Below are 114,169 nucleotides of genomic sequence, written 5' to 3'. Positions count from 1 at the left end.
GATGATCTGCGGCCCGTTCGTGCTCTGCGATGAAGACAGGCAGTTTTGCGGCTTGCCGGCGACGCGCCCCTTCAGCGCCTCGCCCAGGTCGCGCTGCGCCTCGGCCTCGCGCGACGTCTGCAGTTCCGCGCTGCTCGTGCAGCCCGCCAGCGCGAGCGCTCCCAGCATCAAGACCTGTCGCATATTATCTCCCTTCGTCGCGCGTGTAGGGCGTGAACTTGCTCAGCGAGCAGCTTCCCGAGAGGAACCCGCCGGTCGCGGCCCGGGTCTCGATGATGTCACCGTCGCAATATTGGCTTCCGAAAGTCTTCGAGACCACGATATCGCCGCGGCGCAGCCCGGGACAATTGCCCGTCACATCGTTGCGCCAAATGCGCCCGCGCCCCGCGACATAGAGGATCGTGCCCTCGAAAGTGCGGATCTCGTTGAACTGGTCGCGGCGGATGCAGCGCAGCGGTTCTCCCGCGCTGAGCCCGGCCAGCGCCTTTTCGAGCCGCGCGTGGTCGCGCGCGTCGGACTGTTCCGTGGCGGCGGTGGTAGTGCAGGCGCCAAGCAACAGCAAAGCGGGCAAGACAAGGCGCATCATCGACAACTCCTCACGCCCCCGCGAGCATAGACCTCTCAGCCGCGAAATACATCCTTCGCCGCGCGCCGCTCCGCCAGGATTTCCACGCTCCCCGCGCGCAGGAACGGATTGGTGGCGATCTCGGCGGCGATCGTCGTGGGGACGGTCGCCTCGCCCGCCGCACGGAGCCGATCCACTTCCGCCATCCGGGCGCGGATCGCTTGGTTGTCGGGCTCGGCGACCAGCGCGTATCGCCCGTTCGATTGGGTATATTCGTGCGCGCAATAGACGCGGGTCTCGGGCGGCAGCGCACCCAGCCGCTGCATGTTCGCGAACATCTGCGCCGGCGTTCCCTCGAACAGCCGGCCACAGCCCATCGCGAACAAGGTATCCCCGACGAACACCACCACGTCCTCAGCAAAGTGATAGGCGATGTGCCCGGCAGTGTGCGCAGGCACTTCGATCACCGTCGCGACATGATCGCCGAGCCGGACTGAATCGCCTTCGCCGACCAGCCGGTCCGCGGTCGGGATCTTCCCCGCCTCGGCGGCCGGGGCGATCACGGTGCAGCCAGTCGCGGCCTTGATGCCGGCATTGCCTCCGGTGTGATCGGGGTGCCAATGGGTGTTCCAGATCGCCGAGATCCGCCAGCCACGCTGCCCGGCCGCGGCGAGCACCGGCTCGGCCTCAGCCGGATCGACCACCATCGTCTCCCCCGATGCGGGATCGTGGACCAGCCAGATGTAATTGTCGCTGAGCGCAGGGATCCGGACGATGTCGAGCATTCCCGCAAAATAGGCGCCCGAACGCTTGCGCGCCAGCCTCAGTCGACGACGCGGCGGCGTGAAATCCTCTGGGTGCCCTGCTTGATCGCCCTGCGGTCGCATTTGGCCAGGTCCACCGGATCGGGCTCGATGCACACCGGGGTGCCGGGTCCCACGGCGAAGCGTTTGCTGTCGCCCTTGCGGATCTCGCCGCGCAGCGGGGCCGCCACGGCGAACGCGACATGGCACGTCCCGCTCGTCGTATCGACGCACCGCACCGTCGTATTGGCGGACCCGTCGGCTTCGATCGACACCGCGATCGCCGAGCGCTCACTGCCCCCGCACCCGCCGAGCAACAGCAGCCCCGCCAATCCCTTCACACCCAGGCGAACCATGCGCGTCTCCTCATGTGTATTGCATACATAATACACTTAGAGACGAAGCGCGGCAAGCGCCTCCTCGGCGAGCAGCCGTGTCAGGGTTTCGGCCGGCATCGCCCGCGCCAGCGCAGCCCCCTGCCCTGCCCACAAAGGCGAATAGTCCTCCCGTCCGTCCGCCTCCGCCGCCGCGCGCAGCGGCGCGAGCGCGGTTGCCGCGTGCGGGAAGGCCGGCACGATTGGCGAGAGCGGCCCGAGCGCGTCGATCAGCCGGTTGCGAAAGCCCCGCGCCTCGCGTCCGGTCAGCAAGTTGGTGAACACTGTTTCCGCCTCGCTCCCCAGCAAATTGCGATGCATCGGCGACGCAAGGCTCTCGGGCGTGGCGAGATAGGCAGTCCCCGATTGCGCGGCGCTCGCGCCCAGCGCCAGCGCCGCGGCCACACCCGCGCCGTCGACGATCCCGCCCGCCGCGATCACCGGAACGTCGACTGCGCGAACGATCCGCCGCACCAGCGCGAGGGTCCCGATCGGCCGGTGCCCTTCAAGGAACCAGCCGGCATGGCCGCCCGCCTCGCTCCCCTGCGCGATCACCGCATCGCAGCCCTGCCGCGCGAGGAAGCGCGCCTCGTCCACCGTCGTCGCATTGCCGAACACCTTGGCGACGGCCTTGACCCGCGCGAGCAAAGCCGGCGCCGGCAGTCCGAAATGGAAGCTGACTATCTCCGGCCGCACCGCCTCGACCGCCGCGCACAGCGCCGCGTCGAACGGTCGCCGCAGCCCCGCCGCCGCCTCGGGCGGCGTCACGCCCTCGCGGTCGTAAAAGGGGGCAAGCGCCGTCCGCCACGCGCCATCGTCGGGCGCATCGTCCAGTTCGTGGCAAAAGAAGTTGAGATTGAGCGGCCCGCCCGCCGCCGCGCGCACTTCCGCCGCTTGCGCCGCAATCTGTCCGGCATCGAGCATCGCGCAGGGTAGCGATCCCACCGCCCCGCCCCGGATCGCTGCGGCGGCAAGCGCGACTCCGCCAGCCCCCGCCATCGGCGCCTGCACGATCGGCACCGCGGCCCCGGTGAGCGCGCGGAAGCGGGCGGCGGGGTCGATCACCAGGCGCCGATATTCGGCATCGACACCCAGGGCTCGGCCGGCGCCAGCGGGTCGCCGGCCTGGAGCAATTCGATCGAGATATTGTCGGGAGTACGCACGAACGCCATGTGCCCGTCGCGCGGCGGCCGGTTGATCGTCACGCCGCCGCCCATCAGCCGCCGGCAAGTCGCGTAGATATCGTCGACCCGGTAGGCGAGATGCCCGAAATTGCGTCCGCCGGAATAGATTTCGGGCGCTTTGCCGTCCTCCGGCCAGTTGTACGTCAGTTCGACCTCGGCATTGGCGCGCTGGCCCGGACCGTTCGAATCCTCGGGCGCGGCGAGGAAGATCAGGGTGAAGCGCCCCTTCTCGCTCTCCATCCGCCGCACTTCCTGCAAGCCCAACAGCTCGAAGAAACGCACCGTCGCCTCAGGATCGGTGACGCGGATCATGGTGTGGAGATAGTGCATGCGGGCTCCGAAATAGCGTTCGCCCGCGAGATAGGTTCTCCACTCCGAGCCGCCAACCCATTCCTCCCCGGGAGGGGGAGGATGCGCTACTTCTCGCTGGCTCCGAACTGCGCCAGCGCCTTGCGCGCCGCCTCGGCGATCGGGCTTCCCGGCGCGAGCTCGACGACGCGCGCCCAGGCCGTCCGCGCGCCCGCTTCGTCGCCGCCGCTCGCCGCGATGTTCCCCGCTTCGAGCTGTACCTGCGGATCGTCCGCCGCGCGCCGCAGCGCCTCGGCGATGTCGGTCTTCGCGCGCGGCAAATCGCCTTGCCGCCGCGCCAGCGTCGCCGAGAGCAGCCACGCCAGCGGATCGGCCTTCGCATCCGCCAGCGCCCGATCGAGATCGACGCGCGCACCCTCCATATCGCCCGCTGCGACCAGCACCCGCGCCCGGTCGAGCCGCGCCTCGCCGAGTGCCAGTCCGCGCAAATGCCCGCTCGCCAGCGCCGCATCGAGCGCCGCGCGCGCCTTCACATGCTCGCCCGTGGCGAGCCACGCATTGCCCGCCTGCGCCCAATAGTTCGACGACCGCAGGTCCTTGGCATTCTCGGCGTCGCGCGCCGCTTCCTCGAACGCCGCCGCCGCCGAGGGCCAGCGCTTCTGATTGGCATAGGCCACGCCCAGGCATTGCCGCGCGAGCATCCCGCCACCCTCGACCCGCCATTTGGTCGCCGCGGCCACGCCTTGCGACGGGTCGCCGGTCGCGAGGTCCATGCACTCGGCATAACGCGGCGGTTCCTGCCCCGGCGGGGGCGTGGCCGCAGTCGCGGCCTGAAGGCTCAGGAGGAAGAAGAACATAAGGAAAGCACGTCCTCGACAGCCCGGAGGATCAGCGCGATGTCCGAATCGCGCGAGAGCCGGTGGTCGCCGTCCTTGACCAGCACCGTCTGCACCGCATCTGAACGGATCAGCTCGGCAAGCCGCGCCGCGCGCTCCCACGGCACTTCCTTGTCGCGCTGTCCCTGCAGCAGCCGCACCGGGCCGTCGAAGGCGATCGGCCCGATCATCATCCGATTGGCCTCGCCAGAGGCCCAGAAGCCGCGCGTCGTCACCGTCGGCGCCTCGCCATAATCATTGGGCTGCTCGATCCGCCCATGCTGCAGGATCGTGAGCTTGTCGGCCTGGTTGAAACCCCAGTCGGTGAAGTCCGGCGCCGCCGCGATCCCGACCATCCCCTTGACCAGTTCGGCCCGCATTTTGGCGACCATCAGCATCACCCAACCGCCCATTGACGAGCCGACCAGCACCACCGGCCCATCGACCACCTTGTCGATGACCCGCAGCGCATCGTCGCGCCACAAGGCCAGAGTCTGGTCCTCGAAATCGCCTTCGCTTTCGCCGCACCCGGCATAATCGAAGCGCAGGAACGCCCGCCCGCTGCGCTGCGCCCATTGCTGCAGCGCCAGCGCCTTGGTGCCGTTCATGTCCGACCCGTAGCCGCACAGGAATACCACCGTCGGCCCGCGGCCGGGCGTGTGACGATAAGCAAGTTTCGGGCGTTCGGGGGCTTCGGCAGCTTCGGTCATCGGATGGGCTTAGCCGCCCCATCCGCTTCCGTCACCCCGCCGCTGCGAACGTATCGCACTGCGCCGGATCGCCGCTGTCGAGCCCGCGCTGGAGCCATTGCTTGCGCTGCGCCGAGCTGCCGTGGGTGAAGCTGTCGGGCACCACTTCGCCCTGGCCCTGGCGCTGCAGCGTGTCGTCGCCGATGGCATTCGCCGCGGTCATGCCCTCCTCGATGTCGCCCGGCTCGAGCCGGCCGCTGCGTTTCGCCCATACGCCGGCATAGCAATCGGCCTGCAGTTCGAGCAGCACCGACAATTTGTTGCCTTCCGCCCGCGAAGCGCGGGCCTGCGCCTGGCTGACCTTGGTCGAAGTGCCTTCGAGATTCTGGATATGATGCCCCACTTCGTGCCCGATGACATAGGCACGTGCAAAGTCGCCCTTCGCGCCGAAGCGCTTGTCGAGTTCGTCGAAGAAGCCGGTGTCGAGGAACACACCCTGATCGCCGGGGCAGTAGAACGGCCCGACCGCGGCCGATGCCTGCCCGCATGCCGACTGGACCGATCCGGTGAAGAAGTTGATCGTCGCCGGCTGGTAACGCTGGCCGTTGTCGGCGAAGACCTTGCTCCACACCTGCTCGGTGCTCGTCATCACCCGGCACGCGAATAATTCGGCCTGCGTGTCGCATGCCTTGGCCGCGCCCTGCGTCTGGCCCTGCTGGCCTTGCTGGACTTGCGTCCCGCCTCCGCCGAGCAGCCCACCGCCGCCCGATATCGCGAAATAGACGAGCGCCACCACGCCGAGCAGAGCAATCCCGCCGCACCCCATCCCGCGACCGAGCAGCAAAGGCAGCAAGCCCAGCAGTCCAAAGCCGCCGCCACCACCGCCGCCGCCCGAACCAAAGTCGCGCGCATTGTCGGTGGGATCGAGATCGTCGAGCCGCATGGGCATTCCTTCGTCGTTAGGTTCCGCAACAATGCCCCAGCACGCCAAGCGTTGCACGCCCTCAAATCCTCCCTCGCGCAGCGGGCGAGGATTGCAGGAGCCTCCCGGATACGCCACATGCCCCCGCATGGCCGACGCCGACCCCCGCCCGCGCCGCCGCGTCGCCGGACTGCCGTTGCCGGACTGTGTCGCGTTGGTGCTCCAGGGCGGCGGCGCGCTCGGCAGCTACCAGGCCGGCGTGATCGAGGCGCTGGGCGAGGCCCGGATCGAAGTCGATTGGGTCGCCGGCATCTCGATCGGCGCCGTGAATGCGGCATTGTTCGCCGGCAACCCGCCCGAGACTCGTCTCGCCGCGATCCGCGCCTTTTGGGAAGGCGTCACCGGCGCGCTTCCAGATTTCTCGATCCCCTTGAGCGACGGCGCACGGGAATTCGCCCATGAATGGGCCGCCGCGGCCGTGCTGATGGGCGGCGTACCCGGCTTCTTCCGCCCGCGGGCGATCCCGCCCTCCTTCGCCACGCCCGGCACCCCGGGCGCGCTCAGCTTCTACGACAGCACACCTCTGCGCGAGACGCTCGACGCGCATATCGACTGGGATCTGCTCAATCATGGCCCGGTCCGCCTCTCGGTCGGCGCTGTCGACCTCGCGAGCGGCAATTTCCGCTATTTCGACACCGCCGACGAGCGCCTCGACGCGCGCCACATCATGGCCTCGGGCGCGCTCCCGCCCGGCCTCCCCCCGATCGAGATCGACGGCCGCTATTATTGGGACGGCGGCCTCGTCTCGAACACCCCGCTCACCCACATCCTCGATCGCCAGAGCGAGAACACGCTCGTCTTCCAGGTCGATCTCTTTCCCGCCGCCGCCGATTTGCCCCGCACGATCACCGACGTGCTGGCCCGCGAAAAGGAGATCCGCTTCTCCAGCCGCACACGGCAAGTCTCGGACGAGCGCCTCCGTCTGCGTCAGGAACGCGAGGCGATCCGCCGCGTCCTCGCCAAATTGCCGTCCGATCTCGCCGACGACCCCGATGTCGTCGCGCTGTGCGCCCTCGCCGACGAGAAGCCGCTGAGCCTCGTCCACCTGATCTACCGCGCCAATGCGTGGGAAGGCGGATCGCGCGACTTCGAATTCTCCGCCCGCTCGATGCACGAGCATTGGCAGGCCGGCCGCGCCGCGATCGCCGAAACCATGGCGAGCGCGCAGATCGTCGCGCAGAACATCCTCGACGGCAAGACCGCCGCCTTCGACCTCACGCACCGTTAGGAGTACCCATGTTCCTCAAGGGCAAGTCCGCGATCGTCACCGGCTCCACGTCCGGCATCGGCCTCTCTTACGCCAAGGCGCTCGCCGCAGAAGGCGCAGCGGTGATGATCAACGGCTTCGGCGATGCGCAAGCGATCGAGACCGAACGCGCCGCGCTCGAAGCGACGGCCGGGGCAAAAGCACTGTACGACCCCGCCGACATGTCGAAGCCCGACCAGATCGCCGCGATGGTCGCCCGCGCCGAGAAGGAGCTCGGCAGCGTCGACATCGTGATCTCCAACGCCGGCATCCAGCACGTCGCGCCGATCGACGAATTCCCGATCGAGAAATGGGACGCGATCATCGCGATCAACCTGTCGTCGACTTTCCACCTGATGCGCGCCGCGATCCCCGGCATGAAGGCGCGCAAATGGGGCCGGATCATCACCACGGCGAGCGCGCACAGCCTCGTCGCCAGCCCCAATAAATCGGCCTATGTCACTGCCAAGCACGGCATTGCCGGCCTGACCAAGACCGCCGCGCTCGAGGTCGCTACCCACGGCATCACCGTCAACTGCATCTCGCCCGGCTATGTCTGGACTCCCTTGGTCGAGAACCAGATTCCCGATACGATGAAGACCCGCGGCCTCACCCGCGAGCAAGTGATCAACGACGTGTTGCTCGACGCCCAGCCGACCAAGCAGTTCGTCCAGCCGGAACAAGTTGCCGCGCTCGCGCTCTTTCTCTGCAGAGACGAAGCCGCGCAGATCACCGGCGCCAATTATTCGATGGATGGCGGCTGGACCGCCGCGTAAGCCGATAAAAATGGGGTCGAAAATATGAAGTGGATGCTGCCTGTCGCCATTGCCCTCGCCGCGGGCCTAGGGGGCTGCAGCGTCTATCGCGAGGCGACGTCGTCGAGCCCGCCCACCAATGTCAGCTGGCAGAGCGTCGCCACCGCCGCCGACCGCGATCGGATCCGCGACTGGCGCAAGGCCTGGGACGAGGCGCTGCCGCTGGCGCGCAAGGCCGACGCCAAAGCGATCGCCGCGGAGCCCCTGCTGTTCGATCCCGATCGCGCGCTCGCCGACGCAGCCTTGCCGCAGGGCAATTATCGCTGCCGCACCTTCAAATTGGGCGGCAAGGGCACTGCGATGCGCGACTTCACTGCCTATCCGTGGTTCGATTGTCGCGTCGCGGACGAAGGCGAGGTCAAGAGCATGCACAAGGTCACCGGCTCGCAGCGCCCGACCGGACTGATCTTCCCGCATGACGCCACGCGCCAGGTGTTCCTCGGCACCCTCGTCCTCGGCGACGAGACCTCCCCCTTACGCTACGGTCTCGACGCCGATCGCGACATGATCGGCTATGTCGAGCGCATCGGCCCCAAACGCTGGCGGCTGGTATTCCCGCGCCCGCGCTTCGAATCGGTATTGGATGTCGTGGAGCTGATCCCGGCGGGCTAGCGGACAACGCCTCTCTTGCGAAGCGGGGAAGTGGCATGCGCAGCACGACGGAGGGTGCCTCTCCCCAATCACCCCCCTCGACAACACCCCGACCCCTGCATACGCTTGCCCCATGCGCACCCTCCTCACGGCAGCCCTCGCCATGACTCTCGCCGCCCCCGCTCTCGCCGCCGATCCGGTCCGCGACGCGACGCAGCGTTCGCTCCCCCAGCTGATGGACTTTTATCGCGACTTTCACGCCAATCCTGAGCTCAGCCTCCACGAGGTCCAGACCGCGGCCAAGCTTGCCGCCGAGGCGCGCAAGGCAGGGTTCCAAGTCACCGAGAAGGTAGGCGGCACCGGCGTTGTGGCGATCCTCAAGAACGGCGCCGGCCCGATCCTGCTGATCCGTGCCGACATGGACGGGCTGCCGGTCACCGAGGACACTGGCCTGCCCTTCGCCTCGAAGGTCCGCGCCACTACCGACGAGGGCCAGGAAACCGGCGTGATGCACGCCTGCGGCCACGACACCCACATGGCCAGCTGGATCGGCACACTGCGCAATCTCGCCGCGATGAAGGCACAGTGGCAGGGCACGCTGGTGATGATCGCCCAGCCCGCCGAGGAGCGCGGCATGGGCGCGCGGATGATGCTCGAGGACGGCCTCTTTTCCCGCTTCCCCAAGCCCCAGTTCGCGCTCGCCTTTCACGACGCGGCGTCGCTTCCCGCGGGCACGATCGGCGTCCGCTCGGGCTATGCGCTCGCGAATGTCGATTCGGTCGACATCAAGGTCTCGGGCGTCGGCGGCCACGGCGCCTATCCGCAGACGACGCGCGACCCGATCGTCCTCGCCGCGCGCATCGTCACCACGCTCCAGACGCTGGTCAGCCGCGAGATCGATCCGCAGGATTCGGCAGTGGTCACCGTCGGCAGCATCCATGGCGGCTCGACCCACAACATCATCGGCAAGGAAGTGACGATGCTGCTTACGGTGCGCAGCTATACGCCCGAGGTCCGCAAGAAGCTGCTCGACGGCATCGCCCGCATCGCCAAAGGCGAGGCGATCGCCGCGGGCATCCCCGAAGATCGCATGCCGCTGGTCACCATCCGCAACGAGGGCACCCCCTCGACCTTCAACACCGAGCCGCTCACCGGCCGTCTCCAGTCGCTGTGGACGAGCCGCTTCGGCAAGGATCGCGTGGTCGAGACTCCCGCGGTGATGGGGGGCGAGGATTTCGGGCGTTTCTATCTTGCCGACAAGTCGATCCAGAGCATGATCTTCTGGGTCGGCGGGGTGCCCAGGGCCAAATGGGACGCCGCGCAGGCCGGCAAGGAGGCCCTCCCCTCGCTCCACAGCCCGTTCTGGGCGCCCGAGGCCGAAGCGGTGATCGCCACCGCCACCGAAGCGATGACCGCCGCCGCGCTCGATATATTGAAGCGCTAAATCGACAGGCCGTTGGCACAAACCGGGCTAACCCTCGTTAATGCATCCAGAGTTCGCCGGAGTTTGGGCATTGGCGCAAGAGCATATCGTCGCGGTCGGTTTATTGACGAACCGCGACCTTGAACGATTGGGAAGCGGGTTCCGGCGTTGCTTCCCGGTGTCGGACGACAGGAAATTCGAGGATCTCCTGCGCGCCATCGACGAAGCGGATGCTGCTTCGCTGCGGGCGCGGTGCAGCAGTGATCAGCAAAACAAGATGCCTCCCGCGCGCTAGACGGGCGCCTTGTTGCGAATCACTATCGCCTTGAAATTGATGATTTTTGTGGCACCCTCGGTCAGGCGATTGGGGAATTCGCCATGTCCGATTCGACCTACTTCCAGATCCGTGCCCGGCGCGAGCGTGAGGCCGCGCTGCGCCAGCTGCATCCCGTGGCGCGCCACGCTCATCTCGTGATGGCGGAGCGTTACGAACGATTGAGCACCCAAAGCGGCAACCCGCGCTAGAAACTGCGCCCCAAGGCGATCACCAGCCCGTGCTCGCGCCTGCGCTCTCCCGCGGCCGCACGGGGCCGCACTGCACCGACATAGCTGGCCGACGCAGTGAAGCCGCCGCGCGACAAGGCGACACCACCACGCCAGTCGAGCTTGCCGCCCCGCGCCGCGCCGTCGAACGCGCCCGATTCATATCCGGCCTCGAGAGTCAGGCTGATCGGCGTCCCGGGGATCGCCCGCTCGATTGCCGCAAAGCCGTAGAGATTGTCGTCCTCGTCCCCCGCCGCGTCGATCAGATTGGCCTGCCGCGGCGCCCATGCGATCCCGGCACGTGCGCCGGTGTCGCCGCGTTCCCAGCCGAACGTCGCAATCGCCTCGGCATAGTCGCAGTCGGCGACGCCGGGATAATGATACCACGACACCCCGCCGTCGACCGTCAACGCCCCCGCTATGGTGCCTCGCCAGCCGGCGCTCGCATCGAGCTCCACCGCGTTCGATCCGCCGTCATGCGGCGCCCATGAGCCGAAGCCGCCCAGATAGAAGCCCGCATTGCTCTCGAACTCGGCGCTGGCCTGCAGCGCGGGCCTGCCGTTCGAAAGCGATACCCCGCGATAGCGATAGTCGGAGACGATCTCGGCCTCGCCGCTGATCCCCTGCGCCGCCGCCTGGGGCACGGTCGTCCACAATAGGGCCATCGCGAGCAAGACCGATGTTGGACGCATCAGGCGGCGCGGAGCGCACAGCGCTGCGCGACAAGAGCCGTGATCTGCCCGGCGGGGACCGGGCGCGAGAACAGATAGCCTTGCATCTGGTTGCAGCCGGCAAGCTTGAGGAAGCGCTGCTGGTCGCCGGTCTCGACGCCCTCGGCGGTCACCGTCAGCCCCATCGCATGGCCGAGAGTCACCACCGCGTGGATGATCGCGGCCGAATCGACCGTGTGTCCGAGATGCTGGACGAAGCTGCGGTCGATCTTGATCTTGTCGACCTCGAACTTGCGCAGATAGCTGAGCGACGAATAACCGGTGCCGAAATCGTCGAGAGCGATCCGCAGTCCCGCGGCGCGCAGCTGGGCCAGCCCGGCGCGGACCAATTCATCATCGTCGATCAGCACACCTTCGGTGACTTCGAGCTCGAGCTGTTCGGGTCGTACCCCGGTTTCGCGAATGATCTCGAGCACACGCTCGGCGAACCCGGTGGTCCGGAACTGCACCGGCGACAGATTGAGTGCGACGAACAGATCGGGCCAGCGTTTCGCCGCCGCGCAAGATTCGCGCAGCACCCATTCACCCAGCGGGATGATCAGCCCGGTCTCCTCGGCGATCGGAATCACCTGCGCCGGCGGCAGCAGCCCCTGCTCGGGGTGTACCCAGCGCAGCAGCGCCTCGACCCCGACCATCTTGCCGTCGGTGCCGACAAGGGGCTGATAATGCAGCGCCAGCCCTTCGCCGGTGGCGAGCGCCGAGCGCAAATCTTCCTCCACCGTCCCGCGCAGCTTGACCGTCGCGTCCATCGATAGGTCGAAATGGCGATAGCAATCGCGCCCCTCGGCCTTGGCCTTGTAGAGCGCGATATCGGCCTTGCGCATCAGGTCGACGCGGTCGGTCCCCTCCGCGGGCGCCTGCACCACGCCGATGCTGACGCCGACAAACGCCTGGTTGCCGAGCACTTCGAACGGCGCGTGGACCGCGCTCAGGATCCGCTGGCAAAGCCCGTCAATCGCGTCCTTGTCGGTCAGCTGGGGCAGCAGGATCGCGAATTCGTCGCCGCCCAGCCGCGCGATCGTGTCGACCTCGCGCACCAGGGCGGTCAGCCGGCTGCCGAACTCGCGGATCAACTCATCCCCGGCCTGGTGCCCGAAGGTGTCGTTGACATGCTTGAAGCGGTCGAGGTCGAGCAGCAGCAGCGTGGCTTCCTCGCCCCGCCGCGTGCGGGCGAGCGCGTGATCGGTCCGGTCGTTGAACAACGCACGGTTGGGCAATCCGGTCAGGGCATCGTGGAAAGCGAGGTGCTGCGCCTGCGCCCGGCTGGTCTCGAGCTCGAGCCGCGCACGCAAATTTCGGTTGAGCAGCCACGCCAGTACCGCGCCGATCAACCCGAGCGCCGTCAGCAGCACGATCGCCATATGGCGCTTCACGACATGGCCCGGACGGAAGGCCTGCCACTCGATATAGCCGATCAGCCGGTGCTCGGCGCTCCACAGCGGGATAGCGGCGCGTGCGCTCGGCATAGTGACGAACCGGGGCGCCTCCACGCCATAGTCGGCGGCGAGGTCGGTGAGGAAGTTGCCGTCGAGATAGCGCACACTGAGGTGGAGATGCTCCGATCCCGGACGCTGCGTGATCTCACCGGTTTCGGACAGGATCGGCTTGACGCTGACGATCGCCGGGCGGCCGCGGACCATCGCCATGGTCGATGCGCCGGGGGTCTGCTCGACGCTGCTCGCCGCGGCGAGATCGCCGCGCCGCAGCTTCGCCCTGAGCTGCGCGACGAGGGGCTGCGCGCCGGGGGCGATCCCGGAAAACTGGCGGGGATCGGCCCGGCGGCCGTTCCGCATCGCATAGACCGGCCGCTCGCGCGCATCGAGCACATAGGTCTCGTCATGCTTGTAATAGCTGTGGAACCAGATGCCGAGATTCTGGTCGATCCACGGCAGGTCGAGCGGCACCTCGTGTACCCGCCGCACCGCATCGTCCCAGTAAGTCGACGCCTCCTGGTCCTTGCGCACGCCGGTGACCGCGGTGAGCATCGCAACCTCGACCAGCCGGGCCTGGCGCTGCGCCGCGACGGCGTCCGATCCTTCGGTGGCGAAGTGCAACACCGCGCCGACCATTGCGGCAAGCAGCAGCAACGCCCCCGCGGTGGGGACGATCACTGCCTTGAGCAACAGTCTTCCAGGCCGGGCCCCGATCACGCACACCCCATGATTTCCTATGGATCATCATAGAGGACCGCTCGGCCGATCAGAATTTCTCCTTGAAAATCCTGTGCTTAATATAGGAGAATTACGTAGGAAGCGTGCAGACGCGCGCAGTCTCCCGATCAGCCGACCGCGATCGCGGTATCGCGTCCTCGGCCTTTTCGGGCCGGATGTAGATCGACGACAGCATCGGCAGAGCCGTCTTCAACTCCTGCTCGATCCGCTCGATCAGCGCCTCGCCGGCGCCCATGCTGAGTTGGTCGTCGAAATCCGCGCTGATCGCGACGAAGATCCGATCGGGTGCGGTGTGGATCGTCCGTACGTGATTGACTCGCACGATCGCCGGCTCGCTATCGAGGATCCGGCGCACGCACGCCACCACTTCGGGGTTGGCGCGTTCGCCGATCAGCAATCCCTTGGCCTCGCGCGCGAGCAGGGTCGCGACTGCGGCGAGAATGCACCCGATCACGATAGACGCCGCGCCGTCTATCCGCGGATCGCCCCAGGCATGGCTCGCCCATATGCCGATCGCGGCGACCGCCAGCCCGGCCAGCGCCGCCGAATCCTCGAACAATACGATGAAGGTCGCCGGGTCCTTCGATTCGTGCACTGACTGCCACCAGCCCATATCACCCTTGGCCGCACCAAATTCCCGAAGCGCGATCACCCATGAGCTGCCCTCCAGCACCGCCGCGACCCCCAGCACGATGTAATTGATCAGCGGATCGCGCAGCGGCTCGGGCGCGGCGAGGTGCTGCCAGCCCTCGTAGATCGAGACCCCGGCACCGAGCCCGAAGATCAGGATGGCGACGACGAACGCCCAGAAATAGAGTTCGCGGCCATAGCCGAACGGGTGCTCGGCATCGGGCGGTCGCGTGGCGCGATGCTGGCCATAGAGCAACAGCCCCTGATTGCCGCTGTCGACGAGGCTGTGCACCCCTTCGGTGAGCATCGACGAAGAACCGGAGATCGCCGCCGCCACGAACTTGGCGACGGCGATCCCCAGATTGGCCGCCAGCGCGGCATAGAGAACGATGTTGGCGCGCCACCCCGACGCAGGACATGCGCCCATAAGCTGGCGTCCTTAGTCGAGGCCGAGCTTGTGCAGCACCTTGCCGATGATACCCTTGCTCCCCGCAGGTCCAGCGGCGAGCTTCTCCTCGGCCTTTTCGTCATAGCCCGAGCTTTCGGGCAGCGCATGGTTGTGCACAGGCTGGGTCGAGGCAGGCGGATCCGACGCGTCCATCGATTCGTCGAGCGCCCGGTCGAGCCGCGCTTCCTTGCTTTCGGGGTTGCGTTCGAGCCGTTCGACGATCGAACGATCGGTGCCGGCATCGGCCGAGCCGACGGGCGCAGGGCGCTCGTTGACGGTCGCCGAACCGGCGTCGGCATCCTCGGCTCCCGGTGCCACCGACATCTTGTCCATCGCCGGGTCGATCGGGTTCGCAGTCATGGTCACTCTCCTGAGCGTTGCCTTGCTGTAACGATCATGCCGCGATTCGCGTTCCCGCGTTCGGAGCGCTCAAAAGAAAACGGCCCGGCGGGATGCCGCCGGGCCGTATTTCTCGAAACCTGGCCGTCGCTCAGTCGCGCGCGCTGCCGAACAGGCGGAGCAGGAACAGGAACATGTTGATGAAGTCGAGATAGAGGTTCAGCGCCCCCATGATCACGACCTTGCCCATCATCTCGGTCCCCGCGACATGCGCGTAGATGCTCTTGATCTTCTGCGTGTCGTAGGCGGTGAGCCCCGCGAAGATCAGCACGCCGATTGCGCTGATCACCAGGTTCATCGTGCCCGATTGCAGGAACAGGTTGACGATCGACGCCACGATCAGGCCCACCAGCCCCATGATCAGGAAGGTGCCGAGGCCCGACAGGTCACGCTTGGTCGTGTAGCCATAGAGGCTCAGTCCGGCGAAGCCTGCCGCCGTGGCGAAGAACACCCCGGCGATCGAAGTCGAGGTATAAGTGATGAAGATCGTCGACAGCGACGCGCCCATCAGGCCCGCATAGACGAAGAACAAGGTCTTGAGCGTGCCCTCGGACATCCGCGCCTGCCCGAAGCTCATCGCAAATACGATCGCCAGCGGCGAAAGCATGACGATCCAGCCGAGCATCGTCGGTGAATAGCCACCGCGCGCCGCGGGCTGCACGATCATCTCGATCAGGCTGGTATTGCCCACCACGAGCGCGATGATGCCGGTCAACAGCACGCCCGAGAGCATGTAGTTATAGACCGACAGCATATATGCCCTGAGCCCCACGTCATACGCTTCGGCGCGCGCGTCGGTCGCTGCATAGGCCGCGCCAGTCCGGGGATCCGACCAATTCGCCATTATGAACTCCTTTACCCGGCGCTTTGCCGGCATCCGCTGAATATCGTTCCTGAAGCGGCTTTTTTCAAGCAAAACCGGTGGGCCACGTCGCCGATCCATGGTTAAACGCGCGTGCCATGCATCGCCTGTTCGTCGGCCTCCGCCCGCCCCCTGCGATCCGCGCGCAGCTCCTCGCCCTCATGGGCGGCGTCTCCGCCGCGCGCTGGCAGGACGATTCCCAGCTCCATCTCACGCTGCGCTTCATCGGCGAAGTCGAGCGCCCGATCGCCGAGGACGTCGCCGTCGCGCTCGCCAACGTGCATTTTCCGCCGGTCGAAGTGGCGCTCGATGGCGTCGGCCAATTCGACAGCCGCGGCCGGCCCAGCGCGCTCTGGGCCGGAATCCGCCCGCACGACGCAGTCACCGGGCTTCACAAGAAGGTCGATCAGGCGCTGGTCCGCTGCGGCCTCGCGCCCGAGCGCCGCGCCTATCTGCCGCACATCACCCTCGCCCGGATGAACGCCTCCGCCGGCACCACCGAACGGTTCCTCGTGAGCCACGCCGGCCTCGCCAGCCCGCTTTTCGGCCTCGATCATTTCCTGCTGTTCGAAAGCACTCTCGGCCGCGAAGGCGCCGTCTATGAAGCGATCGAGCGCTATCCGCTGCGGGGATGAAGAAGCCGTCCGGGCGCTTTACCCTTTAGTTCGGCCGCTCCGCCTGCCGCGCCTGCTCTTCATAGTCGCTCGCCATGGCGTGGAGGATGTCGGCGGTGCGCACGTCGCCGACCGAACTGGCGAGCCGGCGGCAGCGCGCACTCTGGCTGCGGAGATAGTCATGGTAACGCGCATCGCGGACGTCGACGAGCAGATTGACCGCACCGGTCAGCTGCCCCTCGACATCGAAGATCGGCGTCGGGTGCGGCAGGAAATCGACACGCGTGCCATCGGGGCGTTCGGCGGTCGCCCGCACGCCGCGCACCTTGCGCCCCTCGCGGATCGCCACCGCCATCGGGCAGAGCTCATGCGGCAGAAATACGCCGTCATCGGTGTAGAGCCGCCACGTCACGCACCAGCGATCCTGCCGTGCCTCGGGCTGGCGCCCGGCAAAGTCGGCGCAGGCGCGATTGAAATGCGTAACCACGCCGTCCGCGTCGGTCAGGTAGACCGCGGCCGAAATCTGGTCGAGCACCCCGGCAAGCGTCTCGTCGCCCTGGCGCGCGGCTTCGACGGCGACATCGACGATACGTTCGGGATCGAGCGAAAGAGGAAGGTTCACAAAGGTCTTTCCGGGCGTGGACGGAAGGCTTTCCCGACTCTGAACACCAAACTCTTGATTCAGATCAAGGTTCCGGCTCTCCGCGCCCGATGCGTCGATTTACGGCCGCGCCTGCCCTCCGTGCCATTCGATCCACGCGCCATAAGGATGGCAGGTGGCGAGCTGCCGCGCCTCGCCGCTCGGCCAGAGCGTCAGCCACAATTGGACCTCGCTGCGATTCGGCGTCCATTCGAAGCTCACCCAGGCGAGCGGGCGCTCCATCGTGGCACGCGCGCCGGCCGCGGCGATCAGATCGGTCGCCGCCTTGCGATCCTCGGCAGTCAGATATTGCAGCACCATCGAATGGAAGACCGCGCGGCAGCGTCCGTCCGCCTGCGGCACCACGAGCTGCTCGGCCAGCCACGATACTGCGTCGGCACGGGCGATCTGCGGCGGATGGCGCTGGGCGAGCGTGATTGCATTTTGCAGCCGCTCGGCGCGCGCCGGCTGGTCGGCGAAGACGAACGACAACAGCCGGTCGCGCGTCGCCTCGTCGGCGACGTTGAGCGGATGGAGGTCGACGCCTTGCGCCGCGAGCACTTCGACCTTGGCCTCAGGCGGCGCCGCACCGTGCCAAATGGGCTCGATCTGCACCGACGAGCCGGGCATGCCTGCCGGCACGCCGCCCAGATCATAGGCATAATACGCGAGATTGAGGTTGAGTCCGGCGCTCGATCCCAGTTCGAGCAATTCGAACGGCAACCCGAACCTGTCGCCCGCGACCATCAGCGCCGAGAGGATCGCTGCGGCGCGATTGACTTCGTTGGTCTGGGTCGGCTGGCGCATCCAGTGGGCGATGAATTCGTCCTCGCTCACCAGCGCGGCGCAGAGCGCGCCGTCGAAATCGTCATGCTGGCGCTTGTAGAGCGCTTCGAGCCGCTGCGGCCGGCCGCGACGCGCGAGCGCGTGGATCGCCGCGTTGAACCGCATCGCCAATGCCGCTGCCGAAGGATCCCCCGGCCATGTCTCGATCAGCGCCGCGGTGCGCGGAGCCCGGCGGAGGTGGCGTTCGCCGGCTTCGAGGACCGAAGCAACGAATGGCGAGCCGAGTGCGCGGGCGATGTCCGCCTGGCGCGCGAATTCGCCCCGGGTCGCAAGGTTGTCGGTCATAGTCCTCCCTTCGCCGGATGCGACCCGGCGAATCGTTACGCATAATCGAGCTTCGGGCTGCCGCGCCGGTCAGCGCGGCAGCCCGATACTTGCTCAGAACGATTGCCAGTCGTCGTGGCCGTTCGCGCGTTTCAGCGCGGGCACCGCGGCAGCGGGCAGCGGCTTGACCGGTCCGTCGAAGCGGATCTGCGTCTTGCTCTGGCGATTGCCACCGGACGACCCGACATTGAACCGCGACGCCTGCTCGCTCAGAGCGGCGACTTCACCGCTGAGGTTGCGTGCGGCGGCCGAAGTTTCCTCGACCATCGCGGCATTCTGCTGGGTCGACTGGTCCATCGTCCCGATTGCGATGCTGATCTCGCTGATCGCAGTCGACTGGGCCTGGTTGTCGTTCGCCATCTCGCCGAGCAGCTTGTGGACTTCGCCTACGTCGCCGGAGATGTCGGCAAGCGCCGTATCAACCTTCTGAACCATCTCCACTGCGGCGACGATGTCGGTCTGGGTGGCAGTCAGCTGATCGCGGGCACGGCCGGCTTCTTCCTCGGCACGCATCGCCAATGCAGAGACGAGATCGGCGACGACTGCGAAACCGCGGCCCGCTTCACCGGCACGACCGGCTTCGACCGCCGCATTCATCGCGAGAACCCGCGTCTGGAACGCGATCTTGTCGAGACCCTCGATCACGCTGTCGATGCCTTTGGCCGAATCCGCCACGCGAGTCATCGCCTGCATCGCTTCGTCGGCGGTCGCGCGGCCGTTGGAGACCGTCACGATCGTCCCGTCGGCGCGCTGGACCGTGCGGCCGGCGGCCGCGGCGGTCTGCTTGAGGCGGCCGTCCATCTGGGTCACCGCCGCCGAAGTCTCCTCGAGGCTCGCGGCATTGGCTTCGGTACGTCGGGCGAGATCCTCGGAAGCCTGGGCGATCTCGTTCGATCCGTCGCGGATCGTCGAGGCGCTCTGCATCACGGTGCCGATCAGGCTGCGCAGCTCGGCGACCGCGGCGTTGAAGTTGGTCTTCACCGTCGCATAGTCGCCCGGGAAGTCGCGGCTGATCTCGGCGGTGAGGTTGCCGTTGGCGAGTTCGGAGAGCTGCGCCGAGACGGTCTCGACCACCATCTTCTGTTCGGCTTCGGCGCGGGCATTGGCGGCTTCGGCGGTCTGCTTGGCGACTGCGGCATCGCGGAACACCAAAACCGCGCGGGCCATGTCGCCCAGTTCGTCGCCGCGATCGGTGTCGGGCACGGCGATGTCGTTCTTGCCTGCGGCGAGATCGGCCATCGTGCGAGTGAGACCTGATACGGGACGGGCAATCAGTCGGGTCAGCATCACTGCGAGTGCGATTGCGATGCCCATCAATGCGAGCGCGCCGAGCACGAGCACGAACAGAGCGGATTTGATCGCGGTCTCCTGGCGGGCGCCATTCTCTTCGATCCGCTTGGTCTGTGCGTCCTTGATCTCGCGCAGCGGCAGCACCGCGGCGCTGGTCAGCACGGCCTTGCCGGCGGCGCGCACGTCGGCCTCGGCGGCGTCGCGCTGGCCGGCCTTGACCTTGGCGATCAGCCGGTCGCCCCAATCCTTGCGCCACGCGAGCGTTTCCTCGCGCGACTTGAGCAAAGCGGCTTTTTGCGCCGGCTCGGTCAGGGTTTCCTCGAGCTCGGACGAGGCCTTGTCGTAATCGTCGCGTCCCTCGTTATAGGATTTGAGGTACGTTTCGTCCGCGGTCACGAGGAACCCGCGAAACTGGCTGTTCTGCCGCAATAGCGAGGTTTCCAGCGCCTGGGTCTTGGCGTGGATTTCCTGGCTGAGATTATTCGCATCGGTCGAGCTGCTGATCGACGAGATGTTGGTGTAGAACACCCCCATCACGATCGCGGCAGTCGCGCAGATCGTCAGGAATGACAGACCCAGCTTCCTCGGGATTTTCATCGACTTCAGCATGTTGGCTACTCTGCTCTTTTCGTTTCACTTTGCATTATAGGCCGCTCCCGGGGGAGCGGCCTTCAATGCCACCGTTTTCGTGGCGCTCAGAAAGAGAAGCGCAGCGAGCTCGAGATGGTCCGGCCGTTGACCGCGCGACCCCAGGCGATGCCGTTGGCGGGCATCGTGGCTTGCGAGATCTCGAAATACCCCAGCGTGTTGAACACGTTGTTGGCGTTCACGCTCAGCTGGACCCCCTCGGTCGGGCGGAACTGCACAAAGGCATTCACCACCGTGAAACCGGGCATCTTGAGCTGGTCGGTATCCTGCGCATAGCTGCTGGTGATGGTGACCGAGCTGGCGCCGAACGTTGCCCATTTGGTGTCGATCTGCGGCATCAGCTGGAAGCTCCATTCCGGCTGGTGACGCGGCTCGAGACCGGTGATCGCCGCATTCAGCAGATCCTCGGTGATCTTCGCCTTGGTCCAGGTCGCGCCGGCGTTGAGGCTGAACGGACCGCGGCGGAAGCTGCCCTCGAACTCGGCGCCGTAGGCACGATAGAGCCGCGAGGTGCCGAGACCCGAACCCGACTGGATGTTCTGGTCCTCGGAGTCGGCGAGGAAGCCGACGAGGTTGAGCGCGAGCCCCGCCTGGCGGAACTTCACCCCGCCCTCGAGCTGCTTCACCGTGTCATAGGCCGATTCCGGGTTGAACAGGTCGCCGCTGTTATAGTTGATCGCCGAGGTGAACAGGATCTTGTCGGCATTGGCGCGGGCGCCGCGGCTGTAGCGCGCGAACACCGCCAGCTCTTCGGCGATGCGGTAATTGATGCCCGCCGAATAGCTGAGATACTTATAGTCGTAATTGACCGGCGAGGGCTGGGTCAGCGGCATCATCGCGGTGCGCGATTCGGCCTGCGAGATCACTCCGTCACGGTTGAAGTCGAACGACGTGATGCCTACCCGGCCACCGCCGAGATCGGCGCCGAATACGGTGCCGTTCACGCTGCCCATGTCATAGCGGACGCTGCCGCCGATCGCGATCTTGCCGAAGCGATAGTTGATCGAACCATAGGGCGCGGTGATGTCGTAATCGACGTTGAACGCGCGGTGGAGCAGGCTGAGATTGCTGATCGCGAAGGCCGAATAGCCGTTCTGGGTCAGCGTGGTGCCCCCGGCATTGGCCACGTCGACCAGCGACGAATTGCCGCCGCCGACCACGTCCTGGATCGCCGTCGAGTACAGCCAGTCCATGTCGATCGTCTGCATCGCCTTGTAGACGCCGGCAGTGACCGTCAGGTCGCCGCCGCCCAGCTTCCACACGCGATTGGCGCGCAGATCGTTGGTGAAGTTGTTGAGCGAGTGCAGCTTGACCTTGGCGAGATAGACGCTGGCCAGCAGGCCGTTGCCGTTGAGTCCGCCCGGATTGGTGATCGCCTGCCCCATGTTCGGGCCGCTCGCATACCGCAAAGTCGCGCCGGCGCCGCCGGTCGTGGTGGCGAGCGCCGATGCCGTGGTGATGCTGCCGGGAACCGCGCGGAAGAGATCGCCCGAATTCGCCGAATAGCGTGCACGCTCGGTGAACGAGAAGCCGGCGATCTCGAACTGCGCCTCGAGCCCGACCGACTTCGAGATCGCGTGCAGGCCGTCATGGAAATTCTCGGCGATCGGCTGATTATCGCGATCGAGCGAGAGGAAGGTGCCGATGTTGCTCGACAGCAGCGAGTCCTTGCTCGGATCGAAATTGGCGATCTTGGTGAACTTGGGCTTGTCGTTCGTGCCGCTGATCAGCACCGGCGCCGGCACATATTGCGGCGAGCGATCGTCGAGCAGCTTGGCGTAGAGACGGACGAAACCGTTGTCGAACGAGCGCGTGACGTTGAACTTCACCTGGCCGCCGCGATAGCCGTTATAGCCGATGTCGCGCGGGCCTTCGCCGCTGCGATAGAAGCCGCCGACATGGAAGCGCAGATTGTCGCTGAGCTTGCTGCCATATTCGAAGTCGACGCGCTTCTCGCCGTAATCGAGCCCGGCGGTCGCCTGGATCGTCCCGCCCTCGGTGTCGCCGGTCTTCGAGATCAGGTTGATCACGCCACCCGGCGAATTCGACGCGAAGGTCGAGGCCGAGCCGCCGCGGATCGCCTCGATCGCGGCGAGGTTCAGATCGGCGCGGATGAAATTGTCGGACGAGGCGTTGAAGACGTCGCCGAATTCGAGCACCGGCAGGCCGTCTTCCTCGATCTGCAGATATTTCGAGCCGCCCGAGGCAAGCGGAAGGCCGCGGATCGTGTAGTTGGAATTGCCGTCGCCCGACGACGCTTCGACGCGGATGCCCGGCAGCGTGCGCAGGATTTCGGCAAGCGAGCGCGCGCCGAGCTTCTGGACCTCGGCCTCCTTCAGCGAGCTGGTCGAAATCGCACTGTCGAGAATGTCACGGCCCTTGGCGACGCCGGTCGAGAAGACTTCCTTTTCGGGAGCCTCCGCCTGGGCTTCGGTCTGGGGCTGCGCAGGTGCGGCCGGCTTGTCCTCGGCGAAGGCCGGGGTAGCGAGCGCGAACGGCGCAACGGACAACAACAACAGATGCTTTTTCACGGTAGTCAAACCCCTTGTTATCGGGCGTCGCATCGCGGCGCCCTCGTTGAAACAGCCCCCCCTGGGGCAGTAGAAAGGAAAGCCCGGGCCGCACGCGGCGGCCCGGATTGTTTGAGGATCAGAAGTCGAAGCGGACCGAAGCCGAGATCGTCCGGCCGTTGATGGCGCGCGCCGTCACCTGACCACTCGCGGGGATCGACCCCTGCGTGATCTCGGCGAAGCCGAGCGTGTCGAACAGGTTGTTGGCGTTCAGCATCAGCTGGACCCGGTCCGCAGGCCGGAACTGCACGAAGCCGTTGACCGTCGTGTAGCCGGGCATCTTCAGCTGGTTGGTATCCTGCGCGAAGCTGCTGGTGGTGCCCACGACATTGGCTCCGACAGTGAACAGCTCGGTCGAGAATTGCGGCGTCGCCTGGAAGATGAGCCGCGCCTGGTGCCGGGGGATATTGTCCACGAGCTGGGGATGGGCCGCATCCTCGGAGATCTTGGCGATCGTGTAGGTCGCGCCCGCCGTGAGACTGAACGGACCGTGCTGGAACCCGCCCTCGAACTCGACGCCCTTCGCGCTGTACTTGCGGGCGATCTGCTCGACCTGCACCGAACCGTCGGGCGCGCTGTTGACCTGCATGTTCCGCTCGCCCGTGCTCGCCAGGAAGCCGGTGAAGTTGAGCGTCACGCCCGCCTTGCGGAACTTCACGCCCAACTCGGTCTGGCGGACCGCGTCATAGGCGCCCTCGGGATCGAGCAGGCTTCCGTCGAGCGCGCTCACCGCAGGGGTGAACAGGATCCGGTCGGCCGCTGCGCGGCTGCCCCGGCTGTAGCGGGCGAAGACCGCCAATGGCTCCGAGACGCGGAAGTTGATGCCCGTCGAATAGCTCAGATACTTGTAATTATAATCGACCGGCGCGGGCTGGGTGAGCGGCAAAACCGCGGTCTGGCTCTCGGGAAACGAGATCACGCCGTCGCCGTTGATGTCGACCGGCCGGATGCCGACGCGGCCACCGCCCAGATCGGCGCCGAACACCGAACCCTGGACACTGCCGAAGTCATAACGGACGCTGCCGCCGATCGCGACCTTGCCGATATGGTAGTTGACCGAGGCATAGGGCGCGCTGACGTCGAAGTTGACGTCGTAGCGGCGGCGATAGCCGGCGGTCCCCGCAGTGCTGAAGCTGGTATAGCCGTCCTGCGTGATCGGAACGCCGCCCGCAGTGGCGATGTTGACGAGCGCGGCATTGCCGCCACCGACCACGTCCGACAGGATCGTCGTGAACGACCAGTTGGCGTCGAACTCCTGCGACGATTTGTAGAAGCCCGCCGTCGTCGTCAGCTTGCCGCCGCCGATCTCCCACACGCGGGTGGCGCGCAGGTCGTTGGTCATGTTGTCGAGGCTGTCGACCTGGATGTCCATCAACAGCCCCATGGCGAGCAGCCCGTTGCCGTTGAGCGACGCGGGATTGGTGATCGCCTGGCCCGCATTCGGGCCGGTCGCATAGCTCAGCCGCGCGCCGGGGCCGCCGAACTGGAAGGCAAGCCCTGCCGCCGGGGCGAGAGTGAGCGGAATGCTCTGGGTGAGGTGCGCGGAGATGTCCGCGAAGCGGAACTTCTCGGTGATCGTCCAGTCGCCGAGCTCGAACTGCGTCTCGACCCCGAACGACTTGACCGTGGGATGGGTGCCATCGCGGGCGTCGTGGCTAACGACCCGGTTGTTGCCGTCCAGCGCCACGACGTTGGTGATGTAGGGCGACAGCAGCGAGTCCCGCTTGATGTCGAAGTTCGCGATGTTGGCGAAGCTCGGGTCGGCGTTGGTGCCCGTCACGCCCACCGGCACGGCCTGATAGCCGGGCGTCCGGTCGTCGAGCAGCTTGCCGTAGAAACGAACGTAGCCGCCGGTGAACTCCTTGGTGATGTTGAACTTCACCTGGCCGCCGCGATAGCCGTCATAGCCGATGTCGCGCGGGCCTTCGCCGCTGCGATAGAAGCCGCCGACATGGAAGCGCAGCGTATCGCTGAGCTTGCTGCCATATTCGAAGTCGACGCGCTTCTCGCCGTAATCGAGGCCGACGGTCGCCTGGATGGCGCCGCCTTCGACGTCGCCGGTCTTGGAGAGGAGGTTGATCACGCCGCCGGGCGAGTTCGACGCGAAGGTCGACGCGGATCCGCCCCGGATCGCTTCCACCTGCGCGAGGTTGAGGTCGGCGCGCATGAAGACGTCGGGCGACATGAAATTGATGTCGCCGAATTCGAGCACCGGCAGGCCGTCTTCCTGCAACTGCAGAAACTTCGAGCCGGTCGACGCCAGCGGCAGGCCGCGGATCGAATAGCTGGCATTGCCTTCGCCGCTCACGGCCTCTGCGCGGACGCCCGGGATGTTGCGGAGAATCTCGGCGAGCGAGCGGGCGCCGAAGAGCTCGATCTGGTCGTCCTTGAGCGAGCTGGTCGAAGTCGCGCTGTTGAGACGGTCGCGGCCCTTGGCGACGCCGGTCGAGAAGACTTCTTCCTGCTGCGGCTTCTTGGCGTCCTGCGCCGGCTCCGCGGTCTTGGCTTCGGCTTCGACCTTGGGCACAGCCGGATCGTTCGCCGTCGTCCCGGCAAAGGCAGGCGTCGCGAGTGCGAGCGGCGCAGCGGCAAGGAAGAGGGTACCCCGTTTCATTTAACTATGCTCCCGATGGGATTATTGCTCAGCGTTATAGGATGAGTTCGGAGGGAGCCGGGACGAGGACTGTCAAATATACCGACAGATCATGGCGAAATCGCCGGAACTTCTCTGAGAGGACGGCGCGCGTTTCCGCACTTTATCGGAGGCGCCGGGAAGTTCATGTTAACCATGTCTCGCTACGCGTGGAGGAAGAAACGCCCTCTCACGGCAGTCCGTCCGCGATCGGCCGACCATTGCGGATACCGAACCTCGCCGGCTCGTCTTGCCCACGCGCCGCTTGTATCTGCTGCTTTGCGCAGGCAATTTGGCGGACGCCCGCAGATTCGGAAGGAAGCCGATGTCGCCGCCGCCCGACGCCTTTCCGCCTGACGCCTTTTCGATCGCCCGGCGGGCATTGCTCGGGGCGGGAATCGCGGGCTTCGCCGCGGCCGCCGTCAAGTCCGCCGCAGCGACCCCGTCGATCCCGTCGGTCGACTCGCTCGAGCTGCAGGTGCTGGTCGACAACGCCACCTTCGGCCCGTTCCTCCCGGACCTCGACCTTCCGGGGCTGAAGCTCGTCCGCAACGGCGGTCACGGCCCCGCCGGCCGGGTAATGTCGCGTCGGTCGCTGCAGGCGGAGTTCGGCCTCTCGCTGCTTGCCACCTCGCAGCGCGCCGGAAGGACCGCGCGCGTGCTCGTCGATTTCGGCTATTCGCCCGAGACGGTCCGCAACAATCTCGCCTTGCTGGGCATCGACCTCTCGGACCTCGATACCGCGGTACTCAGCCACGGCCATCTCGATCACTATGGCGGGTTCGCCGGCTTCTTCGGCGCGCACGCGCGGCGGCAAATTCCGCTCTACGTCGGCGGCGAGGAGGCGTTTTGCGAGCGACTGGCATTGATCGGCAAGCCCCCGCCGCTGATGGGCGCGCTCGACCGCGCCGCACTGGCGCGGGCCGGTTTCGCGGTGCGGATCGCCCCGGACCCGGAAGTCATCCAGGGTCAGGCCTTCACCACCGGCACGATCCCGCTCGCCAGCTTCGAGCGCGCCGCGATCCCCACACAGATGCGCCCCGGCAAAGGCTGCGCGGCTGCCGGGCTAGGGTCCGCCAAGCGTGACCTCGCCCAGCTTCCCGACGATGGCGAGCATGAACTCGCGACTTGCTATGCAGTGAAGGGGCTCGGCCTCGTCGTGATCGCGTCGTGCAGCCATCGCGGCGTGATCAACAGCGTTCGGCAGGCGCAGAAGCTTTCGGGGATCGACAAGGTCCACGCCGTGGTCGGCGGCTTCCACCTGGTCCGCCCGCGCACCGAGGACGAGGCCCGCCGCACCGTCGCCGAACTCGCCGCGATCGATCCCGCCTGGATCGTGCCGATGCATTGCACCGGCGAAGTGTTCGTGCAGGAAGCGATGCGGGTGATGCCCGCGAAGATCATCCGCACCTATGTCGGGAACCGGCTGACCTTCGCGGCAGCATGAGCCGCAGGCCTTTTGAGCCTCACTCCTCGAGCCTCACTCCTTGAGCACCCTCACCAGCGCATCCGCCGCCCGCGTCACTTGCTCCCACACCGCGTCGAAATCGGCTGCATCGCCATAATAAGGATCGCGCACCGCCTGCCCGGCGCAGCCCGGCACCTGGTCCATCAGCAGCTCGATCCGCGCGGTGCAGCGTCCCGGCGCAATTGCGTGCAGATCGAACAAATTCTGCGGATCGAGCGCCAGGATATAGTCGAAGCCGGTGAAGTCCGCCCCGCGCACCCGCCGCGCCCGCCTCGCCGAAATGTTGATCCCGTGGCGCAACGCCACGGCCTGACTGCGTGGATCGGGCGGATTGCCGATCTGCCATTCGCCGGTCGCGGCGGAATCGGCCACCGCCACGAGCCCCGCACGGTCCGCCGCGGAGCGAAACGCCGCCTCGGCCAAAGGCGAGCGACAGATATTGCCGAGGCACACGAACAGCAAAGACGGCGGACGCACTGGAAATCCCCTCTTTCGTAAACGCGGTATGCTCTGCTAGCCTCGTGCCTACGACATAGGACAGGAGAGAGTGGATGGCGAGTTCCAGCGCGCCCGCAGCCGATCACAAGGCCGGGCCTTATGCCTGGTACGTCCTGATCGTCCTGTTCCTCGTCTATGCCCTGAACTTCATCGATCGCCAGATCCTGACCATCCTCGCCCCGCACATCCGCCGCGATCTCGGGCTCAGCCACGCCGATATCGGCTTCCTCTACGGCACTGCGTTCGGCGTGTTCTACGCCTTGTTCGGCATCCCGCTCGGCCGTCTCGCCGACAGCTGGCACCGGGTGCGGCTGATGACCATCGGCCTCGCGCTCTGGTCGACGATGACTGCGATCTCGGGCCTGTCGCGCAACGGCCTCCAGCTCGCCGCTGCGCGCATCGGCGTCGGGATCGGCGAGGCGACCGCGAGCCCCTCGGCCTATTCGCTGATCTCGGACTGGTTCCCCAAGCGCCAGCGCGCCACTGCGCTCGCCATCTATTCCGCGGGCATCTATTTCGGCGGCGGCTTCTCCTTGTTCCTCGGCGGCGCGATCGTCGACTGGTGGAATGCGGCCTATCCCGGCGGCGGCCCGTTCGGGCTGGTCGGCTGGCAGGCGGCGTTCATGGCAGTCGGCCTGCCCGGCCTCGTCCTCGCCCTCTGGGTGCTGACCCTGCGCGAACCGATGCGCGGGCTGTCCGAAGGCCTCGTCGCGCCCAGGCACCCCGCGCCTTTCAAAAGCTTCCTCGAGGATCTGTTGACGATCATCCCGCCGCTCACCGTGATTGGCGCCGCTCGCAACGGCGCAAACGCATTGCTGCGCAACCTCGTAGTCCTCGCGTCGGTCGCCGCGGCGATCTATGCGCTGGTCCGGCTCGGCGAGCCGCTGCCGCAATGGCTCGCGGTCGGCATCGGCGTCTATGCGGTGTACAGCTGGTCGGCGGCGCTGCGCCACCGCGATCTGCCCACGTTCAAGTTGATCCTCGGCACCCCCGCCTTCCTCGCGGTGGTTCTCGCTTACGGCCTCAATGCCTTCCTCGCTTATGCCGTGGCGGGGCTCGCCCCCAGCTATGCAGCGCATGAATTCGGCGTATCCAGCCGCGAGGCCGGGCTGTGGATCGGCGGGCCGGCGATCCTCGGCGGCTTCCTCGGCGTGACTCTCGGCGGGATCGCCGCGGATCGCCTGCGCCGGCGCTGGCCGTCGGGGCGGATCATGGTGATCCTGTTCGGCAGCCTCGCCCCGGTGCCCAGCCTCGTCATCGCCTTCACCACTGCCGACAAGGCGTTGTTCTATGCGATGCTCCCGATCACCCAGGTCTTCGCCAGCTGCGCGCTCGGCGCCGCCGCCGCGGCGACGCAGGACCTCGTCCTTCCCCGGATGCGCGGCACCGCCACCGCCGCCTTCTTCATCGGCACCACACTGATCGGTCTCGCATTGGGTCCGTATCTGGCGGGCCGCGTCGCCGATCTCAGCGGCAGCCTGTCGACCGGGATCCTCTCGCTGCTCGTCAGCCTGCCGCTCGCGCTCGCCGCGGCGATCACTGCCTTCCGCCTCGTCCCCGCCGCCGAGGCCAGCCGCGAGGCGCGCGCCAGGGCCGCGGGCGAGCCGCTATAGCCGCACGGCATAGCGGCACGATCAGCGGCCGGGTTCCCCGCAAATCGGCGCCGGGCTAGCCCTGTACCATCACGGTCCAGGGGGAAGCGGTTCATGTCCCGGAATTTGACGCGGCGGCAGCTGATCGGTGGCGCTGTGGCGGCCGGCGGGCTGGCGAGCTGGCCCGGCCGCGCCGCGGCACCGGCCGGAAGCACCTTGTTCCGCGAGGTCCTGCTCGTGGACGGCACGGGCGCGCCACCGCGGCTCGCCGATGTGCTGGTCACCGGCGACCGGATCGCCCGGATCACTGCGCCCGCTGCCCAACAGCGCGTAACCGCCGCCCGGATCGTCGCGGGCGAGGGCCGAATCCTCGCGCCCGGCTTCATCGACACCCACAGCCACGGCGATCCGCTGGAGAATTCGTACGAAAGCTTCCTCGCAATGGGCGTCACCACGATCACGCTCGGGCAGGACGGCAGCGGGCCGAGGCTCGGCAAGGATCTCGATCTGCGCAGCTGGATGAACGCCGTCGATCGCGCGCGCATCGACGTGAACGTGGCGACGCTGTCGAGCCATGGCACGCTGCGCCGCGCCGCGAACGTCTCCGATGCGGTCCGCCATCCCGACGATGCCGGGCTCGCACGGATGGCCGCGCAGCTCGAAGCCGAGCTCCGCGCCGGCGCCTTCGGTCTGTCCTATGGTCTCGAATATGTCCCCGGAATCTATTCGGAGACGCGCGAGCTCACCCATCTCGGCCGGGTGGTGAGCCGCCGCAACGGCGTCGTCATGAGCCATATGCGCTCGGAGAATGACGCGGAGATCGAAGGTTCGATCGACGAGCTGATCGCATCGTCGCTGCCCGCGCGCCCGCACATCTCGCATCTGAAGCTGGTGTTCGGCAAAGGCGAGCAGCGCGCCCGTGCCCTGCTCGACTTCCTCGCCGCGAAGCGCCGCGCGGGGATCGATCTCACTGCCGATGCCTATCCCTATACCGCCGGCTATACTGGCGTGGCGATCCTGTTCCCCGAATGGGCGCTGCCGCCCGGCGATTATGCCGCGGTGCTCGCCGGGCGCCGGCAGGAGCTGCGCGACTATCTGGAAAAGCGGATGATCCGCCGCGGCGGTCCCGAGGCGCTGCTGCTCGGCACCGCGCCTCATGCCGGCAAGACCGTCGCCCAGGCCGCAGCCGAGGCCGGGCTCGCTTTCCCCGACTTCCTCGTCAAGCTGGGGCCCGAGGGCGGCTCGGGCGCGCACTTCACCATGGACAAGACGCTGCAGGACGTGCTGCTCGTCGACCCCCACGTCGCGATCTCGACCGACGGCGGCCCCGGCATGCGCCATCCCCGCGCGACCGGAACCTATGCGAAGCTGATCGAGGACTATGTCGTGCGCGATGCCAGGCTGCCGATCGAGCAGGCGATCCGCAAGGCCACCGGCTTTCCCGCCCGGATCCTGCGCCTCGCCGATCGCGGCGTGATCCGGGTCGGCGCAAGGGCCGATCTGATCGTCTTCGATCCCGCCAAGGTCAAAGCGCGCTCCACTTATGTCGATCCGTTCGCCCGGGCGGAAGGATTCGATCTGGTGATGATCAACGGCCGCCCCGCCTTCGAACACGGCACACGGGTCGACACGCCCGGCCGCCTGCTCCGGAGTTCGACTGCCTGAGGCATTCCGGGGCTTATCGCCGTCATAGGGGGACAAACCGGCAAGCGAAGCACCGGAAATATAAACAGGAACTATGAACCACCAAGATCGCTATGTTATTATCGTTGGATCCTGATGGCATTCTGACGCCTGAGAGACAGAAATATGTGCTCCCGCCCAAATGAGATGGGATATGCGCATGTCGCAGTTTCGATGGGTCAGCGGAATATTTGTCGGATCTTTGCATCGCGCCAAGAACGATGCTCCTGGCGGTGCGCAATACATGCTGACATCCCTTGAGTGTCTCGCCAAAGCGGACGAGGCGGAGACTTACGGTCCGACCTGTCCGTTGCAGTCGCAACGGGACGGGTATGTCAGGGTCGCCTTAGGCTGGCGCAGGGTGGCCGCGCTCGCCCAGGCGCAAGAGCGATGGGCAACGCACCATCTGGCCGTCTGAATTCGAAGCGACAGTGCGGATGCGCGCGCTCGCGTCGATGGACAGGGAAAGCCCGCTCCGCGTCGCCATCGCCGGAGCGGAGAGGGCCGCGCCGAGGCAGGCGCAGGCGCCGAGCACCGGCAGCACTCCCAGCCTGAACCGGAACACTGCCACCACCGCGCCGAGCGTGAGCAGCAGCGCCGGCCAGTCGATCGTCGCGGGCACCGGCACGTCCAGCGTGCCGCCCGCGAACGGCACCGCCCGGACCTCGCCGAAGAGCGTGTGGATCGCGAACCAGATCGCGAGGTTGAGGATCACGCCCACCACTGCCGCGGTGATCGCGCCCAGCGCCGCCGACAGCGCCCGGTTGCCGCGCAGCCGCTCGACGAACGGCGCCCCCGCGAAGATCCACAGGAAGCACGGCACGAACGTCACCCAGGTGGTGAGGATCGCCCCCAAAGTCGCGGCGAGCAACGGCGGCAGCCCGGTCGCCTCGCGCATGGCGGCGAGGAAGCCGACGAACTGGGTCACCATGATCAGCGGCCCCGGCGTGGTCTCGGCCATGCCCAGCCCATCGAGCATCTCGCCCGGCTTCAGCCAGCCGAACGTCGCCACCGCTTCCTGCGCGACATAGGCCAGAACCGCATAGGCGCCGCCGAACGTCACCACCGCGAGCTGGCTGAAGAACGTCGCGATGCGGCTGAACACATGGTCCGGGCCGAGGGTGACGAGCAACGCCGCGACCGGCGCCAGCCACAGGACCAGCAGGATACCGGTCACCCGGATGGTCCAGCCGGCGCCCGGCCGGGCATGGTCGGGAAGTCCCTCGCCGAGCAAGGTGTCGCGATCGTGGACGATCTCCCCGCCCCCGCCGCCATGCCCGCCGCCGCCCTGGAACGCGGCAATCCCGGCGCGCCCGCCGAGATAGCCGATCGCGCCGGCGGCCAGCACGATCAATGGAAACGGCGCGTCGAACACGAAGATCGCGAGGAACGCCGCCGCCGCCAGCCCGCGCATCGCGTGGTTGCGCAACGCCCGCGATCCGATCCGCGCCACTGCCTGCAGCACCACCGCCAGCACCGCCGATTTGAGCCCGAAGAACAGCCCTTCAACCAGCGGTATCTGTCCCAGCAGCACATAGACGAAGCTCAGCCCGAGGATCGCGAGAAAGCCCGGCAGCACGAACAACGCCCCCGCCACCAGCCCGCCGCGGGTGCGGTTGAGCAGCCAGCCGATATAGGTCGCCAATTGCTGCGCCTCCGGCCCGGGCAGCAGCATGCAATAATTGAGCGCGTGGAGGAATCGCTCCTCGCCGATCCAGCGCTTCTCCTCGACGAGGATGCGGTGCATCACTGCGATCTGCCCGGCCGGCCCGCCGAACGACAATGCCGCGATCCGCGCCCAGGTCCGCGCCGCCTCGCCCAGCGGCAACAATTCGCCGCGCGACTCCACTGCCGGCGCGCTCATGCCCGCGCCTCGCGGGGCCGGTGCGAGGTCCAGTCATGGGTCTCGCCGCGCGCATCGCGGCACCAGCGATAGAAAGCGTCGTACAGCAGCATCCCCGCTTCGAGCTGTTCGAGATCGTCGGCATAGATGCGCGACAGGCCGAGCGAGGCGGCGAGCAGCCCCGCGGCCTCGGGGACGATGTCGACGCGATCGGTATCGGCACCGCGCACGATCGTCGCCAGATGCGCGAGCGGCGCGATTCCGCCCAACCCGAGTTGCTCGACCATCACGTCGAAAGTGCAAAGTTCGCCGCGATGGCTCCACCGCACGCCCTGTGCCGCGACATCGAACGGCGCCGCGCCGAATTGCTCGGCAACCGAAAGCACGTCGCCGGGATTGACGAACAGGAACACCGCGTGCGGATCGACGAAACGGCGGATCAGCCACGGGCAGGCGATGCGATCGACCTTGGGCCGGGCGCGAGTCACCCAGACCGTCCGTCCGCCTGCATCGCGCTTCGGCAGCAGCGCGTCGGGCACCAGCGGCAGCCCCGCCGCGCGCCACGCCGCCTGGCCGCCTTCGAGTATCTCGGCATCGCAGCCTTCGTGCCGCAGCAAAGCGGCGACGCCGGCACTGTGTGCGCCGCCGTCCGGACAAAGCACGACTGCGCTGCGGCCGGCCAGCGCCGGCGCCCAGTCGACGATGCCGGCGGGATCACGGCGGACGGCGCCCGGCAGCAACAGCGGGTCGGCGGCGAACGCTGCGTCGTCGCGCGCGTCGATCAAGGCGGGCGCGCTTGCGGTTCCGATCAGGCGGTAGAGCTTGTCGCAGCTTATGGCATTCAATTGCGGCATGATGCGTCCTCGGGAGGCTGGGGACGCGATACTTCAGCCTGCCGCCTCATGGGGAGATCGCGATCCCCATGACGCCATTTGCCCATCGCCGCACGGGGTTGTCAACGGGCGGGGGCTTGTTCCGGGACCCGCCGCACCCACTGGCCGCCATGGTCGCTGCAAGGCCTTGGGCGGCCTCCGATCAGGAAGCCGCCCGTTCGGTCACTGCGTATGAAGCGAGTTGGAAAATCCATTGATGAGAACGACGCCCGCAATGATCAGCGCCAGCCCCGCGATCGCCGGAAGGTCAAGCGACTGCTTGAAATAGAACACGCTCACGAGCGAGACGAGAGTGATGCCGAGTCCCGACCAGATGGCGTAGCCCAACCCCAGGGGAATCGACCGAAGCGCCTGGCTGAAGAGCACCAGTGCGAGCAGGTAGAGAAGACAAGCGATGATGCTGGGCGCCGCCTTGGTCAAATATTCGGATTTGTTGACGAACGAGCTGGCGGAAACCTCCGCGATGATTGCACCGATTAAAAAGCCGTAAGCTTGCCACACGTATATTCTCCGTTCCACTTTCAGAACCGGGATCGTGACGGCGGGCGAAACAGAGTCGGTGTCCACGCGCGCCATCGCCGATCCAGGTCGGTTGACGCCGCGGCAAATCGAACCCGCGTGGCGGGCGCAGGAACTACCAACCTGCTGCTCTGATTTCGGCTGGACGCTCCTACGTCGACCGGAGGATCGTGTCACGCGGGTTTACGCTCGGCTGGCCGCTGCGTTCACTGATAGCGCAGCGTCTTCTCGAATCCCTCGTTCGCCTTGGTCATTTTCGCCAGTTTCCTGAGGTGACCGCGAACATGCCGTTCGAACCGCACATTGTCGTAGATGCCCGTCGCCTGATATTCGTCCTGGCCGATCAGTTCCTTGAGGCGCCTGGCGAGCGCTTCCTGATCGTTCGTGCAGCCCGCGGCTTTCAGCGCACGGCAAACCCATTCCTCGGCCGCGGCCTTGTCATAATCGTCCTGCGCTTCATAGCCGCGCCGGTCCGCCGCGGCCTGATCCAGCCTCGCAGCCTCGAACCGGCGCTCCAGCCATTTGCGGACCAGTTCGCCATCCCACGCGTTTGATGGATTCGACATTGCTCTCTCCAGACCGATCCGCATTGCCCCAATAGATGCGGCAAGGACAGCGGCTACGCCCGACGGGAGCGATGGAGGCAACTCCGACAGTCTAGAACTCTGGAACGCGGTGCTGCAAGACCTTGGCGAGCATCCTGGCATCCTCCTTGAGGTGAGACGTCGTCCGTGTCATCGTGCGTCGCGGGCAAGACTCCGCTCCGATCGGGCGGCCAAAGCTATGCGAGGAGAGCTGACATGCGATTTTGCGCGGCAATCGGAATCGCAATTCTGGCCACGGCAGGAAGTGTTTCGCCTCTCGGCGCCACGGCAGCCGTCAGCGGGCGCGTCGGGGCCGAGGCGCCTCGAACCTTCTCCGTCGTTGCGGCGGAAGGCCGGTTCACTAATTGGGAATTCAAGCGGATCGCCAGGTTCGTAACGGCGCACCTGCAGAAAAAGGGCTATCGCGTCGCCGGTCGAGATCAGACACCTGACATGGTCGTGAAGCTTCGGTTGAGTGGCAAGGTCCTGCGTGATCTTGGCACCAATATGGAGTTCATGTCCCGGCCCGCTGCGCGGAGCAGCGCGGCGGGCGAGGACTACCCCTATCCTTCCGGGCAACTTCCCGCGGGTCGAGGGGGCCGCAACCTCTGGCGCGGGACTCCGGCGGCCTGGGAGGTACACATGAAAGTCGAGATCTCGCGCCAGGATGGCAGGGTGCGGTTGTTCGAGAAGGCATCCCACAAGCAAGTCGAGCGAACCAATATCGACGGCGCCTCGCGTGCGCTGGTCGACGCAACGCTCGCGACCTTTCCATCTACTGAAAGCCAGGCCACGGCGGTCACGGACTTGTTCCGGCGCCCACCAGGCGCCTGAATGATGCGATAGAGGCGCGTTGCCGGCGCTTGCGGCGCGGTAAATCCCCGAACGATCCCGAATGAGGGTGGAGGCGGCAAAGCCGCGCGCTGGTTGATGTCGGCCCGCCCCCTGTCGGCCATCCGGCTGGCTGGCCCGCAACGCCAGCTGTCACGCACTCCTGCCCAAAGCTGCAGGTCTGCAGACGTCCCGAAGTCGGCCGTTCCGCCGGCCGGTCTACAGGCCTGTAACCTGCCGTCAGTCAGCTAACTTGCGACACCAAAGAGTCGTCGCTGCAGGATCGGCACGTGTTAGTCGATGACATGCGCTCCGAGCGACCGTCGAAAAATCGCTCCGCCGTTACACTGCTAGAAAATCTTGGACGTCGGACCGCAAGCAATTAGTTTTTTGGAGTATCGGCAAACCTCAGTTTGGGCAGTATGTGGCTTCCATCATTGACGACATAGCGCAAACGCTCGGCGAACCATGCTTCCGCTTTTGGCCAATCCTTGAGACTGACCGGGAGTCGCGCGATGTGGTTCAGTTTGTGATCGTATAGATCCAGGTGCTGGAAAGGAATGACCATAACACTGATAATAATTTGCCCAAATCCTGCCAAATCAGAGATAGGAATAGATTTTCTTTTAAAGAGACGGTGGTAGACGATATTTTCGCCCTCGATGCTCCAACGTACATATTGCATAGCGATCCCGAAGACCATGAGGCCGATAAGGAAAACGCCAATAGCGACTCCTGACCAAAGTTCTTCTGAAGTTTGATTTTCGGGATGTGTGTAAATAGTATATATCATAGCCACCAATGCGCCCGCCGCACCTAAGCAAACAAACCATCCCAAAGTTCTTTTTGCCATCCCGGTCTTAAATACGAGATCATCCTGCATAAGATTCCACCTATAAGATCATTGTGGCCGAAGGTAGTGGTCGATGGGTAGCGTGACCCCGCACCGAACTAATCGCCATGTCGCAGATGAGCGGAAAAAAAGGCCCACCGTTGGATGGTCCAGATCGTCGGGTTGATCCAGTCCTGCTTTGATCAGAAAATACCTTGAAAGCTGCTTCGTAGATGCCGTGGAGCATGCCATGTCACGGAAATCCTGGAGGGAAATATCCCCGTCCGAACCGAACGCAAGGTATTGCATCGTGTGATCAGGAACCGCGTTGCGGGAGGCCGGCGACGAAGCCGTCAAGCGACGCGGCTCGGCTGATATTGAGCTCATAGACGCAAGCGAGTTGCCAATGCTCCCGCGCTGTCCCGATCGACCCGCCGGCCAGCGCGGACGCGAAGCCGCATTCGCGGGCACGAAAGCGCAGGAACTCGGCATTCGACGTCGCCAGGGCGCCCCGAGCCTGTGCCCGATAGCGAACATCTTCATCCCAGTTCTCGATCCGCGCCACCGCATCCCTCTCGGCCGTGGCGAGACGGGTGGCGCTCTCCCCGACATACGCTTTGAGGCAGTTGCCGAAGGCGACCTGTGAGAAATTTTGCAAGCTGCAGATGTCCCGCACTTCCGCCTGCGAGGACGGCTTGACCTGAGAGGAAGCAAGCAGCGACCCAACCAGAATTAGTGCAAACATGAAAGCCACCTTTGGTCGCCGCGAACGCTCGCACTCTACTCATAAGACCGTTCCCCCTTCGAGTCACCGAAAGCGGATTCTCAGGACACAAACCCAGACGCCCGAACGTGTCTGTGACGCCCCCGGTAGCGGACGTTGTTCGTTCGGAGGCCGGAGCATAATGTGCCTCCATGCCGAACCCGCATGACAAGCTGATCGCAGCTGCCGCCAAGGAGATACTCGGGCCGACTGGTTTTAATCGTAAGGGCCGGTCGCGTATCTGGATCAAAGATCACGGCTGGTGGCTGAGCGTGGTCGAGTTCCAGCCGAGCAGTTGGGCTAAGGGCAGCCACCTGAACGTCGCCGCACATTGGCTATGGATCGAACAGGATCATTTGAGCTTCGACCATGGCGGACGTGTCGAGCCATTCGTCGAATACACATCTGACGCCCAATTCCAGTTTGAAGCTACGCGCTTTGCCGAGGCAGCTGCCGAAAAGTCGGTCGAACTGGAGCGAACCTTCAACTCTATCGAAGCTGCCGCGGCGGTGCTTGCTGTAAAAGAGCGCGAGCTACCCGAACAAGCCCGGGGCAGCTGGTCCGCCTATCACGCAGGGATGGCGGCTGGCCTGTCCGGTGGGACCGCCGATGCGGCGGGCCTCTTCAATTCGATTCGAGACGCGCGCGTGCGCCTCGCTGTGGCGCGCGTTAACAACAGTCTCGCCGACCCGGACGAGTTCCGACGCACGACAGACGTTCTCATCGCCGAGCACAGGAAAGCTCTTGGCTTCGAACCAGTCAGTTCGATGTCCGCTATCGCCTGATAAGCGCCTGAAATCCGACCGGCATCTACCCACCATTCTTGCCATTCGGATGCAACGATCGGCGCAACGAGCCAAAAGCCGGCCGGCAGGTATCGGATGCTGTCGAAAGGCGAGCGCCCAGGTGCGGGCATCCGACGGCTTGCAATTGTCGTCGGCACCGACCATTTTCCAGATGCCGAAAATAGAGTTGCAGGTCGGTAGCTCCTGCGCCCGTTCATCGGGTTCTTCCCAGCCGCGGCGTCAACCCAACGTGTTTGGGAAGGCGCTGACACGGGTATCGCGCCTTCCCGGCCAATGCCGAGGAATTTCGATGTTTCAACTCTCGATAGCGGCACTCGTTTTCGCTACGCTGTTCGCAGGCGCGGCACTCTACATCAGCCTCGTCGAACATCCTGCGCGGCTCGGATTGGCAGACGGCCCCCTGCTTGCGCAGTGGCAACCCAGCTACAGGCGAGCGTTACCTGTTCAGTCCGGGCTGTCGGTCCTCGGCGGCGTCGCGGGACTGATCGTCGCTTATCTTTCGGCGGATTGGCGATGGCTTGCCGGAAGCGTCCTGTTGCTCGCCAATTGGCCGTTCACGCTGTTCCTCATCATGCCGGTCAACAAGCGCCTGATGGCGATGCCGGAAAGTGAGGCCGGTGCCGAAAGCCGTGCGATGCTGGTGCAATGGGGAAACCTGCACAACGTCAGGAGCGCGCTGGGCGCAGCGACGACGCTGCTCTTTGCGTGGGCGTTGGCGGCTGCAGGCTGACGCGCCACTCACCCCTCAATCCTCCCCCGCCCGGGGGGGTGGGCATACGAAGCAGACGGAGGGGAGGATGCACGACGGCTGATGAACGCTCCCCCTCCGTCGCTTCCAGCAATCCCGGCCAGCGCGCGCGGCTGCCCGCTCACATCGCCTGGAAGACGCCGCAGGCGATACGCCCGCCCGAATTGCCCGAGGGATCGGTCTTGTAGTCGTCGGCATTCGCGTGGATCACGATCGCCGCGCCGTCCTCGTCGAGCAATTGCTGATAGGTGCCGCCGGGCAAGGTGAAGATCGTCCGGTCGCGCCCGCCCGCGGCGACATCGAGATTGGGCATGTCGCCGGCATGCGGGCCCGCGGGGTTCTCCTTGCCGTGCTGGTGGGTGGTCGGGTTCCAGTGCGGCCCGGCGCTGGCGAAGTCGGGCGCGGTGCATTTGCCGATCGCGTGGATATGGGTGCCGTGCGGCCCCTCGGGCAGATTGCCGGCTTCGACGATCACCCGGATCGCGCCATCGACTTCCTCGGCCACTGCGGTGCCGATCTTCTCGCCCGCCGGGTTCACGATGTCCGCCTGCGCGCGGTAATGCCCCGCCATGTAGCGCGCATTCTGCTCGGGCGTCGCGCATCCGCCCAGCATTGCCGCGACCGCAATCGCCCCCATCGCCACGCGCTTCATCTCGTCACTCCCTGAACTGTCCGTCCCCCTCTAATGGACCGTCGCCGCGCCGGTTCCAAGGGGGTCAGGCCCCGCCGATACAGTCCCCGTCGCGCTTCCCGCTCACGCTGCCGATGCCGAGCGCGATCTTCGCCCGCCGCGAGAAGGTCAGCGCCTGCCAGCGCCCGCTATTCCCCACTGCGGTGCGGCTCCTGAGAAAGGTCAGATGGAGCAATTCATATTGCTCGGGATCGATCCGGCCCTTGTCGAGCATGCATCGCCACTGCGCGACGTTCCACGCCCAGTCGCGCCCCACGCCGTCCTGGTCCACGCTTCGGCTGAGCCCTGCATACCAGTCGAAGATCGCCCGCAGCCGCTCGCCGCGCTCGCTTTCGGACATCGCCGCCAGCTTGCCGCGCAGCCGCGCCAGATCCTCGTCGGCGGGAAAGAAGCCCTGCTGGACCTTGGTGTCCACTGCCCAGCGCACTTTGCGCATCGTGATCTTCTGGCCGCGAAACACCCGCAGCAGATCCTCGCGCACGGCCAGCAGCAACGCGACATAGGCGTCGGTCTGCACCTGCAGCATCGCGTCGCTCTCGAAGATCGCGGTGAGCTCGCCGAGCATCACCGGGTTCAGCTTCCCGTCCGGCCCGTGCGCCGCGAGGATGCCCTTGCGGCATTTGTCCTTCACCGGCACTTTCATGCAATCGCGCGAGAACAGCAGCTTTCCGTACACCGGCGCCAGCGCCTTGCGCGTCCGCCCGAAGCTGCCCCCCAGCCGCTGCTTCCACGCCGTCAGCACCGGCTGCAGGCTGCCGGTGCCGTAATTCCACTGGCTCATCCCCACCGACACCAATTGGCTGTCGAAATTGCCCACCGGCATCGCCCAGCAGCCCATCGTCTCGGGGATCGCAGTCTCGGCCATCCGTTCGAACACCGCCGCACGATCGAGCCCGATCTCGCCGAGCAGGGCCGCCGCCGCGGGATCGATCCGCAGGAACGCCGCCTCCCCCACTCGCCGGCATTCGGGCAAGGCCGTCGGCGCCGCGGCCGGCAATTCCTGCGCCGCGGCACCCGCGCTCCCCAGCAGCGCCAGCGCCACCACCAGCATCCCCAGACCGTGCCGCAAACCCGCTCCCCCGATTGCCCCGCTTAGCCTATGTCCCGCCGCCGGCATTGACAATCGCGGCGCAATTGGCGGAGTTGGGCCGCATGGGGGCCGCGGTCTCCCCACGAGGCGACAGCCGAAGCATCGCGTCCCGAACATTCCATGAGGACGCCGTCATGCCCGTGAATCCTGTCGCCCCCGCCCGCTTCGCGCTGCTGTGCGTCGCGCTCGGCGCGAGCGGGATCGCCGCGCCCGCGGCGGCGCAAGACCTGTCGCTCTCGGGAACCGCGCGGCTGCGCTACGAAGCGATCGACGGTCAGGCCCGCGCCGGGTTCAACACCGCCGACGATCTCGTCAATCTGCGCACCATTCTGCTCGCCGAATATAAGCATGGGCCGGTCCGTCTCGTCGCCGAATTGTGGGACAGCCGCGTCTATGGCGGCGACGACGGCACGCCGATCACCACCAGCGAAGTCAACACCGCCGAGCTCGTCCAGGCCTTTGTCGAATTCCGCGCAAAGGACCCGCTCGGCGCGGGCAGCAACTTTTCGCTCCAGGCCGGCCGCTTCCTGCTCAATCTCGGTTCGCGCCGGCTCGTCGCTGCCGACGATTATCGCAACACCACCAACGGCTATACGGGTCTCCGCGCCGATCTCGGCTGGCAGGGCGGCTGGAAGGCCTCGCTGGTCTACACGCTGCCCCAGCAGCGCCGCCCCGACGCCCCGGCCGACCTGCGCGACAACAAGGTCGCGCCCGACCGCGAAGGCTTCGATCTCGTCCTGTGGGGCGGCCTTGTCAGCCGTGCGCGGACGATCGGCCCCGCCACGCTCGAAGCGTCGTTCTTCCACCTCGCCGAGCGTGACCGCCCCGGCCGCCCGACCCGCGACCGTTCGCTGAACACCGCATCGCTGCGCCTGATCGGCGATCCCGCCCCCGGCCGCGCCGATTTTGAAATCGAGGGCATCGTCCAGCGCGGCCGCGTCTCCACCGGTCTGTCGGCCTCCGCCCCGCGCCAGCAGGTCGCCGCCTGGTTCGCCCATGCCGAAGCCGGCTACACCTTCGCGAGCGGCTGGAAGCCGCGCATCGCGATCGAATATGACCATGCCAGCGGCGATCGCCCCGGCGGGCACAACACCCGCTTCGACACCCTGTTCGGCATGCGCCGCGCCGATCTCGGCCCCTCGGGTCTCTACAACGCCTTCGGCCGCGCCAATTTCATCAGCCCTGGCCTGCGGATCGAGGCGACTCCCGACAAAAACACCGACTGGATGACGACGCTCCGCCCGATCTGGCTCGCCGCCGCCGAGGACAGCTTCTCGACGACCGGCGTCCGCGACCCCGCCGGCCGCTCGGGGTCGTTCGCCGGCACCCAGATCGACGCCCGGCTGCGCCACCAGCTGACCAAAGCGCTCAAGCTCGAGCTCGACGCGGTGCTGCTCGCCAAGGGCCGCTTCCTGCGGGATGCGCCCAACCCGCCGCCGGGCAAGTGGACCAAATACGCGTCGGTCAATCTGACGGCGGCATTCTGAGCGCATCAGAAGCCGTCGCCGCCTCCCTCTCCAGTCGCTTCTTCGCCGCGGCGATCCCCTTGAGGAGCACGGCGTTTGTCTCCTCGCGCGTCGCCCGCCGCCTGAACCCCGGCGCGCCCGCCCGCTCGCGGGGTCCCGCCCCGGCCGCGCGCTGCTCGTGCAGCACGAGCGCGCGCAGCAGCGATTCCGAATAGCGCCAGCGCTGGCCGATCACTTGCCCGCCGTGCACGATCGGTTCCTCCCAGCCCAGCACCGCGCGCTCATAGGCCGCCTGCTCGATCGTCACTGCCTGGGTATCGAGCGCCGCCTCCCAATCCGCCGCGAACTGCTTGCATTTCTCGCGCAGCTGATAGGCCGAAGTCGACGAGATCCGCGCCCGCGCACAGGCGTCGCGCACCGATCCGGTCTCGGAGAGTGCCCGCAGGAACAGCTTGCGCCGCGCGTCGTTCCAGCCGTCGCGCCGCAGCCGATGGTCGCCCAAAGGCTCCTCGGCCAGCGCCCGCACGGCCTTGCCCTGCTCGGCGATCCACGCCGCCTGCTGCTCGGCGACCACGGCGTCCCAGCGCGCCGCGAACCCGGCATCGCGCCTGCGCCGTTTATACGCCACCGACGCCGAGCGCCCGATCGCCGCTGCCGCCTCGCGCACCCGACCGGTCAGCCGCAGCGCGAGCAGGAACGCCTGTTCGGTATCGGCACTCCAGCGCGCGAACGGCCTTGCGGCGGGCCGAAGCGCCCAATCCGGCGGCATGGACATGGATGCACCTCCCCTGTGAGAAAGACGCCAACCATATATGCCTTTATTTCCTACATTGAAAGAACCAAATAGGAACATTTCTTGGTGCGGCGCGGCAGGGGTAGCGCGCCGACCCCCGGTCAGGCGCCCCCCGGCGCATCCGCTCAGAACGCGTATTTCAGCGTCACGCGTCCATTTCTCGGCTCGCCATATACGAAGCCGGGGAACCAGCTGTTGCCGCTGAAGAAGGTCTGGTCGAACAGATTGTCGACATTGACCTGCAGCGACAGCTGCTTGCTGAGATCGTAGCGCGCCATGATGTTGACGATGGCATAATCGGGCTGGCCGATATTCTCGACGATTCCGGTGCCGGGGTTTTCCGCGGTGACCGGCGGCTGGCTCTCCCATTTGAGCGCGCCGCCGATGGTCAGCCCGTCGAGTGTATTGGCAAAGTCATAGGCGGTGGCGAAATTGAACACCCGGCGCGGCTGATGGCTGAGCACGTCCACATCGTCGGCATCCTTCGCGCTGTAATGGCTCCAGCCGGCGCTGACATTCCACTGCGGCGTGATCTTGCCGACGATTTCCAGCTCATAGCCCTTGGCCACGGTCCCCATCGCCCCGCGCCAGGCCGGGTTGGCGGTGCCGGGCACGAACTGGCCGGGATCGGGAACCGCGAGATTGTCCTGCTCGATGCGATACACCGCCGCCGTCGCGAGGAGCTGGCCGTCGAGCAACAGTGCCTTCAGGCCCGCCTCGTAGCTCTTGCCTTCCAGCGGATCGAGCAGCCGGCCCGCACGATCGCGCACATTGCCCTGCGGCTTGAAGATATTGGTGTAGCTCGCATAGGCCGACAGATTGCCGGTGATGTCATAGACCAGCCCGGCATAGGGCGTGAATACGCCCTTGTAGTTCAGGCGATAGCCGGCCCCGCCAAAGGCATCGGCATCCTCGTTGCGCTTGAAGCTGCTCACGCGTCCGCCGCCGATGACCTTGAGCCCGCCGATCAGGCTGATCCGGGTCGTGCCGTACAGCGCGGTCTGGGTGGTGTTGCCCATGCCCGACAGCACATAGCGCTCGCCCCATTCGGGTTCGGCGAGCGCGCCGTCCCAGCGATTGAAGTCGCCGACGGGATCGATCGCGACGGGGTCGCGATTGGTCCAGCCGCCGTCGAGATGGCTCGCCATCGCGCCGAAGGACAAATCATGGGTGCCGCCGAGCAGCGAGAAGGTGCCGTTGGCCTGAATGCTGCCGTGCCACTGCTCGGGATCGGCCTTGTACCAATAGCCATAGCTGTTCACTCCCAGCCCGGTCACCCGGTCCGGCGTGCCGTCGAGCCACAGCAGCTTCGAATCTTCGAGGCCCTTGTGATAGCCGAGGTCGCCGCGCACGTTCCATCCGCCACCCAGATCGTGAGTCAGCGTGGCGAAGGCGGATATCTCGGTGGTGTTCCAATGTCCCCAGTCGGTGCCGGTGGTCTTGGATCGCGGCCAGTCGGTCCGCGTGCCGTCGGTATACCAATAAGGCAGCTGCGCCCACATCACGCCGTCGCGGTCGTCGCGCTGATAGCTCGCGCCGAACGACAACCTCGTGCGCTCGCCCAGATCGGCATCGATCACGCCGTACAGCACCAGACCCTGCTTTTTCTCGCGATCGACGAAGCCGTCCTGCCGATATGCCTGGGCGACGGCGCGCATCCGCACCGTTCCCGCGGCATTGAGCGGCGACTGGACATCCACCGTCGCGGCGAAGCGATCCCATGAAGCCGCTTCGAGGCTGACATAGCCGGCGAATTTTCCGGCATCCGCATGCTTGCGGATCAGGTTGACCACTGCCGATGGATCGCCCGCGCCGTGCATCAGCCCCGCCGCGCCGCGCACCAGATCGACGCGCTCGTACAGCGCGGTGCTGGTCTCGCCAAAGCCGACATTGCCGTTGGCGAACGGCGCCCCGTCGAGCTGGAAATTCTGGACCTCGAAGCCGCGCGCGGAAATCGCGCTGCGCCCGCGATCGATGTCTTTCTTGGAAATGCCCACGGCGAAATCGAGCGCGTCGTTGATCGACGTCAGCGCCTGGTCGGTGATCTGCTGCCGGGTGATGACGCTGATGGTCTGCGGCGTTTCGATCGGCGTGAGGGGAAGCCCGGTCGCCGTGGTGGGCTCGTTGCTCCGGCCATAGCCCGTGACGACGATGTCGGCGTCCTCTGCTCCGTCCGCGTCCGGGGCCGCGTCCGGCGCCGGGTCGCTCTGCGGCGCGTCCTGCGCATGGGCCAGTGCCGGAACGAACAGCCATGCCGAGCCTGTCAGCAGCAAGCGAAATGAACGGCGCATATTTCCCCCTTTTCGACTTCCATCGATGCATTTCATCGTCCGCCGCGCCGACGCACCCGATCGCCACCCGGCACGGCCAGTGCTGCGAGGCTGCGGTAGATGGATGCAAACGCGACTGCCGAACCACGATCCGGCATCCGATGCGCGCCCGCTAATGCGATTTAATCGCAATTACAAGCGAAACGCGGCCTTCGGTCCTTTCGCTTCAGGCCCCGGGCGGAAGCCGCAGCACTCCAGGGTCGGAATCCGCCGGTGTGCAGGCTGCCGCGTCGCCGTTCTCGCACGCCGTTCGGCGATCGGCCGCTTGACGCTTTCACCGGTGCGTAGGCCACCGGGTCAGGTCAACAAAAGCATTAGGCTTGGTGATCGCACATCGAACCAAGACGCCTTCGACGATGACGCGACCCGGTTTTCACTCCGATCCCAACTCTTCATGAATGCGGCTTCGTATCCCATTGAAGATATGAGTCGACGCCAGCCGAGCCGCACCGACAACATGCTCCGGCCGAAGTATCGATAAACATGGACGGAGCCAATTTCGACAACAGCGATCGAGACAACCCGCTTTATCAACGCAGTTATCCACACAATTCTCAATTAGAACTTGCAGATTATGCGTTTGGCGCCGTAGCCTGCCCCTCCATCGAAGGGGGACGATGATGGACAGACAAGGCTATCTGCTAGTAGATAATATGCACGCTCTATATCCTAGCGCTGTGGCGCAACAGATAGAAAATCGAGCCGCGGATGTTATCCAAAGTATCGAGCGCTCACAAAATATCACCCTTCCCACGATCCGAATCACCTTAAAGCCAAGATCCTTGTCCGGACGGTCTGAGCAGCGAATGGCTGAAACGTTGTTCGGGGAAAATAGCTATCCGCACGTTAGAATTATCTTTTCCAGATCACAGATCAGCTCGTCGCTACTTAAAAGCGCATTCTCTGAATCTAAACTGCTTGTGCTCATATTGGAGGGGGATGATGTTGGCCCCAATACGATCGATTCGAAAATAGGACCTGCGAAAGCACGGTTCGTTGTAACGCGGGACAAAGCGGCACGAATGATCGAGGACGTTATAATTGACGTCACACTTGGCAATTTATTCGCACAATCGGGCGCCGTAGCGCGGGCGATTGAAGCGAGGGGGCACGCCGGGCTCTACAGACTTAAGGCCCAGTTCGCTAAGGAGCGCATTGAGCGCTCGTGGTTGCGAGAAGTCACCAAGCGAGCCGGCTATGCGACCATCTCGTCGCTGACGGTCGTGCAAGACTCTGATGTAGCGGGGCGGGCAGCCGCAGCCTTTGCGGGATGGCGTGAGTTTGCGGACTGGGTTGAAAACCGATTTAGACCTCCGTCAGCGAGAACCCATGCGACAACGCGCGCCTTGGGTGATTTGCCGCTGCTGGGAGGACAGCTTTCGCTGAAGCGCATCGAGTCCAAGTTGGCTGAACTACCTGACGGGCGCTACGCGCTGCTGATATTGCGCAGCAGTGCAAAGGCACGAAAAAGCCCCTCCATGAAACGAAAGATATTTTCCCTATTTGGTCGTTACGCACGCATTAATACTTTTCGATATGTTCCTGTCAGGACATTCCGCTCAAGGTATAAGATGCTTAGCGCACTCATATCGTCCGGGCACCTGCATGCCGTGTACCTTGATGTCAATTCAGATGCAGTGAACCTTCTTGAAGGGGGTCTGTGATGGGATGGTGCGGCTACATTGACTTGCTGGGTAGTCGGGATGCGGCGAGGCACAGCTCCCAAAGCCTGCTTGAAAGCCTGGACAGCTTTCATTCCGCGATAATAGATGCATTCGATGAGTTTGACGGCGATTGTTACGCCTTCAGTGATGGCGCCTTTTTCTCATGCGCAGACTATGAACTCGCTCTTCCGTTCATTCGGAAGATGCGTAATCAAATGTTTCAGGACGGTAAGTTTTTTCGGTGCTCTTTTCTTCCCGGAGATATCGGCGTTAATATACGAGAAAAAAAGAAAACTGCGAAATTTTTTGGCAAGCTAATTTCTTACACATTCCTCGGTAAAGCGCCGGAAGCCTATCAAAGAGAACTCAATTTCAAAGGTGTCGGCTGTACTATAGACACGAATGTTATTCGGTTTTCAGATATTGAAGAAAATCTACGGACCGCCTCCCCAGGGCCATCGCGAGAGGAACTAATCAATAAACTAAATGCAGAGAAAGATAGATTACGAATATTTCGCTCTGAAAATGTGGTAAAATCTTTTTTTATAGACATAAACGGAAAGAATATATCAGCACACCCTATAGAGGATTTTAAATATACCCCGTTTGAAATATCATCCTATGATGACGATATACAACAAACATGCCAAGGTGAAATTCGGATATTTGATCAAATAGTATCAGCCTGTTACAGCGCTCTGGCAAGATCAAGTAAGGTGTCATCTTATTACATTTCCGCATTTTCCTCTATTATTAGATCTTTGGATTTAAGAGACGCGGATTGGAATGGTGATAGTAAATCATGGGTTGATACTCCATACGCTTTTAGGGAGCTTATGTCTGAAGGATCAACAAAGTTACTAAGGGAGGTTCCCGGGTTCCATTTTATTCTTCTTTCGTGTTTTGATCAGCTCTATCGCGCAAAGGAAGGGAATATTCCTTCTCGTCAGGAGAGTGCAATAGTGGCCCGATTGATGCGGGTACCGTTATGCTTCCGCAACCTGGACCGCATTCCTGACATCGTCATTTCTGTTCCCGCGAAGAATCGCCTCGTAGAGCTGAAACTCATGACCGCGCGGGCGCCGCGGCCGACAAGGCCCGCCGGTAAAGGCTAAATCCCCACACCCTTCCCCTCCCCTCTCTCCCGCGCTAAGGCCCCTTCGAATCTCGCATTCGCAGCACCCTACCGGCGCGCCCGCGCGGTCCTTCGGACTTGCGTCCCCCGAGCGCCCGGGCCGGACATAGAAAGGACCCCGCGCCCCATGACCGCCATCGGCAACGATACGCTCGGCACTCGCGACACGCTCACCGTCGGCAGCCAGACCTACAGCTTCTATTCGCTCCCCAAGGCGGCGAAGAAGCTCGGCGACATCGGCCGCCTGCCCTTCTCGATGAAGGTGCTGCTCGAGAACATGCTGCGCTTCGAGGACGGCAAGACCGTGACGAAGGACGATGCCCAGGCGATCGTCGACTGGCAGAAGGACGCGCGCTCGAACCGCGAGATCCAGTATCGCCCCGCCCGCGTGCTGATGCAGGATTTCACCGGCGTGCCCTGCGTGGTCGATCTCGCCGCGATGCGCGATGCGATCACCAAGCTCGGCGGCGATCCGGCCAAGATCAATCCGCAGGTCCCCGTTCATCTCGTCATCGATCACTCGGTGATGGTCGACGAATTCGGCACCCCGCAATCGTTCGGCCAGAATGTCGAGCTCGAATATGAGCGCAACAACGAGCGCTACGAGTTCCTCAAATGGGGCTCGAAGGCGCTCGACAATTTCAAGGTCGTCCCCCCCGGCACCGGGATCTGCCACCAGGTCAATCTCGAATATATCTCGCAGTCGATCTGGTCGTCGGTCGCGCCCGACGGCAGCATGATCGCCTATCCCGATACCCTGGTCGGCACCGACAGCCACACCACGATGGTCAACGGTCTCGGCGTGCTCGGTTGGGGCGTCGGCGGGATCGAGGCCGAGGCGGCGATGCTCGGCCAGCCGGTGTCGATGCTGATCCCCGAAGTCGTCGGCTTCAAGCTGACCGGCGCGCTCGGCGAAGGCATCACTGCCACCGATCTGGTGCTCACCGTCACCCAGATGCTGCGCGCCAAGGGCGTGGTCGGCCGCTTCGTCGAATTTTACGGCCCCGGCCTCCATTCGATGACGCTCGCCGATCGCGCGACGATCGCCAACATGGCGCCCGAATATGGCGCGACCTGCGGCTTCTTCCCGATCGATGAGAAGACGATGGACTACATGCGTCTCACCGGCCGCCCGGACGAGACGATCGCATTGGTCGAGGCGTACGCGAAGGCCCAGGGCATGTGGCACGATGTCGACAGCCCCGAGCCGATCTTCACCGACACCCTCGAGCTCGACATGAGCTGCGTGCGCCCGTCGCTCGCCGGCCCCAAGCGTCCGCAGGACCGCGTGAGCCTCGACGCCGTCGACGAAGTGTTCAACGCCGATCTGCAGAAGGTCTATCACAAGGAGCGCCCCGCGCGCGTCGCGGTCGAGGGCGCCGAGCATGACATCGGCGACGGCGACGTCGTGATCGCCGCGATCACCAGCTGCACCAACACCTCGAACCCCTCGGTGCTGATCGCCGCGGGCCTCGTCGCGCGCAAGGCGCGGGCGCTGGGCCTCACCCGCAAGCCGTGGGTCAAGACCTCGCTGGCGCCCGGCAGCCAGGTGGTCACAGATTATCTCAACAAGGCGGGCCTGAGCGAGGATCTCGACGCGATCGGGTTCAACCTCGTCGGCTATGGCTGCACCACTTGCATCGGCAATTCCGGCCCGCTCGCCGAGCCGATCTCCGCGGCGATCAACGGCAACGACATCGTTGCCGCCTCGGTGCTGTCGGGCAATCGCAATTTCGAGGGCCGCGTGTCGCCTGACGTCCGCGCCAACTTCCTCGCCTCGCCGCCGCTCGTGGTCGCTTATGCGCTCAAGGGCACCGTGACCGAGGACATGTACGAGACCCCGATCGGTCAGGGCACCAACGGCCCCGTCTTCCTCAAGGACATCTGGCCCTCGAACGAGGAAATCGCCGGACTGATCGCCGCCAATATCGACGACGAGATGTTCCGTACCCGATATTCGAACGTCTATCTCGGCGACCATCACTGGCAGGGCATCACGGTCGAGGGTTCGGACACCTATCGCTGGCCAACCGCCAGCACCTATATCCACAACCCGCCTTACTTCGAAGGCCTGACGATGACCCCCGCCCCGGTGCAGGACATCATCGATGCCAAGCCCTTGGCAATCCTCGGCGATTCGATCACCACCGATCATATTTCGCCGGCCGGCTCGATCAAGGCGGACAGCCCCGCGGGCAAGTTCCTCCAGGACCATCAGGTCTCCCGGAAGGACTTCAACAGCTACGGCGCGCGCCGTGGCAATGACGAAATCATGGTCCGCGGCACCTTCGCCAATATCCGCATCAAGAACGAAATGGTCGCTGGCATCGAGGGCGGCATGACCAAGTATCACGATCAGGTCATGCCGATCTACGACGCCGCAATGCGCCATAAAGCAGACGGCACGCCTTTGGTCGTGGTTGCTGGCAAGGAATACGGAACGGGATCTTCGCGTGACTGGGCCGCCAAGGGAACTAATCTTCTAGGCGTCCGCGCGGTTATTACCGAGAGCTTCGAGCGTATTCACCGTTCAAACCTCGTCGGCATGGGCGTACTCCCGCTCCAGTTCGCCGAGGGCGTGACTCGCCAGACGCTGCGGCTCGACGGCTCGGAGACCTTCACGATCACCGGTGTAGGCGCGATCCGCCCGCGACAGGACGTCGAAGTCGCCCTCACCCGCGCCGACGGCAAGACCGAAACCTTCCAGACCCGCTGCCGCATCGATACGGTCAACGAGCTGGAATATTTCCTCCACGGCGGCATCCTGCAATACGTCCTGCGCAACTTGGCCGCGTAAGCAGCGGGGTCACAGAAAAGGCCGCGGTGGACATCCCCACCGCGGCCTTTTTGCTGCCCGCTCGGCTTCATCGCTCCCCTTCCGCTTGCGGGAGGGGAATCCAGAAGAGGTTTACTCCCCGATCCCCAGCAATTCGATCTTGAACAACAAGGTCGCTCCGCCCGGGATCGGCCCCTTGCCCACCGGGCCGTAAGCGAGGTCGGAGGGCGAGGCGATCTCGATCGTATCGCCCACCCCCATCATCGGCACCGCCATTTGCCAGGCAGGGATAAGCGCGCCCAGCGGGAAGGTCGCGGGCTCGCCGCGGGTGAAGGAGCTGTCGAACTCGGTCCCGTCGATCAAGGTGCCGGCATAGTGGATCTTGACCACGTCCTGCACGGTCGGATGCTTGCCCGAACCGTCGCCCTTGATCCGCCGCCAGCGCAAATTGCCGGGAAGCGATTGCCAGCCGTCGCTCGCCTTCAATTGCGCGAGCGCCAGCATCTGCTGGTTGTGCCATGCCGCGTCCTGCGAATGGTCCTGGCTGCCGCCGGCCTGCATCGCCACTGCCACCGCCGCCGTGCCGGCCAGCACCAATGCGAGGCCAAGCCCGACGAATTTCGCGTTCTTCAAACCAGTCACTCCTGTCCCGAGACGTTACGGGACAGCCATAGCTTGCAGACGCCCTAGTTGAACAGCGCGTACACGACTGCCTTGCCGCGCCTGTCCGCACCGCGGCCGAGGAACAGATCGATCAGGCCCCTGGTCGGATGCGCGACCTTGTAGGTCCGCTGGCCCGCTGGCGCGAGACGCGCCTCCATCTCGAACCACGCCGTGAAGGGCTGGAAGCGCGCCAGCCCGGCGGGGCGCTTCGGGTCGATCGCCGGACGCTCGACCATGACCAGCTTCGCGACTGCCTTGCCTGCTTCGCCGCCGACGAGGAAGCTGGCGCCGACCAGATTTTCCCACTCGGCCACTTCGCTCTGCGCAGACGTCGGCGCCGGGCTCTTGCGCGACGGCAGCGGCGCGCGCGCCAATTGCGCCACGGCCAGCGGCCCAACGCACGCCACAGCGGCGGTCCCGCCCAGCACGAATGCACGCCGAGAACTACGACTCGTGGTTTTCATGATTTTACCCCCCGGTAAGCGAAGTCTACGCCTGCCGGCAGCAACCGACCAGAAACATATCTATAACCAGCGTTCCCGATCCTGGACGGTAGGGTCAGTACTCGATAGCCACAATGGCCGAGACGGAGCCGATTCTGGCGCACAGGGAGGAACGAGGAGGGAGCGATGCCGTGCCATCGTGACCGACGAGTGACGTGGCTGTGCGCCAAAATCGTCCCGCCGCTTCGCGGTCGTCCGGCGATCTCGGCCGTTGCGGGTATCGAGTACTGACCCTTAGCCCAGCGCACGCCCCGCCACGGCATCTAGCTTCGCCAACAGATCGGCGTCGCGCGCGGAAGGCGCGGTGATCAGCGCCGCGTCGAGGCAAGTGTCGATCGGCGAAGCCGGCCGCTCCGCCGGCAAATTGCGCAGCAAGTGCATCACCATTGCGCGCGCCTTGGCCGCGTTGGCGGAGAGCTGCGCGATCACTTGCGCGACATCGACTGCTTCCTCGCCTTCGCGCCAGCAATCATAATCGGTTACCATCCCGACCAGCGCATAGGGAAGCTCGGCCTCGCGCGCGAGCTTCGCCTCGGGCATGCCGGTCATCCCGATGATCTGGCAGCCCCAGTTGCGATAGAGGTGACTTTCCGCGCGGGTCGAGAATTGCGGTCCCTCCATCGCCAGATAGGTTCCGCCGACATGCGTCTCGGCCCCTGCCGCTCGCGCCGCGTCGGCAGCCAGCGCAGAGAGGCGCGGACACACCGGATCGGCCATCGAGACATGCGCGACCATGCCCGTCCCGAAGAAGCTCGACGGCCGCCCTTTGGTCCGGTCGATGAATTGATCGGCGATCGTGAAGCTCCCCGGCGGGCGATCCTCGACGAGGCTGCCCACCGACGACACCGCGAGCACATCGGTGACTCCGAGCCGCTTGAGTATGTCCACATTGGCGCGCGGGTTGAGCTCCGACGGGCTGATCCGGTGCCCCCGCCCGTGCCGCGGCAGAAACACCACGCGAACATGCCCGACCTGCCCGACGAAGCAGGCATCCGATGGCGTACCCCACGGGCTCGCAGTCTCGACCCACGCACCACCTTCGATGCCCTCGACGTCGTAGAGCCCCGAGCCGCCGATGATCCCGATCGTCCAGCCGCTCATGCCGCCCCCTTGTCCACATTGCGCCGCGCATAGCCGAAATAGAGCAGCAGCCCGATCAGGTTCCACGCGCCGAACAACAATTGCGTCTGATGCGGCAAGCTTGTGAAAAGATAGAGACAGCCGAACGCCGCACCGAGCCCGACCAGCCACGCCGCCGGCGCGCGGAACGGGCGCACGGCTTGCGGAGCCCGGCGGCGCATCACCAGCATGCAGATCCCCACCGCGGCAAAGGCGGTGAGCGTGCCGGCATTAGCCAATGCGGCGATCTGATCGATCGGGAAGAACGCCGCGAAGAAGGTCACCACAGCGGCGGTGAAGATCGTGATCCGCACCGGCGTCCCCCGCCGCGAGACGGTCGCCAGGCTCTCGGGCAGCATGCGATCGCGCGCCATCACGAAGAAGATTCGGCTCTGGCCGTAGAGGAACGCGAGGATCACCGTCGGCAACGCAATCACCGCCGAAGCAGCGAGGAACGCGGCGGTGCGCGGCTGGCCGATCTCGCGCAGGATCAAGGCGAGCGGCTCGGGGCTGTCGGCGAAGCGGGTGTAGTTCAGCGCCCCCACCGCCGCCAATGCCACCAGCATGTAGATCGCGACGCACGCGATCATCGAACCGACGATGCCGATCGCCAGATCGCGGCTCGGATTTTTGGCTTCCTCCGCCGCGGTCGAGATCGCATCGAAGCCGTAAAAGGCGAAGAAGATGATCGCCGCCGCCGCCATCACCCCGCGCTCGACGCCGTCCGCGCTCATCGCCTTGGTGAAGCCGAACGGCGCGAAGGGCTCAAAATTGGCGGCGTCGAAATGCGGGAAGGCCACCGCGACGAACACCGCGAGCGCGATCAGCTTCACCACGACGAGCACGGCGTTGAGCGTCGCGCTTTCGCGCGTGCCGACGATCAGCAGCCCCGCGACGACCGCGACGATGAACAATGCAGGCAAGTTGACGCCCCATTCGACGACCTGCCAGCCCGCCATTACCGGGCCATGGGTGAGCGCCGCGGGAAGATGCACGCCGAGGCTCTCGAGAAAGCCGACCGAATAGCCCGACCAGCCGACCGCCACCGTCGCGACGACCAGGGTATATTCGGCGAGCAGGCTCCACCCGACCACCCAGGCGATGATCTCGCCGAGCACCACATAGCTATAGGTATAGGCGCTGCCCGAGGCGGGGATCATCGTCGCCATCTCGGCATAAGCCAGCGCCGCGCACGCGCAGATCGCCCCTGCGACGACGAACGACACGATCACCGCCGGACCCGCGCGATCGGCACCGACTCCGATCAATGTCAGGATACCCGTCCCGACGATCGCGCCGACGCCCAGCGCGACAAGATGCGGCCATGAGAGCGTACGCTGGAGGCGATGTGCGTGCGGCCGATCCGCCTCCGCGACGATCTGCTTCAGGCGAAACAGGCTGGCCATGTCATCTCCCCTCGTTCCTTGCGAGCGGTGATAACGGGTTGCCCATACCAGACAACCACCCGTCACACCGGCCTTGTGCCGGGATCCACCAGGCGGTCGGGGAAGGTCCAGACTGTTCGCGGCTCGCGTGCGGCGCGGTGGACCCCGGCACAAGGCCGGGCTGCCGAAATGGTTCAGGGTTCGTGCAGCCTCTGCCTGCGATCGTTACGGCCTCGATCGAAGGAATGTCTTATGCTGCTCGCTCTTGCCTTGCTGCTCGCGCTTCCCGACGATCCCGCGCCCAACCCGCAAATCGACTATGCCGCCTTCACGACGCTTACCGGCAACGTCCGGACACTACGCGCCGGCCGGCTGCTGCGGTTCGAGGCGTTCAAGGCCAAAGCGGCGGAGAACGGCGCATTGCTTCTCGACGCGCGCTCGGCGGACAAGTTCGCCGAAGGGCATATCGCCGGCGCGATCAATCTTCCGCTCACCGATTTCACCGCCGAGGCGCTGGCGGAAGCGCTCGGCCCCAATCGCGACCGTCCGATCCTGATCTACTGCAACAACAATTTCTCGAACCACCGCGCCCCGGTGATGCTCAAGAACGCCGCGCTCGCGCTCAACATCCAGACCTTCATCAACCTTGTCGGCTATGGCTATCCGAACGTCTGGGAGCTCGGCGACGTAGTGGATTTCAACGATCCGAAGGTGGGTTGGACATCCGGCGCCCCCGCAAACGGGGGAAGCTGAGGCCACTTTTGGTGGTTGGGCGACAGCGGCCGAAGATTGACGCTCCGCTTCTCAATCAGGTCGTAACCGCCGCCGTTAAGTCTGGCTGGGCACCTCTTCTCGCGCCCGATGGCCCCGTCAGCGTGCTGGAGCACTAGGTCCGGGTTTGGGTGGCTAGCTGATGTTCGCCGTTAATCAGCAACTGAGGGGCTGGGGAAGCGCGCTTCGCCTATCTCGTTCGCGTGGGCGGTTGCAAAATGCCAAACAAGCACTGCCATCGCTATTGTCCCTGCCGCAATCAACAAGGCATACAGATAGCTGCTGCGAACCACCACCATTGATGCCGTTGCACCGGTTATAACAACGACTGCGACACCAGAATATCGCGGCGAAGGTTCTTTCAGGTCGTCGCGCGACTTTCGTCGGTCCAGTGATGAACCGGCGATAGCGAATACCAGAAAAGCGATCTGCAAGGTCGATTGAATGGGTCGCAGCTTGTCCGCGAAGTCCGCCTCCGTATGGACTAGATACTGTACGAGCGCTTGTGCCCCCATGATCATCAGCGCGATGGCGTATGCCGTCCTGCTCAGCCCCCGCATGATCCGTGTACGTCTCACCATATGAAAGAGCCTAGCGGAGCCGCGTTGGCAGTCAACGTCCGCTATCCGGGTCGGAAGCTATGGGGCGGCCGCCTACCTATTTAACCCGCTGGGCACTTCGCCCCACTCGCCAACCAGGCCCGGCTCAACTCGCCGAACTGCGCCTGCGTCCCCGGCACCGGCGCGCGGCCCGGCCCGGGATTCCAGCCCCAGCCGACCAGGCTGTCATGCGCATTATGTTCGACGATCTGCTCCAGCGTCTTGCCGCCATTGCGCTTGCGATCCTTGATCTGCTGACAGATCTGGCCGAGCGTCTTGCCTTCCCACGCCATCTCGATCGGCGCGACGTGCCACTCGGGATGTCCGGGAATGCTGCCGGTGCCATTGGCGAAAGCGACGTTGCGCGGCCCGTGGCAGGTGGCGCATTCGAGCCCCGCCATGCCCTTGTCCGCGGGCCCGCGCGAGACCGGCGGGTTGTGCGGCTCCTGCGCATCGCCCTGGAGCGGGCGATCGGTGCGCGGGTGGCAGTTCACGCAGCGCGGATGCTGGATCACCTTGCCCATCTCGGTGAAGATCGCAGTCGAGCGCGCGGCCGGATCGGCGATGCCGGCAAAGGCGCTGACGGGCTTTAGCCCTTCCACCTTCTGCTCGCGCGCCTGGCTGGCGATCGCTAGCCCGAGAGTCAGCGCCGCGGCGCCGAGTGCGAGTGCGCCCGCCTTCATGCCTTGCCTCCCACGGTGAACGGAAGCCGCCGCACGGCCTTGCCGGTGAGCTTGCGCCACGCATTGGCGACGGCGGGCGCAATCGGCGGCAGCCCGGGCTCTCCCACGCCGGTCGGGTTCTTGTCCGATGCGATGATCGCGACTTCGACTTCGGGCATCTCGCTGATTCTGAGCGAACGATAGCTGTCGAAATTGCTCTGTTTGACGATCCCGCCCTCGCCCAATTCGACCTCGGAATAGAGCGCGTGGCCGAGACCGTAGCCGATGCCGCTCTCCATCTGCGCGCGGATCACATTGGGATTGACTGCGATCCCGCAATCCACCGCGCACCACACCTTATGCACTTTGGGCAGCCCGTCGGCGCCCTTCGACACTTCGGCGACCTGCGCAACATACGAACCGAAGCTCTTCCACGCCGCGACGCCGCGTGCACGACCCGCGGGCGGCTTTTTGCCCCAGCCGGCGATCTCGGCGGCCTTGGCGAGCACTGCCCTGGTCCGCGGATCCTCCATCAGTGCGAGCCGCCCGGCGACCGGATCCTTGCCGCCCATGACGAGCAGTTCGTCGATGAAGGTCTCGACCGCATAGGCGGTATGGGTATTGCCCACCGACCGCCACCACAGCGTCGGCACGCCCACCTCCATGATGTGCTGGCCGATATATTGGTTGGCGAATTTATAGCTCTCGGCAATCCCCTCGGTGAGGGCATCGTCGACGCCGTTCCGTATGCCCATCCCCTCCATCGGGGTGTTCTTGAAGAAGCTCTGCGCGGCGACGACCTGATCCCAGGCGACGATATTGCCCGCCGGATCGAGCCCGCCGCGGATCGTATGCACCGCCAGCGGGCGATAGCGGCCGCCGCGAATGTCGTTCTCGCGAGTCCAGACGTGCTTGACCGGGCCCTTGCCCCACGCCTTGAACGCCGCCGCGGCCTCGACCGCGAACTCCATCGTCGGGGTGGCGCGCCGCCCGAAGCTGCCCCCGGCATATTGCTCGTGCAGCGCTGCCTTCTCCATGGGCACGCCCAAGGTCCCGCAGATCGCGCCAAGCTCGCCGACCTGGAACTGGCTGCCCATCCACACATGGAGCCGATCGCCGTTCATCTCGATCACGGCGTCCAGCGGCTCCATCGGCGCGTGCGCCAGATACGGGAATTGGTAGACCGCCTCGAGCTTCTTGCCCGCCCCTTTCAGCGCCGCCGCGGTGTCGCCGATCTTCTCGACCTGCTTGCCCGGCTGTTCGCTCGCCTCGGCGAACTGGGCGTAGAGCTCGTCGCTGGTGCGTTTCTCGGCTTTGGAGAGGTCCCAGGTGACATCGAGCGCCGCGGCGCCCTTCCGCGCCGCATAGCCGTCGCGCGCATAGACGACCACGCCCTGCGGGATGGTCTTCACTCCCAGCACGCCGGGCACTGCGAGCGCCGCGGTGTCGATCACCGATTTGACCGTGCCGCCGAACGCCGGCGGATGGGCAATCGCGGTGTGGACCATGCCGGGCCGCTGGATGTCCATGGTAAACATCGCAGTGCCGTTGGTCTTGGCGACGCTGTCGACCTTGGGTGTGTCCTTGCCGATCAGAGTGAACTGGTCGGGGGTCTTGAGCACCGGCTTTTCGGGCGGCTTCAGCTGCGCCGCGTCCGCCGCCAGTTCGCCGAAGCGCGCCTTGCGCGCCCCGCTCGAAACCACGCCCTTCGACACCTTGATCGATGCGGCCGGCACGCCCCAGCGCTTCGCCGCCGCTTCGACCAGCATCGCTCTCGCCGAGGCCCCGGCGGTGCGCATCTGGATCCAGCTGTTCGAGATCGCCGAGGAGCCGCCGGTGCCCATCGTGCCGAAAGCGAGGTTCTTGTAGAGCGGGTCGTTGGCGGGCGCCATCTCGACGCGGATCTGGCCCCAATCGGCGTCCATTTCGTCGGCCACCAAGGTGGCGAGGCCGGTCGCCGGCCCCTGGCCGAACTCGACATGTTTGATGATCACCGTGACGAGATTGTCCGTCCCCACCCGCACGAACGCGTTGGGCGCGAAGGGCAGCCCCGTCGTCTGCCCCGCGGCCCTCGCCGCCTGACCCAGCGGCAATGCCATGCCGAGCACGAGACCCGAGGACTGGAGGAAGCCGCGGCGGGTTGGCGTGATGGCGTTCATCGCTCAGGCCTCCATTGCATTGGCGGCGTCTTTGATCGCCTGGCGGATCCGGGCGTAGGTGGCGCAGCGGCAGATATTGCCCGCCATCGCTGCGTCGATGTCCTTGTCGCTCGGCTTTTTCTTGATCTTGAGCAGCCCGACCGCCGACATCACCTGCCCCGACTGGCAAAAGCCGCATTGCGGCACGTCGATCGCCACCCAGGCGTTTTGCACCGCTGTGGCTTCCTTGCCGGCGACGCCCTCGATCGTGACGACCTGCCTGCCGCCGACCATCGAAACCGGAGTCACGCAGGAGCGCCGGTTCTTGCCGTCGAGATGGACGGTGCAGGCGCCGCACTGGGCGACGCCGCAGCCATATTTGGTGCCGGTCAGCCCGAGATGGTCGCGCAGCACATAGAGCAAGGGTGTCTCGGGATCCCCGTCGAACGACGCCGGCTTGCCGTTGAGCGTGAAATCGGTGGCCATGATCCCTCCGTTAGCGCCGCCCCGGGGGATGATAGGCATGTTTTCGAGGCGAAATCTACCGTCCGGTATAAATTACCCAGAGGGAGGATGGGATCGTCGCTTCCCAAGCCGATGCCGCCGCCACGCGCCCCTCGACGCGTGGCGACGGGTATCGTCGTCAGAAGCGCATGCGTCCGCCGAGCGAGAAGACCAGCGCGCGCGCGTCGTGCAATTCGCCCGAGGTAAGGATCGGCGTCTGCGCCGCCGTGCCCGGATAGGCCGCGGTGACTCGGTCGATCGTCGCGTCCTCGAAGTCGACATAATTGGCGCCGGCATCGAGCGTGAATTTGGGAGTCAGCGCGTAGGAAGCGCCGACACCGTAATTCCAGCGATCCGAATCGGGCACGCGCGCATCGCGCTCACCATCGCGCGTCGGGGTCTGGGTACGCTGCACGCCGGCCCGCACCGTGAGTTTGTCCGAAACAGCATAATCGAACCCCGTCGCGAGGCTCCACGTGTCGCGATAATTTTCGGGGATCGCCTGGTTGACCGGTGCGCCGATCCGGATCGCGTCGAACTTGCTCCACTGGTAGTGGACGGCCTGCCCGTTGAGCGTGAACCGGTCGCTCAGCCGAAAGCGCCCGCCGACGATTACCTGCGCCGGCGTGTAGAAATTGGCCGTGATATCGGACAGCGTCAGATTCGACCCCGCCAGCGGCCCGACGAGCCCGCTGACCTCGAGGTCGCCCTTGAGGTTGTGCTTGATCGCCGATTTGTAGCTGAGGCCGATCGTCACGGCATCATTGTGCATCTGGAAGCCCGCGCTCCAGCCGAGATCCCAGCCGTCGCCCTTCAGCTCCTGCTTTCCGTCGGGCAAGGCCGCCGACACATTGGGCAGTGCATTGGCGAGACTGGCATCGGTATATTCGACATTGACGCCCGCGCCGACGCGCAGCCAGTCGGTCACCGCCACTGCGAGCGAGGGCTGGATGTCGATCGTGCGCAGCTGAGTCTTGAGCGCGCTGTAGCGTGCCCAGCTGGTCTCGGGATAATCGGTGGTGAAGCTGTACGGCGACGTGACCGCGAGACCGAAGGCGACGCGGTCACCCAGGGGAATCGCGATCGCGCCCGATGGCAGCACCCCCTTGTTGATCGGATTGCGCGTGGTGGCATCGCCGCCGACGGGGGCGAAGCTGCCGCCCGGGCGGCGGATCAGCGTGCCGGTGTCGGTCACTTCGCCGCGCGGCAGGATCAGCGAGGCGCTGATCGTCGCCTCGCCTTCTGTGGCGCCGGCGATCGACGCGGGATTCCACCAGAGCGACGCGGCGCCGGTATCCGCAACCTCGCCGGAGAAAGCCCGCCCCGCTGCGCGCGCAGACTGTTCGGGGAGATAAAAGGCCTGGGCATTGGCCGAGGCGGCGAAACCGATCGAGCCCGCCAGCGTGGTTGCGGCGGCGAGCGAAAGCTTGAGAGTCGACATTGCAGGGTCCTTGTACGCTTTACTAAACGAAACTGGCGCCCGCCTCAGCGGACGCGGGTCCAGGTCTGGGTCTTGCAGAAGGGCTTGAAAACGCAGCCGCGAACCTTGAGCTGGTTGGCACCGGAGGGCGTCACGTCCGAGCCATAGGTCTTGCCGTCCTCGGCATTGTAGATCTTGCCGCCGGTCCAGCCGCCGCCGCTCGCCGAGAAGCCGCTCAGGATCTGGAGCCCGCGCAGCGGCCGGTTGCGTAGTGCCGTGTTCGAATTCCTGGTATCCTTCAGGTTCGGGTTCGTCCGCAGCGCATCCGAGGTGAGAGCCCGGCCGCAGATCGACGCGCCGCAGCGTTTGATCTCGATGATCCCGCCGCGCGTCTCGGTCTTCCAACGACCCACTGCGGCGTCGGCCGATTGGGGGCTGGCCGCCGCAAGGGTTAGTCCGATCAGGGTAAGCAACATACACATCCTCTCGACACGCCCTGCCGTATCGCAGGCGCGATCGACAGCGGCTCATGGCAGCGACCCGACGGAGCGCGCACCAGCGACGCAACCGCGAGGCAGCGCGCTGGTTCCAGATCAAATCGACCGAAATATGTCGATTTGCGTCCGCGGTATGTCAGTCCGGGGCGAAACCGAACGGCGTGACGCCGCTCTCGCGATCGTTCGGCAGCAGCATCGCCCGTCCCGCCGGCGGCGCTGAGCGCTGGGGGCAATCGGGACGCGTGCACGCGCGGCAACCGAGCCCGATCGGCATTGCATGCCCGGCGAGATCGCGCCCCGCCGCTACGGCAAGCGTCCGCGCCTCGCCCGCCGCGAGCCCGACCCCCACTGCGAAGCGCGCGGGAATGCTCGTCACCCGAGCCCCCTGCGGCTGGACCGCGCGCGCGACCGTGAACCAGCGACTGCCGTCCTCGAGCTCGACGAGGTGCGTGACCATCTCGTCGCGGGCGAAGGCATCAAAAATATTCCACAAAGGACAGATCCCCGGCCCCTCGACCAGCGGCGATGCACTCGCCCCGGCATAGCGTTTTGACATCTGACCCGCGCGATCGACTCGCAGCAAGAAGAAGGGCAGCCCGCGGGCGCCGACCCGCTGAAGCGTGGTCAGCCGGTGTGCGACCTGGCTGAAGCTCGCCCCGAAGCGGCGCTGGAGCAGTTCGAGATCATAGCCGCTCGCCTCGCAGGCGCGCAGGAAGCGGGCATAAGGCATCATCACCGCCGCGGCGAAATAGCCGGTGAGGTGGCGCCGGTAGAGCCGCTCGGCGCCGCGATCGAGCGCGGCACCCTTGACCAGCCCGTCGATTTCCCCCCGCGCCTCCTCGGCCAGCCGCTCGGCAAGCGCGAAGCTGCGGCCCGGTGCGTCGAGCATTTCCGAAAGCTGGATCTGCCGGGCGTGGAGGTCGAGCCGTTTCATCCGGTCGGGCATCACTTCCGCAGGCAGGATCCGCACGGCCAGTTGATGCTTGACGCGCAGCCGCTCGGCCATCGCGCCGTAAAGATCCCCCGCCGCGATCCGCATCTCATCGGCAAGCGTCTCGGCGGCGGCGTCGAGATCGGCGAAATGGTTGCGCCAGCGCTCGATCTCGCGGCGAACCTGCCGCACGGCATCGTCGGGCTCCGCGGCCCCGGCCGAGCCGGCACCGATCCGGTCATAAGCGCGCGCAAAGGCTTCGGCGCCGCCCGGCGCGCCCGCCAGCCATTCCTCCAGCTGGTGCCGGTCGATCTCCAGATCGGCGAACAGCGGGTCTGCCAGCCGGCGGCGGAGCGCCTCGGCGCCCCCGCCCGGCTCGCTCGCCGCCAGTCTGCGCGGGTCGAAGTCATAGGTTTGGGCGAGCCGGAGCATCACCGTCGCGGAGATCGGTCGCTGGTTGCGCTCGACCAGGTTGAGATAGCTCGCACTCACGGCCAGCGCTTCGGCCATCGCCACCTGGCTCAGCCCGAGCTGGCGACGAAGACGGCGGACCGCGTGTCCGGCGAACAGCTTCTGATCGGCCATTTCCTACACGCTCCGTTCTTGATATGTTCGCAAACCACCGATTCGGAATACGTTGTAAATATATTTACATGATTACAAGCGCGGGCGCCGCTTTAGTCACCCGTTGACCCCGAGATAGAACGAATATCCTGTGATTGAGTCAAGCTAAGGCGCAAATCGGCCCTCGACACCACTAATACTGTCAAGGAAATGACATGCCGATGACCTTCGAAGATCTCGTCCCAGCCCCCAGCGGCCGCTTCGACGGCATCGTCCGCCCCTATTCGGCTGACGACGTTACCCGGCTGCGCGGCTCGCTGCCGATCGAGCATACCATCGCCCGTCGCGGCGCGCTCAAGCTCTGGGAGCTGCTGAAGTCCGAGGACTATATCCATGCGCTCGGCGCGCTTTCGGGCAATCAGGCGATGCAGATGGTCCGCGCCGGGTTGAAGGCGATCTACCTCTCGGGCTGGCAAGTCGCCGCCGATGCCAACACCGCCGGGCAGATGTACCCCGATCAGTCGCTCTACCCCGCCAATGCCGGGCCCGAGCTGGCGCGCAAGATCAACGCGACTCTCCAGCGTGCCGACCAGATCGAGCATATGGAAGGCGGCGCGACGCGCGACTGGTTCGCGCCGATCATCGCCGATGCCGAGGCCGGCTTCGGCGGGCCGCTCAACTGCTTCGAGATCATGAAGGCCTATATCGCCGCAGGCGCCGCCGGGGTGCATTATGAAGACCAGCTCGCATCCGAAAAGAAATGCGGGCACCTCGGCGGCAAGGTGTTGATCCCTACCCAGGCGCATATCCGCAACCTCGACAGCGCCCGGCTCGCGGCCGACGTGTCCGGCGTCCCGACGGTGATCTGCGCACGCACCGATGCCGAGAGCGCGCGGCTGATCACTTCGGACGTCGACGAACGCGACCACGAATTCCTCACCGGCGAACGCACCGCCGAGGGCTTCTTCCGATTGAAGGAAGGCACCGGGGTCGATCATTGCATCAAGCGCGGCCTCGCCTTCGCCAGCCATGCCGACCTGTTGTGGTGGGAGACCTCGAAGCCCAATCTCGACGACGCCCGCCGCTTCGCCGAGGCGATCAAGCGCGCGCACCCCGAGAAGATGCTGGCCTATAATTGCTCGCCGAGCTTCAACTGGGAGAAGAATCTCGACAAGGACGACATCGCCCGCTTCCAGCGCGAGATCGGCGCGATGGGGTACAAGTTCCAGTTCGTCACGCTCGCGGGCTTCCACCAGCTCAATTACGGCATGTTCGAGCTGGCGCGCGGCTATCGGGACCGCGGCATGGCGGCTTATTCGGAACTCCAGCAGGCCGAATTCGCCGCCGAGGCGAACGGCTACACCGCGACTCGCCACCAGCGCGAAGTCGGCACCGGCTATTTCGATGCGATCGCGCAGGCGGTGGCCGGCGGCGAGAGCTCGACCACGGCGCTCGCCGAGAGCACCGAAGCCGCCCAGTTCAACCAGCAAGCCGCGTAAGGAGAAGTAGCATGACCGAACCGCAGCCCAAAGAACCGCAAAGAAGCCGCGCCGTTTTCTCGACCGAGGATTTCCGCCTGCTTCGTGAGGCGGTCGGGACCCACCTCCACAAGGTCAAGGATCTGCCCGAGTCGACGAAATACGCCAATCTCTATCACCGCCTCGGCCGCGTCGCCTGAGGCCAGACTTTCCTGGGGAGGAAAGGATGCTCGCCGGGGTTCACCCCCCGGCGGGCATTTCCGCCTTGGCCAATCGCTCCACCCGCGCGAGATGCTCGGCCTTGCCGAACGGAAAGCGCCGGTAGAAGAACGCCGCCGCGAAGCCGAGCGACAGATAGAGCGCGGCGAACAGGATCGTCAGCCGGTCGACCGTCTCGACGGGGACACTGCCCGGCTTGGCCGTCTCGGGGAAACCGGCGATCGCCAGGATCGAGCCTGCAACGAAGATGCCGAGCCCGCTGGTGCATTTTTGGACGAAGAACGCGCCGGCAAAGAACACCCCCTCAGATCGCCGCCCGGTCTCGACCTCCGAATGCTCGACGACATCGGCCATCATCGACGCGCCGAGGATCGTCGAGGACACTACGCAGGTTGCATTGACGGTGAAGATCGAAAGCAGCAGCGGCACCAGCGCCGGGTTTCCGGGCGCCGGGAACAGTCCGGCCAACCGCAGCCAATAAGGCAGTGTCAGCAGGATCGCCGCGCCGACCATGAAGCCCATTGCGGCCACCGGCTTGCCGGTCCGCTTCGCCACCCGCGGCGCGAGCAGGAACGCACCGATCACCCCGAGCAGCAGAACCAGCCCGAGCCACTGGAAGTCGGCGCCGCGAAAGCCCCAGACATGGGCATAGAGATAATTGGACAGCGCGTAGCTGATGCCCTGCGCCGAATAATAACAGATCCCCGCCGCCATCAGGATCAGAAAGGCGCGGTTGCGCACGCTCTCGCGCAGCTCGCGGAAATTCTGGCCAAGCGACTGGCGTTCGATCTCGGGCCGCGGCAGCCGGGCGATCTCGCGGTGCGTGCCCAGCGCCGAAACGAGGATCGCTATGAACATCGCCGCAGCGCCCGCCGCCGCGAACGCCACATAGCCGCGCCGGTCGAGCAGCCCGTCGGCGAGGAAATAGCCATAGGATGCCATCAGCATCGCCATTCCGCCCGCCCATCCGAACAGATAGCGATATGCCATGATCCGGGTGCGCTCGTCATAATCGGCCGAGAGTTCGGGGCTCAGCGCTTGCGACGGTACTTCATAGGCCGAGACCGCGGTCCGCACGAGCACTGCGCTGGCGAACACCCAGACCAGCATCGCCCCATGCGACCAGGCCGGCGGATTCCACAGCAACAGCCAGCCGAGCGCAATCGGTGCCGCCGACGCATACATCCACGGATGCCGCCGCCCCCAGCGCCCGCGCGTCCGGTCCGAAAGGAAGCCGATCGCCGGATCGATGAATGCGTCGAGCAGCAATGCGCACATGATCGCGAAGCCGACCTGCGCGGAGGGAAGCCCGAGCACCTGATTGTAGAACAACAAGAGGAAGGTCGAGAAGCACAGGTCCTTCACGCCGTACGCGACTGCGCCGAAACCGTAAGAGAGCATGGTCGACTGGCGCACGCGGCGCACCGGCGGAACGGCGGGCGCCCCCGCATTGGCTTCATTCGCCACCATCGCCGATCCTCGCGCTTTATGCTCTACCGGCGCAGCATAGGAGGCGCAGTAGCGGCGTCAATCGCGGCTATTGGAAGATTGGGTATGGCTTGCTCGATCCGCAGGCGTAGCTATAGCATGCGGCTTCGAACAACAGGAACGGTTCCAATAATGGCGCTCGACCCCGAGATCTTCGACACGCTGATCGATACGATCCGGCGCTTCGTAAGCGAGCGGCTGCGTCCGCTGGAAGCCGATGTCGAGGCCGCCGACGCTATTCCCGAGGCGGTGATCGAGGAGATGAAGGGGCTCGGCCTGTTCGGACTGTCGATCGCCGAGGAATATGGCGGGCTCGGCCTGACGATGCTCGAGGAATGCCGGGTCGCGATCGAGCTCGGCCGTACCACCCCCGCCTTCCGCTCGTCCTTCGGCACCAATGTCGGGATCGGCAGTCAGGGCCTGGTGATGGCCGGAACGCCAGAGCAAAAGGCCGATTGGCTGCCGCGGATTGCGAGTGGCGAAGTGATCACCAGCTTCGCGCTGACCGAACCCGATGTCGGATCGGACAGCGGCGCTGTGAAGACCCGCGCGGTGCGCGACGGCGATGTCTATCGGCTCAGCGGCACCAAGCGCTTCATCACCAACGCCGACAAGGCGCAGCTGTTCACGGTGATGGCGCGTACCGGCGAGGACCCCGGCGGGCGCGGCGTCTCGGCCTTCCTCGTTCCGCGCGATTTGCCCGGCGTGTCGATCGGCGAGCCCGAGAAGAAGATGGGGCAAAAGGGCGCCCGCGTCGCCGATGTGGTGTTCGATGACACCCCCGTCCCCGTCGCCAACCGGCTCGGCGAGGAGGGCCAGGGCTTCAGGATCGCGATGCAGGTGCTCGATCGCGGGCGGCTGCACATCTCGGCGGTATGCGTCGGCGTCGCCGAGCGACTGATCGCCGACTGCGTCGCTTATGCCAGCGAGCGGAAACAGTTCGGCAAGCCGATCGCCGAGCACCAATTGATCCAGGCGATGCTCGCCGATTCCAAGACCGAGGCTATGGCCGCGCGGGCGCTGATGCTCGAGACCGCGGCGAAGAAGGATGCGGGTGAAAATACGACGATGGAGGCCGCCGCGACCAAGTATTTCGCCAGTGAGATGGTCGGCCGGGTCGCCGATCGCGCGGTGCAGATATTCGGCGGCGCGGGCTATATCGCCGATTACGGCATCGAGCGGCTCTACCGCGACGTACGGCTGTTCCGGATCTACGAAGGCACCAGCCAGATCCAGCAGTTGATCATCGCCAGGGAGACGCTGAAGCGCGGCGGGTAAGCGAAATCCGTCATCCCGGCGAACGCCGGGATCTCGGGAGGCGCGCGGACCCCTGGCGGCACACGATCCCGGCTTCCGCCGGGACGACGAATTGGGAGAGAGTTCATGGACACCAACAGCCTGTTTCGCCTCGACGGCCGGATTGCTTTGGTCACCGGCGGATCGCGCGGGATCGGACGGATGATCGCCGAGGGCTTCGTCGCGCAAGGCGCCAAGGTCTATGTCTCGTCGCGCAAGGTCGAAGCCTGCGAGGAAGCCGCGGCCGCGCTCGGCGGGAATTGCATCGCCCTGCCGCACGACATCTCCACCGTCGAGGGCTGCCGCGCGCTGGCCGCCGATCTCGCCGCGCGCGAATCGCGGCTCGACATCCTCGTCAACAATGCCGGCGCCGCATGGGGCGAGCCGTTCGAGACCTTTCCCGAAAAGGGCTGGGACAAGGTCATGGATCTCAACGTCAAATCGCCCTTCTTCCTGACCCAGGCGCTGCACGGCCTGCTCAAGGCTGGAGGTTCGGCCGAACGCCCGGCCAAGGTGATCAACATCACGTCGATCGACGGCCAGCGGCTGAACCTGTGGGAGACCTATAGCTATCACGCCTCCAAATCGGCGCTGATCTATCTGACCAAGCGCATGGCGGCGCGGCTGGTGCGCGATCATATCAACGTCACGTCGATCGCGCCCGGCGCCTTCCCCAGCGACATGAACAAGGCAGCGCGCGACCACGGTGATGCGGTATCCAAAGCGATCCCGGCGAAGCGCATCGGCAACGACGAGGACATGGCCGGCACCGCGATCTACCTCGCCAGCCGCGCCGGCGACTATGTCATCGGCGACACGATCACCGTCGATGGCGGGCTGGTCAACGCATCGCTCGGGGTCAGCATCGACGGCTAGAGCCGCCGCCCGCGAACACCCGCCTCACGCAGAGCCTGCTTGTAGGCGTGACGAACCTCGGGCCGCATGTCGGCAACCAGCGCCGAGCGCACCTGTTCGAGACAAAGGAAGCGGTCGTGGCTGAGCAGCTGCGGTGTCACTTCGTCCTCGTGGCGGCGGCAGAACCCGCGCGCCGCGGTCGCCACGCGGGCGCGCAGCTCCGCGCGGCCGGCGGGTTGGTCGAGCGCCAGATCGCCAAAGGCGACGTGCGCTGCCGGTTCGAGCGGCATCGCCGACGCTCCCGACGCACAGGCACCGAGCAGGATCAGCGGCAGGAACAGGATGGTCCGCATGGCAATCTCCCTTGATCGCCGGGCAAGCCGGCTCCGTGGCGCGGAATCGCGCTTTTCGTTTCGAGCTTCGTCAGGCGTGGTGGGGCGCTAGCCCCCGAAGAGCTTTCGCCGCGCGTCGATGTCCAATTTGTCCGCCTGGCTACGCAGCGAACCCGCCGCGCGCGCATGCGCATCGCGGACTTCCTTGACGACCGAGCCATCGGCCGCGACTGCTTCGAGGTCCTGGGCCTTGACCCGCAGGCCCGTGGCTGCGTCGGTCATTGCCTTGGCGAAGTCACGGTCGTCGGCATTGCCGGCGCGGATCGCGGCCCCCGCCCGGCGCATTCCGACATTGCTTTCGCGGTTCTGCACCCGGATGCTACGCTTCTCGAATATGGCCTCGCGCCACGCCGCCGCCTGAGTCCCCGGCGCCGGAGGTTGCGGTGGAGGCGGTGTATGCCCAGCATGGCCCTGCGGTATTTTCGCCGCCAGTTCCAGCTCCAGCAGCAGGCGCGGCCTCGGCTCGGCCGTGACTGCGGGCCGGGGCGCGCGAGTCGGCACGATCCGGCGCGGAGAGGCGCGCTGACGCTGCACGGGCGGCGCTTCGGCGGCGCGCGCGGCGGGAATGATCGCAGGCAGATCGGCGAGGACCGCGGATGCGGGAAGCGATGCCCGCGTTTCCATCGGCGCAGGGGCGGGTGCCGCCGCGTGCACCAGCTGCATCGCGGCGAGCGGCGCGGCCACAAGCGGCGCACAGATCAGCATCACCGCGCACAGCAGCCGGCTGGCGGGCCTCGCCGCATCGGCATTGAGGATACCGCGGATCCGCCGCCCCAGCGCGCTATGCGTGATCGACATGCCGCACGCCGCCGGATGCGCCGCGCCGCGTCCCAGCGTCAGCAGGGCCTGGGCGTAATCGGCGCGCGCGACATGGCGGATCGCTTCTTCGTCCGCCGCCAGCTCGGCCTGCCGCGCCAGCTCGCGGGTGAGCAACCAGACCAAAGGATTGAACCAGAAACACAGCACCACCAGCTGCGCTGCCATCAGCACCGGCCAATCGAACCGGCGGACATGCGCCAACTCGTGCGCGATCACCGCTTCCGCTTGCTCGGCACGCTGTTCGGTACCCGGCCCGATCAGCAGCCACGCCGGTGCGATCCCCCAGCTCATCGGGGCGGCAACATGCGGCGAGACCAGCAGCCGCACCGGGCGACGCAACCCTCCGGCGCCGCGCATCGCCGCGATCCAGCGCGGATCGCGGACCGGCGCGGCGCTGTGAGTCCAGCGCCACAGGGTCGAGACGCCGACGGCGAGGCGGAGCAGCAGCATTGCCGCACCGATCAGATACAGCGCCGCCAGCCAATCGAGGGATATGGCGGTGGCCCCCTCCCCGGCGGCCATGTCCACGGCCTCCGCACTCGTCGCGGCAAATCCGGTCACGGCAGGCGTATCCAGCGCGGGAAGCACAGCGACCTCGAGTTCGGGGACCGCCAGCGCCAGCAGCGGCAGCATCAACAATGCCGCCAAAGCGGCGCGGAGGAGCGCGACGCGTTCTGCCGGCGCGCGGTACCGCAGCAGGTGGCCGGCCAGCAGGGCCAGCCCGGCGATCAGCGCCGATTTCCAGCCAAAATCCACAAGCGAGGCAAGCATCACTCGGTCTCCTTGCGCGCCTTGTCGATCGCGCGCTGGAGCATTTCGATTTCATCGGGATGGAGCCGCGGCTCCATCCCGAGCAGCGCTGTGGCGGCCTGCGCGGCCGACCCTTGGAAGAAGGTCTGAACCAGCCGCTGCAGCGCGGTTTCGGCAACCGCTTCGGTCTGCTCGACCGGCGTATAGACATAAGCCTGATTGACGGTGCGATGCGCGACCAGCCCCTTGGCGGCGAGGCGCGAAAGCAAGGTCCGTACGGCCGAATCGCTGGGCGGATCGGCAAGCGCGGTGCGCACCGCCGCGGCGGTGCCCTCGCCGAGGCTGCACAACACTTCGAACACTTCGCGCTCGCGGCGCGGCAGCGACTCGATCACGCCGACCTCCTGCTCCAACTGCTACATTTGTAGCATGCTACAAATGTAGCAGCAAGAGGCTGCCAAGGCGGTTAGCGCGCGATCCCGCCCGCGGCGAGCACTGCCAGCGTCACCAGCTCACTCGCAGTCGCGGTCATCGGCGCGATCTGGACCGGCTTCTCCATGCCGATCAGCATCGGCCCGATCATCGAATCGCCACCAAGCTCACGAAGCAGCTTGGCCGAGATGTTGGCCGATTGGAGCCCCGGCATGATCAGCACGTTGGCCGGGCCCGAAAGCCGCGCGAACGGGTATTTCGCCATCTGGCGGGGATTGAGCGCGACGTCGGGCGACATCTCGCCTTCATATTCGAACTCGACACTGCGCTCGTCGAGCAGCTTGATCGCGCCGCGGACATTGTCGAGCCAGCGGCCTTCGGGATTGCCGAAGTTCGAATAGCTGAGGAAGGCGACGCGCGGCTCATGCCCCATACGACGCGCGACCTGGGCGGTGCCCTCCGCGATCGCGGCGAGCTCCTCCGTGTTGGGGCGCTCGTTGACCGTGGTGTCGGCGATGAACACCGTGTGCGACTGGCCTACCATGACGTGGATGCCGAACGCAGTGCGGCCTTCCTCATAATCGATCACGCGCTTTATCTGCCGCATCGTCTCGGCATAGGTGCGCGTGACGCCGGTGATCATCGCATCGGCCTCGCCGAGCTGGAGCAGCAAGGCACCGAAGATGTTGCGGTCGCGATTGACGATCCGCTCGATGTCGCGGCGCAGATAGCCGCGGCGCTGGAGCCGCTGGTAGAGGAACTCGACCATCCGCGGCACCAGCGGCGAATTGACGCTGTTGTGGAGTTCGAAATCCTCGGGGTTGGCGCCGAGCTTCTGGAGCCGCTCGTGGACCGATTCGCGCCCGACCAGCACCGGCGTGCCATAGCCGCCTTCCTTGAACGCGATCGCCGCGCGCAGCACGACTTCCTCTTCGCCCTCGGCGAAGATCACCCGCTTGGGATTGGCGCGCGCCCCTTCATAAGCGAGGCTGAGCACCGACGTGGTCGGGTTGAGCCGGGCGCGGAGCGATTGGCGATATGCCGCCATGTCGATGATCGGCTTGGTCGCCACCCCCGAATCCATCGCCGCCTGCGCCACCGCGGCGGGGATGAGCTCCATCAGCCGCGGATCGAACGGCGCGGGGATGATGTATTCGGGGCCGAAGCTGTGCTGCGTGCCATAGGCCGCGGCGACTTCCTCGGGAACCTGCTGGCGCGCCAGCTCGGCGAGCGCGCGGGCGGCGGCGATCTTCATCGCGTCGTTGATCGTCGTCGCGCGCACGTCGAGCGCGCCGCGGAAGATGAACGGGAAGCCGAGGACATTATTGACCTGGTTCGGATAGTCCGAGCGGCCGGTGGCGATGATCGCGTCGGGGCGCGCGGCCTTGGCGACCGGCGGGCTGATCTCGGGATCGGGATTGGCCATCGCGAACACGATCGGATTGGGCGCCATCGTCTTGAGCAATTCGGGCGACAGCGAATTGGCCGAAGCGAGCCCGATGAACACGTCGGCACCGTCGAGTGCGTCGGCGAGCGTCCGCTTTTCGGTAACTACCGCATGCGCCGACTTCCACTGGTTCATGCTCTCTTGCCGGCCCTGATAGATCACGCCGGTCAGATCGAGCATCAGCAGATTGTCGTGCGGCAGACCCATCGCCTTGATCAGTTCGGCACAGGCGATCGCGGCGGCGCCGGCGCCGAGCATCACGATGTTGGTCGTCTTGAACTCGCGCCCGGTCAAATGGAGCGCGTTGATCAGCCCGGCCGCGGCGATGATCGCCGTGCCGTGCTGATCGTCATGGAATACCGGGATGTTCATGCGTTCCCGGAGCGTCTGCTCGATCACGAAGCATTCGGGGGACTTGATGTCCTCGAGATTGATCCCGCCGAAGCTGGGCTCCATTAGCTCTACTGCGTCGATGAAGCGATCGACGTCCTCGGTCTTGAGCTCGATGTCGATCGAATCGACGTCGGCGAAGCGCTTGAACAGCACCGCCTTGCCTTCCATCACCGGCTTGGAGGCGAGCGCGCCGAGATTGCCCAGCCCGAGAATCGCCGTGCCGTTCGAGATCACTGCGACCAGATTGCCCTTGGCGGTATAGTCGTAGGCGAGCGACGGATCCTCGGCGATCGCGCGGACGGGCACCGCGACGCCGGGCGAATAAGCCAGCGCGAGGTCGCGCTGGGTCGCCATCGGCTTCGAGGCGATGATCTCGATCTTACCCGGCCGTCCCTCGGAATGGTACAACAGCGCCTCGCGCTCCGAATATTGGACGTTCGATTCCTCAGACATGCGTCTCTCCCTGATATCGATCCTTTAGGAGCCGCTTTCCGGCGCCGCAACACGCGCGCACAAAACGTATACGAAAAAATGGTAGCGCTATCATAAGGGCAGGACGCCGCCGGTGTCGTCGATACCGGCCAGCCCTTCCCGGACTGGCAACGACGTTGCCGGCCACTTTTCCCCAAGATTCCCTCGCACGGGTGTTGATCGCCCCTGCGCATCGGTTACCCACTCGCGCCATGGCCACAGCCCCCACTCCGATGATGGCGCAGTATCTCGCCTTGAAGGCCGAGGCCGAGGATTGCCTGTTGTTCTATCGGATGGGCGACTTCTTCGAATTGTTCTTCGACGACGCGAAGATCGCCAGCGCCTGCCTCGACATCGCATTGACCGCCCGGGGCGAGCACGATGGCGAGCGCATTCCGATGTGCGGCGTGCCGGTGCACGCGATGGATGGCTATCTCGCGCGGCTGATCAAGGCCGGGCACCGTGTTGCTGTCGCCGAGCAGACCGAGACGCCCGAACAGGCCCGTAAAAGGATGGGCTCCAAGGCGCTGGTCAACCGCGCGATTGTCCGAGTGGTGACCGCAGGGACGCTGACCGAGGAGGCGCTGCTCGACAGCCGATCGGCAAATTGGTGCGTCGCGATCGGCGAGGCGGCGACGGGGGTGGCGATCGCCTGCGCGGACATTTCGACGGGGCGGTTCGAGGTTTGCGAAGGCGATGCGGAGCGAATGTCAGCGGAGATCGCTCGGCTGAACCCCGCCGAGACGATCGTGTGCGACGGGACTGCATTTGCCGAGCTTGGGACGGTCGTCCGGCCACGGGTGGACTTCGACAGCAGCGACGGAGAGGCGCGGCTGAAACGGCTTTTCGGCGTGGCGACGCTCGACGGATTCGGTAGTTTCTCGCGCGCCGCGCTCGCCGCGGCGGGCGGGCTGGTCGCCTATCTGGAGCACACCGCCAAGGGATCGCTCCCGTTCCTGCGCCCGCCCCGGCTCAGCCGCAGCGACGCCGTGATGGCGATCGACGCTGCGACGCGCGAGAGCCTTGAACTCTGTGTCAGCCAATCGGGCGCGCGCAAAGGCAGCCTGCTCGATTCGGTCGACCGCACCGTCACAGGCGCCGGCGCGCGCCTGCTCGGGCAGGATATCGCCGCGCCGCTGATGGACCGCGCCGCGATCGAGGCGCGGCTCGATCTGGTGCAGCGCTTCCATGACGATGCCGGATTGCGCGACATGGTCCGCGGCAGCTTGCGCGCGCTGCCCGACATCGGCCGCGCGCTCGGGCGGCTGGCCGCCGGGCGCGGAAGCCCCCGCGACCTGGGACAACTTCGCGACGGACTCGACGGCGCGTGGCGGCTGGGCGAGCGGCTCGACGCCATCCCTGCCCCGCCCCCGTTGCTGGCCGAGCTGGCGCCGCAGCTGCGCGGCCACGGCGCGTTGATCGACCTGCTGGGCCGCGCCCTGGTCCCCGAACCGCCGATCGACTCCTCGAACGGGGGCTATATCGCCGAGGGCTATGACGCCGCGCTCGACGATCTGCGCGATGCGGGCGCCGGCGGACGGCGGGCGATCGCGGCGCTCGAGGCCGAATACCGCACCCGCACCGGCATCACTGCGCTCAAGGTGCGCCACAACGGCGTGCTCGGTTATCATATCGAAGTTCCCGCGCGCGTCGCCGATTCGCTGATGCGGCCCGACAGCGGCTTCACTCATCGCCAGACGCTCGCCGGGGTGGTGCGCTTCAATGCCCCCGACCTGCACGACGTGGCAATCAAGGTGACCCAGGCCGGCGCGCACGCGCTCACCGCCGAGGCTGCGCATCTCGAAGATCTCACCGGCCACGCACTCGAACGCCGCGAGGCTATCGCCGCGACTGCCGACGCGCTCGCCCGGATCGACGTCGCTGCCGCGCTGGCCGAGCGTGCCGGCGAAGGCGGCTGGGCGCGGCCGGCTCTGGTCGACCATGCCTGTTTCGAGATCGTCGGCGGGCGGCACCCGGTGGTCGAGGATGCGATCGCCCGCTCGGGCGGGCGCTTCGTCGCGAACGACTGCAGGCTTTCGGAGGATTCGCGGCTGTGGTTGGTCACCGGGCCGAATATGGGCGGCAAATCGACCTTCCTGCGCCAGAACGCGCTGATCGCAGTGCTCGCGCAGGCGGGCAGCTACGTCCCCGCCGCATCGGCGACCTTGGGCCTCGTCGACCGGCTGTTCAGCCGCGTCGGCGCGTCGGACAATCTCGCGCGCGGGCGTTCGACCTTCATGGTCGAGATGGTCGAGACCGCGGCGATCCTCGCCCAGGCGACCCCGCGCAGCTTCGTCATCCTCGACGAAGTCGGGCGCGGCACTTCGACCTATGACGGGCTGGCGATCGCCTGGGCAGTGGTCGAGGCGATCCACGAGGACAATCGCTGCCGCTGCCTGTTCGCGACACATTATCACGAGCTGACCCGGCTGGCCGAGCGCTGCGACGCGCTGACTTTGCACAATGTTCGCGCCCGCGAATATAAGGGCGAGCTCGTCCTGCTCCACGAAGTCGCCGAAGGGCCGGCCGACCGCAGCTATGGCCTCGCGGTAGCGCGGCTCGCGGGGCTGCCGCCGGCGACGATCAAGCGCGCCAAGTCCGTGCTCGACAAGCTCGAGGCGGGACGCGCAAAGACCGGCGGGATCGCCGCGGGGCTCGACGATCTGCCGCTGTTCGCCGCAATCGCCCAAGCCGAGGTCGAGAAGGTCGATGCGCTGCGCACCGAGCTGGAGACTCTCGACGTCGACGCGCTCACCCCGCGCGAGGCACTGGAAGCGCTATACCGCCTGAAGGGACTGGCGGGCGAGGCCTCCTAGATCCTCCCCCGCTTCGCGGAGAAGGATTTTGCGGTATAGCCCCCGACGATGACCGACCCGATGACTCGTATCGCCGAGGCGCTCGAGCGGCTGGCCCCACCCCCGGCGCCACCCGCAGATCCGCTCGCGCATCCTGCCTATGTCTGGCGCGGCCATAGCCTCGCCGCCGCCCGCGCGTTCGCCCCGTTGCCGCTGAAATTGCTTCAGGGAATGGAGCCCCAGCGCGATGCGCTGCTCGCCAATCTCCAGCGGCTCGCTGATGGCAGCGCCGCGCAGGACGTATTGCTCTGGGGGGCGCGGGGCACCGGCAAGTCCGCATTGGTCAAGAGCGCCGTCGCCGCCGTCCAGGCAAAGGGCGGAGACCTCGCGCTGGTCGAGGCGGTCACCCAGCATCTCGATGCGCTTCCCGAACTATTTGCCCTTCTCGCCGCCTCCGACCGCCCCTTCGTCATCTTCCTCGACGATCTCGGCTTCGACGCCGCCGGCGACGCCCGCGCGTTGCGCTCGCTGCTCGAAGGCGGCGCCGAGGCGCGCCCGGCCAATACCCGGCTGATCGTCACGTCGAACCGCCGCCACTTGATCCCGCGCGACATCGCCGAGCAGGCCAGCGCGATCAATCCACGCGATTCGGTCGACGACAGCCTCGCCCTCGCCGATCGATTCGGATTGAGCCTCGGCTTCCATGCGATCGACCAGGATACCTATGTCCATATCGTCCGCGGCTATGCCGAGGCGCACGGTCTGACCTTCGATCCGGCGGAGGCGATCAACTGGGCGACACGGCGCGGCAGCCGCTCGGGCCGGGTGGCATGGCAATATGTCGTCGACCTTGCGGGCCGCTCGGGCAAGTCACTGTAAAATAAAGTTGATCCACATCAACTACAGCCAAGACCTGACTTGACAGCGATAGGATGATCGCGCCTGTTTCGCCTCCGGCATGGGGCGAATAGGCGAACTCGATCTGCCCGAAAGACTGGCGCCCTACGCGCCGGCCTGGGCGACGCAGCTGCTGTTTGCGCTTTTCTGCGCTACGGCCGGAGTAGTCGCGCGCGTTCTCGTCGACCTCTTCGCGCCGGGCGCTGGTCCGTTCGCGCTGGGTTACCCTGCGGTATTGGTCGCGGCGCTCTTCGGGCGTTGGCAGGCGGGGGCGCTCGCCGCCTTGCTGGTATTGGCCCACACCTGGTACTTCCTGCTGCCGCCAGTGCATTCCTTCTATCCCAAGGGCCCGAACGACGGTTCGCGGCTGCTTGTCATCGTGATCGCCTACCTGATCATGATCGCCGTCGCCGAGACCTTCCGCCGCGCGGTCCGCCGCGCCGCCGCCGAGCGCGACCGCCAGATCGCCGAGCGCGACTTGTTTCTCGAGGAATTCGACCACCGGGTGAAGAACAATTTCGCGCTCGTCGCAGCCTTGCTCGACATGCAGCGCCGCCGCGCCGGCGAAAGCGAGACCGCCGAAGCATTGGCGAGCGCGCTGGCACGGGTGGAAAGCATCGCACGGGCGCATCGCCATTTGTATCGCGGCACCGCAGCGCCCGGAGAGGTCGACATGGCGGTCTATATCCGCGAACTCTGCAGCGCGCTCGAAGAGGCACTGTTCCTGCGCGGCGCGATCACGCTGGATTGCGCGGCCGATCACGCGGCACTGCCGCGCGATCGGGCGGTATCGATCGGCCTCGTCATCAACGAACTCGTCACCAACGCCGCCAAGCACGCCTTCGGCGACCGCGTCGACGGCTCGATCAAAGTGGCGTTCGAAGCGCGCGCCGCGGGCTGGCGGCTGATCGTAGCCGACAATGGCGCGGGAATCTCGCCGGTGGCGATCGCGAAACGTCGTGGCGGGGGGCTGGGCCAGCGGCTGATCGAGGGCTTTGTCCGCCAGGCGCGCGGCACGATCCGGACCGAGAGCGGCCCGGAGGGAACCATCGTTACGGTGGGTCTGGAGGCGTGACACAAGCTGCTACGTAGGGTCGCATCGCGAAACGCGACGCTGTCGGTCAGCCCAGTGCCTCGACCTGCTCGGCCAACTCCAGCCAGCGCATCTCCGCCGCGTCCTTCTCGTCGCGGAGCTTGCCGATCCCGTCGCTCAATCTGGCGAACTTGCCCGGATCGCGGGTGTAGAGTTCGGGATCCGCCATCGCCGCCTCGTCCCTCGCGATCTGCGCCTCGATCTCCTCGATCCGCTTCGGCAGCAGATCGTAATCGCGCTGGTCCTTATAGCTGAGCTTGGTCGCCTTCGCTTTGGGCGCAGCCGCGGCAGGCTTCGACGCCGCCTTCTTCGGCTCCGCCCGCGAGGTACGGCGCGCTTCCCAATCGGCATAGCCACCCGCCACCACATCGACCTTGCCGCTGCCGTCGAGCCCCAGCGTCACTGTCACGGTCCGGTCGAGAAAGTCGCGGTCGTGACTGACGATCAGCACGGTGCCTTCATAGTCGGCGATGACTTCCTGGAGCAGATCCAACGTCTCGAGATCGAGATCGTTGGTCGGCTCGTCGAGTACCAGCAGGTTCGACGGCCGCGCGAACTCGCGCGCGAGCAGCAGCCGCGAACGCTCGCCGCCCGAGAGCGTGCCGATCTTCGCGTCGGCGAGATTGGGTTCGAACAGGAACTCCTTCAAATAGCCGTGGATATGCTTCCTGACGCCGAGCACTTCGATCCATTCGCCGCCCTGGGTCAGTACGTCGCGCACCGTCTTCGCCGGATCCATCAGGCTGCGTTGCTGATCGATGATCACTTCGTCGAGCGTCTTGGCCAGCCGTACGCTGCCTTCGTCGGGGGCAAGTTCGCCGGTGAGCAGCTTGAGCAAGGTGGTCTTGCCCGCGCCGTTCCGGCCGACCACCCCGACCCGGTCCCCCTTGGTGATCCGGAGCGTCAAATCCTTGATGATCTCGCGGTCGCCGAAGCGCTTGGTGATGTTCTTTGCGTCGATCACCACCTTGGTCTGCGCGCCGTCCGATCCGATCGCGAGCTTGGCGGCGCCCTGGGGGCCCATCATCGCGGCGCGTTCGGCGCGCATCTCCTTGAGCTTGGTCAGCCGGCCCTGGTTCCGCCGCCGCCGCCCGGTGACGCCGCGCAGCAGCCAATGCTCCTCGATCTTCAACCTGGCGTCGAGCTTCTGCGCATTGCGCTCCTCCTCGGCATAGACGGTTTCAGTCCACGCCTCGAACCCGCCGAAACCGATCTCGGCGCGGCGAATCGCGCCGCGATCGAGCCACAGGGTTTGCCGGGTCAACCGCGTGAGGAAAGTCCGATCGTGGCTGATCGCAATGAACGCGCCATTGTAGCGGCTCAGCCAGTTCTCGAGCCAGTCGATCGCCGCGATGTCGAGATGGTTGGTCGGCTCGTCCATCAACAGCACGTCGGGGTTCTGCGCCAGCGCACGCGCGATCGCGGCGCGACGGCGCTCGCCGCCCGAGGCAGTCGCCGCCTCGCGGCTGAGATCGATGCCGAGCTGGTCGGCGATGGCTTCGGCTTCGTAGCGCTCGGGCGCATCGTCGCCCGCCAGCACGAAATCGAGCAGCGTGTCGAACCCGGTGACCTGCGGATCCTGCTCGAGCAGCACGACATGCGTGCCGGGCACGATCGTGCGGCGGCCCTCGTCCGAATCGATCCGCCCGGCGATCAGGCGGAGCAGAGTCGACTTGCCCGCGCCGTTTCGCCCGATCAACGCGAGCCGGTCGCGCTCGCCGATATAGAGGTCGAGTTCGCGGAACAGCCAGCCCGAGCCCTGGATCAGCCCGAGGCCCTCATATGCAAGTACAGGTGCAGCCATGGCCGGCCACCTAGGGGGCCTGTGCCCCCGCCGCAAGTTGCGCGCTGCTGACGGTCGCGTTCAGGGGCTATTCAATGGCCGACCCCTATGCCAGACGCATGAAGATGCTGGTTAAGCCTGTTTTCTGCGCGTGTCTGGCTGCCCTCTCGCTGGTCGGGAGCGTCGCGGCGCATGCGCAGGACAGCAATCAGGAAGCCGCCAGCCAGCGCCGGCTGAAGGGCCAAAATCTGCCGGTGCGCGAAATCGAACGCCGCGTCGTCCCCCGCATGCCGGGGGCGCAGTATCTCGGATTCGATTACGATCCTGCAACGGACATTTACACGCTCAAATTCCTGCGCAATGGATCGGTGATCTGGGTGGATGCGGACGGGCGGACGGGCAACATTATCCGACGCACGGGCGATTGAACGCCGGCAAAGCAAGGGCACAGGGACCAAGGCATGCGACTATTGATCGTCGAGGACGAACCCAATCTCGGACAGCAGCTCCGCAATGCGCTGGAGGGCGCGGGCTATGCGGTCGATCTCGCCACCGATGGCGAGGAGGGCCATTTCCTCGGCTCCACCGAGCAATATGACGCAGTGATCCTCGATCTCGGCCTGCCCGAGATCGACGGGCTCACCGTGCTCGATCGCTGGCGCAAGGAAGGCAAGACCACTCCGGTGCTGGTGCTCACCGCGCGCGACAGCTGGTCGGACAAGGTGGCAGGGCTCGATGCCGGCGCCGATGACTATGTCGCCAAGCCGTTCCAGACCGAGGAACTGATCGCCCGCCTGCGCGCGCTGATCCGCCGCGCCTCGGGTAATGCCTCGGCCGAGTTGATCGCGGGCGACATCCGCCTCGATACCCGTAGCGGCAAGGTCACCAAGGCCGGCGAGCCGGTGAAGCTCACTGCGCAGGAATATAAATTGCTCAGCTACCTGCTCCACCACAAGGGCAAGGTGGTCAGCCGCACCGAGCTGATCGAGCATATCTACGATCAGGATTTCGACCGCGATTCGAACACCATCGAAGTCTTCGTCACGCGCATCCGCAAAAAGCTCGGCGCCGACGTGATCACCACCATCCGGGGGCTGGGCTACAGCCTCGAGGAACCCGCGGACGCCTGAGATGGATACATCCGGGGACAGCGTCCCGTCCCCTGTGAACGACGAGGCGGCCGAACCGCAGCCCCGTTACTATGCGCCCCGCGCGACCGGTTCGGTGAGCCGGCGGATGATCCTGATCGCCAGCGCATGGATCTTCGTCCTGCTGGTCGGCGGCGGCGTCGCGCTCGACCGGGTGCTGACGACCGCGATCACGCGCAATTTCGACGAGCAGCTCGATTATCTGCTGACCTCGATGATCGTCTCGGCCGAGCTGGGACCGGGTGGCGAGGTGGTGCTCAACCGCGAGCTCGCCGACCAGCGTTTCCTCGAGCCCGGCTCGGGCGCCTATTGGCAGATCAGCGGCAACGGGTTCGATCCCTTCCCGTCGCGCTCGCTGTGGGACCGGCGGCTGCGTGTGAACCAGCGCCACGACGACCGCGAACTCCACATCTACGACAGCGACGAGTTCGTCGACAAAACCCCGCGCAAGGACCGCGACCCCAACGATCCCAACAACCAGATGCTGCGCGTCGCCGAGCGCGACCTCAAGCTGCCGGGCTCGCCGATTCGCTGGAAATTCCAGGTGGCGCAGAGCCGCGACGGGCTGGACGCGCAGATCGCCACGCTGCGGCGGACGCTGGTGCGCAGCTTCGTGCTGCTCGGGCTCGGACTGATCGTGATGGTCGGGCTGCAGACCTGGTACGGGCTGCTACCGCTGCGCAAGGTGCGCTCCGAGATCGCGCGGCTCCGCGCGGGCAAGGCCAAACGGATCGAGGACCGCATGCCGGCGGAGATCGCGCCGATGGTCGAGGAATTGAACGCGCTGGTCGAACATAACGACCGGCAGGCCGAGGAGGCGCGGCGCCACGCCGGCAACCTCGCCCATGCCCTCAAGACTCCGCTGAGCGTGATCATGAACGCCGCTGCCGCCGGGCAGGAAGACCTCGCCCCCACCATCATCCGCGAGGCGCGCACGATGCGCCGCCAGATCGACCACCATCTCGCGCGCGCCCGCGCCGTGGGCCGGCGGGGCAGCGCGCACAGCCGCGCGCATGTCTGGCCCTCGATCGAGGCAGTCGAGCGCGCGGTGGGACGGCTCTACCCCAATGTCCGTCTCGACGTGGACGGCCAGAAGGATCTGATCGCGCATATCGAGCGGCAGGACCTCGACGATCTGCTCGGCAATCTTGTCGAAAACGCCGCCAAATATGGCGGCGGCAGCGTGTTCGTCACGGCGCGGGTCGAGGCGGGGTTCGTCGAGATCCTCGTCGAGGATGACGGTACCGGTATTCCCGAGGCCGACCGCATCCGCATCTTCGATCGCGGCGTGCGGCTCGACAGCGGCAAGCCGGGCACCGGGCTGGGCCTCGCCATCGTTCGCGACGTGGCGGAGATCTATGACGGCACGGTCAGCCTCGAGGAGAGCGAGGATCTTGGCGGACTGCTCGTGCGGTTGCGGCTGCCCGCGGCGAGCTAGAGCGACTGCATCGCCTCTGCCGCGATCGTCAGGCTCTTCCTGCGCGCGTCGTGATCGAACATCGCGCTGGTCAGGATCAACTCGTCGGCGCCGGTGCGCGCGAGGAAGGCGGCAAGCTGCTCGCGCACCTTGGCTGGACCGCCGATCGCGCTGGCCGACAGCACCTGCTCGAGCATCGCATTGCCTTGCCCACCGAGGGTCTCGCGATAACCGCGCACTGGCGGGGGCAGCTGGATGCCCTTGCCCGTGCGGATCGCGACGAAGGCCTGTTGCTGCGAACTGGCGAGATATTCGGCCTCGTCGTCGGTCGCTGCGCCGAAGACGTTGAAGCCGAGCATCAAATGCGGCTTCTCCAGCACCGCCGAGGGCCGGAAGTTGCGGCGATAGACATCGCCGGCCTCGTCGAGCAGCCCCGGTGCGAAATGCGAGGCGAAGGCATAAGGCAGGCCCAGCGCCGCCGCGAGCTGTGCGCCGAACAGGCTCGAGCCGAGGATCCACAGCTTCACGTCGGCACCAGCACCCGGCGTGGCACGGATGCCGGTCCTGCCGTCATCGGCGAAATAGCTCTGCAGCTCGACCACATCCTGCGGGAATTCACTGCCGTCGCCGCCCATCCCGCGCCGGATCGCCGCCGAAACCCGCTGGTCCGAACCCGGCGCGCGGCCAAGGCCGAGATCGACCCGGCCGGGGAACAGCGCGTCGAGCGTGCCGAACTGCTCGGCGACTTGCAGCGGCGAATGGTTGGGGAGCATGATCCCCCCTGCCCCGATTCGGATCGTCGAAGTCGCAGCGCCGACATGCGCGATCACCACTGCGGTGGCGGCGCTGGCGATGCCTTCCATCCCGTGATGCTCGGCGACCCAATAGCGCGTGAAGCCCAGCGTCTCGGCGTGACGCGCAAGATCGGCGGCATTGGCGAGCGCCTGGCCGGCAGTGCCGCCCTGAACGATGGGAACGAGGTCGAGGAGGGAATAAGCGGTCATCACCCGGAGATGGGTGGTGCGACGGCGCCACGCCAGCCGAAGCTTTGCTTTCAGGCGGGCAAGAAGGTTGTTGGACGGGTGACGATCTGGGCCGTCAGAACCCCAGGGTCAACCGCACCGCACCGCCCTTGTCGCTCGGGAAGGACGCATAATTCCCGGGATTGCGGCGCAGGAACAGGTTGCTGCTCAGATCGCCGCCGAGCAGCGGCCAGCTGTAGCGCAGCTCGTAATCCACTTCGCGGCCTTCGGGCGCGAGATTGATGAAGCCCTTGTCCCAGGCGCTGACCGCCATCGTCGAATAGTCCCAGTCGGCGGGCAGCGCGATCCCGATCCCGCCGCGCGCCACGCGCAACGGCTGGGCGATCCGGAAGCCGAGACTGTCCCCCGCGGCGAAGATTCCGTCCTTGCCGATATCGGCGGCAAAGGCGTTGGTGCGAATGAGTCCGCCGCCCTGCACCCCACTGCGCAGCCTGGCGCTCGTCCAGCCCTGGCGCATCGAGCCACCGAGCGACCAGCCCGCCCCCATATCGTAGCGCAGCCCTACGTCGACGAAATTACTGCCGGCCCGCGCCGCACCGAGCCCGCCGCTGAAGCGCGCACCGAGCACCGTGTCGCGCTCGCTGAGCCGGGTCAGCGACAGGCCGGCGCGCAGCTTGCCGAAGCTGCGGTCGAGTCCGAGCGTAGTGCGCCAATAGCCCGAACGCTGCGCGTCCCATCTGAGCGCTGCGAACGGCGTGTCGCGCCGGCTGAGCACCTGGCCCTGCTCCTGCGCGAGGCTGACGCCCCAGGCCCCGAACGACTGGCGCACCGCGACCGATCCGGTGACGTCGACGTCGAAGCCCGCGCTGTGCAGCGGATCGCGCGCGACGAGGAAAGCGGGTTCGTCGCGGCCGGCGAGCCGCGCGGTCAGCGTATTGCCGGTCTCCGACGCGCCGATCGCGAACTGCGCCTTGCTGCCGAGCCTGCCGCTCACCGTGGCCGCGAGCATCCGCGCGACGCCGGCATCGCGGCTGCCGATGCCGAGCCGCTCGATCCGGATCGAATCGCGGGTCGGCACGAGCGAAACAGCGACGCTGAGGTTACGGACACCCGCCGAGAAGCTGCGCTGGCGCGTCGCCATCAGTGCGGGAAGCCGGCGGGCCGGGCCCTGGCGGACGATCGACCGGGCGAGCTCGGTCGCGAAGGCGCGATCGAACGAGTCGAGTACCACGGCGCCGAGCGGCCCTTGGCTGGCGTCGCCCATCGGCCCGGATAGGGCGCCGTTGATGCCAGCGGAGACCACGCCGGTCGATCCGGCCAAAGAGGTCGTGCCCACCGGCTGGAAGGCGCGGGTGAGATCGAGCACGCCGCGACCATAGACCGGGTCGACACCCGCGGCGCCGGCGTCACGGGCAGTGGCATAGAGCAACTGAACGATCTGCGCGCCGGTCAGGTTGGGAAAGGCCTGGGCGAGCAGCGCCACGGCGCCGGCGATCTGCGGCGCGGAGAAGGACGTGCCCGACCAGAGCATCGCCGCGTTGTTCTGGTCCGGTGCGCGGACGCGCTCGCCCACGGCAGTAAGATAGGTGGCTGCCCCCGTCCCGGCACGGTTGCTGAAGCTCGAAATCTGATCGGTAGTGCCTACCGAGCCGGCGATGATCACCAGCCCGCGCGCGCCTGCGCTCGCCGCGGCGCCGGCCGCGAACGGGTCGGGATTGACGCCCTCGGGCTTGTCGCCGTCATTGCCGGCGGAGATGACGATGACGATCCCCGCCGCGGTGGCGTTGCCGATCGCCTGAAGCAGTCGGCTATTGGGCGGGTCGCCGCCGAGCGAGATGTTGACCACGCGCGCGCCGCCGGCGCGGGCAGCGTCAAGACCGGCGGCGATGGCATTGTCGCCGAAGCTGCAGCCGCTGTCGGGGTCGCTAGCATTTTCGGTGGCGCAACTGCCGGGCGTGTCGGCGCGGGCGACGATGAGCTGGGCATTGAAGGCGACTCCGTGCGTTCCGGCATCGTTGCGCCGTCCGGCGATCGTGAAGGCCACGGCAGTACCGTGACCGCCCTCATCGTCGATCGTGCTGTTGCCGGCCGCGGCAATCGAGGCCCCCGCGATACGGCAGGTGCCCGTGCCGATCCCGCCCGAGCAATCGCCGAACTCGGCGCTCTGCAGGTCGATGCCGCTGTCGATCACGCCGACCCCGATGCCGGCGCCGGTGCCGCCATGATCATAGGCAGTGAGCGCGTTCATCGAGAGCGCGCCCGCGGTCGCGCGATATTCGGCGGTATCGTAGTTCGCGCCCGGCGTTGGGGTCGGCGTTGGAACCGGAGTGGGCGTCGGTACGGGAGCGGGCGTCGGCGCCGGCGCGGGGAGCGGAGCGGGATGGCTGCCTCCGCCCCCGCCGCCGCCGCAAGCGCCGAGCGCCAGCAGGCCGCCAATCGCAACGGTTCGCATCAAACGCGCATCGATAAGTGCCCGCATCGGTTCATCCTGTTCGAGATGCACGGTAGCGCAGATATGTTTTTCTGCCTTTACCGTCACTTAACCATAATCTCCCCTGCCGCCTTGCGGCACTGGCGTCCACTCCGTAGAGCCCCGGTCCGATGCTTTCCGAGCTAGGCCACATCCGCAACTGGATCTTCGATCTGGACAATACGCTCTATCCGGTGAGTGCGAACCTCTTTGCTATGATAGACGCGCGGATCGGCGCGTATGTCCGGACGCTGCTGAATTGCGATGCCGCGGAGGCGCATCGGATCCAGAAGGGCTATTTCCATGCGCACGGCACCACGCTTTCGGGCCTGATGGCCGAACACGCCGTCGACCCCCACCATTATCTGGCCCACGTCCATGACGTCGACATGAGCGTGCTGACCCGCAACGAGCCGCTGATCGAGGCGCTGGCCCGGCTGCCCGGGCGCAAACTGGTCTTCACCAATGGCGACGCACCCTATGCGAGCAAGGTGCTCGACCGGCTGGGACTGGCCGAAACCTTCGAGGCGATCCACGACGTCCACGCGACCGCATATCGCCCCAAGCCCGATCCTTCGGCCTATCGCGGGCTGTGCGACGCTTATGGCCTCGAGCCGACCGAAAGCTTGTTCGTCGAGGACATGGCGCGCAATCTCAAGCCCGCCAAGGCGATCGGCATGACTACGGTGTGGATCGACAACGGCTCAGAACAGACGCCGGACGAAGACCGCAGCTTCATCGACTATACCATCAGCGACCTCGGCCGCTGGTTGCACGAAATTTTGGAGGACTGACGTGACCGACCTCGCCGCAACTATCGACGCTGCCTGGGAGGACCGGGCAAATCTAGGCTTCGCGACTCGAGGCGCGGCGCGCGAGGCCGTGGCCGAGGCGCTCAACCTGCTCGATCGCGGCGCGGCACGCGTAGCCGAGCCGACCGCGGATGGCTGGCAAGTCAACCAGTGGCTCAAAAAGGCGGTGCTGCTGAGCTTCCGGCTCAACGACAATGTCGTCGTGGAAGGCCCGGGCGGCGCGAACTGGTTCGACAAGGTGCCTTCGAAATTCGCCAATTGGGGTGAGACAGCGTTCCGCGAGGCGGGGTTTCGCGCAGTGCCCGGCAGCATCGTGCGGCACGGCGCGCATGTCGCGAAGGGCGCGGTACTGATGCCCAGCTTCGTCAATATCGGCGCCTGGGTCGGCGAAGGGACGATGGTCGATACCTGGTCGACGGTGGGCAGTTGCGCGCAGATCGGCAGGAACGTCCATCTCTCGGGCGGCGTCGGGATCGGCGGGGTGCTCGAGCCACTCCAGGCCGATCCGGTGATCATCGGCGACGGCGCGTTCATCGGGGCGCGCGCCGAAGTGGCCGAGGGCGTCCGCGTCGGCGAGGGCGCGGTTTTGTCGATGGGCGTCTATCTCGGCGCCTCGACCAAGATCATCGACCGCGCGACCGGCGAAGTGCATCGCGGACATGTGCCGCCTTATTCGGTGGTCGTTCCGGGCAGCATCGGCGGTGGCGAGGGCAAGCCGGCGCTGTATTGCGCGGTGATCGTCAAGACGGTCGACGCGCAGACGCGGAGCAAGACCGGGATCAACGAGCTGCTGCGCGATTGATCCCGGCCTTCGCGGCTCCGCTCAGCGAATGCCGACCACCGTGCCCGAGGCGTGCAGCGTGAACGGCGGCGCGCTCGCAGAGGCCTCGATGATGAGCGAAACCGCGACTTCGGTTTCGAGTCCCTGCGGACCGTAGAAGCGGCCGCTGAACTGGCCGAAGCGGACCGTGAGCGTGGGACTGGTCCAATCTTGGCCGTAATAGCCGCCGGTCGCCGGATCTATGTCCGCCGTGCCGGTCACCGTGCCGAAGTCGATATCTGCGCCCCCGCCCGAAGGTGTGCCGATCAGGTGCAGGCTCATCGTCACCTTGCCGGTGATGCGATCCGCGCCGAGCGTCACCACGGTCTTGCCGAGCGAATAGTTAGCAGTCGCACCGCCAGCCGCCGAGGTCCGATAGACGCTGCCGCCATATGCGGCACGATAGGTGACGCTCGTGGCAGCGGGCACGTCGGTGACCAGGGTGGGGACGCCGATGATACAGGTGTAGGTACGTGTCTGGCCGATGACGTTGGTCAGCACCGATGCTACCCGAGCATATTCGAGCGGCCCGACGCCGACGATCCCCGGAACCTGGATGCGCAAGCGGTCAGTGCCGCTGGCACCCGCTTTCGCATAGAATTGCGCGCCTGCGGGAGCCGCGGGGTCGACGTCGCCCGGCCCAAAGACGAGGTTCACGCCGTCGCCTCCAACCGTCCAGCTCTGCGTGGCGGCGGCATAAGCGAGATTAAGGCCGAGAGCAGGCAGGCTGGCCGGGTTGACGCCCGGCGGAGTCTGGTTGTTGATTATCGACGTGCACGACGACGCGAAGGTACGGTCGCCGCTCAGATCCGCGTACTTGGTATAACTCACGGGAGTGGCCGTTGGCGTCGGTGACGGGCTGGCGACGGGGGTTGGCGTGGGGGTGGCGGCCGGCGTTTCGACAGATCCCGGGTTGGAGCCCCCGCCTGAACAAGCCGCAAGCATCATCGCGCCGGAAATCACGGCATAGCCACGCATCATTTTCGCTTCCCCCTTCGAACTCGTCGAAACAAAGCGTTTTCAGGCGCCTACAAAAGCTGCGCGATCGTTGCAACGGTTGCCCCCGTTGCGGGCCCGGCGGAGCATGCCTAGGTTCAGTCATGACCGAACCCATGACCTATGGGCGCTATCTCGCCCTCGACCAGCTTCTCGCCGCCCAGCATCCGCTGTCGGACCGGCACGACGAACTGCTGTTCATCATCATCCATCAGACCAAGGAGCTGTGGCTCAAGCAGATGATCGCCGAGCTGCTCCCGGCCAAGGTGCTGGTGCGCGAAGGCCGGCTGATCGAGGCCTATAAGGGCCTCGCCCGGGTGAGCCGGATCCAGGCGGTGATGACGCTCAGCTGGGACGTCCTCGCGACGATGACACCGTCCGATTATACCCGCTTCCGCGAGGTCCTCGGTCCTAGCTCGGGCTTCCAGTCGGACCAGTTCCGCGCAGTCGAGACGCTGCTCGGGGTGCGCGGCGGCGGGGTGCCGGGCCCGCTCACCACTGCGTTCGCCGCCGAACCGAGCTTGTGGGACGATGCCAATGCCGCGCTCGCGAACGCCGGGTTCGACGTTCCTGCGGAAGCGCTGACGCGCAACTGGCCCGACAAATACGAGCCCATCGACGGGGTGCGCGATGCCTGGACCATCGTCTATCGCAACCCGACGACGCATTGGGACCTCTATCAGCTCGCCGAGAAATTGGTCGATATCGACGATGCGCTGGCGACGTGGCGGCACAAGCATGTGCTCACCGTCAGCCGGGTGATCGGTGGCAAGATGGGCACCGGCGGCACCGCCGGTGTGCCCTATCTCGAATCGACTCTGGTCAAGCGCGCGTTTCCGGAGCTGTGGTCGCTCCGCACCGATCTGTGAAATCGTATAAACGCCTGTTCCAGCGCGCGATCGCCGCGGCGCCCGAACGGCTGCACTTCGCCGCGCACAGCCATCATCTCTGGCCCGACGCGTCCTATGTCGGTCAGCTCGCCGCGTGGGAGGACGGGGTGCGCCTCGCCGACCGCAAATGGGAGCGAGTGATGGGCGAGATCTGGCCCGCCGCGCAGGAACATGTCGCCGCCGAGCTGGGGCTGCCCGACCCTTCGACATTGGTGTTCGCGCCCAACACGCACGAGCTGTTGCTCCGCGTCGTCTCCGCACTGCACCGACGGCCCTTGCGCATCCTGACCAGTGACGGCGAGTTCCACAGCTTCCGGCGGCAGAGCGCGCGGTGGGAAGAGGCGGGCAGCGCGGTGGTCGAGCGGGTGCCGCTGGAGCGCTTCGTAGAGACCGCGCAGCGCGGCGAGCACGATTTGATCTTCGTGAGCCACGTCCAGTTCGGCACGGGTCACGTGTTCCAGGGCATCGCCGAGCTTGCGACGCTGGCGCGGCCCGATGGACCGTGGGTGGTGATCGACGGCTATCACGGCTTCATGGCGCTGCCGGCCGACCTGTCGGCCGTGGCGGATCGGGTCTTCTATCTCGCCGGCGGCTACAAATATGCGATGGCGGGCGAAGGCTGCGCTTTCCTCCACGCGCCACCGGGCTTCGGCCCGCGGCCCGAGATCACCGGCTGGTATGCCGAGTTCGACGATCTCTCGCTGCCGCCGGGAAGCATCGGCTATGCGCCCGATGCGCGGCGCTTCCTCGGCGCGACCTTCGATCCTTCGGGGATCTACCGCTTCGTCGCAGTGCGCGACATGCTCCGGCAGGAGGGGTTGGCCACCCCGGAGATCGCGGCGCATGCGGGAGCCCTGCGCGCGGCGCTGCTCGAACAGCTGCCGCTGGAGGCCGAATTGCTCAACCCGGGATCGCCGGCACGGTTTTTGGCCCTGCGCTCGCCCGAGGCGGCGCGGTGGAAGACACGGCTCGAGGCGGAGGATGTCATCGTCGACGTGCGCGGCGATGTGCTGCGGATCGGGTTCGGGCTCTACCAGGATGGCAGGGATCTGGAGGGGCTGATCGGCGCGTTGCGGCGGCTCTGAATCCTCAGAAGGCAGGTGCGCTTCCCTTGACCGTGCTCCGGCGAAGGCCGGAGCCCTGGAGGCGCGAGGACCGGACTCGGCCAACGCTCCGGCCTTCGCCGGAGCACTGATTAGCCTCGCAGGTGCGTTTCAGTGCGCGCCGCCCACTCTCGGCACGCCCAGCCGCGGGATGTCGATCTTCGGACAGCGGTCCATCACTACCTTGAGCCCAGCCGCCTCGGCCCGCGCGGCAGCCTCTTCGTTGATCACGCCGATCTGCAGCCACACCGATTTCGCACCCGCGGCGATCGCTTCGTCGACCGCCTCACCCGTCGCGATCGAGCGGCGGAAGATATCGACCATGTCGATCGGTTCGCCGATCTGGCTGAGCTCACGGAAGACGAATTCGCCATGCACATGCTCGCCGGTGATCTGCGGATTGACCGGGATCACCCGGTAACCGCGGCTCTGGAGATAGGCCATCACCCCATAGCTCGGCCGATCGGGCCGGTCCGACGCGCCGATCATCGCGATCGTCCGCGTCTCCTCGAGCAATTGGCGTATGTCTTCGTCGCTGGTCAGCGGCATTGGTCAGCCTCCGTTTGCGACGAGCCATTCATCCAGCCGCGCCGCCAATGCGGCGAACGTCTCCGCCTGCGGCCCGTTCCCCGCGGCGGGTGGATCGCCGGCGTCGGAGGCTTCGCGAATGGCCATTTCAAGCGGCACGCGGCCGAGGAACGGCAGCCCCATCCGGTTCGCCGCCGCCTCGGCGCCGCCGCTGCCGAACGGGTCCGAAATTTCACCGCAATGCGGGCAGGCATAGCCCGCCATGTTCTCGATCACCCCGACGATCGGCACACTGACCTTGTTGAACAAGTCGATCGCCCGCGCCGCGTCGATCAGTGCGAGGTCCTGCGGCGTCGAGACGATGATCGCTCCGGCGGGCTTGTGCTTCTGGACCATCGTCAGCTGGAGATCGCCGGTGCCGGGGGGGAGATCGAGAATCAGCACCTCCGCATCGCCCCAATCGGCATCGACCATCTGGCCGAGCGCACCCCCCGCCATCGATCCGCGCCATGCAATCGCCTGCCCTTCGGGGACGAGGCCGCCCATCGACAGCAGAGGCACGCCGAATCCGGTCTGCACCGGGATCAGGGTCTTTCCGCGCGCTTCCGGGCGAATCCCGTCCACCGCGAGCAGCCGCGTCTGCGAGGGACCATAAATATCCGCATCGACTAACCCCACGCGCCGCCCGCGCCGCGCCAGCGCAATGGCGATATTGGCGGCGATAGTGGACTTGCCCACCCCGCCCTTGCCGCTCGCCACTGCGATCAGCCGCCGCGTCCGCCGTTCGCTGGTGAGCAGAATGCGCACTTCGCTCACTCCGGGCGCGCCTTCGGCGACGCGGCGGACATCGGCCTCGATCTCGGCACGTGCGGCCTCGTCGAGGCCGGTGACGTCGAGTACGATGCTGGCCTTGCCATCCTCGATGCGTACCGTCGCACGACCCGCCGCAATCGGTGCCAACGCCGCTTTCAAGCTCTCTGTATCACTCATTACGGGCCAGATAGGCGCACAATCGGCGACTGCCACTGTAAATCCGCGCCCGCGCACTTATAAAGGCTAGCATGGTGAACCTATCGGGCTGGCGCGGACTGGCCGGCATCTTCAAGAACGACGCTCCCAAGAGTCCGTGGGGCAGTGGCAGCGGAAGCGGCGGCAATGGCGGCGGCTCCGGCAATGGCGGCGGCGGTAGCGGCCCGCGCAACCCCTGGTCTTTCCCGCCGGACGGCAAGCGCCCGCGCCCCGGCGCGTCGAGCCTCGACGAGCTGCTCAGGCGCGCGCGCGGCGGCGGCGGCGGCGGTGGCCCCGGCATTCCCGGGCTTCCCACCGGCAGCCGGCTGTGGACGATGATCGTCATCGGGCTTCTGGTGATCTGGGCGGGCTTTACCAGCATCCACTCGATCGGACCGCGCGAGCGCGGTCTCGTCACCACGCTCGGCAGCTACTCGCGGACGCTTGGTCCCGGCAGCCTGCAATTCACGCTCCCCGCGCCGCTCCAGCTCGTCGATATTGTCGACGTCGCCAATATTCGCACCGAGAATTTTCCCACCGGCGGCGAGAATCTGATGCTGACCGGTGACCAGAACATCGTCGATCTCGCATATTCGGTGCGCTGGGACATTCGCAGCGCAGTCGACTACAGGTTCCAGATCGCCAAGCCCGAGGACACCGTCCGCGCGACCGCTGAAAGCGCGATGCGCGCGGTTGTCGCCACCACCAGTCTCAACGAAGCGATCGGCCAAGGCCGCGCCCGGATCGAAGGTCAGGTCCAGGCATCGATCCAGCAGATCCTTGACCAGTATAATTCGGGCATCCGCATCCAGGGCGTCGCAATCCAGAAGGCCGCCGCGCCACAGGCCGTGGACGAGGACTTCAAGCAGGTCACTGCCGCCCAGCAGGAGGCGCAGGCCAACAAGAACAACGCCAATGCCTATGCCCAGCAGGTGCTCGCCGCGGCGCAGGGCGAGGCGGCCGAGTTCGACAAGATCTACGAGCAGTACAAGGCAGCGCCCGAAGTGACGCGCCGCCGCATCTATTACGAGACGATGGAACAGGTCCTGTCGCGCACCAACAAGACGATCGTCGAGGCTCCCGGCGTGACGCCCTATCTCCCGCTGCCGGCGATTCGCGGCGGCGGCGGCACCCCGGCGGCCGAGGCTCCGGCCCAGCCCCGCGCCCAGACGGGAGCAGCACGATGACCGCCAGCTGGTTCCGCAGCCCGATCGGCATCGCCGTCGCCGTGATCTTCGCGCTCGTGGTGCTGATGAGCACGATCGCGATCGTCCCCGAGAGCAAGCAGGTGGTGATCCTGCGGCTCGAACAGCCTCATCGGGTGATCAACGCCTATCGGCCGAACGAGCAATATGGCCGCACCCAGGCGGGGCCGATCTTCCGCATCCCGTTCATGGATCGCATCGTCTGGGTCGACAAACGCGTGCTCGACATCGATCTGCCCAACCAGCCGGTGCTGTCGACCGATCAGCTCCGGCTCGAGGTCGATGCCTATGCGCGCTTCCGTGTGGTCGATCCGTTGCGCATGGTGGTGACCGTCGGCTCCGAAGAGCGGGTGCGCGACCAGCTCCAGCCGTTGTTCGGCTCGTCGCTGCGCAACGAACTCGGCAAGCGCACGTCGGCAGTTTTGCTGAGTCCCGAGCGCGGCGAAGTGATGGACAATATCCAGAAGGCGCTCCAGCGGCTCGCCAGTCAATATGGCGTCGAGATCGTCGACGTCCGCATCAAGCAGACCGAATTGCCCAGCGGTTCTCCGCTCGACAGCGCGCTCAACCGTATGGCGACGGCTCGCAAGCAGGAAGCCGCGACGATCCGGGCGCAGGGGCTGAAGGAAGCGCAGATCATCCGCGCCACCGCATCGGCCCAGGCCGCGCAGGTCTATGCCCAGGCGTTCAACAAGGATCCGGCCTTCTACGATTTCTACCGCGCGATGCAGTCGTACCGGACGACCTTCCTCACTCAGGTCGAGGGCAAGGGCGACACTTCGATCATCCTCTCCCCCCAGAACAGCTATTTGCGCGAGTTCATGGGGCAACGATGATCCTGCAGCTTCGTTCATATTCAATCAGCGTTCAGCAATCGGGCGCAACAACCACGCCCGAACGCTTACTCATCCTTTGAGAGGATTCGCCCACGTGCGTTACGTCTACGCTCTTACCACTGCCCTTGCCCTTGGCGGCGCCGCCACTGCCCTGACGCTGAACCATCCCGCCGGCGCGCAAACCGCGCAGAACGAGCCTGGCGCGATCCAGGCGAGCGTTCCACGCGGCGGCGCCCCGATGAGCTTCGCCGACATGGTTGCCAAGCTGCAGCCGGCGGTGGTCAACATCTCGACCACCCAGCGCGTCACGGTGAACACCAATCCGTTCGCCGGCACACCTTTCGAGCAGTTCGGCCGCGGCCAGGGCGGACCGGTCACCCGGCAGGCGGAGTCGCTCGGATCAGGCTTCCTGATCTCGGCCGACGGCTACATCGTGACCAACAATCACGTCGTCACCGCCGGCACCCGCGGCGCCGTGGTCGAATCGATCAACGTCACGCTCAACGACCGCAAGGAATACAAGGCACGCCTGATCGGCCGCGATGCGTCTTCGGACCTCGCGATCCTGAAGATCGAGGCCACCAGCCTCCCCTTCGTCCGTCTCGGCGATTCCAACCAGGCACGCGTCGGCGACTGGGTGGTCGCTATCGGCAGCCCGTTCGGCCTGGGCGGATCGGTGACTGCCGGCATCATCTCGGCACTGCACCGCTCCACGGTAGGCGGCGCGTTCGACCGTTTCATCCAGACCGACGCTTCGATCAATCGCGGCAACTCGGGTGGCCCCTTGTTTGATCTCAACGGCAACGTCATCGGGATCAACTCGCAGATCCTGTCGCCGACCGGCGGCAATGTCGGCATCGGTTTCGCCATCCCTTCGACCGAAGCCAAGCCAATTCTCGATCGCCTGATGAAGGGTCAGACGATCCAGCGTGGCTATCTCGGCATCCAGATGCAGGATCTGACCGCCGACCTCGCCGATTCATTTGGTGTGGCCAAGGGCAACGGCACGATCGTCGCGCGCGTCGAGCCGGGCCAGGCCGCCGAGAAGGCCGGGATCCGTCAGGGCGACGTGATCGTCCGGGTCAACAACCAGGATGTCACGCCGGACCAGACGCTGAGCTACCTCGTCGCCAATGTGCCGCCTGGCACGCGCATCCCGATCGAACTGGTCCGCGACGGCAGGCGCCAGACCGTCACCCTTACCGTCGGCACGCGTCCGCCCGACGAGGAACTCGCCCAGCAGTTCGATCTCGAGGACAATGACAGCGGCCCCGGCGCGCAGGACGGCGACACGATGAGCGCCGCGTCGCTCGGCATCGCGGTCACCCCTCTGACCCCGCAGATCGCGCGCCAGATTGGCGCCGACACCAATGCGCAGGGCGTAGTGGTGCTCGGGGTCGACGCCGCCAGCGACGCGGCCGGCAAGGGCCTTGCGCGCGGCGACCTGATCACCACCGCCAATCGCACCCCGGTGCGCACGGCAGCGGATCTGGCGCGGATCGTCGGCCAGGCCAAGAGCTCGGGCGCCAGGCAGGTTGTGCTGTTCATCCAGCGCAAGGGCATAGGCCGCTATGTGCCGGTGCAGATCCCGAACTGATTTCGGTCTTTTAGGCTGACGGAACGCCCGTCTCTCCCCTAGAACCGGTTCCTGAAAAGGAGTTCGGTGATGGTGGGAGAGACGGGCATTTTCTTGGGCAGTGCGAGCGGCGCCCGGCAGGAGCTGGTGCTCCGGCGTGCCAATCGCCACGGACTGATCGCCGGGGCGACCGGCACCGGCAAGACCGTGACGCTGCAGGTCCTCGCCGAAGGCTTTTCGGCGGCGGGTGTCCCGGTGTTCGTGTCGGACGTGAAGGGCGATCTGTCCGGGCTCGGCATGGCCGGATCGCCGACTGCCAAGGTCCACGACATCTTCGCGAACCGCGCGCGGGAAATCGGCGATACCGAGTGGCGCTACAAGGAATTGCCGGTTCAGCTATGGGATCTGTTCGGCGAGCAGGGGCACCCGATCCGCGCGACGATCTCCGAGATGGGTCCGTTGCTCCTCGCCCGGCTGCTCGACCTCAACGAGACGCAGGAAGGCGTGCTCAACGTCGCCTTCCACCTCGCCGACGAGGAAGGGCTGCTGCTGCTCGACCTCGACGACCTCCAGGCGATGCTCGCGCATTGCGCCGAACGCGCGGGCGAGCTCTCGACCAAATTCGGCAATGTCACCAAGGCGAGCGTCGGCACGATCCAGCGCCAGCTGCTCCAGCTGCGTACCCAAGGCGCCGAGAACTTCTTCGGCGAGCCCGCGCTCGACATCAGCGAGTTCATCCGCACCGACGAGTCCGGGCGCGGGGTGGTCAACATCCTCGCCGCCGACAAATTGATGGCGAGCCCCAGGCTCTACGGCAGCTTCCTGTTGTGGATGCTCTCCGAACTGTTCGAGACGCTTCCCGAGATCGGCGACCCCGACAAGCCGGTGCTCGTCTTCTTCTTCGACGAGGCGCATCTGCTGTTCGACGACGCGCCCAAGGCGCTGCTCGACAAGATCGAGCAGGTCGTCCGGCTGATCCGGTCGAAGGGCGTCGGCGTCTATTTCGTCACCCAGAACCCGCTCGACATTCCCGAGGATGTGGCGGGACAGCTCGGCAATCGGGTGCAGCACGCGCTGCGGGCGTTCACGCCCAAGGATGCCAAGGCAGTGCGCTCGGCGGCCGAGACCTTCCGCCCCAACCCCAGGGTGGATGTCGCGCAGGCGATCACCGAATTGAAGGTCGGCGAGGCTTTGGTGTCGGTGCTGCAGGAGGACGGGTCGCCATCACCGGTCGAACGCGCGCTGATCCGCGCGCCGGGCACGCGGGTGGGACCGCTGGTGCCCGACGAGCGCGCGGTGCTGGTCACCACCGATGCAGTGGGCGACAAATACGACACCGCGATCGATCGCGAATCGGCCGAGGAGATCTTGGCTGCAAAGGCCGACGAGGCAGTCGCCGCGGCAGCCGAGGCGCAGGCAGGGAACGAATCCGAGCGCGCGCAGGCGGCATGGGCGAAGGAGCAGGCGCGGCTCGCCAAGGAGGCGGAGCGCACCCGCCTCGCCACCGAGCGCGCCCAGGCGACCGCGACGTCGCCATGGGGCAAGATGGCGACTTCGGCCGGGCGCGCCGCGGCCTCCTCCCTCGGGCGGCAAGTCGCCAACGAAGTCGGGCGCGAGATCTTCGGCGGACGCGGTCGGCGCGCGTCGAGCTTCGGCGCGCAGCTGGTGCGCGGGGTGCTGGGCGGGCTGTTCAGAGGCTGACAAGCGCGCCATAGTATCCCTGGATACCTTGGGGAGATCAGGACTTGGCGACCGACGCCGCGGCCCGCGCGCCGCTCGAACTCACGCTTCGCGGCGTCTTGCTGGGCGGGGCGATCACGCTGCTGTTCACCGCAGCGAACGTCTATGCCGGGCTCAAGGTGGGGCTGACCTTCGCCACCTCGATCCCCGCGGCGGTCGTCTCGATGGCGATATTGCGCTTCTTCCGCGGCAGCTCGATCCTCGAGAACAACATCGTCCAGACGATCGCCAGCGCCGCGGGCACCCTCGCGGCGATCGTCTTCGTGCTGCCCGGGCTGATCATGGTCGGCTGGTGGTCGGGCTTCCCTTATTGGACCACCGTGGCGGTGTGCATCACCGGCGGCGTGCTGGGCGTGATGTTCTCGGTCCCGCTGCGCCGCGCGCTGGTGACCGGATCGGACCTGCCTTATCCCGAGGGCGTCGCGGCGGCCGAAGTGCTCAAGGTCGGGTCGAACAGCCGCGCGGGCGACATCGAGAACGCCAGCGGATTGCGCGTGCTGATGCTCGGTGCGCTCTTCTCGGGGGGCTTCGCCCTGCTCGCCAAGATGAAATTGGTCGCCGAGGAAGCCGGCAAGAATTTCGCGGTAGGCGGCACCGCCACCGGCTTCTCGACGAGCTGGTCGATGCTGCTGATCGGCGTCGGGCATCTGGTCGGCATTTCGGTCGGCGCGGCGATGTTCTTCGGGATGATCATCTCGTGGACCACGCTCGTCCCCTGGTTCGCATCGGGCGGCGATCTGTCGGCGGGCGTCGACGCATTGGTCGGCGGCACCTTCCGCGGGCAGGTGCGCTTCATCGGCGCGGGCACGATCGGCGTGGCGGCGATCTGGTCGCTCCTCAAGATCATCGGGCCGATCATCGCGGGGCTCCGTTCGGCGCTCGCCGCGTCGCGCGCGCGCGCCGGCGGTGAGACGCTGGCATTGACCGAGCGCGACTTGCCGATCGGCGTGGTCGGACTGGTCACGGTCGCGACGTTGGTGCCGATCGCGTGGCTGCTGTGGAGCTTTTCGGCAGGCGGGCCGGTGCACGATTATCCGGTCGCGGTGATCGGCGGGACGTTGCTCTATCTGCTTGTCGTCGGCATCCTCATCGCCGCAGTGTGCGGTTACATGGCGGGTCTGATCGGCGCGTCGAACTCGCCGGTCTCCGGCGTGGGCATCCTCGCGGTGCTGGGTGCCTCGTTGCTGCTCGTGGCGATCTTCGGGCACGAGGCCGATCCGACCCGCACCAATGCACTGATCGCCTATGCCTTGTTCACCACTGCGATCATCTTCTCGATCGCGACGATCTCGAACGACAATCTTCAGGATCTCAAGACCGGCCAGCTCGTCGGCGCCACGCCGTGGAAGCAGCAAGTCGCGCTGGTGATGGGCGTGGTGTTCGGCTCGCTGGCGATCCCGCTGGTGCTCGACTTGCTCAAGAACACGCTCGGCTTCGTCGGCATGCCCGGCGCCGGCCCCAATGCGCTCTCGGCGCCGCAGGCCGCCCTGATCTCGTCGATCGCCAAGGGCGTGCTCGGCGGCGACATCGACTGGGGCCTGATCGGCATCGGCGCGGCGATCGGCGCGGGCGTGATCGCGCTCGACGAATTGCTCGGCCGCGCCGGCAAGATGCGCCTGCCGCCGCTGGCGGTAGGCATGGGAATCTATCTGCCGATGGCGCTCACCCTGCTGATCCCGGTCGGCGCGCTGATCGGCCATTTCTACAATCGCTGGGCGAAGCGCAGCATTAATCCCGAATTCGCCGAGCGGATGGGCGTGCTGGCGGCGACCGGGCTGATCGTCGGCGAAAGCCTGTTCGGCGTGGCGTTCGCGGGAGTCCTCGCCTGGGCGAACCGCAACGCGCCGATCCCGCCCAACGATGCGCCGCTGGCGCTGATGGGCGAGGGTTTCGAGAGCGTAGCGCTATGGCTGGCGCCGTTGCTGTTCTTCGGGCTGATCGCGCTGATCTACGCGCTCACTCGCGGCATGGTGCGCAGCGCGCCGCCGGCCTCCGAGCAGCCGGTGGATCAGGACATCGCAACCTATCGGTGAGAACGCTGCGAAGCCCCTCCCTCAAAGGGAGGGGTTGGGGGTGAGTAGAAGCGGCCAGGGCTCGATGCCCCGGCCGCTTCTTCTTTGGCGAGGTGCAGTGTGAGTCTTTTAAGCGCGCGGACACGCGCACCCACCCCCAGTCCCTCCCTGCAAGCAGGGAGGGGGTCTCGCGTCAGTCCATCTGCTCGAGCAGTGCCTTGATCGGCACGAAGGCGAACGCCACCGAACTGTCCGCCACTCCGTAAGGGATGAACAATTTGTCGCCGTGGCGGATCGCGCCGCAGGTGTAGACGACGTTGGGGACATAGCCCTCGCGGTCCTGATCGGCGGCCGCCAGCAGCGGCTCCTTCGAGCGCGCGATCACCTTCGAGGGATCCTTCTTGTCGAGCAGAGCCGCGCCGATCGAATATTTGCGCATCGCGCCGACGCCGTGGGTGAGCACCAGCCAGCCGTCATCGACTTCGATCGGCGGCCCGCAATTGCCCATCTGGACGAGCTCCCACGGATATTGCGGCTTGATCAGCAGCTCGCCGCCTTCCCAATGGGTGATGTCGTCCGAGGTGTGGAGGAAGATGTTCTCGCCGTCCTGGCGGCCCAGCATCATGTACTTGCCGTCGATCTTGCGCGGAAACAGCGCCATGCCCTTGTTGCGCGAGGCCCCGCCGGTCATCGGCACGAGATCGATCGCGCGCCAGTCGCGGGTGCGCATCAGCTCGGACTGGATCACCGAGCCGTTATAGGCGGTGTAGGTGCCGATCCATTCCTCGCTGCCGTCATCATGAGTGAAGTGACAGATCCGCAGATCCTCGAGCCCGTTCGACTGCGCCTTGGTGATCGGGAAGATGACGGTGCCCGACAGCGTCGAATCGCGGTGGCGATAGACCGTCACCGGTCCCTCGGGAATCTTGTCCTCGTCCTCCTCGCGCGCATCCGCCGCAGTGGCGAAGGGGGTTCGGGGGCGAGGCTGAGCTCGTTCTTGTCGGTGATGATGCCTTCGCGAAAAGAAACCGAGGAGATGTGCCCCTCGCCTACTGCGCGCAGCGACATCAGGATGCGCATGCTGCCCTTGGGCATGCCCGACTGATCGTAATGCGGCACCGCGCTGGGGTTCATCAGCGCCGCGGCGGCATAGCTGTACTCGTGGCAGAAATAGGCGCCGAGCAACTGGCGCTTCTCGTCGCCGATCGATCCGCCGTCGAGCTTGAGCATTTCCTCGATCTCGTCGTAGCGCGTCATGAACACGCGGCGCGTCTGCCAATGCCGCGCCTCGAAATCCTTGAGCACGATCTCGAGTTGCGCGCTCGCCTCGCCGGGAGACATCGCCAGCACTTCGCTGACGATGCGTTCCGAGCGGCTCGGCCCCGAGCCGTTTTGCGCCCAGGCGATATGGAACGGACGAACCACCACGCGTGAGGGATCGGCGCGCAGCCGCAGCGTGTGATTGTACAATTCCTGCATTCGTCCCCCGTACCGTCCCGATAGCCGGCGCGCAGGGTTCAGGCGACGGCAGTGCGGGGGGTGCTTGCCACGTTTCCGGCGCGCTTTGAAAGTACGGAAATAGCGCAATTCGCCAATTGGAGCGCCAGAATCGACTCGGCGCCCTGATTCCGGTTCAAACCGTGCGGCATCAGCCCATCAAAACAACCGCCATCATGCGCCGTCGCTAGCGGAAGCTCGAGGTCATTGGCACCAAGATACCAGCGATAGGCGCGCATCGCCTCTTCGTACCAGCGCTTGTCCGAAGTGCATTCAAAGGCTGCGACGCAGGCATCGACAGTGGCCTGGGCCTCGAGCGGCTGCTGATCGAACTGCAGCGGCTCGGCATAAGGCCGGCCGAAGCTCTCGCTACCGACCGCACGGAAACGCCCCTCGGGCGAAGTCTGGCGCCCGACGATCCAGTCGAGCGTTTCGAGTCCGACATCGACGAAGTCCTGCCGCCCCAGAACCTTGCCGGCGCGCAGCAGCGCTTCGGGCAGGCGCGCATTGTCGTAAGCGAGCACGATCTCGAACCATTGCCATTCGGGGCGGCGCGCCTGATCGAGCAGGGTGATCAATTCCTCGCCGTAGCGAGTCAGGATATTGCGCGAGAGCGCGTGCCCCGGATGCGCCTCGATCATCGCCGCGGCGCCGAGCATAGCGAAGGCGTGGCTGCGCGGCGCTTCGAGTTCGAGCGCGATCGCCGCCGTGTTGTCGAACAGCATCGAGGCCCAGTCGCGGTGCTTCTGCGCGCGGGCATCGCGGGCCGTGACACCCAGCGCCCAGATCGCGCGGCCGTTCGAATCTTCCGACCCGACATCCTCGCACCAGGTACGGTCGAAGTTCATGAAGTTGCGGAAGCGGCGCTGGTCCGGATTCCACGCATATTGGACGAACCCGCCATAGATGGTGGTCCATTTGTCGCGAAGCGTCTCGTCGATGTCCTCGATCTTGGACATCAGGATCAGCGCGCGGGCATTGTCGTCGATGCAATAGCCGTGGCGGCGATCCGGCACCGAATAGATCGAATGCTGGAGCATCCCGGTCGAATCGCTCATCCGCTCGACTGCGGCGATATCGGGCTTGAGCGTCGCCAGCTCGACGGTCGCCCTCGCGAAGCGACGCGGCTTGGCGGCGACGATCGCGCCGACCTCGCCCATCGCATTCTCGGCAAGACGCGGCCAGACCATCGTGCGGCCGCGGGCATAAGCGCGCTGCGACAGCGCCAGACGCTCCGTCTTGTCGGTCAACAGACGATCGATCTCGCGTGCAAATGCCGCACTGTCGCCGAAATCGACGAGCACGCCATGATCGTCGGCGAGGATCTCGGTCGCATGGACATAGGGCGTCGAGATCACCGGCTTGCCAACCCCGACCGCGTAGGAAAGCGTGCCCGAAGTGATTTGCGCGGGATTGTTGTACGGCGTGACGTAGAGATCGGCGGCCTGGAGATAGTCGATCAGTTCGTCATGCTCGACGAACGCGTCGATGAACTGGACATGCTCGGCGACGCCCTTTTCCGCGGCAAGCGCCTTCAATCGATCGCGATACACTTCGCCTTCGTGCGCGACGAGATTGGGGTGAGTCGCGCCGAGCACCACGTAGAGCGCCGCGGATGCTTGGCGACGACCTGCGGCAGCGCCGCGATCATCGTCTCGATGCCCTTGTTGGGGGCGAGCAGACCGAAGGTCAGCACGACCTCGCGGCCTTCCCAGCCGAATTCGGGCTTGAGGCTGTCGGGATCGGCGAACTGGCGATCGGGCACGCCGTGCGGGATCATGACGATGCTCTTGTCGTTGGCACCGTGGACGCGCTTGAGGATATCGCGGCCCTTTTCGGCCATCACGATGATCCGCGACGAACGGCGCAGCAGCGATTCCATCACCCGGCGCTCGTCGGTGCTCGGCCGCTCGAGCACGGTGTGGAGTGTCGTGATCACCGGGATCGACAGGCGATCGATCAGTGCGATCAGGAATTCGCCGGCGGGGCCGCCATAGATGCCATATTCGTGCTGGATCCACAGCGCCTGCGCGCCGCTGGCCTCGATCGCGCGGGCTGCGTCGAGATAGGCGGAACGGTCATCTTGCGGGATCGCGCGGGTGACCGCTTCGGGATAGTCGTAACGGCCCGGATGGTCGTCCATCGCATAGACGTCGACCTGCAGATCCGGATAGCGCTGCTTGAGCGCATTGTAGGTATCGGTCGTGTACGTCGCGAGTCCGCACTTGCGCGGGAGAAAGTTGCCGATGAGCGCGAGGTGTTTGATCCCCTGTTCGAGCATGAACCGCGCCATTCTTCTTCCTTCGCTACTGCAAACATCAGGCTGTCGAAAACCCGTCTCGCGTCTCCCAACTCTCGCAAAGCAATATGGTTTCATTCTTGTTGCAATGCAACATGCACGAATCCGATGAAGCGTTCTGTAAATGTGAGGTTCAGCCTCGGCCGCGATATCCGGGTACATCCTGGTCCGGGATCCAGACCCCCGCGGGGGGCAGGCCGGACTGCCAGAACACGTCGATCGGGATGCCGCCGCGCGGATACCAATAGCCGCCGATCCGGAGCCATTTCGGCTTCATCTCCTCGAACAGCCGCTCGCCGATGCCGACGGTGCAATCCTCGTGGAACGCGCCATGGTTGCGGAAGCTGCCGAGGAACAGCTTGAGCGACTTTGATTCGACGATCGTCTCGCCGGGAACGTAATCGATCACCAGATGCGCGAAATCGGGCTGACCGGTGATCGGGCAGAGCGATGTGAATTCGGGCGCGGCGAAGCGGATCAGATAGCGGCTGCCGGGGCGCGGATTGGGGACGTAATCGAGTTCCGCTTGTTCCGGTGTGGCGGGGAGCGCGGAGGTCTGGCCGAGGTGCTTGGGTTCCATGCCGGGCATGTAGGCGTTTGCCGAGCGCTTTGCATCCTTCTAGGAGCAAGGGAATGGACGCACTCATAACGGCACAATGGCTCGCGGACGCCCTCGGCACCGACGACCTCGTGGTGCTCGACGCCACTTATACCTCGACGCTGCCCAGATCGGCGAAGCAGGATCCGCGCGCCGAATATGCCGCGGGGCACATCCCCGGCGCATTGCTGCTCGATCTCGACACTTTGGTCGACGCGGAGGATCCGCTGCCGTCGATGTTGCCGCCGCGCGACCTGTTCGAGGCGCGAATGGCGGCATTGGGTATCACCGCGGAGAGCCGGGTGGTGCTGTACGACAACAGCCAGCACAACACCTCCTGCCGGGCCTGGTGGGTGCTCGGCCGCTTCGGCGTCGAGGCGGCGTTGCTCGACGGCGGGATCGCGAAGTGGAAGGCCGAGGGACACCCGCTCGAGCAAGCAGCGCCCTCCCCCGCCCGCAGCGGCTTCGAGGCGGGGATGCCGCAAACGCAGGTGCGCAGCCTCGCCGAGATGCAGGCGACCGACGAGCAGGTCGTCGACGCGCGCTCGGCGGCGCGCTTTACCGGCGACGAGCCCGATCCGCGCAAGGAATGCGCGCCCGGCCATATTCCGGGCTCGAAGAACATCCCGCAGGGCCGCTTCTTCGAAGCCGACGGGACGTGGAAGCAGCCCGAGGCGATCCGCGCCACGTTCGCGCAGGCGGGTATCGACCTCGACAAGCCATTGGTCGCCACCTGCGGATCGGGGATCACCGCTTGCGTGATCGCCTTTGCCGGACATCTGATCGGCCGCGACGTGCCGGTATATGACGGCAGCTGGTCCGAATGGGGCGCGGATCCCGCAACGCCCAAGGCATTGGGACCGGCATGAGCGACGAGAAGGACGCAACCAAAATCGTCCAGGCCGGGCGGCGGGACGAATGGACGCAGGGCGTGGTCAACCCGCCGGTGTGGCGGGCCTCGACCATCCTCTATGATTCGGTCGCCGAGCTGCGCGCACGCGGCGCGGCCGACACGCACCACAAATTGTTCTACGGGCGCCGCGGCACCCCGACCCAATGGTCGCTCGCCGAGGCGCTGACCGAACTTGAGCCGGGAGCCGAGGCCACCCTGCTCTATCCCTCGGGCGTCGCCGCGATCGCCTCGGCGTTGCTCGCGGTGCTCGAGCCGGGCGACGAATTGCTGTTGACCGACAGTGCCTATGATCCGACGCGCAATCTGGCGAACGGGCTGCTCAAGCGCTTCGGGATCACCACGACTTTCTACGATCCGCTGATCGGCGCGGGGATCGCCGAGCTCTGCACCGAGCGGACCAAAGCGATCTTCATGGAGAGCCCGGGCAGCCTGACCTTCGAGGTGCAGGACGTGCCCGCGATCGTCGCCGTCGCGAAGGCACGCGGGATCACCACTTTGCTCGACAACACCTGGGCGACGCCTTTGCTGCTTCCGGCGATCGGGATGGGCGTGGATTATTCGATCCTCGCCTGCACCAAATATGTCGTCGGCCATTCGGACGTGATGCTCGGATCGGTGACTGCCGCCGAGGGCCAGTATCAGCGGCTGCGCGCGGCGACCTATCAGCTCGGCCAGACCGCGAGCCCTGACGACGCGTGGCTCGGCGCGCGGGGGCTGAGGACGATGGCGGTGCGGCTGGATCAGCATGGCCGTTCGGCGCTCAAGATCGCCGAGTGGCTCGAGGATCGGCCCGAAGTGGCGCGCGTGCTCCACCCGGCACTGCCCGATTGCCCCGGCAATATGACTTTCGCGCGCGATTTCCGTGGCGCTTCCGGGCTGTTCTCGTTCGTGCTCAACGGCGGCGGCGAAGCGGCGCGCGCGGCGCTGATCGACGGGCTCAGGCTTTTCGGCATCGGCTATAGCTGGGGAGGGTTCGAGAGCCTCGCGATCCCGGTCGACCCGGAGCGCTATCGCACCGCGACCAAGTGGGAGGCCGAGGGGCCGATGGTGCGGCTCCAGATCGGGCTAGAGGACGCCGACGACCTGATCGCCGACCTCGAGGCCGGGCTCGCCCGCTTCGCCGAGGTCCGCGGGTGATGGAGCGGATCGGGGCCTGGCTGGCGGGACATAATCTGCCAGGTGCCCACGAGCTTTCCGAAGCCGCGATCGCCGGCGGACTGGCGGCGCTGGCACTGCTGCTCGGCTGGCTGGCGGGACGGCATATCGGCACCCGCATCGCGGCATCCTGGGCCGAGCATATCAGCGGCAATGCGGCGAGCTTCCATTTGCGGATCTGCGCGATCATGCGCTGGGGTGTCGCCGCGATCCTCCTCGCCATCATCGCCGCGAGCTGGCCATGGACTCCGCTCGCCTCGCTAATTCTCGGGCTGATCGAGGGACTCGCGGTGGCGATGCTCGCCGCCGGAGTGCTGCGCGGCCTCAATTTGCCGCGCTGGGCGGCGTGGACATTGGCGGCGCTCGCCTTCACCGCGATCCTCAGCAACGCGATCGGCGGATTCGCGGTGGTCGAGACCACGCTCGACCGGGTCGGCATCCAGATCGGGACGCGGCGCTTCTCTTTGCTCTCCGGCCTGACCCTGGGCATCACCGTGCTGCTGCTCTTCGCCGGAGTGCGGCTGGTCAATCGGGTGCTGAGCCATTCGATCGGCAGCGCCCGCGGCTTCGATGCGACCCAGAAATTGCTGGTCCAGAAGCTCGCGGCAATCGCAGTGGTGGTGCTCGCCTTCTTCATCGGAGTCGACCTGCTCGAGATCGACCTGACTGCCTTCGCCGTGTTTTCGGGCGCCTTCGGCCTCGCGATCGGCTTCGGGCTGCAGAAGACGATCGGCAATCTGATCGCCGGAATCATCCTGCTGATGGACCGATCGATCAAACCGGGCGACGTGATCGTGGTGGGCGACAGCTTCGGCTGGGTGAACAAGATCGGCGTCCGCGCGGTCTCGGTGATCACCCGCGACGGCAAGGAGCATCTGATTCCCAACGAGAATCTGATGACTCAGGAAGTGGAGAACTGGTCGTACACCGATCGCAACGTCCGCGTCCGCATTCCGGTGACCGTCGCCTATGATTGCGATCTCAAGCTCGCGCAGGAACTGATGTTGCGCGCCGCGGCGGAAAGTCCCCGGGTGCTGAACAATCCCAAGACCAATGTATGGCTGATGGCATTCGGTCAGACCGGCGTCGAGCACGAGATCCTCGCCTGGATCAGCGATCCCGAGAGCGGCGTCGGCAATGTGCGCAGCGACGTGCTCAACCGGCTGTGGCTGCTGTTCAAGGAGCATGGGATCGCCATCCCCTATCCCGTCCGCGACGTCCGGGTGACAGCCTGGCCGGGGCAAGAAAAGACGTAGATTCGCGCGCGCTACCAACCGTCATCCCGGCGAAGGCCGGGATCTCGTGCCACAGGCCGTTCGCTCGCCGCCTGAGATCTCGGCCTTCGCCGGGCTGACGAGGTTATTAGATTTGGAAGACCCCCCTCCCGTTGGCCATGATCCGCGCCTATCTTGCGGCGGTGAGTTCGCAGCAGATTACCGCTCGTATCGCCGATGGCGTCGCAACGATCCCCTCGGCCGAGTGGGACGCCTGCGCAGGGTCCGACAATCCGTTCGTGTCGCACCGCTTCCTGTCGATCCTCGAACGCTCCGGATCCGCCACTGCGCGAACCGGCTGGCAGCCGCTGCCGATCCTCGTCGACGGCGCGGACGGCTGCGCCGCGGCGATCGCGCCGGCCTATGTCAAGGCGCATAGCCAGGGCGAATATGTATTCGACCATGGCTGGGCCGATGCGTGGGAGCAGGCCGGCGGACATTATTACCCCAAGCTGCAAGTTGCAGTGCCGTTCACCCCGGTGCCGGGACCAAGGCTGTTGCTGCGCGACGCGGCCGCCGCCCCGGCGCTGATCGCGGCGATCGAGGCGGTGACCGATCAGAACGCGCTGTCCTCGGCGCATGTGACCTTTGTCGACGCGGACCAGTTGCACTGGTTCGAGGCGGCGGGCTGGCTGGTCCGCGCGGGCACCCAGTTTCACTGGCAGAATAACGGCTATGCCGGCTTCGACGACTTTCTGGCGGCGCTCTCAAGCCGCAAGCGCAAGGCGATCCGCAAGGAGCGCGCGGCGGCGCTGGAGGGGCTGACGGCACGCCATGTGACCGGGGCCGAGATCAGCGAGGCGCATTGGGACGCGTTCTGGGAATTCTATCAGGACACCGGCTCGCGCAAATGGGGACGGCCATACCTCACTCGCGCCTTCTTCTCGCTGCTCGGCGCCGAGATGGCCGACGAAGTGCTGCTGATTCTCGCCGAGCGCGACGGAGTGCCGATCGCGGGGGCGCTCAACCTGATCGGCGAAGATGCGCTGTACGGGCGCTATTGGGGTGCGATCGAGGAAGTGCCGTTCCTCCATTTCGAGCTTTGCTATTATCAGGCGGTCGACGCCGCGATCGCGCGCGGGCTGGCCCGCGTCGAAGCCGGCGCGCAGGGCGAGCACAAACTGGCGCGCGGCTATGCGCCGGTCACGACCTGGTCGGCGCATTACATCCCGAATCCCGGCTTTCGGCGGGCAGTGGCGGACTTCCTCCTGCGCGAGCGCGAGGCGGTCGAGCGCGAGCAGGAATGGCTGGGCGAGATGATGCCGTTCAAGCGATCCGACTGATCTTCTCCCCTTCCTGAGCGGGAAGGGAAATACTCAGGGCAAAGGCGACGGCGAGGCTTCGGGTTCGGGGAGGTTGCTGGTGAACTGGCGGCCGTCGCTCAGGATCAGGTCGCGTTCCCATTTGGGCAAAGGCAGTTCGCCCGGGCGGATGATCGGCGCCGGGACATTGTGGTCGACGCGGTACAGCCCGCTATTGCTGTGGTCGTCGATATAGACGGGCACCAATCCCTGCAGGAATCTGGCCGGGAACTGCGGCGGGCGGATCATCCAGACATAGTCGAATGCGTCGCGCGGGAAGCGCGCCAGCGCCCAGGGGACCGGCCGCCACCATTCGCGCGGGCACTGGGCGTCGGTCACGATCTGCGAGGGATCGTGCGCGAAACGCTTCGCCGCCGCGTAGCGCACGGTGAGCAATTGCGCCCCGGGCATCGACCATTGATCGTTGGTGTAAGCGAGCTTGCGCTCGAGGGCGAGCGCGGGGACGTGCTGGAGGCGCGTCATCTTCCATTCGTTGTAGCAGGTCTCGCCGACGAAACTTACGAGGCGCGCGCCCTCCGGCAGATGCTCGAGCGCCTTCAGCTCGCGATCGTATGACTTGTCGTAGAGGAAAAAGCTCCACGTCGTCGCCGCCATCCGGGCTGTGAAGAACGCCATGCCGATCGCCGCGACCAAAGCCGCACCGCGCATCGACAGGCCGGGCTTGGGGCGGATCGCGATGATCCCGATCGCCATCAGGAACGGCACCAGCCGCATATCCGCATAGGCCGAGCCGAACACGATCCGCGGCAGCAGGATATAGACCGCGGCGAGGAACAGGAACGACAGGCCGAGATTGCGCGAATATTGGAGATTGGGGTCGCGGATCGCCTTGAACAGCAAAAGGAACAGCACCCCGACCGAGGCGATGTCGAACAACTGCCAGCGATCGCGGAAGACCTGGACGATCCACAGCATCTTGGCGCGCCAGTTGAACCAATCCGCGGTCTGGCCGGTGACATGGCCGCCGCTGCGCCACGCCAGCATCAGCAGCACCGGCGGGGCGAGCACGAGGCACTGGATGGCCGCCTGGAACCAGGGGAGCAGCCAAGCGCGGACGAAGCCCTCGCCGCGATGCGCGTCGTGATGGCGGACCAGTTCCGACGAGAAAGCGAGTACGCCGAGCACGCCCCAGCCGAAAGTGTGGGTGATCCAGATCAGCACCGAGATCGGCAGGAACACCATCGAGCGAAAGCCGTATTTGCCGAGCCGGCCCAGCCGCAGCCACCAGCCGAAGCCGATCAGCGCTAGCCCCATCGACAGCGCGAAATTGACGAAGCCGAAATGGAAGGGAAAGGCATAAGCCAGCGGCAGCGCGAACAATGCGGTCGCGGGAATGCGGCCATGCACCTCGCGCGCGATCATCAGCAGCCCGGCGACGGTCAGCGCCGGAATCGCAATGACGATCAGCTTGACCGCGAGTTCGAGACCGAACAGCTTCGACATCGGGATGACCAAAAGGTCGACCCCGAGATTGCCCATCAGGCTCCAGTTGAAATTATACCATTCATGGAGATGCGGCATCTGCTCGTAGACGAGCTGGACGCGGTAGCGCCCCATATGGCCGGGCAAATCGACGAGCGGCGGGATATCGGGCCAGAGCAAGGGCATGACGGCCATGAACGTGGCGAGCGCCACGAACCATCGTGTCTGCCACCAATGCCGCGCTTCGCCCCTGTCCATCGCGCGGCTTTAGGGAGCGCGCGGGGGAGCCGCAAGCGTGCGGTTAGCGTACGATGCGGTAGAGACGCAGGGGCGTGTTGGCGAGCGGCAGCGGCTCGAGCCAGGCGGGCGGGCGGTTTGCCTTGAGCGAAGCGGCCATGCTGTGCGGGAAAGCGGTGCCGACCTCGACCTCGTCGAAGTCCGCCGGACAGAAAATGACATAACCGACGCGCCAGTGCGCGGCGATCGCGCGCGCCTGATCGGGCGTGCCGAGATAGAAGCGATAGACCGCCATGTTGCCGACATTGTTGCGATGATAGCCGGCGCCGATCGTCGAATGCCGCGTCGATGCGATCAGATAGCCGGCGACATTGGTGCCGGCCATCACGGTGCCGGCCGGATATCGATCGACTTCGGACCAGGTATCGCCGACGGTGCACGCGACCTGGACGCTCAGCACATCCGATGCGCGGGGGCGGTCGAACAACGCTCCCACCTCCTGCGGCAACCGCAGATAGACGAGGCCTGCACTCGCCAGCCAGGCGCCGGCCAGCGCCGCGAGCCGCCAGCGCGGCGCGCGGCGCGCGGCGAGAATCAATCCGGCGAGCACCGGCGCGGCGAGCGGCGCCCCGATATAGGCGCCGCGGGACTGGACCAGCATCACCAGCGCCGAAATCGCCAGTGTCGTCACGATCGGTGCGAAGACCGGCCACCGCTTCGGTTCGCGCGCGACCATCCAGACCGAAACCGCGCAGGCCATCGCAACCAATCCGCCAACGGCAAGCATCGACGCGACCCCGTTCTGCTCGAACACGCCGTTGGCTTCGACGATATGCGGGTAGAACAAGGTCAGCAGCAACGGATCCACCGCGCCATAGGGGCCGTTGATACAGCCGGGATAAGCGAACAGCGTAGCGCCAAGCGCCAGCCCGCCCAGCGCGATCCCCGCGCCGAGACGCCAGCGCCAGTTTCGCAGGACGGGATGCAACGCGACGAGCAGGCCGAGCGCGACCGCGCCCGCGAGCGTCCCCGTCGCCGAAGCCGGAGTGAAAGCGTCGCAAAATTCGCTGCTCCAGAAGCTCGGGCGCAGGAAAAGCAGGAAGAGCAGGGTCGCGCCGGCCAGCGCGGCGGCAAAACCGGCCATCCGCTCGCCTGCGGCGGGTTGCCCCGCTACCCAGCCGAAGAACGCGACTGCGATCACCGCGACGACCTGTGGCGCACTTTCCAGTCCGACGACGAGGCTGACCGCCGCAACCGCGCCCGCGATCAACCCGGTCCGCGCACTGGGCTGGCGCATCAGCAACAGGACGAGCAGCTGGATCAGCACCGCCTGCAAGGCGTGATGGTCGATCCGGCCAGGGATGAATATCGTGGTGCCGGGAAATGCGAGAGCGGTGAGGACCGCGGCGATCGGCCCAGCCCCCGGCCCCCATAACCGCCGCCCGATCCGCGCCGAGAGGAACAACGCGCAGGCGAAGAGGACTGCCGGGTAGAGTAGCACCGCAGTCAATTCGGCGTAATGCCGCCCGACGAAAGGCGTCGCCGCCAGGATGATCGCGGCGATCCCGAAATCGTTGATGCGCGACCAGTGCATCAGCGCACCAGCAGGCGGCGCCATACGATATTGGGTCCAGTCGTTGATCGCCTGGCCGGCGATCCAGTCACGGACCTGCAATAGCCGCATCGCATCGTCCGGATCGGGCAGCATGAGCCGGCTGAGCCGTGGCCAATCGGTGATCGACCAACAGATCGACAGGCCCGTCGCGAGCAGAATCGCCACGATCAGGTCGAGACGAATTGCAGGACCCCGCGGATCCCTCGGGCGGGCTTCGGTCATCGAAAGGAGATCAGCGCGAAAGCACGGTCACGAAATGGAGCCCGCGATCGAACAGCCATGAAAAGGGCCGCGGATAGAGCGCGAGGCGGGTGGCGAACTTGCTGGTGCCGAGATGGAGCCTCGCCCAGATCGCCTTCCATTCTCGGTGTGACAGATAATTGTACGGCAGGCGCACGCCGTGCGCGGCATTGCCGACCCAATCCATGAAGCGCAAAGTCGGCCCGGCCGCGATGCCGTCGCGCAGATGATCCTTGATCACGACCATCGGCGCCACCCGCGCGATTTCGGCGAGCACCGCCGCAGGATCGTCGGTATGGTGGAGCACGTCGACCACCATCGCCGCGTCGAACGAATCGTCGCCGAACGGGATGTGCGCGCCGTCATAGGCATGGACCGGTATCGCCGTGCCGGGACGCACCAGCACGTCGATGCCCTCGATCGACACGTCCGGGCGGATCTGCATCACCAGCGCCGCGAGATCGCCGCTGCCGCAGCCGACATCGAGCACGCGCGCGCCGTGCGGCAGCCGTTCGGCAATCGCCGCGGCGAGCGTGCGGACGCGTCGGTTGAACACCAGTTTGCCATGAACGGTACCGAGCATCGTCATCTCCCTTGGGCGTGCGCGACGCTAGCGCGGCAATCGATGAAATTTGGTTAACGATATCTTCCGGCTCTTCCGGCGCGCGGGCGACGCGCCTCGCGCTGCCCATCTCATCGGGCCCGTCTCATCGGGAAAGTCCGCACAGGGGCGTTAACCAGATATTTCAGCCCGTGCCCCCAGACCGGCAAGACACAGGAGATGCCATGTCCGCCGCTGCGCTGCTAAAGGCCAACCCCGAAACCCCGCGCGCCCGTCGCACGGCCGAAATCGAGCTGACGATCGTGATGCCGTGCCTCAACGAGGCCGAGACGATCGCCGTCTGCGTCAAGAAGGCGCGCGCGTTTCTGGCCGAGCATGCAATCGCCGGCGAAGTCATCGTCGCCGACAACGGATCCATCGACGGCTCGCAGCAGATCGCCAATGCGCTCGGCGCGCGGATCGTCCACGTCCCCGCGCGCGGCTATGGCGCCGCGCTGATCGGCGGAATCGAGGCGGCGAAGGGCAAATATGTCGCGATGGGCGACGCCGATGATTCGTACGATTTCGGCGGACTGATGCCGTTCGTCGCGGCGCTGCGCGAAGGCGCGGACCTCGTGATGGGCAATCGCTTCCAGGGCGGGATCGCCCAGGGCGCGATGCCGCCGCTCCATCGCTGGCTCGGCAATCCGGTGCTCAGCTTCCTCGGCCGCACGTTCTTCGACATCCCGGTGGGCGATTTCCACTGCGGGCTCCGCGCGTTCCGCCGCGACAGCATATCGGGGCTCGGGCTGACTGCGCCCGGGATGGAATTCGCCAGCGAGATGGTGGTCAAGGCGGCGATCTCGAAGCTCGACATCCGCGAAGTGCCGACGACGCTGCAGCCCGACGGACGCAGCCGGCCGCCGCATCTGCGCACCTGGCGCGACGGCTGGCGGCATCTGCGCTTCCTGCTGATCTACGCCCCCAAATTCCTGTTCCTCTATCCCGGCCTCGCGCTCGCCGTGGCGGGGCTGATCGGTGTGCTCGGGTTGGTCCGGGGCGACGTGCGGATCGGGGATGTCGAGTTCGGCATTCACACGATGATCTTCGCGGCGATGGCCGTACTGATGGGATCGCAGCTGATCGGGCTGTCGGTCATGGCGAGGCGCTACGGGGCGATTGCAGGAATGTGGCCCGAAAGCGGCCTGATGCGACGCGTGCGCAACTGGTTTTCGGTCGAGCGCGCGTGCGTCGGGGGCGGCCTGATGCTCGCGCTCGGCATCGGCGGCGCCGTCACCGCGACGGCGATCTGGGCGTCGAGCGGCTTCGGCGGACTCAATCCCGCCGCGCTGATGCGGCTGACGATCCCGTCGATGCTGCTCGGCTGTCTCGGGCTTCAAACCGTCGTGACGGCGTTTTTCATTGGACTGCTCGACCAGCCGCGCGGCTAGCCGTCGCGCCGTCCCAGCAACCGCAGCCGCAATGCGTTCAATTTGATGAAGCCCGCGGCGTCGCGCTGGTCATAAGCGCCCTGATCGTCCTCGAAAGTGACGACCTTCTCGCTGTACAGGCTGTTGGGCGAGCGCCGGCCGGTGACGATGACATTGCCCTTGTAGAGCTTGAGGCGGACGGTACCGGTCACCTTTTCCTGGCTGTGATCGATCGCGGCCTGGAGCATCTCGCGCTCGGGGGCGAACCAGAAGCCGTTATAGATCAGCTCGGCATAGCGCGGCATCAACTCGTCCTTGAGATGCGCGGCGCCGCGATCCAGCGTGATCTGCTCGATCCCGCGATGGGCGAGATGGTAGATCGTGCCGCCCGGCGTCTCGTACATGCCGCGCGACTTCATGCCGACGAAGCGGTTCTCGACCAGATCGAGCCGGCCGATGCCGTGCTTGCGGCCGAGTTCGTTGAGCGCGGTCAGCAAGGTAGCGGGCGACATGGCCTCGCCGTTCAGCGCGACGCCGTCGCCGCGCTCGAAATCCACCGTGATCGTCTCGGGCGCGTCGGGCGCGTCCTCGGGATTGACCGTGCGCGAATAGACATAATCGGGGACCTCGTCCCACGGATCCTCGAGCACCTTGCCTTCGGACGAGGTGTGGAGAAGGTTTGCGTCGGTCGAGAACGGCGCCTCGCCGCGCTTGTCTTTGGCGACTTCGATCTGGTGCTGCTCGGCGAACTCGATCAGCCGGGTGCGGCTGGTGAGATCCCATTCGCGCCACGGGGCGATGACCTTGATGTCGGGATTGAGCGCGTAATAGCCGAGTTCGAAGCGGACCTGATCGTTGCCCTTGCCGGTCGCACCGTGGCTGACTGCGTCCGCACCCACCAGCTTGGCGATCTCGATCTGGCGCTTGGCGATCAGCGGCCGCGCGATCGACGTGCCGAGCAGATACAGCCCCTCATATTGCGCATTGGCGCGCATCATCGGGAAGACGAAGTCGCGGACGAACTCCTCGCGCAGATCGTCGATGAAGATGTGCTCGGGCTTCACGCCGGCCCGCTCGGCCTTGCGCCGCACCGGCTCGAGTTCTTCGCCCTGGCCGAGATCGGCAGTGAAGGTCACCACTTCGCACTGATATTCCTGCTGGAGCCACTTCAGGATCACGCTCGTGTCCAGTCCGCCCGAATAGGCGAGGACGACGCGGTTGATCTTGTCGGACATGAGGCAGGCGACTCCAGAGGTGCGGGAAACCGGGGCGCTCTAGGGTTCCTGCACCCGCCGCGCAACTATGCTATGGTTTCGCAGGGAGACGAAGATGGCCGAAATCAAGACGAAGGCGACGCCCGAAAGCGTCGATGCGTTCATCGAAGCGGTGTCCGATCCGGTCCGCCGCGCCGATGCGAAGGCGGTCGCGGCGTTGATGGCGCAGGTGAGCGGCGAGACGCCGGCGATGTGGGGGGCCACCATCATCGGTTTCGGCAGCTATCACTATCGC

The 114,169-nt window shown here is 66.0% G+C and carries 100 protein-coding genes and 2 pseudogenes (2 of these 102 only partly in view); 43 read left to right on the top strand and 59 right to left on the bottom strand.

All coding sequences use genetic code 11. The annotated features are described in order from the left end of the window. The 9 genes from CVN68_RS19865 to ypfJ all read right to left on the bottom strand — a co-directional run. Positions 1-183 carry the start of a hypothetical protein gene (locus CVN68_RS19865; RefSeq protein WP_233503448.1) on the bottom strand. The gene continues 216 nt to the left of window position 1, outside the view, so the window shows 183 of its 399 coding nt (coding positions 1-183); it begins with the start codon at positions 181-183; its stop codon lies off the left edge, out of view. Position 184: 1 nt separating this feature from the next. Beyond that, entirely contained in the window at positions 185-586 is a 402-nt protein-coding gene (locus tag CVN68_RS19860; protein ID WP_158298978.1) for a hypothetical protein, read from the bottom strand. Positions 587-621: 35 nt separating this feature from the next. Then, positions 622-1,350, bottom strand: a complete 729-nt coding sequence (gene gloB / locus CVN68_RS19855) for a hydroxyacylglutathione hydrolase (protein ID WP_100283725.1) — start codon at positions 1,348-1,350, stop codon at positions 622-624. Between the two features lie 38 nt (positions 1,351-1,388). Continuing rightward, a complete protein-coding gene (locus tag CVN68_RS19850) occupies positions 1,389-1,724 on the bottom strand; it encodes a hypothetical protein (protein ID WP_158298977.1) in 336 nt (111 codons plus the stop codon). A gap of 36 nt (positions 1,725-1,760) precedes the next feature. Further along, a complete protein-coding gene (locus CVN68_RS19845) occupies positions 1,761-2,807 on the bottom strand; it encodes an NAD(P)H-dependent flavin oxidoreductase (RefSeq protein WP_233503447.1) in 1,047 nt (348 codons plus the stop codon). After that, positions 2,804-3,256, bottom strand: a complete 453-nt coding sequence (locus CVN68_RS19840) for a VOC family protein (RefSeq protein ID WP_100283723.1) — start codon at positions 3,254-3,256, stop codon at positions 2,804-2,806. Before CVN68_RS19840 ends, CVN68_RS19845 begins: the two co-directional genes overlap by 4 nt. A gap of 86 nt (positions 3,257-3,342) precedes the next feature. Then, positions 3,343-4,092 carry a tetratricopeptide repeat protein gene (locus CVN68_RS19835; protein WP_100283722.1) on the bottom strand — a complete coding sequence of 250 codons (750 nt, stop codon included), beginning with the start codon at positions 4,090-4,092 and terminating at the stop codon, positions 3,343-3,345. After that, on the bottom strand, positions 4,074-4,820 hold the full coding sequence (locus CVN68_RS19830; RefSeq protein ID WP_100283721.1) for an alpha/beta hydrolase: 747 nt from the start codon (positions 4,818-4,820) through the stop codon (positions 4,074-4,076). The genes CVN68_RS19835 and CVN68_RS19830 overlap by 19 nt, the downstream gene beginning before the upstream one ends. Before the next feature lie 31 nt (positions 4,821-4,851). After that, entirely contained in the window at positions 4,852-5,742 is an 891-nt protein-coding gene (gene ypfJ / locus CVN68_RS19825) for a KPN_02809 family neutral zinc metallopeptidase (protein ID WP_100283720.1), read from the bottom strand. 127 nt (positions 5,743-5,869) lie between these two features. On the opposite strand from ypfJ, the gene CVN68_RS19820 reads away from it, so the two are divergent. The 6 genes from CVN68_RS19820 to CVN68_RS23465 all read left to right on the top strand — a co-directional run bounded on the left by CVN68_RS19820 (position 5,870) and on the right by CVN68_RS23465 (position 10,381). Beyond that, positions 5,870-7,009 (top strand): patatin-like phospholipase family protein, encoded by a 1,140-nt coding sequence (locus CVN68_RS19820; protein WP_100283719.1) that lies wholly within the window; start codon positions 5,870-5,872, stop codon positions 7,007-7,009. 8 nt (positions 7,010-7,017) lie between these two features. Further along, positions 7,018-7,803: a 3-hydroxybutyrate dehydrogenase gene (locus CVN68_RS19815; protein WP_100283718.1), complete on the top strand. Its 786-nt coding sequence runs from the start codon at positions 7,018-7,020 to the stop codon at positions 7,801-7,803. Between the two features lie 24 nt (positions 7,804-7,827). Continuing rightward, entirely contained in the window at positions 7,828-8,454 is a 627-nt protein-coding gene (locus tag CVN68_RS19810) for a DUF4893 domain-containing protein (protein ID WP_233503446.1), read from the top strand. 112 nt (positions 8,455-8,566) lie between these two features. Next, positions 8,567-9,877, top strand: coding sequence for an amidohydrolase (locus tag CVN68_RS19805; protein WP_100283717.1), 1,311 nt, complete (start codon positions 8,567-8,569; stop codon positions 9,875-9,877). A 70-nt stretch (positions 9,878-9,947) separates the two neighbouring features. After that, a complete protein-coding gene (locus CVN68_RS19800; RefSeq protein ID WP_233503445.1) occupies positions 9,948-10,151 on the top strand; it encodes a hypothetical protein in 204 nt (67 codons plus the stop codon). Between the two features lie 83 nt (positions 10,152-10,234). Continuing rightward, positions 10,235-10,381, top strand: coding sequence for a hypothetical protein (locus tag CVN68_RS23465; RefSeq protein ID WP_158298976.1), 147 nt, complete (start codon positions 10,235-10,237; stop codon positions 10,379-10,381). Here the strand turns inward: CVN68_RS23465 and CVN68_RS19790 are convergent. From CVN68_RS19790 to CVN68_RS19770, 5 genes are all read right to left on the bottom strand, one after another. Continuing rightward, a complete protein-coding gene (locus tag CVN68_RS19790) occupies positions 10,378-11,091 on the bottom strand; it encodes a TorF family putative porin (RefSeq protein ID WP_100283714.1) in 714 nt (237 codons plus the stop codon). The two genes, CVN68_RS23465 and CVN68_RS19790, sit on opposite strands and share 4 nt — an antisense overlap. Beyond that, on the bottom strand, positions 11,091-13,280 hold the full coding sequence (locus CVN68_RS19785) for a putative bifunctional diguanylate cyclase/phosphodiesterase (protein ID WP_233503444.1): 2,190 nt from the start codon (positions 13,278-13,280) through the stop codon (positions 11,091-11,093). The genes CVN68_RS19790 and CVN68_RS19785 overlap by 1 nt, the downstream gene beginning before the upstream one ends. A 91-nt stretch (positions 13,281-13,371) precedes the next feature. After that, positions 13,372-14,358 carry a cation diffusion facilitator family transporter gene (locus CVN68_RS19780; protein WP_100283712.1) on the bottom strand — a complete coding sequence of 329 codons (987 nt, stop codon included), beginning with the start codon at positions 14,356-14,358 and terminating at the stop codon, positions 13,372-13,374. A 12-nt stretch (positions 14,359-14,370) separates the two neighbouring features. After that, positions 14,371-14,739, bottom strand: coding sequence for a hypothetical protein (locus CVN68_RS19775; protein ID WP_100283711.1), 369 nt, complete (start codon positions 14,737-14,739; stop codon positions 14,371-14,373). 130 nt (positions 14,740-14,869) lie between these two features. Next, positions 14,870-15,622 carry a Bax inhibitor-1/YccA family protein gene (locus CVN68_RS19770; RefSeq protein WP_100284556.1) on the bottom strand — a complete coding sequence of 251 codons (753 nt, stop codon included), beginning with the start codon at positions 15,620-15,622 and terminating at the stop codon, positions 14,870-14,872. A 116-nt stretch (positions 15,623-15,738) separates the two neighbouring features. Between CVN68_RS19770 and thpR the strand changes: the two genes are divergently transcribed. Further along, positions 15,739-16,275 carry an RNA 2',3'-cyclic phosphodiesterase gene (gene thpR / locus CVN68_RS19765; protein WP_100283710.1) on the top strand — a complete coding sequence of 179 codons (537 nt, stop codon included), beginning with the start codon at positions 15,739-15,741 and terminating at the stop codon, positions 16,273-16,275. A gap of 25 nt (positions 16,276-16,300) precedes the next feature. Here thpR and CVN68_RS19760 read toward each other — a convergent pair whose 3' ends face one another. The 5 genes from CVN68_RS19760 to CVN68_RS19740 all read right to left on the bottom strand — a co-directional run bounded on the left by CVN68_RS19760 (position 16,301) and on the right by CVN68_RS19740 (position 25,186). Beyond that, entirely contained in the window at positions 16,301-16,876 is a 576-nt protein-coding gene (locus CVN68_RS19760; RefSeq protein ID WP_199560144.1) for a PAS domain-containing protein, read from the bottom strand. Between the two features lie 99 nt (positions 16,877-16,975). Next, positions 16,976-18,025 (bottom strand): DUF2332 domain-containing protein, encoded by a 1,050-nt coding sequence (locus CVN68_RS19755; protein ID WP_100283708.1) that lies wholly within the window; start codon positions 18,023-18,025, stop codon positions 16,976-16,978. A 93-nt stretch (positions 18,026-18,118) separates the two neighbouring features. Beyond that, positions 18,119-19,963, bottom strand: coding sequence for a HAMP domain-containing methyl-accepting chemotaxis protein (locus CVN68_RS19750; RefSeq protein ID WP_100283707.1), 1,845 nt, complete (start codon positions 19,961-19,963; stop codon positions 18,119-18,121). A gap of 86 nt (positions 19,964-20,049) precedes the next feature. Beyond that, a complete protein-coding gene (locus tag CVN68_RS19745; protein ID WP_233503443.1) occupies positions 20,050-22,533 on the bottom strand; it encodes a TonB-dependent receptor domain-containing protein in 2,484 nt (827 codons plus the stop codon). Positions 22,534-22,651: 118 nt separating this feature from the next. After that, positions 22,652-25,186, bottom strand: coding sequence for a TonB-dependent receptor domain-containing protein (locus tag CVN68_RS19740; RefSeq protein ID WP_100283705.1), 2,535 nt, complete (start codon positions 25,184-25,186; stop codon positions 22,652-22,654). Between the two features lie 343 nt (positions 25,187-25,529). Here CVN68_RS19740 and CVN68_RS19735 point away from each other — a divergent pair, with 343 nt between their 5' ends. After that, entirely contained in the window at positions 25,530-26,651 is a 1,122-nt protein-coding gene (locus CVN68_RS19735) for an MBL fold metallo-hydrolase (protein ID WP_100284555.1), read from the top strand. Positions 26,652-26,684: 33 nt separating this feature from the next. On the opposite strand, the gene CVN68_RS19730 is transcribed toward CVN68_RS19735, so the two are convergent. After that, positions 26,685-27,149 carry a low molecular weight protein-tyrosine-phosphatase gene (locus tag CVN68_RS19730; RefSeq protein ID WP_100283704.1) on the bottom strand — a complete coding sequence of 155 codons (465 nt, stop codon included), beginning with the start codon at positions 27,147-27,149 and terminating at the stop codon, positions 26,685-26,687. Between the two features lie 74 nt (positions 27,150-27,223). On the opposite strand from CVN68_RS19730, the gene CVN68_RS19725 reads away from it, so the two are divergent. Together CVN68_RS19725 and CVN68_RS19720 are read left to right on the top strand one after the other, a co-directional pair. Beyond that, positions 27,224-28,783 (top strand): spinster family MFS transporter, encoded by a 1,560-nt coding sequence (locus CVN68_RS19725; protein WP_100283703.1) that lies wholly within the window; start codon positions 27,224-27,226, stop codon positions 28,781-28,783. A gap of 93 nt (positions 28,784-28,876) precedes the next feature. Beyond that, a complete protein-coding gene (locus CVN68_RS19720; RefSeq protein WP_100283702.1) occupies positions 28,877-30,427 on the top strand; it encodes an N-acyl-D-amino-acid deacylase family protein in 1,551 nt (516 codons plus the stop codon). Positions 30,428-30,791: 364 nt separating this feature from the next. Here CVN68_RS19720 and chrA read toward each other — a convergent pair whose 3' ends face one another. The 4 genes from chrA to CVN68_RS19700 form a co-directional block, all read right to left on the bottom strand. After that, positions 30,792-32,309 carry a chromate efflux transporter gene (gene chrA, locus CVN68_RS19715; protein WP_100283701.1) on the bottom strand — a complete coding sequence of 506 codons (1,518 nt, stop codon included), beginning with the start codon at positions 32,307-32,309 and terminating at the stop codon, positions 30,792-30,794. Further along, on the bottom strand, positions 32,306-33,142 hold the full coding sequence (locus tag CVN68_RS19710; RefSeq protein ID WP_100283700.1) for a chromate resistance protein ChrB domain-containing protein: 837 nt from the start codon (positions 33,140-33,142) through the stop codon (positions 32,306-32,308). Before CVN68_RS19710 ends, chrA begins: the two co-directional genes overlap by 4 nt. A gap of 201 nt (positions 33,143-33,343) precedes the next feature. Next, entirely contained in the window at positions 33,344-33,757 is a 414-nt protein-coding gene (locus tag CVN68_RS19705) for a DMT family transporter (protein ID WP_100283699.1), read from the bottom strand. A 149-nt stretch (positions 33,758-33,906) separates the two neighbouring features. Continuing rightward, positions 33,907-34,266, bottom strand: coding sequence for a hypothetical protein (locus CVN68_RS19700; protein WP_199560143.1), 360 nt, complete (start codon positions 34,264-34,266; stop codon positions 33,907-33,909). A gap of 234 nt (positions 34,267-34,500) precedes the next feature. On the opposite strand from CVN68_RS19700, the gene CVN68_RS19695 reads away from it, so the two are divergent. Beyond that, positions 34,501-35,118, top strand: coding sequence for a DUF4136 domain-containing protein (locus CVN68_RS19695; RefSeq protein WP_100283698.1), 618 nt, complete (start codon positions 34,501-34,503; stop codon positions 35,116-35,118). A 379-nt stretch (positions 35,119-35,497) separates the two neighbouring features. Here the strand turns inward: CVN68_RS19695 and CVN68_RS23460 are convergent, their stop codons facing one another. Beyond that, complete coding sequence (locus CVN68_RS23460; protein ID WP_158298974.1) at positions 35,498-35,998, bottom strand: hypothetical protein; 501 nt, start codon at positions 35,996-35,998, stop codon at positions 35,498-35,500. Positions 35,999-36,263: 265 nt separating this feature from the next. Then, positions 36,264-36,692, bottom strand: a complete 429-nt coding sequence (locus tag CVN68_RS19685; RefSeq protein WP_100283696.1) for a lysozyme inhibitor LprI family protein — start codon at positions 36,690-36,692, stop codon at positions 36,264-36,266. 170 nt (positions 36,693-36,862) lie between these two features. Here CVN68_RS19685 and CVN68_RS23735 point away from each other — a divergent pair, with 170 nt between their 5' ends. Together CVN68_RS23735 and CVN68_RS24090 are read left to right on the top strand one after the other, a co-directional pair. After that, on the top strand, positions 36,863-37,495 hold the full coding sequence (locus CVN68_RS23735) for a hypothetical protein (protein WP_199560142.1): 633 nt from the start codon (positions 36,863-36,865) through the stop codon (positions 37,493-37,495). 49 nt (positions 37,496-37,544) lie between these two features. Continuing rightward, positions 37,545-38,246 (top strand): DUF1772 domain-containing protein, encoded by a 702-nt coding sequence (locus CVN68_RS24090; RefSeq protein WP_233503442.1) that lies wholly within the window; start codon positions 37,545-37,547, stop codon positions 38,244-38,246. A gap of 139 nt (positions 38,247-38,385) precedes the next feature. On the opposite strand, the gene CVN68_RS19670 is transcribed toward CVN68_RS24090, so the two are convergent. Next, a complete protein-coding gene (locus tag CVN68_RS19670; protein ID WP_100283694.1) occupies positions 38,386-38,916 on the bottom strand; it encodes a superoxide dismutase family protein in 531 nt (176 codons plus the stop codon). A gap of 64 nt (positions 38,917-38,980) precedes the next feature. Then, positions 38,981-40,024, bottom strand: a complete 1,044-nt coding sequence (locus CVN68_RS19665; RefSeq protein WP_158298973.1) for a hypothetical protein — start codon at positions 40,022-40,024, stop codon at positions 38,981-38,983. Between the two features lie 155 nt (positions 40,025-40,179). On the opposite strand from CVN68_RS19665, the gene CVN68_RS19660 reads away from it, so the two are divergent. Next, positions 40,180-41,532: an alginate export family protein gene (locus CVN68_RS19660; protein WP_100283692.1), complete on the top strand. Its 1,353-nt coding sequence runs from the start codon at positions 40,180-40,182 to the stop codon at positions 41,530-41,532. Here CVN68_RS19660 and CVN68_RS19655 read toward each other — a convergent pair. Together CVN68_RS19655 and CVN68_RS19650 are read right to left on the bottom strand one after the other, a co-directional pair. Further along, positions 41,510-42,286: a hypothetical protein gene (locus CVN68_RS19655; protein ID WP_158298972.1), complete on the bottom strand. Its 777-nt coding sequence runs from the start codon at positions 42,284-42,286 to the stop codon at positions 41,510-41,512. The two genes, CVN68_RS19660 and CVN68_RS19655, sit on opposite strands and share 23 nt — an antisense overlap. A 143-nt stretch (positions 42,287-42,429) precedes the next feature. Next, positions 42,430-44,595, bottom strand: a complete 2,166-nt coding sequence (locus CVN68_RS19650; protein ID WP_158298971.1) for a TonB-dependent siderophore receptor — start codon at positions 44,593-44,595, stop codon at positions 42,430-42,432. A gap of 845 nt (positions 44,596-45,440) precedes the next feature. On the opposite strand from CVN68_RS19650, the gene CVN68_RS23455 reads away from it, so the two are divergent. The 3 genes from CVN68_RS23455 (at position 45,441) to acnA (ending at position 50,230) form a co-directional block, all read left to right on the top strand. Continuing rightward, positions 45,441-46,298 carry a hypothetical protein gene (locus tag CVN68_RS23455; protein WP_158298970.1) on the top strand — a complete coding sequence of 286 codons (858 nt, stop codon included), beginning with the start codon at positions 45,441-45,443 and terminating at the stop codon, positions 46,296-46,298. Continuing rightward, positions 46,298-47,413 carry a hypothetical protein gene (locus tag CVN68_RS23450; RefSeq protein ID WP_158298969.1) on the top strand — a complete coding sequence of 372 codons (1,116 nt, stop codon included), beginning with the start codon at positions 46,298-46,300 and terminating at the stop codon, positions 47,411-47,413. Before CVN68_RS23455 ends, CVN68_RS23450 begins: the two co-directional genes overlap by 1 nt. A gap of 147 nt (positions 47,414-47,560) precedes the next feature. Next, on the top strand, positions 47,561-50,230 hold the full coding sequence (gene acnA, locus CVN68_RS19645; protein WP_100283689.1) for an aconitate hydratase AcnA: 2,670 nt from the start codon (positions 47,561-47,563) through the stop codon (positions 50,228-50,230). 111 nt (positions 50,231-50,341) lie between these two features. Here the strand turns inward: acnA and CVN68_RS19640 are convergent, their stop codons facing one another. The 4 genes from CVN68_RS19640 to CVN68_RS19625 all read right to left on the bottom strand — a co-directional run bounded on the left by CVN68_RS19640 (position 50,342) and on the right by CVN68_RS19625 (position 53,900). Next, entirely contained in the window at positions 50,342-50,842 is a 501-nt protein-coding gene (locus CVN68_RS19640; RefSeq protein WP_324870487.1) for an FKBP-type peptidyl-prolyl cis-trans isomerase, read from the bottom strand. 53 nt (positions 50,843-50,895) lie between these two features. Then, entirely contained in the window at positions 50,896-51,300 is a 405-nt protein-coding gene (locus tag CVN68_RS19635; RefSeq protein ID WP_233503441.1) for a DUF6916 family protein, read from the bottom strand. Between the two features lie 309 nt (positions 51,301-51,609). Then, entirely contained in the window at positions 51,610-52,476 is an 867-nt protein-coding gene (mtnP, locus tag CVN68_RS19630) for an S-methyl-5'-thioadenosine phosphorylase (RefSeq protein ID WP_100283687.1), read from the bottom strand. After that, positions 52,473-53,900 (bottom strand): amino acid permease, encoded by a 1,428-nt coding sequence (locus CVN68_RS19625; protein ID WP_100283686.1) that lies wholly within the window; start codon positions 53,898-53,900, stop codon positions 52,473-52,475. Before CVN68_RS19625 ends, mtnP begins: the two co-directional genes overlap by 4 nt. A gap of 231 nt (positions 53,901-54,131) precedes the next feature. On the opposite strand from CVN68_RS19625, the gene CVN68_RS19620 reads away from it, so the two are divergent. Then, the gene (locus tag CVN68_RS19620) at positions 54,132-54,632 is read left to right on the top strand and encodes a rhodanese-like domain-containing protein (RefSeq protein ID WP_100283685.1); all 501 of its coding nucleotides are present in this window, start codon (positions 54,132-54,134) and stop codon (positions 54,630-54,632) included. A 170-nt stretch (positions 54,633-54,802) separates the two neighbouring features. On the opposite strand, the gene CVN68_RS19615 is transcribed toward CVN68_RS19620, so the two are convergent. The 7 genes from CVN68_RS19615 to CVN68_RS19585 all read right to left on the bottom strand — a co-directional run bounded on the left by CVN68_RS19615 (position 54,803) and on the right by CVN68_RS19585 (position 61,986). After that, positions 54,803-55,210 carry a hypothetical protein gene (locus CVN68_RS19615; RefSeq protein WP_100283684.1) on the bottom strand — a complete coding sequence of 136 codons (408 nt, stop codon included), beginning with the start codon at positions 55,208-55,210 and terminating at the stop codon, positions 54,803-54,805. A gap of 101 nt (positions 55,211-55,311) precedes the next feature. Further along, positions 55,312-55,932: an Isoquinoline 1-oxidoreductase subunit gene (locus tag CVN68_RS19610; protein WP_100283683.1), complete on the bottom strand. Its 621-nt coding sequence runs from the start codon at positions 55,930-55,932 to the stop codon at positions 55,312-55,314. After that, complete coding sequence (locus CVN68_RS19605) at positions 55,929-58,070, bottom strand: xanthine dehydrogenase family protein molybdopterin-binding subunit (RefSeq protein WP_100283682.1); 2,142 nt, start codon at positions 58,068-58,070, stop codon at positions 55,929-55,931. The genes CVN68_RS19610 and CVN68_RS19605 overlap by 4 nt, the downstream gene beginning before the upstream one ends. 3 nt (positions 58,071-58,073) lie before the next feature. Next, entirely contained in the window at positions 58,074-58,535 is a 462-nt protein-coding gene (locus tag CVN68_RS19600; protein WP_100283681.1) for a (2Fe-2S)-binding protein, read from the bottom strand. A gap of 157 nt (positions 58,536-58,692) precedes the next feature. Then, entirely contained in the window at positions 58,693-59,994 is a 1,302-nt protein-coding gene (locus CVN68_RS19595; protein WP_100283680.1) for an OmpP1/FadL family transporter, read from the bottom strand. A 44-nt stretch (positions 59,995-60,038) separates the two neighbouring features. Continuing rightward, a complete protein-coding gene (locus CVN68_RS19590; protein ID WP_100284552.1) occupies positions 60,039-60,449 on the bottom strand; it encodes a DUF2147 domain-containing protein in 411 nt (136 codons plus the stop codon). Between the two features lie 157 nt (positions 60,450-60,606). Further along, on the bottom strand, positions 60,607-61,986 hold the full coding sequence (locus CVN68_RS19585) for a helix-turn-helix domain-containing protein (RefSeq protein WP_100283679.1): 1,380 nt from the start codon (positions 61,984-61,986) through the stop codon (positions 60,607-60,609). 194 nt (positions 61,987-62,180) lie between these two features. On the opposite strand from CVN68_RS19585, the gene aceA reads away from it, so the two are divergent. Continuing rightward, positions 62,181-63,464, top strand: coding sequence for an isocitrate lyase (aceA, locus tag CVN68_RS19580; protein WP_100283678.1), 1,284 nt, complete (start codon positions 62,181-62,183; stop codon positions 63,462-63,464). Positions 63,465-63,475: 11 nt separating this feature from the next. Beyond that, positions 63,476-63,643, top strand: coding sequence for a hypothetical protein (locus CVN68_RS23730; protein WP_199560141.1), 168 nt, complete (start codon positions 63,476-63,478; stop codon positions 63,641-63,643). Between the two features lie 40 nt (positions 63,644-63,683). Here the strand turns inward: CVN68_RS23730 and CVN68_RS19575 are convergent, their stop codons facing one another. Continuing rightward, positions 63,684-65,132, bottom strand: coding sequence for an MFS transporter (locus tag CVN68_RS19575; protein WP_233503440.1), 1,449 nt, complete (start codon positions 65,130-65,132; stop codon positions 63,684-63,686). A gap of 150 nt (positions 65,133-65,282) precedes the next feature. Between CVN68_RS19575 and CVN68_RS19570 the strand changes: the two genes are divergently transcribed. Continuing rightward, complete coding sequence (locus CVN68_RS19570) at positions 65,283-66,428, top strand: acyl-CoA dehydrogenase family protein (RefSeq protein WP_100283677.1); 1,146 nt, start codon at positions 65,283-65,285, stop codon at positions 66,426-66,428. A gap of 105 nt (positions 66,429-66,533) precedes the next feature. Then, positions 66,534-67,322, top strand: coding sequence for an SDR family oxidoreductase (locus tag CVN68_RS19565; RefSeq protein WP_100283676.1), 789 nt, complete (start codon positions 66,534-66,536; stop codon positions 67,320-67,322). Here CVN68_RS19565 and CVN68_RS19560 read toward each other — a convergent pair. The 4 genes from CVN68_RS19560 to CVN68_RS19545 all read right to left on the bottom strand — a co-directional run bounded on the left by CVN68_RS19560 (position 67,319) and on the right by CVN68_RS19545 (position 71,987). Beyond that, the gene (locus CVN68_RS19560; RefSeq protein WP_100283675.1) at positions 67,319-67,654 is read right to left on the bottom strand and encodes a UrcA family protein; all 336 of its coding nucleotides are present in this window, start codon (positions 67,652-67,654) and stop codon (positions 67,319-67,321) included. The two genes, CVN68_RS19565 and CVN68_RS19560, sit on opposite strands and share 4 nt — an antisense overlap. Positions 67,655-67,741: 87 nt before the next feature. Beyond that, positions 67,742-69,283: a M56 family metallopeptidase gene (locus CVN68_RS19555; protein ID WP_100283674.1), complete on the bottom strand. Its 1,542-nt coding sequence runs from the start codon at positions 69,281-69,283 to the stop codon at positions 67,742-67,744. Next, positions 69,283-69,657, bottom strand: a complete 375-nt coding sequence (locus CVN68_RS19550; protein WP_100284550.1) for a BlaI/MecI/CopY family transcriptional regulator — start codon at positions 69,655-69,657, stop codon at positions 69,283-69,285. Before CVN68_RS19550 ends, CVN68_RS19555 begins: the two co-directional genes overlap by 1 nt. Before the next feature lie 71 nt (positions 69,658-69,728). Next, on the bottom strand, positions 69,729-71,987 hold the full coding sequence (locus tag CVN68_RS19545) for an NADP-dependent malic enzyme (protein ID WP_100283673.1): 2,259 nt from the start codon (positions 71,985-71,987) through the stop codon (positions 69,729-69,731). 251 nt (positions 71,988-72,238) lie between these two features. On the opposite strand from CVN68_RS19545, the gene mutS reads away from it, so the two are divergent. From mutS to CVN68_RS19530, 3 genes are all read left to right on the top strand, one after another. Next, positions 72,239-74,821 carry a DNA mismatch repair protein MutS gene (gene mutS / locus CVN68_RS19540; RefSeq protein WP_100283672.1) on the top strand — a complete coding sequence of 861 codons (2,583 nt, stop codon included), beginning with the start codon at positions 72,239-72,241 and terminating at the stop codon, positions 74,819-74,821. 48 nt (positions 74,822-74,869) lie between these two features. Further along, positions 74,870-75,679: an ATP-binding protein gene (locus tag CVN68_RS19535; protein WP_100283671.1), complete on the top strand. Its 810-nt coding sequence runs from the start codon at positions 74,870-74,872 to the stop codon at positions 75,677-75,679. A 79-nt stretch (positions 75,680-75,758) separates the two neighbouring features. After that, positions 75,759-76,772 carry a sensor histidine kinase gene (locus tag CVN68_RS19530; RefSeq protein WP_100283670.1) on the top strand — a complete coding sequence of 338 codons (1,014 nt, stop codon included), beginning with the start codon at positions 75,759-75,761 and terminating at the stop codon, positions 76,770-76,772. 46 nt (positions 76,773-76,818) lie between these two features. On the opposite strand, the gene CVN68_RS19525 is transcribed toward CVN68_RS19530, so the two are convergent. After that, positions 76,819-78,594, bottom strand: coding sequence for an ABC-F family ATP-binding cassette domain-containing protein (locus CVN68_RS19525; protein ID WP_100283669.1), 1,776 nt, complete (start codon positions 78,592-78,594; stop codon positions 76,819-76,821). A 74-nt stretch (positions 78,595-78,668) separates the two neighbouring features. On the opposite strand from CVN68_RS19525, the gene CVN68_RS19520 reads away from it, so the two are divergent. The 3 genes from CVN68_RS19520 (at position 78,669) to CVN68_RS19510 (ending at position 81,159) form a co-directional block, all read left to right on the top strand. Continuing rightward, complete coding sequence (locus CVN68_RS19520; protein ID WP_100283668.1) at positions 78,669-79,001, top strand: hypothetical protein; 333 nt, start codon at positions 78,669-78,671, stop codon at positions 78,999-79,001. Positions 79,002-79,034: 33 nt separating this feature from the next. Further along, complete coding sequence (locus CVN68_RS19515) at positions 79,035-79,703, top strand: response regulator transcription factor (RefSeq protein ID WP_029937243.1); 669 nt, start codon at positions 79,035-79,037, stop codon at positions 79,701-79,703. Positions 79,704-79,809: 106 nt separating this feature from the next. After that, a complete protein-coding gene (locus CVN68_RS19510; protein WP_100284549.1) occupies positions 79,810-81,159 on the top strand; it encodes a sensor histidine kinase in 1,350 nt (449 codons plus the stop codon). On the opposite strand, the gene CVN68_RS19505 is transcribed toward CVN68_RS19510, so the two are convergent. Both CVN68_RS19505 and CVN68_RS19500 read right to left on the bottom strand, forming a co-directional pair. Next, positions 81,156-82,142, bottom strand: a complete 987-nt coding sequence (locus CVN68_RS19505; protein ID WP_100283667.1) for an LLM class flavin-dependent oxidoreductase — start codon at positions 82,140-82,142, stop codon at positions 81,156-81,158. The two genes, CVN68_RS19510 and CVN68_RS19505, sit on opposite strands and share 4 nt — an antisense overlap. A gap of 94 nt (positions 82,143-82,236) precedes the next feature. After that, on the bottom strand, positions 82,237-84,600 hold the full coding sequence (locus tag CVN68_RS19500) for a S8 family peptidase (protein WP_233503439.1): 2,364 nt from the start codon (positions 84,598-84,600) through the stop codon (positions 82,237-82,239). Between the two features lie 122 nt (positions 84,601-84,722). Here CVN68_RS19500 and CVN68_RS19495 point away from each other — a divergent pair, with 122 nt between their 5' ends. Further along, positions 84,723-85,385, top strand: coding sequence for a pyrimidine 5'-nucleotidase (locus tag CVN68_RS19495; protein WP_100283666.1), 663 nt, complete (start codon positions 84,723-84,725; stop codon positions 85,383-85,385). Position 85,386: 1 nt separating this feature from the next. After that, on the top strand, positions 85,387-86,205 hold the full coding sequence (dapD, locus tag CVN68_RS19490) for a 2,3,4,5-tetrahydropyridine-2,6-dicarboxylate N-succinyltransferase (protein ID WP_100283665.1): 819 nt from the start codon (positions 85,387-85,389) through the stop codon (positions 86,203-86,205). Positions 86,206-86,226: 21 nt separating this feature from the next. Here the strand turns inward: dapD and CVN68_RS19485 are convergent, their stop codons facing one another. Next, entirely contained in the window at positions 86,227-87,054 is an 828-nt protein-coding gene (locus CVN68_RS19485) for a hypothetical protein (RefSeq protein WP_100283664.1), read from the bottom strand. Between the two features lie 269 nt (positions 87,055-87,323). Here CVN68_RS19485 and CVN68_RS19480 point away from each other — a divergent pair, with 269 nt between their 5' ends. Further along, entirely contained in the window at positions 87,324-88,088 is a 765-nt protein-coding gene (locus CVN68_RS19480; protein WP_100283663.1) for a tryptophan 2,3-dioxygenase, read from the top strand. Continuing rightward, positions 88,085-89,194, top strand: a complete 1,110-nt coding sequence (locus tag CVN68_RS19475) for an aminotransferase class V-fold PLP-dependent enzyme (RefSeq protein ID WP_100283662.1) — start codon at positions 88,085-88,087, stop codon at positions 89,192-89,194. Before CVN68_RS19480 ends, CVN68_RS19475 begins: the two co-directional genes overlap by 4 nt. A 129-nt stretch (positions 89,195-89,323) precedes the next feature. On the opposite strand, the gene CVN68_RS19470 is transcribed toward CVN68_RS19475, so the two are convergent. After that, a complete protein-coding gene (locus CVN68_RS19470) occupies positions 89,324-89,761 on the bottom strand; it encodes a CoA-binding protein (protein ID WP_100283661.1) in 438 nt (145 codons plus the stop codon). 3 nt (positions 89,762-89,764) lie between these two features. After that, the gene (locus CVN68_RS19465) at positions 89,765-90,730 is read right to left on the bottom strand and encodes an Mrp/NBP35 family ATP-binding protein (protein ID WP_100283660.1); all 966 of its coding nucleotides are present in this window, start codon (positions 90,728-90,730) and stop codon (positions 89,765-89,767) included. 71 nt (positions 90,731-90,801) lie between these two features. Here CVN68_RS19465 and hflK point away from each other — a divergent pair, with 71 nt between their 5' ends. From hflK to CVN68_RS19440, 5 genes are all read left to right on the top strand, one after another. Beyond that, entirely contained in the window at positions 90,802-91,935 is a 1,134-nt protein-coding gene (hflK, locus tag CVN68_RS19460; protein ID WP_100283659.1) for a protease modulator HflK, read from the top strand. Next, the gene (gene hflC, locus CVN68_RS19455) at positions 91,932-92,789 is read left to right on the top strand and encodes a protease modulator HflC (protein WP_100283658.1); all 858 of its coding nucleotides are present in this window, start codon (positions 91,932-91,934) and stop codon (positions 92,787-92,789) included. The genes hflK and hflC overlap by 4 nt, the downstream gene beginning before the upstream one ends. Positions 92,790-92,883: 94 nt before the next feature. After that, positions 92,884-94,386, top strand: coding sequence for a Do family serine endopeptidase (locus tag CVN68_RS19450; RefSeq protein ID WP_100283657.1), 1,503 nt, complete (start codon positions 92,884-92,886; stop codon positions 94,384-94,386). 69 nt (positions 94,387-94,455) lie between these two features. Next, on the top strand, positions 94,456-96,066 hold the full coding sequence (locus CVN68_RS19445) for a helicase HerA-like domain-containing protein (protein ID WP_100283656.1): 1,611 nt from the start codon (positions 94,456-94,458) through the stop codon (positions 96,064-96,066). 44 nt (positions 96,067-96,110) lie between these two features. Further along, positions 96,111-98,138 (top strand): OPT family oligopeptide transporter, encoded by a 2,028-nt coding sequence (locus CVN68_RS19440; protein WP_100283655.1) that lies wholly within the window; start codon positions 96,111-96,113, stop codon positions 98,136-98,138. 172 nt (positions 98,139-98,310) lie between these two features. Here the strand turns inward: CVN68_RS19440 and CVN68_RS19435 are convergent. The 3 genes and pseudogenes from CVN68_RS19435 to queF all read right to left on the bottom strand — a co-directional run bounded on the left by CVN68_RS19435 (position 98,311) and on the right by queF (position 102,493). After that, positions 98,311-99,596: pseudogene (locus CVN68_RS19435) on the bottom strand (glycoside hydrolase family 130 protein). Positions 99,597-99,634: 38 nt separating this feature from the next. Then, positions 99,635-101,907 (bottom strand): annotated as a pseudogene (locus CVN68_RS19430) (glycosyltransferase). Positions 101,908-102,046: 139 nt separating this feature from the next. After that, positions 102,047-102,493: a preQ(1) synthase gene (queF, locus tag CVN68_RS19425; RefSeq protein ID WP_199560140.1), complete on the bottom strand. Its 447-nt coding sequence runs from the start codon at positions 102,491-102,493 to the stop codon at positions 102,047-102,049. 53 nt (positions 102,494-102,546) lie between these two features. Between queF and CVN68_RS19420 the strand changes: the two genes are divergently transcribed. The 4 genes from CVN68_RS19420 to CVN68_RS19405 all read left to right on the top strand — a co-directional run bounded on the left by CVN68_RS19420 (position 102,547) and on the right by CVN68_RS19405 (position 107,136). Next, complete coding sequence (locus tag CVN68_RS19420; protein WP_100283653.1) at positions 102,547-103,380, top strand: sulfurtransferase; 834 nt, start codon at positions 102,547-102,549, stop codon at positions 103,378-103,380. Beyond that, the gene (metC, locus tag CVN68_RS19415; RefSeq protein ID WP_100283652.1) at positions 103,377-104,561 is read left to right on the top strand and encodes a cystathionine beta-lyase; all 1,185 of its coding nucleotides are present in this window, start codon (positions 103,377-103,379) and stop codon (positions 104,559-104,561) included. Before CVN68_RS19420 ends, metC begins: the two co-directional genes overlap by 4 nt. Beyond that, positions 104,561-105,835 (top strand): mechanosensitive ion channel family protein, encoded by a 1,275-nt coding sequence (locus CVN68_RS19410; RefSeq protein WP_100283651.1) that lies wholly within the window; start codon positions 104,561-104,563, stop codon positions 105,833-105,835. Before metC ends, CVN68_RS19410 begins: the two co-directional genes overlap by 1 nt. A gap of 137 nt (positions 105,836-105,972) precedes the next feature. Next, positions 105,973-107,136, top strand: coding sequence for a GNAT family N-acetyltransferase (locus CVN68_RS19405; RefSeq protein WP_407695519.1), 1,164 nt, complete (start codon positions 105,973-105,975; stop codon positions 107,134-107,136). A gap of 33 nt (positions 107,137-107,169) precedes the next feature. Here CVN68_RS19405 and CVN68_RS19400 read toward each other — a convergent pair whose 3' ends face one another. The 3 genes from CVN68_RS19400 to CVN68_RS19390 are packed head-to-tail and all read right to left on the bottom strand — an operon-like array spanning position 107,170 to position 111,272. After that, on the bottom strand, positions 107,170-108,855 hold the full coding sequence (locus tag CVN68_RS19400) for a hypothetical protein (RefSeq protein ID WP_233503438.1): 1,686 nt from the start codon (positions 108,853-108,855) through the stop codon (positions 107,170-107,172). A gap of 43 nt (positions 108,856-108,898) precedes the next feature. Continuing rightward, positions 108,899-110,671 carry a hypothetical protein gene (locus CVN68_RS19395; protein ID WP_100283650.1) on the bottom strand — a complete coding sequence of 591 codons (1,773 nt, stop codon included), beginning with the start codon at positions 110,669-110,671 and terminating at the stop codon, positions 108,899-108,901. Positions 110,672-110,681: 10 nt separating this feature from the next. Beyond that, entirely contained in the window at positions 110,682-111,272 is a 591-nt protein-coding gene (locus CVN68_RS19390) for a class I SAM-dependent methyltransferase (RefSeq protein WP_100284546.1), read from the bottom strand. A 203-nt stretch (positions 111,273-111,475) separates the two neighbouring features. On the opposite strand from CVN68_RS19390, the gene CVN68_RS19385 reads away from it, so the two are divergent. Then, the gene (locus CVN68_RS19385) at positions 111,476-112,681 is read left to right on the top strand and encodes a glycosyltransferase family 2 protein (protein WP_100283649.1); all 1,206 of its coding nucleotides are present in this window, start codon (positions 111,476-111,478) and stop codon (positions 112,679-112,681) included. Here the strand turns inward: CVN68_RS19385 and CVN68_RS19380 are convergent. Further along, the gene (locus CVN68_RS19380; RefSeq protein WP_100283648.1) at positions 112,678-113,895 is read right to left on the bottom strand and encodes an argininosuccinate synthase; all 1,218 of its coding nucleotides are present in this window, start codon (positions 113,893-113,895) and stop codon (positions 112,678-112,680) included. The genes CVN68_RS19385 and CVN68_RS19380 overlap by 4 nt on opposite strands. 94 nt (positions 113,896-113,989) lie before the next feature. Between CVN68_RS19380 and CVN68_RS19375 the strand changes: the two genes are divergently transcribed. Further along, positions 113,990-114,169 carry the start of a DUF1801 domain-containing protein gene (locus CVN68_RS19375; protein ID WP_100283647.1) on the top strand. It continues 240 nt past the right edge of the window, so only the first 180 of its 420 coding nucleotides appear in the window; the start codon lies at positions 113,990-113,992; its stop codon lies beyond the right edge, outside the window.

It is taken from the genome of Sphingomonas psychrotolerans, assembly GCF_002796605.1.
GTDB classification, from domain to species: domain Bacteria; phylum Pseudomonadota; class Alphaproteobacteria; order Sphingomonadales; family Sphingomonadaceae; genus Sphingomonas; species Sphingomonas psychrotolerans.
Note: the sequence above shows the minus strand (reverse complement) of the source record. Positions and strands in the feature narration are given on the sequence as shown.

Excerpts from the sequence above, each read along its gene's own strand:
- CVN68_RS19860 (WP_158298978.1), bottom strand. The coding sequence starts at position 586 with ATGATGCGCCTTGTCTTGCCCGCTTTGCTGTTGCTTGGCGCCTGCACT.
- gloB (WP_100283725.1), bottom strand. The coding sequence starts at position 1,350 with ATGCTCGACATCGTCCGGATCCCTGCGCTCAGCGACAATTACATCTGG.
- CVN68_RS19850 (WP_158298977.1), bottom strand. The coding sequence starts at position 1,724 with ATGGTTCGCCTGGGTGTGAAGGGATTGGCGGGGCTGCTGTTGCTCGGC.
- CVN68_RS19840 (WP_100283723.1), bottom strand. The coding sequence starts at position 3,256 with ATGCACTATCTCCACACCATGATCCGCGTCACCGATCCTGAGGCGACG.
- CVN68_RS19835 (WP_100283722.1), bottom strand. The coding sequence starts at position 4,092 with ATGTTCTTCTTCCTCCTGAGCCTTCAGGCCGCGACTGCGGCCACGCCC.
- CVN68_RS19830 (WP_100283721.1), bottom strand. The coding sequence starts at position 4,820 with ATGACCGAAGCTGCCGAAGCCCCCGAACGCCCGAAACTTGCTTATCGT.
- ypfJ (WP_100283720.1), bottom strand. The coding sequence starts at position 5,742 with ATGCGGCTCGACGATCTCGATCCCACCGACAATGCGCGCGACTTTGGT.
- CVN68_RS19820 (WP_100283719.1), top strand. The coding sequence starts at position 5,870 with ATGGCCGACGCCGACCCCCGCCCGCGCCGCCGCGTCGCCGGACTGCCG.
- CVN68_RS19815 (WP_100283718.1), top strand. The coding sequence starts at position 7,018 with ATGTTCCTCAAGGGCAAGTCCGCGATCGTCACCGGCTCCACGTCCGGC.
- CVN68_RS19810 (WP_233503446.1), top strand. The coding sequence starts at position 7,828 with ATGAAGTGGATGCTGCCTGTCGCCATTGCCCTCGCCGCGGGCCTAGGG.
- CVN68_RS19805 (WP_100283717.1), top strand. The coding sequence starts at position 8,567 with ATGCGCACCCTCCTCACGGCAGCCCTCGCCATGACTCTCGCCGCCCCC.
- CVN68_RS23465 (WP_158298976.1), top strand. The coding sequence starts at position 10,235 with ATGTCCGATTCGACCTACTTCCAGATCCGTGCCCGGCGCGAGCGTGAG.
- CVN68_RS19790 (WP_100283714.1), bottom strand. The coding sequence starts at position 11,091 with ATGCGTCCAACATCGGTCTTGCTCGCGATGGCCCTATTGTGGACGACC.
- CVN68_RS19780 (WP_100283712.1), bottom strand. The coding sequence starts at position 14,358 with ATGGGCGCATGTCCTGCGTCGGGGTGGCGCGCCAACATCGTTCTCTAT.
- CVN68_RS19775 (WP_100283711.1), bottom strand. The coding sequence starts at position 14,739 with ATGACTGCGAACCCGATCGACCCGGCGATGGACAAGATGTCGGTGGCA.
- CVN68_RS19770 (WP_100284556.1), bottom strand. The coding sequence starts at position 15,622 with ATGGCGAATTGGTCGGATCCCCGGACTGGCGCGGCCTATGCAGCGACC.
- thpR (WP_100283710.1), top strand. The coding sequence starts at position 15,739 with ATGCATCGCCTGTTCGTCGGCCTCCGCCCGCCCCCTGCGATCCGCGCG.
- CVN68_RS19755 (WP_100283708.1), bottom strand. The coding sequence starts at position 18,025 with ATGACCGACAACCTTGCGACCCGGGGCGAATTCGCGCGCCAGGCGGAC.
- CVN68_RS19750 (WP_100283707.1), bottom strand. The coding sequence starts at position 19,963 with ATGCTGAAGTCGATGAAAATCCCGAGGAAGCTGGGTCTGTCATTCCTG.
- CVN68_RS19740 (WP_100283705.1), bottom strand. The coding sequence starts at position 25,186 with ATGAAACGGGGTACCCTCTTCCTTGCCGCTGCGCCGCTCGCACTCGCG.
- CVN68_RS19735 (WP_100284555.1), top strand. The coding sequence starts at position 25,530 with ATGTCGCCGCCGCCCGACGCCTTTCCGCCTGACGCCTTTTCGATCGCC.
- CVN68_RS19725 (WP_100283703.1), top strand. The coding sequence starts at position 27,224 with ATGGCGAGTTCCAGCGCGCCCGCAGCCGATCACAAGGCCGGGCCTTAT.
- CVN68_RS19720 (WP_100283702.1), top strand. The coding sequence starts at position 28,877 with ATGTCCCGGAATTTGACGCGGCGGCAGCTGATCGGTGGCGCTGTGGCG.
- chrA (WP_100283701.1), bottom strand. The coding sequence starts at position 32,309 with ATGAGCGCGCCGGCAGTGGAGTCGCGCGGCGAATTGTTGCCGCTGGGC.
- CVN68_RS19710 (WP_100283700.1), bottom strand. The coding sequence starts at position 33,142 with ATGCCGCAATTGAATGCCATAAGCTGCGACAAGCTCTACCGCCTGATC.
- CVN68_RS19705 (WP_100283699.1), bottom strand. The coding sequence starts at position 33,757 with ATGGCGCGCGTGGACACCGACTCTGTTTCGCCCGCCGTCACGATCCCG.
- CVN68_RS19700 (WP_199560143.1), bottom strand. The coding sequence starts at position 34,266 with ATGTCGAATCCATCAAACGCGTGGGATGGCGAACTGGTCCGCAAATGG.
- CVN68_RS19695 (WP_100283698.1), top strand. The coding sequence starts at position 34,501 with ATGCGATTTTGCGCGGCAATCGGAATCGCAATTCTGGCCACGGCAGGA.
- CVN68_RS23460 (WP_158298974.1), bottom strand. The coding sequence starts at position 35,998 with ATGCAGGATGATCTCGTATTTAAGACCGGGATGGCAAAAAGAACTTTG.
- CVN68_RS19685 (WP_100283696.1), bottom strand. The coding sequence starts at position 36,692 with ATGTTTGCACTAATTCTGGTTGGGTCGCTGCTTGCTTCCTCTCAGGTC.
- CVN68_RS23735 (WP_199560142.1), top strand. The coding sequence starts at position 36,863 with ATGCCGAACCCGCATGACAAGCTGATCGCAGCTGCCGCCAAGGAGATA.
- CVN68_RS24090 (WP_233503442.1), top strand. The coding sequence starts at position 37,545 with ATGCAACGATCGGCGCAACGAGCCAAAAGCCGGCCGGCAGGTATCGGA.
- CVN68_RS19670 (WP_100283694.1), bottom strand. The coding sequence starts at position 38,916 with ATGAAGCGCGTGGCGATGGGGGCGATTGCGGTCGCGGCAATGCTGGGC.
- CVN68_RS19660 (WP_100283692.1), top strand. The coding sequence starts at position 40,180 with ATGCCCGTGAATCCTGTCGCCCCCGCCCGCTTCGCGCTGCTGTGCGTC.
- CVN68_RS19655 (WP_158298972.1), bottom strand. The coding sequence starts at position 42,286 with ATGTCCATGCCGCCGGATTGGGCGCTTCGGCCCGCCGCAAGGCCGTTC.
- CVN68_RS19650 (WP_158298971.1), bottom strand. The coding sequence starts at position 44,595 with ATGCGCCGTTCATTTCGCTTGCTGCTGACAGGCTCGGCATGGCTGTTC.
- CVN68_RS23455 (WP_158298970.1), top strand. The coding sequence starts at position 45,441 with ATGGCTGAAACGTTGTTCGGGGAAAATAGCTATCCGCACGTTAGAATT.
- CVN68_RS23450 (WP_158298969.1), top strand. The coding sequence starts at position 46,298 with ATGGGATGGTGCGGCTACATTGACTTGCTGGGTAGTCGGGATGCGGCG.
- acnA (WP_100283689.1), top strand. The coding sequence starts at position 47,561 with ATGACCGCCATCGGCAACGATACGCTCGGCACTCGCGACACGCTCACC.
- mtnP (WP_100283687.1), bottom strand. The coding sequence starts at position 52,476 with ATGAGCGGCTGGACGATCGGGATCATCGGCGGCTCGGGGCTCTACGAC.
- CVN68_RS19625 (WP_100283686.1), bottom strand. The coding sequence starts at position 53,900 with ATGGCCAGCCTGTTTCGCCTGAAGCAGATCGTCGCGGAGGCGGATCGG.
- CVN68_RS19620 (WP_100283685.1), top strand. The coding sequence starts at position 54,132 with ATGCTGCTCGCTCTTGCCTTGCTGCTCGCGCTTCCCGACGATCCCGCG.
- CVN68_RS19615 (WP_100283684.1), bottom strand. The coding sequence starts at position 55,210 with ATGCGGGGGCTGAGCAGGACGGCATACGCCATCGCGCTGATGATCATG.
- CVN68_RS19610 (WP_100283683.1), bottom strand. The coding sequence starts at position 55,932 with ATGAAGGCGGGCGCACTCGCACTCGGCGCCGCGGCGCTGACTCTCGGG.
- CVN68_RS19605 (WP_100283682.1), bottom strand. The coding sequence starts at position 58,070 with ATGAACGCCATCACGCCAACCCGCCGCGGCTTCCTCCAGTCCTCGGGT.
- CVN68_RS19600 (WP_100283681.1), bottom strand. The coding sequence starts at position 58,535 with ATGGCCACCGATTTCACGCTCAACGGCAAGCCGGCGTCGTTCGACGGG.
- CVN68_RS19595 (WP_100283680.1), bottom strand. The coding sequence starts at position 59,994 with ATGTCGACTCTCAAGCTTTCGCTCGCCGCCGCAACCACGCTGGCGGGC.
- CVN68_RS19590 (WP_100284552.1), bottom strand. The coding sequence starts at position 60,449 with ATGTTGCTTACCCTGATCGGACTAACCCTTGCGGCGGCCAGCCCCCAA.
- CVN68_RS19585 (WP_100283679.1), bottom strand. The coding sequence starts at position 61,986 with ATGGCCGATCAGAAGCTGTTCGCCGGACACGCGGTCCGCCGTCTTCGT.
- aceA (WP_100283678.1), top strand. The coding sequence starts at position 62,181 with ATGCCGATGACCTTCGAAGATCTCGTCCCAGCCCCCAGCGGCCGCTTC.
- CVN68_RS23730 (WP_199560141.1), top strand. The coding sequence starts at position 63,476 with ATGACCGAACCGCAGCCCAAAGAACCGCAAAGAAGCCGCGCCGTTTTC.
- CVN68_RS19575 (WP_233503440.1), bottom strand. The coding sequence starts at position 65,132 with ATGGTGGCGAATGAAGCCAATGCGGGGGCGCCCGCCGTTCCGCCGGTG.
- CVN68_RS19570 (WP_100283677.1), top strand. The coding sequence starts at position 65,283 with ATGGCGCTCGACCCCGAGATCTTCGACACGCTGATCGATACGATCCGG.
- CVN68_RS19565 (WP_100283676.1), top strand. The coding sequence starts at position 66,534 with ATGGACACCAACAGCCTGTTTCGCCTCGACGGCCGGATTGCTTTGGTC.
- CVN68_RS19560 (WP_100283675.1), bottom strand. The coding sequence starts at position 67,654 with ATGCGGACCATCCTGTTCCTGCCGCTGATCCTGCTCGGTGCCTGTGCG.
- CVN68_RS19555 (WP_100283674.1), bottom strand. The coding sequence starts at position 69,283 with ATGCTTGCCTCGCTTGTGGATTTTGGCTGGAAATCGGCGCTGATCGCC.
- CVN68_RS19545 (WP_100283673.1), bottom strand. The coding sequence starts at position 71,987 with ATGTCTGAGGAATCGAACGTCCAATATTCGGAGCGCGAGGCGCTGTTG.
- mutS (WP_100283672.1), top strand. The coding sequence starts at position 72,239 with ATGATGGCGCAGTATCTCGCCTTGAAGGCCGAGGCCGAGGATTGCCTG.
- CVN68_RS19535 (WP_100283671.1), top strand. The coding sequence starts at position 74,870 with ATGACCGACCCGATGACTCGTATCGCCGAGGCGCTCGAGCGGCTGGCC.
- CVN68_RS19530 (WP_100283670.1), top strand. The coding sequence starts at position 75,759 with ATGGGGCGAATAGGCGAACTCGATCTGCCCGAAAGACTGGCGCCCTAC.
- CVN68_RS19525 (WP_100283669.1), bottom strand. The coding sequence starts at position 78,594 with ATGGCTGCACCTGTACTTGCATATGAGGGCCTCGGGCTGATCCAGGGC.
- CVN68_RS19520 (WP_100283668.1), top strand. The coding sequence starts at position 78,669 with ATGGCCGACCCCTATGCCAGACGCATGAAGATGCTGGTTAAGCCTGTT.
- CVN68_RS19515 (WP_029937243.1), top strand. The coding sequence starts at position 79,035 with ATGCGACTATTGATCGTCGAGGACGAACCCAATCTCGGACAGCAGCTC.
- CVN68_RS19510 (WP_100284549.1), top strand. The coding sequence starts at position 79,810 with ATGATCCTGATCGCCAGCGCATGGATCTTCGTCCTGCTGGTCGGCGGC.
- CVN68_RS19505 (WP_100283667.1), bottom strand. The coding sequence starts at position 82,142 with ATGACCGCTTATTCCCTCCTCGACCTCGTTCCCATCGTTCAGGGCGGC.
- CVN68_RS19500 (WP_233503439.1), bottom strand. The coding sequence starts at position 84,600 with ATGCGGGCACTTATCGATGCGCGTTTGATGCGAACCGTTGCGATTGGC.
- CVN68_RS19495 (WP_100283666.1), top strand. The coding sequence starts at position 84,723 with ATGCTTTCCGAGCTAGGCCACATCCGCAACTGGATCTTCGATCTGGAC.
- CVN68_RS19480 (WP_100283663.1), top strand. The coding sequence starts at position 87,324 with ATGACCGAACCCATGACCTATGGGCGCTATCTCGCCCTCGACCAGCTT.
- CVN68_RS19470 (WP_100283661.1), bottom strand. The coding sequence starts at position 89,761 with ATGCCGCTGACCAGCGACGAAGACATACGCCAATTGCTCGAGGAGACG.
- CVN68_RS19465 (WP_100283660.1), bottom strand. The coding sequence starts at position 90,730 with ATGAGTGATACAGAGAGCTTGAAAGCGGCGTTGGCACCGATTGCGGCG.
- hflK (WP_100283659.1), top strand. The coding sequence starts at position 90,802 with ATGGTGAACCTATCGGGCTGGCGCGGACTGGCCGGCATCTTCAAGAAC.
- hflC (WP_100283658.1), top strand. The coding sequence starts at position 91,932 with ATGACCGCCAGCTGGTTCCGCAGCCCGATCGGCATCGCCGTCGCCGTG.
- CVN68_RS19445 (WP_100283656.1), top strand. The coding sequence starts at position 94,456 with ATGGTGGGAGAGACGGGCATTTTCTTGGGCAGTGCGAGCGGCGCCCGG.
- queF (WP_199560140.1), bottom strand. The coding sequence starts at position 102,493 with ATGGAACCCAAGCACCTCGGCCAGACCTCCGCGCTCCCCGCCACACCG.
- CVN68_RS19420 (WP_100283653.1), top strand. The coding sequence starts at position 102,547 with ATGGACGCACTCATAACGGCACAATGGCTCGCGGACGCCCTCGGCACC.
- metC (WP_100283652.1), top strand. The coding sequence starts at position 103,377 with ATGAGCGACGAGAAGGACGCAACCAAAATCGTCCAGGCCGGGCGGCGG.
- CVN68_RS19410 (WP_100283651.1), top strand. The coding sequence starts at position 104,561 with ATGGAGCGGATCGGGGCCTGGCTGGCGGGACATAATCTGCCAGGTGCC.
- CVN68_RS19405 (WP_407695519.1), top strand. The coding sequence starts at position 105,973 with ATGATCCGCGCCTATCTTGCGGCGGTGAGTTCGCAGCAGATTACCGCT.
- CVN68_RS19400 (WP_233503438.1), bottom strand. The coding sequence starts at position 108,855 with ATGGACAGGGGCGAAGCGCGGCATTGGTGGCAGACACGATGGTTCGTG.
- CVN68_RS19395 (WP_100283650.1), bottom strand. The coding sequence starts at position 110,671 with ATGACCGAAGCCCGCCCGAGGGATCCGCGGGGTCCTGCAATTCGTCTC.
- CVN68_RS19390 (WP_100284546.1), bottom strand. The coding sequence starts at position 111,272 with ATGCTCGGTACCGTTCATGGCAAACTGGTGTTCAACCGACGCGTCCGC.
- CVN68_RS19385 (WP_100283649.1), top strand. The coding sequence starts at position 111,476 with ATGTCCGCCGCTGCGCTGCTAAAGGCCAACCCCGAAACCCCGCGCGCC.
- CVN68_RS19380 (WP_100283648.1), bottom strand. The coding sequence starts at position 113,895 with ATGTCCGACAAGATCAACCGCGTCGTCCTCGCCTATTCGGGCGGACTG.